Source organism: Paenibacillus sp. 1001270B_150601_E10 (assembly GCF_015558675.1).
Classification (GTDB): Bacteria; Bacillota; Bacilli; order Paenibacillales; family Paenibacillaceae; genus Paenibacillus_B.
In genome coordinates this window covers 599,036-684,110 of the sequence record NZ_JADMOL010000002.1, presented here as the reverse complement: position 1 = coordinate 684,110, position 85,075 = coordinate 599,036, and the positions used below count along the sequence as shown (strand labels likewise).

Annotated in this window: 84 protein-coding genes and 2 pseudogenes (1 of these 86 only partly in view); 16 read left to right on the top strand and 70 right to left on the bottom strand. The window is 47.4% G+C overall.

Going from position 1 to position 85,075, the window contains the following annotated elements; genetic code table 11:
* Positions 1-203, bottom strand: a pseudogene (locus I2H74_RS08070) (hypothetical protein); the annotation flags it as partial.
* 117 nt (positions 204-320) lie between these two features.
* Between I2H74_RS08070 and I2H74_RS08065 the strand changes: the two are divergent.
* Positions 321-1,613 carry an alpha-L-fucosidase gene (locus I2H74_RS08065; protein WP_195573105.1) on the top strand — a complete coding sequence of 431 codons (1,293 nt, stop codon included), beginning with the start codon at positions 321-323 and terminating at the stop codon, positions 1,611-1,613.
* A gap of 88 nt (positions 1,614-1,701) precedes the next feature.
* Here I2H74_RS08065 and trmD read toward each other — a convergent pair whose 3' ends face one another.
* From trmD to I2H74_RS08025, 8 genes are all read right to left on the bottom strand, one after another.
* On the bottom strand, positions 1,702-2,517 hold the full coding sequence (gene trmD / locus I2H74_RS08060) for a tRNA (guanosine(37)-N1)-methyltransferase TrmD (RefSeq protein ID WP_195573103.1): 816 nt from the start codon (positions 2,515-2,517) through the stop codon (positions 1,702-1,704).
* Positions 2,514-3,041, bottom strand: coding sequence for a ribosome maturation factor RimM (rimM, locus tag I2H74_RS08055; protein ID WP_195573101.1), 528 nt, complete (start codon positions 3,039-3,041; stop codon positions 2,514-2,516). Before rimM ends, trmD begins: the two co-directional genes overlap by 4 nt.
* Before the next feature lie 119 nt (positions 3,042-3,160).
* Positions 3,161-3,391, bottom strand: coding sequence for a KH domain-containing protein (locus I2H74_RS08050; RefSeq protein WP_195573099.1), 231 nt, complete (start codon positions 3,389-3,391; stop codon positions 3,161-3,163).
* A gap of 21 nt (positions 3,392-3,412) precedes the next feature.
* Positions 3,413-3,685, bottom strand: coding sequence for a 30S ribosomal protein S16 (rpsP, locus tag I2H74_RS08045; RefSeq protein WP_085492837.1), 273 nt, complete (start codon positions 3,683-3,685; stop codon positions 3,413-3,415).
* A gap of 36 nt (positions 3,686-3,721) precedes the next feature.
* Positions 3,722-5,095, bottom strand: a complete 1,374-nt coding sequence (gene ffh / locus I2H74_RS08040; RefSeq protein ID WP_195573097.1) for a signal recognition particle protein — start codon at positions 5,093-5,095, stop codon at positions 3,722-3,724.
* A 19-nt stretch (positions 5,096-5,114) separates the two neighbouring features.
* Positions 5,115-5,474: a putative DNA-binding protein gene (locus I2H74_RS08035; RefSeq protein ID WP_195573096.1), complete on the bottom strand. Its 360-nt coding sequence runs from the start codon at positions 5,472-5,474 to the stop codon at positions 5,115-5,117.
* 174 nt (positions 5,475-5,648) lie between these two features.
* The gene (locus tag I2H74_RS08030; protein WP_195573094.1) at positions 5,649-7,319 is read right to left on the bottom strand and encodes a glycoside hydrolase family 19 protein; all 1,671 of its coding nucleotides are present in this window, start codon (positions 7,317-7,319) and stop codon (positions 5,649-5,651) included.
* A 107-nt stretch (positions 7,320-7,426) separates the two neighbouring features.
* Positions 7,427-9,070: a glycoside hydrolase family 19 protein gene (locus tag I2H74_RS08025; protein WP_195573092.1), complete on the bottom strand. Its 1,644-nt coding sequence runs from the start codon at positions 9,068-9,070 to the stop codon at positions 7,427-7,429.
* A gap of 207 nt (positions 9,071-9,277) precedes the next feature.
* On the opposite strand from I2H74_RS08025, the gene I2H74_RS08020 reads away from it, so the two are divergent.
* On the top strand, positions 9,278-9,718 hold the full coding sequence (locus I2H74_RS08020; protein ID WP_195573090.1) for a MerR family transcriptional regulator: 441 nt from the start codon (positions 9,278-9,280) through the stop codon (positions 9,716-9,718).
* Between the two features lie 113 nt (positions 9,719-9,831).
* Here I2H74_RS08020 and trhA read toward each other — a convergent pair whose 3' ends face one another.
* Positions 9,832-10,464 (bottom strand): PAQR family membrane homeostasis protein TrhA, encoded by a 633-nt coding sequence (gene trhA / locus I2H74_RS08015; protein WP_195573088.1) that lies wholly within the window; start codon positions 10,462-10,464, stop codon positions 9,832-9,834.
* Between the two features lie 182 nt (positions 10,465-10,646).
* Between trhA and I2H74_RS08010 the strand changes: the two genes are divergently transcribed.
* Positions 10,647-11,879 (top strand): MFS transporter, encoded by a 1,233-nt coding sequence (locus I2H74_RS08010; protein WP_195573086.1) that lies wholly within the window; start codon positions 10,647-10,649, stop codon positions 11,877-11,879.
* A gap of 149 nt (positions 11,880-12,028) precedes the next feature.
* Positions 12,029-12,457, top strand: a complete 429-nt coding sequence (locus tag I2H74_RS08005; RefSeq protein ID WP_195573084.1) for a DUF1801 domain-containing protein — start codon at positions 12,029-12,031, stop codon at positions 12,455-12,457.
* A gap of 268 nt (positions 12,458-12,725) precedes the next feature.
* On the opposite strand, the gene ftsY is transcribed toward I2H74_RS08005, so the two are convergent.
* The 13 genes from ftsY to I2H74_RS24990 all read right to left on the bottom strand — a co-directional run bounded on the left by ftsY (position 12,726) and on the right by I2H74_RS24990 (position 25,606).
* The gene (ftsY, locus tag I2H74_RS08000; RefSeq protein WP_195573082.1) at positions 12,726-13,730 is read right to left on the bottom strand and encodes a signal recognition particle-docking protein FtsY; all 1,005 of its coding nucleotides are present in this window, start codon (positions 13,728-13,730) and stop codon (positions 12,726-12,728) included.
* Between the two features lie 14 nt (positions 13,731-13,744).
* Positions 13,745-17,317, bottom strand: a complete 3,573-nt coding sequence (gene smc / locus I2H74_RS07995) for a chromosome segregation protein SMC (RefSeq protein WP_195573080.1) — start codon at positions 17,315-17,317, stop codon at positions 13,745-13,747.
* A 210-nt stretch (positions 17,318-17,527) separates the two neighbouring features.
* Positions 17,528-18,226, bottom strand: a complete 699-nt coding sequence (gene rnc / locus I2H74_RS07990) for a ribonuclease III (protein WP_195573078.1) — start codon at positions 18,224-18,226, stop codon at positions 17,528-17,530.
* Positions 18,227-18,238: 12 nt separating this feature from the next.
* Positions 18,239-19,474, bottom strand: coding sequence for a beta-ketoacyl-ACP synthase II (gene fabF, locus I2H74_RS07985; RefSeq protein ID WP_195573076.1), 1,236 nt, complete (start codon positions 19,472-19,474; stop codon positions 18,239-18,241).
* 134 nt (positions 19,475-19,608) lie between these two features.
* The gene (gene acpP, locus I2H74_RS07980; protein ID WP_195573075.1) at positions 19,609-19,845 is read right to left on the bottom strand and encodes an acyl carrier protein; all 237 of its coding nucleotides are present in this window, start codon (positions 19,843-19,845) and stop codon (positions 19,609-19,611) included.
* 109 nt (positions 19,846-19,954) lie between these two features.
* Positions 19,955-20,701, bottom strand: a complete 747-nt coding sequence (fabG, locus tag I2H74_RS07975) for a 3-oxoacyl-[acyl-carrier-protein] reductase (RefSeq protein ID WP_195573073.1) — start codon at positions 20,699-20,701, stop codon at positions 19,955-19,957.
* 76 nt (positions 20,702-20,777) lie between these two features.
* Positions 20,778-21,707: an ACP S-malonyltransferase gene (gene fabD / locus I2H74_RS07970; RefSeq protein ID WP_195573071.1), complete on the bottom strand. Its 930-nt coding sequence runs from the start codon at positions 21,705-21,707 to the stop codon at positions 20,778-20,780.
* 27 nt (positions 21,708-21,734) lie between these two features.
* A complete protein-coding gene (locus I2H74_RS07965; protein ID WP_195573069.1) occupies positions 21,735-22,721 on the bottom strand; it encodes a beta-ketoacyl-ACP synthase III in 987 nt (328 codons plus the stop codon).
* An 11-nt stretch (positions 22,722-22,732) separates the two neighbouring features.
* The gene (gene plsX, locus I2H74_RS07960) at positions 22,733-23,731 is read right to left on the bottom strand and encodes a phosphate acyltransferase PlsX (protein ID WP_195573067.1); all 999 of its coding nucleotides are present in this window, start codon (positions 23,729-23,731) and stop codon (positions 22,733-22,735) included.
* Positions 23,715-24,311: a transcription factor FapR gene (gene fapR, locus I2H74_RS07955; RefSeq protein ID WP_195573458.1), complete on the bottom strand. Its 597-nt coding sequence runs from the start codon at positions 24,309-24,311 to the stop codon at positions 23,715-23,717. Before fapR ends, plsX begins: the two co-directional genes overlap by 17 nt.
* Before the next feature lie 358 nt (positions 24,312-24,669).
* A complete protein-coding gene (rpmF, locus tag I2H74_RS07950) occupies positions 24,670-24,846 on the bottom strand; it encodes a 50S ribosomal protein L32 (protein ID WP_195573065.1) in 177 nt (58 codons plus the stop codon).
* Positions 24,847-24,894: 48 nt separating this feature from the next.
* Positions 24,895-25,404: a YceD family protein gene (locus I2H74_RS07945; protein ID WP_195573063.1), complete on the bottom strand. Its 510-nt coding sequence runs from the start codon at positions 25,402-25,404 to the stop codon at positions 24,895-24,897.
* 79 nt (positions 25,405-25,483) lie between these two features.
* The gene (locus tag I2H74_RS24990) at positions 25,484-25,606 is read right to left on the bottom strand and encodes a hypothetical protein (protein ID WP_267490716.1); all 123 of its coding nucleotides are present in this window, start codon (positions 25,604-25,606) and stop codon (positions 25,484-25,486) included.
* Between the two features lie 84 nt (positions 25,607-25,690).
* Here I2H74_RS24990 and I2H74_RS07940 point away from each other — a divergent pair, with 84 nt between their 5' ends.
* Positions 25,691-27,004: a nucleotidyltransferase gene (locus I2H74_RS07940; protein ID WP_195573061.1), complete on the top strand. Its 1,314-nt coding sequence runs from the start codon at positions 25,691-25,693 to the stop codon at positions 27,002-27,004.
* A 184-nt stretch (positions 27,005-27,188) separates the two neighbouring features.
* On the opposite strand, the gene I2H74_RS07935 is transcribed toward I2H74_RS07940, so the two are convergent.
* On the bottom strand, positions 27,189-28,241 hold the full coding sequence (locus tag I2H74_RS07935) for a PDZ domain-containing protein (RefSeq protein WP_195573059.1): 1,053 nt from the start codon (positions 28,239-28,241) through the stop codon (positions 27,189-27,191).
* Between the two features lie 125 nt (positions 28,242-28,366).
* Here I2H74_RS07935 and I2H74_RS07930 point away from each other — a divergent pair, with 125 nt between their 5' ends.
* Positions 28,367-29,686, top strand: a complete 1,320-nt coding sequence (locus I2H74_RS07930) for a nucleoside recognition domain-containing protein (protein WP_195573057.1) — start codon at positions 28,367-28,369, stop codon at positions 29,684-29,686.
* 42 nt (positions 29,687-29,728) lie between these two features.
* On the opposite strand, the gene coaD is transcribed toward I2H74_RS07930, so the two are convergent.
* The 14 genes from coaD to I2H74_RS07870 all read right to left on the bottom strand — a co-directional run bounded on the left by coaD (position 29,729) and on the right by I2H74_RS07870 (position 41,804).
* On the bottom strand, positions 29,729-30,232 hold the full coding sequence (gene coaD, locus I2H74_RS07925; protein WP_229106452.1) for a pantetheine-phosphate adenylyltransferase: 504 nt from the start codon (positions 30,230-30,232) through the stop codon (positions 29,729-29,731).
* A gap of 20 nt (positions 30,233-30,252) precedes the next feature.
* Entirely contained in the window at positions 30,253-30,831 is a 579-nt protein-coding gene (gene rsmD, locus I2H74_RS07920; RefSeq protein WP_195573055.1) for a 16S rRNA (guanine(966)-N(2))-methyltransferase RsmD, read from the bottom strand.
* Positions 30,832-31,166: 335 nt separating this feature from the next.
* The gene (locus tag I2H74_RS07915; protein ID WP_195573053.1) at positions 31,167-31,742 is read right to left on the bottom strand and encodes an NAD(P)H-dependent oxidoreductase; all 576 of its coding nucleotides are present in this window, start codon (positions 31,740-31,742) and stop codon (positions 31,167-31,169) included.
* A gap of 940 nt (positions 31,743-32,682) precedes the next feature.
* On the bottom strand, positions 32,683-32,808 hold the full coding sequence (locus I2H74_RS24985) for a hypothetical protein (RefSeq protein WP_267490715.1): 126 nt from the start codon (positions 32,806-32,808) through the stop codon (positions 32,683-32,685).
* Positions 32,789-33,319 carry an accessory gene regulator ArgB-like protein gene (locus I2H74_RS25255; RefSeq protein ID WP_420707422.1) on the bottom strand — a complete coding sequence of 177 codons (531 nt, stop codon included), beginning with the start codon at positions 33,317-33,319 and terminating at the stop codon, positions 32,789-32,791. The genes I2H74_RS24985 and I2H74_RS25255 overlap by 20 nt, the downstream gene beginning before the upstream one ends.
* Positions 33,270-33,983 carry a hypothetical protein gene (locus tag I2H74_RS07905; RefSeq protein WP_195573049.1) on the bottom strand — a complete coding sequence of 238 codons (714 nt, stop codon included), beginning with the start codon at positions 33,981-33,983 and terminating at the stop codon, positions 33,270-33,272. The genes I2H74_RS25255 and I2H74_RS07905 overlap by 50 nt, the downstream gene beginning before the upstream one ends.
* Positions 33,984-34,334: 351 nt before the next feature.
* The gene (locus tag I2H74_RS24980; RefSeq protein ID WP_267490714.1) at positions 34,335-34,466 is read right to left on the bottom strand and encodes a hypothetical protein; all 132 of its coding nucleotides are present in this window, start codon (positions 34,464-34,466) and stop codon (positions 34,335-34,337) included.
* Positions 34,463-34,909, bottom strand: coding sequence for an accessory gene regulator B family protein (locus tag I2H74_RS07900; protein WP_324254027.1), 447 nt, complete (start codon positions 34,907-34,909; stop codon positions 34,463-34,465). Before I2H74_RS07900 ends, I2H74_RS24980 begins: the two co-directional genes overlap by 4 nt.
* A gap of 19 nt (positions 34,910-34,928) precedes the next feature.
* Positions 34,929-35,624 (bottom strand): hypothetical protein, encoded by a 696-nt coding sequence (locus tag I2H74_RS07895; protein WP_195573044.1) that lies wholly within the window; start codon positions 35,622-35,624, stop codon positions 34,929-34,931.
* A gap of 382 nt (positions 35,625-36,006) precedes the next feature.
* Entirely contained in the window at positions 36,007-36,951 is a 945-nt protein-coding gene (locus tag I2H74_RS07890) for an alpha/beta hydrolase (protein ID WP_195573042.1), read from the bottom strand.
* A gap of 199 nt (positions 36,952-37,150) precedes the next feature.
* A complete protein-coding gene (gene hflX / locus I2H74_RS07885; RefSeq protein WP_195573454.1) occupies positions 37,151-38,422 on the bottom strand; it encodes a GTPase HflX in 1,272 nt (423 codons plus the stop codon).
* Positions 38,423-38,652: 230 nt separating this feature from the next.
* Complete coding sequence (locus I2H74_RS07880; protein WP_229106451.1) at positions 38,653-39,975, bottom strand: translocation protein TolB; 1,323 nt, start codon at positions 39,973-39,975, stop codon at positions 38,653-38,655.
* A 71-nt stretch (positions 39,976-40,046) separates the two neighbouring features.
* Positions 40,047-40,877, bottom strand: a complete 831-nt coding sequence (locus tag I2H74_RS07875) for a GAF domain-containing protein (RefSeq protein WP_229106450.1) — start codon at positions 40,875-40,877, stop codon at positions 40,047-40,049.
* Between the two features lie 267 nt (positions 40,878-41,144).
* A complete protein-coding gene (locus I2H74_RS07870) occupies positions 41,145-41,804 on the bottom strand; it encodes a YitT family protein (RefSeq protein ID WP_229106449.1) in 660 nt (219 codons plus the stop codon).
* A gap of 1,084 nt (positions 41,805-42,888) precedes the next feature.
* Here I2H74_RS07870 and I2H74_RS07865 point away from each other — a divergent pair.
* Both I2H74_RS07865 and I2H74_RS07860 read left to right on the top strand, forming a co-directional pair.
* On the top strand, positions 42,889-44,271 hold the full coding sequence (locus tag I2H74_RS07865; RefSeq protein ID WP_195573036.1) for an ABC transporter substrate-binding protein: 1,383 nt from the start codon (positions 42,889-42,891) through the stop codon (positions 44,269-44,271).
* A 66-nt stretch (positions 44,272-44,337) separates the two neighbouring features.
* The gene (locus I2H74_RS07860; RefSeq protein WP_195573034.1) at positions 44,338-45,960 is read left to right on the top strand and encodes a DUF4091 domain-containing protein; all 1,623 of its coding nucleotides are present in this window, start codon (positions 44,338-44,340) and stop codon (positions 45,958-45,960) included.
* Between the two features lie 86 nt (positions 45,961-46,046).
* On the opposite strand, the gene I2H74_RS07855 is transcribed toward I2H74_RS07860, so the two are convergent.
* Positions 46,047-46,958 (bottom strand): sugar phosphate isomerase/epimerase, encoded by a 912-nt coding sequence (locus I2H74_RS07855; protein WP_195573032.1) that lies wholly within the window; start codon positions 46,956-46,958, stop codon positions 46,047-46,049.
* 181 nt (positions 46,959-47,139) lie between these two features.
* Here I2H74_RS07855 and I2H74_RS07850 point away from each other — a divergent pair, with 181 nt between their 5' ends.
* A complete protein-coding gene (locus I2H74_RS07850) occupies positions 47,140-48,252 on the top strand; it encodes a glycosyltransferase family 61 protein (protein WP_195573030.1) in 1,113 nt (370 codons plus the stop codon).
* 86 nt (positions 48,253-48,338) lie between these two features.
* Complete coding sequence (locus I2H74_RS07845; protein ID WP_195573028.1) at positions 48,339-48,902, top strand: undecaprenyl-diphosphatase; 564 nt, start codon at positions 48,339-48,341, stop codon at positions 48,900-48,902.
* A 163-nt stretch (positions 48,903-49,065) separates the two neighbouring features.
* Here I2H74_RS07845 and I2H74_RS07840 read toward each other — a convergent pair whose 3' ends face one another.
* From I2H74_RS07840 to I2H74_RS07760, 17 genes are all read right to left on the bottom strand, one after another.
* A complete protein-coding gene (locus tag I2H74_RS07840) occupies positions 49,066-51,417 on the bottom strand; it encodes a hypothetical protein (protein ID WP_195573026.1) in 2,352 nt (783 codons plus the stop codon).
* A gap of 199 nt (positions 51,418-51,616) precedes the next feature.
* Positions 51,617-52,237: a DUF456 domain-containing protein gene (locus I2H74_RS07835; RefSeq protein WP_195573024.1), complete on the bottom strand. Its 621-nt coding sequence runs from the start codon at positions 52,235-52,237 to the stop codon at positions 51,617-51,619.
* Positions 52,238-52,544: 307 nt separating this feature from the next.
* Entirely contained in the window at positions 52,545-52,925 is a 381-nt protein-coding gene (locus I2H74_RS07830; RefSeq protein WP_195573022.1) for a PH domain-containing protein, read from the bottom strand.
* Positions 52,926-53,038: 113 nt separating this feature from the next.
* Complete coding sequence (locus tag I2H74_RS07825) at positions 53,039-54,112, bottom strand: Gfo/Idh/MocA family protein (protein WP_195573020.1); 1,074 nt, start codon at positions 54,110-54,112, stop codon at positions 53,039-53,041.
* 287 nt (positions 54,113-54,399) lie between these two features.
* Positions 54,400-54,795 (bottom strand): RDD family protein, encoded by a 396-nt coding sequence (locus tag I2H74_RS07820; RefSeq protein ID WP_195573018.1) that lies wholly within the window; start codon positions 54,793-54,795, stop codon positions 54,400-54,402.
* 247 nt (positions 54,796-55,042) lie between these two features.
* Positions 55,043-57,304: an ABC transporter ATP-binding protein gene (locus tag I2H74_RS07815; protein WP_195573016.1), complete on the bottom strand. Its 2,262-nt coding sequence runs from the start codon at positions 57,302-57,304 to the stop codon at positions 55,043-55,045.
* 139 nt (positions 57,305-57,443) lie between these two features.
* Positions 57,444-57,995 carry a DUF1854 domain-containing protein gene (locus I2H74_RS07810; protein WP_195573014.1) on the bottom strand — a complete coding sequence of 184 codons (552 nt, stop codon included), beginning with the start codon at positions 57,993-57,995 and terminating at the stop codon, positions 57,444-57,446.
* A gap of 1 nt (position 57,996) precedes the next feature.
* The gene (locus tag I2H74_RS07805; protein ID WP_195573012.1) at positions 57,997-60,351 is read right to left on the bottom strand and encodes an ABC transporter ATP-binding protein; all 2,355 of its coding nucleotides are present in this window, start codon (positions 60,349-60,351) and stop codon (positions 57,997-57,999) included.
* Between the two features lie 559 nt (positions 60,352-60,910).
* Positions 60,911-61,759: a copper amine oxidase N-terminal domain-containing protein gene (locus tag I2H74_RS07800; protein WP_195573010.1), complete on the bottom strand. Its 849-nt coding sequence runs from the start codon at positions 61,757-61,759 to the stop codon at positions 60,911-60,913.
* Between the two features lie 126 nt (positions 61,760-61,885).
* Positions 61,886-62,377 carry a VanZ family protein gene (locus I2H74_RS07795; protein ID WP_195573008.1) on the bottom strand — a complete coding sequence of 164 codons (492 nt, stop codon included), beginning with the start codon at positions 62,375-62,377 and terminating at the stop codon, positions 61,886-61,888.
* A gap of 4 nt (positions 62,378-62,381) precedes the next feature.
* Positions 62,382-62,903 carry a GNAT family N-acetyltransferase gene (locus I2H74_RS07790; protein WP_195573005.1) on the bottom strand — a complete coding sequence of 174 codons (522 nt, stop codon included), beginning with the start codon at positions 62,901-62,903 and terminating at the stop codon, positions 62,382-62,384.
* Between the two features lie 15 nt (positions 62,904-62,918).
* Positions 62,919-63,668 carry a DUF4184 family protein gene (locus I2H74_RS07785; protein ID WP_195573003.1) on the bottom strand — a complete coding sequence of 250 codons (750 nt, stop codon included), beginning with the start codon at positions 63,666-63,668 and terminating at the stop codon, positions 62,919-62,921.
* Positions 63,669-63,914: 246 nt separating this feature from the next.
* Positions 63,915-64,484 (bottom strand): manganese catalase family protein, encoded by a 570-nt coding sequence (locus I2H74_RS07780; protein ID WP_195573000.1) that lies wholly within the window; start codon positions 64,482-64,484, stop codon positions 63,915-63,917.
* 49 nt (positions 64,485-64,533) lie between these two features.
* A complete protein-coding gene (locus I2H74_RS07775; protein ID WP_195572998.1) occupies positions 64,534-64,803 on the bottom strand; it encodes a spore coat protein CotJB in 270 nt (89 codons plus the stop codon).
* Positions 64,800-65,045: a spore coat associated protein CotJA gene (locus I2H74_RS24545; RefSeq protein ID WP_324254033.1), complete on the bottom strand. Its 246-nt coding sequence runs from the start codon at positions 65,043-65,045 to the stop codon at positions 64,800-64,802. The genes I2H74_RS07775 and I2H74_RS24545 overlap by 4 nt, the downstream gene beginning before the upstream one ends.
* Positions 65,046-65,467: 422 nt before the next feature.
* A complete protein-coding gene (locus I2H74_RS07765; protein ID WP_195573452.1) occupies positions 65,468-65,998 on the bottom strand; it encodes a Crp/Fnr family transcriptional regulator in 531 nt (176 codons plus the stop codon).
* 36 nt (positions 65,999-66,034) lie between these two features.
* Positions 66,035-66,316, bottom strand: coding sequence for a hypothetical protein (locus I2H74_RS07760; protein ID WP_195572994.1), 282 nt, complete (start codon positions 66,314-66,316; stop codon positions 66,035-66,037).
* A 284-nt stretch (positions 66,317-66,600) separates the two neighbouring features.
* On the opposite strand from I2H74_RS07760, the gene I2H74_RS07755 reads away from it, so the two are divergent.
* From I2H74_RS07755 to I2H74_RS07735, 5 genes are all read left to right on the top strand, one after another.
* The gene (locus tag I2H74_RS07755; protein WP_195572992.1) at positions 66,601-66,993 is read left to right on the top strand and encodes a hypothetical protein; all 393 of its coding nucleotides are present in this window, start codon (positions 66,601-66,603) and stop codon (positions 66,991-66,993) included.
* 115 nt (positions 66,994-67,108) lie between these two features.
* Positions 67,109-67,492, top strand: coding sequence for a hypothetical protein (locus I2H74_RS07750; protein ID WP_195572989.1), 384 nt, complete (start codon positions 67,109-67,111; stop codon positions 67,490-67,492).
* Positions 67,489-68,739, top strand: a complete 1,251-nt coding sequence (locus I2H74_RS07745) for a DNA polymerase IV (RefSeq protein ID WP_229106447.1) — start codon at positions 67,489-67,491, stop codon at positions 68,737-68,739. Before I2H74_RS07750 ends, I2H74_RS07745 begins: the two co-directional genes overlap by 4 nt.
* Positions 68,736-69,071: a YolD-like family protein gene (locus I2H74_RS07740; RefSeq protein WP_195572987.1), complete on the top strand. Its 336-nt coding sequence runs from the start codon at positions 68,736-68,738 to the stop codon at positions 69,069-69,071. Before I2H74_RS07745 ends, I2H74_RS07740 begins: the two co-directional genes overlap by 4 nt.
* 304 nt (positions 69,072-69,375) lie before the next feature.
* Positions 69,376-70,068, top strand: coding sequence for an SOS response-associated peptidase (locus tag I2H74_RS07735; protein WP_195572985.1), 693 nt, complete (start codon positions 69,376-69,378; stop codon positions 70,066-70,068).
* Positions 70,069-70,273: 205 nt separating this feature from the next.
* Here I2H74_RS07735 and I2H74_RS07730 read toward each other — a convergent pair whose 3' ends face one another.
* From I2H74_RS07730 to I2H74_RS07710, 5 genes are all read right to left on the bottom strand, one after another.
* The gene (locus I2H74_RS07730; protein ID WP_195572983.1) at positions 70,274-70,561 is read right to left on the bottom strand and encodes a stage VI sporulation protein F; all 288 of its coding nucleotides are present in this window, start codon (positions 70,559-70,561) and stop codon (positions 70,274-70,276) included.
* A gap of 127 nt (positions 70,562-70,688) precedes the next feature.
* Positions 70,689-72,740 (bottom strand): ATP-dependent DNA helicase RecG, encoded by a 2,052-nt coding sequence (recG, locus tag I2H74_RS07725; protein WP_195572981.1) that lies wholly within the window; start codon positions 72,738-72,740, stop codon positions 70,689-70,691.
* A gap of 9 nt (positions 72,741-72,749) precedes the next feature.
* Positions 72,750-73,634 (bottom strand): DegV family protein, encoded by an 885-nt coding sequence (locus I2H74_RS07720; protein ID WP_195572979.1) that lies wholly within the window; start codon positions 73,632-73,634, stop codon positions 72,750-72,752.
* 44 nt (positions 73,635-73,678) lie between these two features.
* Positions 73,679-75,418 carry a DAK2 domain-containing protein gene (locus I2H74_RS07715; protein WP_195573448.1) on the bottom strand — a complete coding sequence of 580 codons (1,740 nt, stop codon included), beginning with the start codon at positions 75,416-75,418 and terminating at the stop codon, positions 73,679-73,681.
* Positions 75,419-75,472: 54 nt separating this feature from the next.
* Positions 75,473-75,832 carry an Asp23/Gls24 family envelope stress response protein gene (locus tag I2H74_RS07710; RefSeq protein ID WP_085492773.1) on the bottom strand — a complete coding sequence of 120 codons (360 nt, stop codon included), beginning with the start codon at positions 75,830-75,832 and terminating at the stop codon, positions 75,473-75,475.
* A 185-nt stretch (positions 75,833-76,017) separates the two neighbouring features.
* Here I2H74_RS07710 and rpmB point away from each other — a divergent pair, with 185 nt between their 5' ends.
* Positions 76,018-76,206: a 50S ribosomal protein L28 gene (rpmB, locus tag I2H74_RS07705; protein ID WP_195572977.1), complete on the top strand. Its 189-nt coding sequence runs from the start codon at positions 76,018-76,020 to the stop codon at positions 76,204-76,206.
* Between the two features lie 165 nt (positions 76,207-76,371).
* On the opposite strand, the gene spoVM is transcribed toward rpmB, so the two are convergent.
* From spoVM to fmt, 9 genes and pseudogenes are all read right to left on the bottom strand, one after another.
* Positions 76,372-76,452 (bottom strand): stage V sporulation protein SpoVM, encoded by an 81-nt coding sequence (spoVM, locus tag I2H74_RS07700; RefSeq protein ID WP_085492771.1) that lies wholly within the window; start codon positions 76,450-76,452, stop codon positions 76,372-76,374.
* 209 nt (positions 76,453-76,661) lie between these two features.
* Entirely contained in the window at positions 76,662-76,916 is a 255-nt protein-coding gene (locus tag I2H74_RS07695; protein WP_195572975.1) for a hypothetical protein, read from the bottom strand.
* Positions 76,917-76,942: 26 nt separating this feature from the next.
* The gene (gene rpe / locus I2H74_RS07690; RefSeq protein ID WP_229106445.1) at positions 76,943-77,623 is read right to left on the bottom strand and encodes a ribulose-phosphate 3-epimerase; all 681 of its coding nucleotides are present in this window, start codon (positions 77,621-77,623) and stop codon (positions 76,943-76,945) included.
* A gap of 1 nt (position 77,624) precedes the next feature.
* Positions 77,625-78,524, bottom strand: coding sequence for a ribosome small subunit-dependent GTPase A (gene rsgA / locus I2H74_RS07685; protein WP_195572973.1), 900 nt, complete (start codon positions 78,522-78,524; stop codon positions 77,625-77,627).
* 34 nt (positions 78,525-78,558) lie between these two features.
* Positions 78,559-80,835: a Stk1 family PASTA domain-containing Ser/Thr kinase gene (pknB, locus tag I2H74_RS07680; protein WP_195572971.1), complete on the bottom strand. Its 2,277-nt coding sequence runs from the start codon at positions 80,833-80,835 to the stop codon at positions 78,559-78,561.
* A complete protein-coding gene (locus tag I2H74_RS07675) occupies positions 80,832-81,599 on the bottom strand; it encodes a Stp1/IreP family PP2C-type Ser/Thr phosphatase (RefSeq protein WP_195572969.1) in 768 nt (255 codons plus the stop codon). Before I2H74_RS07675 ends, pknB begins: the two co-directional genes overlap by 4 nt.
* A 5-nt stretch (positions 81,600-81,604) precedes the next feature.
* The gene (gene rlmN / locus I2H74_RS07670; protein ID WP_195572967.1) at positions 81,605-82,657 is read right to left on the bottom strand and encodes a 23S rRNA (adenine(2503)-C(2))-methyltransferase RlmN; all 1,053 of its coding nucleotides are present in this window, start codon (positions 82,655-82,657) and stop codon (positions 81,605-81,607) included.
* Positions 82,658-83,151: 494 nt separating this feature from the next.
* Entirely contained in the window at positions 83,152-84,543 is a 1,392-nt protein-coding gene (rsmB, locus tag I2H74_RS07665; protein ID WP_195572965.1) for a 16S rRNA (cytosine(967)-C(5))-methyltransferase RsmB, read from the bottom strand.
* A pseudogene (gene fmt, locus I2H74_RS07660) lies at positions 84,540-85,075 on the bottom strand (methionyl-tRNA formyltransferase) (it continues 413 nt past the right edge of the window). Before fmt ends, rsmB begins: the two are co-directional and overlap by 4 nt.

The window sequence follows — 85,075 nt, the reverse complement described above, 5'->3', positions numbered from 1 at the left end:
AGCACTATGTAGCAAGCTCTAGGATAATAGCTTACTCCGTTAACCTCAATCTTCCCCTCGCCTTCTTCAATCAGATACATGCGATTGAACGCTGGAACGAAGTTGATCTCGCTCCATGTAGGGGGACACTCCGTATAATTCATCTCATGCACTTCAACCTGCATATGTGCTAGATAATGCTGAAGCAGTTCCTCCTTGCCCATACCGAACCCCATCCTATCTTAGTATTGTACAAAAATGGATTAGTTCTCACTATCTTCATTATATCTTCTTCCTTCTATAATGAGTATCAATTCCAGACTTGCATAGGAGGGAAAACGATGACTCAACACGTACACGAACAAGATCGTTTGGCATGGTTTAATCATGATCGCTTTGGCATGTTTATTCATTGGGGACTATATGCCATTCCTGCGAGAGGCGAATGGGTGCGCAATCGCGAGAAGCTGTCCATTCAAGATTATCAGCCCTATTTCGATGACTTCGACCCTGATCTTTATAACCCGAAGGAATGGGCAAAACTTGCGAAAGAAGCGGGCATGAAGTATGCCGTTATGACCGCAAAGCATCATGATGGGTTCTGCCTGTTCGACAGTGAGTTGACGGATTACAAGGCCACTCATACAAAGGCCAACCGTGACTTGATACGGGAATACGTAGATGCATTTCGCGCTGAAGGACTCAAGGTTGGGCTGTATTACTCCATTATTGATTGGCACCATTCTGATTATCCGGCTTATCATGATCGAATCCACCCAATGCGTGGCAATGAGGCGTTCAAAGACGCCGATCATCAATTTGATCGTTACATAAGCTACATGCATGGACAGGTCAAAGAGCTGTTGACGAACTATGGAGCAATCGATGTGCTGTGGTTTGATTTTTCCTATGATGACATGAAGGGAGAGAAATGGAAGGCGACAGAGCTTGTCTCAATGATTAGACAGCTGCAGCCGCAGATTCTAATCGATAATCGATTAGGCGGGAATGTACTGGCCGCTGAGCCTGAGAGCTATGCAGGAGACTTTGCATCACCTGAGCAAATCCTGCCTCCAAAAGGCATCGTGAATGAACTTGGCCAACCTGTTCCTTGGGAGGCCTGTATTACACTCAATCAGAATTGGGGCTATCATGCCCATGATCACGACTACAAATCCACGAAAACGGTCGTAAGAGGTCTCGTGGAGTGTGTAAGCAAAAACGGAAATCTACTGCTGAATGTAGGGCCTGATGCACGTGGAGCGATTCCTGAGCCCTCACAAGCGATTCTGCGCGATGTTGGCGCTTGGATGAAGCGCAACAGCCGAAGCGTATATGGATGCGGTGCAGCAAGCTTGGATAAGCCAGAATGGGGACGTTACACACAGCGAGGCAATAAGCTGTATGCGCATATACTGGAGAGAGGAATTGGTCCAACTGCATTCGAAGGCTTGCAGGGACGCGTGAAGCAGGCAAGACTCTTAGCGGACGGGTCTGAGATCAATATTTCAACGCCATGGAATGGCGAAGCCTTTAAAGGCTATTTATTTGCAAACTTCCCTCACGCCGAGCTGCCTTGTGATATCGATACCATCATTGAATTTGAGCTTGCTGAGGATTCTGCAAAAGCATAATGAAATAAAAATATCCCCCATCCAAGTCTTATCCATCTCCCACTCGTCTACATTAGGCGTAAAGGGGCGATAAGACTTGGTTTTTCCATCAGGGGGTTCGTTTCTCTTCATTCTGTTTATTGGTAAGTTCTTCGGCTAGTCGCTTCAGAACAGCTTGATCCTGCTTGGAAAGCTCGATATTGGATAATAGATCGGGTCTGCGCTCCAGCGTCCGCTTGAGCGATTGTTCCCTTCTCCAAGCCTCTATGTTGGCATGATGACCTGACATCAGCACATCAGGCACCGACCATCCTCTAAAATCCACGGGTCTTGTATAGTGAGGATACTCTAACAATCCTGTGCTGAAGGAGTCCGTTACCGCTGACGTCTCATTGCCAAGCACACCTGGCAAGAGGCGAACGACCGCATCCGCAATCGTCATTGCGGGAAGTTCTCCTCCTGTAAGCACATAATCTCCGATTGACAGTTCATCTGTCACCAAGTACTCGCGAATACGTTCATCGTAGCCTTCATAATGCCCGCATATAAAGATCAAATGATCTTCCTTAGCAAGCTCCTCTGCCTTCTTCTGCGTGAAGGTTTCGCCTTGAGGGCACATGAGAATAACCCTTGGCTTCCGTAGGGGTACCGATTCAGTATCTTCTGGTGTCGTCTTTTTCCCTTGAAGCTTCGCTTCTTCGACGACATGTTCCACCGCTGCAAAGATTGGCTCCGGCTTTAACACCATTCCGCCGCCTCCACCGTATGGATAGTCATCTACTGTAGCATGCTTATTCGTAGAATATTGACGGAAATTGAGCGCATTCAGCTCCACGATTCCTTTGTCGCGAGCCCGTCCCATAATGCTTGAGGAGAATACACCTTCACACATTTCCGGAAATAGCGTAAGGACATCAATCCTCATTCCATTAGCCCCTCCATAAGGTGAACCGTCACTCTCTTCTCCTCCACATTTACATCAAGGATCACAGGATCAATTACTGGCAGAAGCAGCTCTTTGCCTTTTGGCAGCTTCACTACCCATACATGGTTTGCGCCAGGGGCAAGAATCTCCTTGATTGGACCAAGCTCCTCGCCATCTTCCGTGACGACCATACAGCCGATAATATCGCTGTAATAATATTCGCCCTCTTCAAGCTCCTCCCGCTCTTCAGCGGAGATCTTAATCAGCCAGCTTTTATACTTCTCGACTTCATTAATGTTATCGAATTCCTTAAACTTCACGACATACATGTTTTTATGTAAACGTGAACGCTCAACGGTCACCGGCACCTGCTGATTTGTTGCTTCATGGACCAATATAAGCTTGCTCTTTGGCGCAAAGCGTTCCTCCGCAAAATCCGTATGCGGAACAATCTTCACCTCACCCCGAATACCTTGAGTGTTGACCATGATTCCAACTGTAAATAAGGATTCCGCATTAGCCATCCTTTGTACTCCCTCCTGACTACCGATTGCTTCAAAAACCTCTTGGGACTAGTGTAGCTTGAAAAGATCTGATTATACGAAAAAGGGTTAGGATATGATCCTAACCCCGATTCGACTTATTAAGAAATAATGTCCACAGCAACTCGTTTAGGAACCTTCACGGCTGCCGATGTGACAACCGTACGAAGCGCCTTTGCAATGCGTCCCTGCTTGCCGATCACTTTACCGACATCATCAGGATGAACATGCAGCTCATAGACGACCACATGTTCCTTCTCTACAGTGGTCACACGGACCTCATTCGGATGATCGACCAAAGCCTGTGCAATGACTGACACTAACTTTTCCATCTTTCACCCTCCGATGATTCATTATTTCTGGAATTTGGATTCATGGAACTTCTTCATAACACCCGCTTGGCTAAGCAAGTTACGAACAGTGTCAGAAGCTTGAGCTCCTGTTTGCAGCCATTTCAACGCTTTTTCTTCGTCGATGTTGACTACTGCAGGTTGAGCTACTGGGTTATAGTAACCGATTTCCTCGATAAAACGACCGTCACGCGGGGAACGGGAATCCGATACAACCACACGATAGAATGGAGCTTTATGAGCACCCATACGTTTCAAACGAATACGTACTGCCACGACTTTCACCTCCTTAAGAGAATTCTATATCAAGCATTAGCGGAATGGGTATCTGTTCCCTTTGCCTGCTCTGCTCTTCATCGACTTCATCATCTTTGGTCCCTTAGGGCCCATCATGTCAGAGAACTGCTTCATTACTCTTCTCATCTCGTCGAACTGCTTGATGAGACGATTGACATCAGACAACTGGGTACCGCTTCCTGCGGCAATCCGCTTTCTACGGCTGTGATTGATAAGGTCCGGATCTTGACGCTCTTCATTCGTCATCGAACGAACGATAGCCTCGATTCGGCCCATCTGACGCTCATCCACTTTAAGGTTCTGCGTCTGCTTCACCTTATTCATGCCTGGAATCATATCCAGGATCTGATCGATCGGTCCAAGCTTCTTCACCTGCTGCATCTGCTCAAGGAAATCATCGAAGGTAAAGGATGCGTTGCGCATCTTCATCTCCATTTCCTTTGCTTTATCAGCATCAATGCCAGCCTGTGCCTTCTCAATCAAGGAGAGCATGTCGCCCATGCCGAGAATTCGAGATGCCATCCGTTCCGGGTGGAACGGTTCGAGAGAATCGATCTTCTCACCTGTTGCAGCAAACTTAATCGGGCAGCCTGTTACGGCCTTAACCGAGAGTGCGGCACCGCCGCGAGTATCCCCATCAAGCTTGGTGAGGACAACCCCGGTCAGCGCTAGCTGCTGATTAAAGCTGTCTGCCACGTTAACCGCATCTTGACCTGTCATAGCATCGACAACGAGAAGCACTTCTGTTGGATTCACAGCAGCATGAACCTGCTTGAGCTCATCCATCAGGGCTTCATCAATATGAAGACGGCCTGCGGTATCAATAATCACATAATCCAAATGATTCTCGCGCGCATGCTCAAGCGCCTGCTTCGCAATCTCCACTGGGCTTACTTGATCACCTAATGCAAATACAGGGACATTAATCTGACTTCCAAGCACCTGAAGCTGCTTGATCGCTGCTGGGCGATAAATATCGGCAGCAACAAGGAGCGGCTTATGGTTTTGCTTTTGAAGTAGCTTTGCAAGCTTACCAGAAGTCGTCGTCTTACCTGCACCTTGAAGACCAGCCATCATGATTACGGTTGGAGGCTTGTTCGCTTTTTCAAGCTTTGCCGTCTCGCCGCCCATCAACTCTGTTAGTTCCTTGTTGACGATATCAATAATGACCATCCCTGGCGTGAAGCTCTTCATTACTTCAATGCCAACAGCCTTCTCTTTTACTTTACTGATGAAATCCTTTACGACCTTGAAGTTAACATCTGCCTCTAGAAGGGCAAGTCGAACTTCTCGCATCGCTTCGTTGACATCATCTTCACTTACCTTACCTTTGCCGCGCAATTTGCCAAATACATTCTGCAGTCGGCTTGTCAATCCTTCAAATGCCATATGGATTCACCCCGTTCCCTTATTCCAACGCCTGCAGTTCACGGATAATCTCCTGCAGTTCCGCGCGCTGCGGGTCGGGTATGTTAAGCGTATGTGTTATCGCATGCTCAATCTGACTCATCAGCTTCGTGCGCGTTTCAAACTTCTGAAGCAGCGCTAGCTTGCTCTCATACGATTCAAGCGTCTGCTCCGCCCGCTTAATATGCTCATACACGGCCTGACGGCTTATGCCGAATTCCTGTGCGATCTCACCTAATGTGAAATCATCCTGAAAGTAGCACTTAAGAAATGTCTGCTGCTTTTCTGTGAGCAACGGCTCATAGAAATCAAACAGCATGTTAATGCGATTGGTCTTCTGAAGAAGTTGTTCATCATTCATAACGGGCCACTCCTTTCGTCAAGGAAAAACACTTTACAGCCCATCAACCTCAATTATCATATCCGATTCAATCTACAATGTCAAGCACTTTACCTTAACATTATTGTCTGATGCAAAATATCATATAAAAAAGATTCCCAGGACTTTCATTTCCCTGGGAATCTTGTGTTCTAATTAAAATGGCTGCATGCCTAGCGTATTCAGCTTTTCCCCTTCAACATTCACACCAGCACGGCCGGTAATGTCAAGGTAATGACCGACACGGCGGCCAACACGGATATCGCTTTCGTCCTTGTTGCCTTCGAACGCGCCGTTAATCACCATGATGGTTGCTCCAAACCCTGGTACAAGCCCTTTGGCTAATTGCGCAGAAGTTGGTACATAGTTGCCCACCATAATATCATGGCAGGACGGTTTCGGATCTTGCGGAGTCATCCAGAACAATATAGCTGTCATAAAACCAAGTTTTCCGTCTTGTGTGATTTTTTCTGGATTTTGCAGCAATACATTTTTATCACCGAAAATAATAGAACCAATGAGTCCATAATTGTAGTTCCAGCTTAGTTGAATCGGTCCCCGGCCATGATACGATTTGCCGGCTACGGCAGGATAATCGCTGTTGGCTTGCACATAACCAATGTTCGGGCTATTGATATAAGATACTTCTTCATTAAAGAACAACCCCCAGCGCAATGGGCCGCCTGGCGCTGTTTCCCAGCCTCCGCCTGTTTCATGTGCGATGTTGGCCAAGAAAGCTGCCAGTTCACGCTTCTTGTTTGTTTCACTACCTTCTTTAAGGAAGGTACCAAAATCCACAATACGCGATGTCGTAGGCTTATTCAGATTCCATTCCGCATTAAACTCTGGCTCTTCATACAATAGCGTTTCGGTCTTAGCTGTTTTGTCGAGACGCCATATTTGCTTCGTCCACGTGCTTCCTCCACGGTATACCTCTTTATACTTGATATTAGCGGTATCCCGAACAGCAGAGATCAAGTTGTCATACGAGTAGTAGTCAACTTGGTTTGGCTTGTAATAAGGCTTGCCCGCTGCTACAGTATGCCATTCGCTTGATCCTATGCGAAGCGGGAATAATGCTTCATAGTCTGCTTTTGGGAGCGCTGCCGTCACTGCTGCTTCCGCTTGAGACGGAAGATAGTTCGGATCAATGCCTCCCCAAGTTGCCTGAATCTGAGCATCAGTAATGACACGGCTCTGCCCTACTTGAAGGAAAGGTCCCCCGCTTCCATTGTTTACTGCCGTCTTGACGGAAAGTGGAGCGCTTAAAGTAGAAGCATTACCAGCAGCATCTAAAGCCATGATCGCATAGGTGTAAGTGGTATCGGCCTGCAAACCATTATCCGTGAAAGAAGCCGTCGCAGAGAAGCCAACTTTCACATTGTTTCGATAAATATCATATTGGGTCACGCCCACATTGTCTGTTGCTGCATTCCAAGTTAGAGTGATTGATGAGGAAGCCTGAGCTGTTGAGGCAAGGCCAGAAGGCGTGCTTGGAGGCGTGGTGTCAGTCACTCCGCCTGTATCGGAACCGATATGCTGCCATGGAGAGTCAGCGCTGCTCAGCGCTCCGTTAGGATTATCTCCTTGCGTCCACCATTTGGCTTTAAACAGCTTCCCTTCATGAGATACAATATCCCCGCTAACATAAACTTGGGAAGCTTGCCACGCAGGGGCAGTAGACTGGGTTGCAGCACTCTGTACGCTTAGTGCCGGCTCTCCGGCCGCCATAGCTATCGGGCTGCTTGATAGCAGAACCGTTACACCAAGTACCGCGCTTAAACTGCGAAGAATAAATGATCGGGAAAAAGGACATTTTAAGTACATAATACAGTCCTCCTATATAGGTATGATTAGGGATAAATAATCCCGGTAGTATGAATATTGGCGCATTTAAGCCAAACTGTACGATAGTACTTCACTTCGCGTTTCAATTAAAACGGCTGCATGCCTGCCGTATCCAGCTTTTCTCCTGTAATATCTGCCCCCATGCGAGTCGTCAAGTCACGATAATGGGCTACACGGCGCTTCACAGGATGCACATCCTCGGCCATGTTTCCTTCCTGCCCGCCATTAATGACCATAATCGTTGCGCCAAACCCTGGCAGAAGGCCTTTTGCAAGCTCCTCGGCAGTAGGAACCCATTGACCTGTCATAATGGCATGGTTCGATGGCTTCGGATCTTGCGGCGTCATCCAGAACAGCAATGCGGTAATAAAACCGAGCTTGCCGTCTGCGGTAATTTTGTCTGGATCTTGAAGAAGGATGGCAGGGTCACTGTAAACAATTGAACTAATAAGTCCATAATTGTAATTCCAGCTTAACTGAATCGGACCGCGTCCATGATAAGATTTGCCCGGGACCGGCTTCCAGAATAGGTTGTCTTCATCGACATAACCGATGTTGTTCGTATTCACATAGTTCAGCTCTTCATTGAAGAACAAGGCCCAACGAAGTTCGCCGCCTGGGGCTGTCGCCCAACCTCCGCCTGTCTCATGCGCAATATTGGCCAGGAAGCCTGCAAGCTCACGCTTACGATCATTGCTTGAGCCTTCACTTAAGAAGGTGCCAAAATCAACGATGCGGGTCATTTTCGGCAAGCTTGCCATATTCGGATCATTGAAGTCAGGCGCTTGATACAACAGCGTCTCTGTCTTTGTCTTCTTATCCAGGCGATAGATCTGTTTCACATTGGAGTTGCCTTGACGAATAATCTCTTTGTACTTGATATTTGCCATCTCTCTCACTGCTGAGACGAGATTGTCGTAAGAATAATAATCGGATTGATTCGGCTTATAGTAGTATTTGCCCTTCGCTATCGCTTCCCACTCTGCTGTACCGTATCGCAAAGGGAAGGTCGTTTCATATTCAGCCTTTGGCAGTGCGGTTTGAATCGCAGCAGCAGCAGCGTCCGGGAGGAAGGCTGGATTGATGCCGTTCCACAGCTGTGCAATCTGAGCATCAGAAAGGACTCTGCTTTCGCCCACACCTAAGTCCTGACCAGGAACCGCTTTGGTAGATGCATGCAGAACCGCGCTGCCGGTCTGATTGCCGGATGTATCAACAGCTTGGATCACATATTGATGGATTGTATCCGCTTCCAATTCATAGTCTGTAAAGATTTTAGCTATAGTACTGCCTACTTTCTTGCCATCACGGTATACATCATAATGGGAGACTCCTACATTATCTGTCGATGCTGTCCAGGTGAGTGTGATCGAAGAGGTGGATTGTTCGGTTGAGATGAGTTGAGTTGGAGCAGACGGTGGTGTTGTGTCCTTTGTGCTGTCGCCAATGAGCTTCCATGGCGTATCCCATTCATTCGTTACTTTGGCGTCAGGCCTGCTGTTGTAGGACCACCACTTCGCTTCATAGATCTTCCCTTCATAAGATACGATATCCCCAGCAGAATAGGCCTTGTTCGTCTGCCATGCTTGTACCTCGGCTTGGGTCGAACTGCTTGCCGCTTGCACCGTTGACAACGATGCAATTGGTGAAGCAGTTAGCATTGTTGCACCAAGCATAGCGCTTAAAGTTTTGAGCAAAAACTTTTGCGATAACGGGAAGTTCCGATTCATTCATTCGCCTCCTAATGAATACAAAATCAACTACAATTCCAGTATAGTGAAAGCGCTATCTTTTCCCAATAGGTATTGCGACCTAAAGCTTTGTCGAAACATGAGCGATAATGTATTTTTTTCGATCATTCGTCAAAAAACGAGAGGAGCGCTTGACTCTCTCCCCGCGTCATCCCTTATCCTAGAACTAGAAAAGGAGGGTCGACTATGGCATATACCGTTAATGAAGTAGCATCACAGTCCGGGATCAGCATCCGCACCTTGCGCTATTACGATCAGATCGGGCTGCTCAAGCCTGCCTACTATGGAGATAACGGATACCGGTACTACGAGCAAGAGCAGCTTACTCTGCTTCAGCATATTCTCCTTATGAGGGAGCTGGAATTGCCGCTTTCTACAATAAAGGAGCTCATCGAGCACGGTACGTTCAATGAATCCGAAGCGTTGGTCAAGCACCGTGAGCTGTTAATCGAGAAAGTGGAACGGCTGCAGGCGCTCATTTCGCAGCTGAATGAGATGATTCTGTATCCGGAGAAGAAGCAGGCATTACTGGAAAAGAGTTTATTTCGAGGCTTAGATGGCCGTGTGTCTCATCAACAAGTCAAGGAGCTGCGCACCATCTATTTAGCCGGTAAAAAGGCGATATAATAACTTTAGCCTAATACGATCCATAGACTTAAGATCCATAGACTTAAGATCCAAAGACTTAAGATCAATCGTCAGATTAATACGAGACCTTCTTGATCTGGACTTCATCTGAACTAGATGAACACATAGTTCCATATACACACATAGTGACAAGCAGCACCTAACATGACAAATACATGCCAGATGGCATGATGGTACATGATTTTTTTCCAGAGAAAGAAGATCGTCCCGATGCTATAGGCCGCCCCTCCGGCAAGCAACCAGCCTAATCCCGCACCTGTGAGGGAGTCTTGCAGCGGTTCCCAGACGAAGACTGCGCTCCAGCCCAAGAACAGATAGATGCATGTTGACAATATTACATAACGTCCTGTGTAGTAATACTTCCATACGACGCCAATACACGCAGCGATCCATATCGCAAGAAGGAGAACCAAGCTGTTCGCTGTATTCATATTCAGCAGCAGAAATGGAGTATACGTCCCTGCAATGCAAATGTATATCGCCATGTGATCATACTTTATATAACGCTCCTTCTTCTCCCCGCTCGGAAGTGCGTGCATTAACGTTGAGGTCGTAAACATAAGCACCAAGGATCCTGCATAGGAGAACACACCGAGCCATGTTTTCCAATCAATAGCTCCTGATACCTTTAGCAAGAGAAATAAACTTCCCACAATGCTGCAAGCCAGCCCCACCGCGTGTGACCACGTATTTGCTTTTTCTTCCCGCCATTCCCGTTGATCCATGTTCATCCTCCTGCCCTCCGCTCCTGCCCAGCCTAATTGGAATACCAGTATATGCAGATGATTCATACTTGGCGAATGGCAGAAGACCTTCCATTTATGAATTGACAGAAGAAGGAAAGGTGCGTATATTTAATAAACCGTTTTGTTTAAAAAGTAGGTTGTAAAAAGAAAGGATGGACATCTTGAATCGAACGTTCTATGCCCTATGGACGGGGCGTTCTATGGCAGGATTAGCGACATCGCTGTGGCTGATGACCTGGATTGCCCTTCTCTATCATGCAACGGAGTCGACGCTTATGGCTGGTGCGGTGACTTTCATCCGAACACTAGCAATCTTAGTCAGCGGCATGAGCCTACCTTATTTGTATCGACGAATGCCCTTGCAACAAGTCGCCCTTACCTTTCAGCATTGGCATTTCATCTTAAGCTTGATCTTTTCGATACTGACCCTCCTCGTCTATGATAAGCCGGTCTGGTTAATGATCGTGGCGATGATCTGCTCAGCGATTATAGGCTTTGTGAGTGGATGTGCCACTTCGGCTTCCAGCGCCATGTACCCAAGAATAGTGCCTCAAGAGCAATGGTTACGATCCAACAACCTGATTAACACAGGCTCTCAAATGGTTTCCCTGCTCGGTTGGTCGATTGGAGGCATCTTGATCGCTCAGTTGGGCCAGATCCATGTCTTGTATCTTTGCGTCGCTTTATTGCTTGCCAGCAGCCTTTTGCAATTGCGCATTCGTTCCCAAACGATCGAGCATGCTGCCACATCGAATTCGAATAAAGAAAATAAATGGTGGAGCAGCTATTCCACTTTGTTTAAGAACCCGCGTGTTCGAATCATCACGATCATGGACATCATCGAAGGCATTGCAGGCGGCATATGGATTGGAGCCGTAACGCTTGTCTTTGTAAAGGAGGTCCTGCATCAAACCGAAGCATGGTGGGGATACATTAATGCGGCTTTTTATATTGGAACCTTGTTGGGGGGAATGCTGCTCCTGCCGCTTTCTAAAAAGATGGAGCGTAACCTCCTAGGATCGATTATTGTTGGATCATTCTGCTTCGGATTGCTCGTTCTGCTGTACGCATGGAATGATAACCCCTATGTCGCACTAGCGCTTGTGCTGTTCATGGGACCGTTCTATCAGCTTCGCGACATTTCACAGCGTACTTATTTGCAGCAGTTGGTACCGCTCTCCGAGCAGCCTGATCTCTTCGCCGCACAGCAATCGCTATCCACGATTTTGTTCGGACTATCCATCCTATTCTCTGCTGGTGTAGCGGATATGTGGGGAGCCCAGATGGTTTATATTCTTGGAGGGTTGATGTGCTTGCTCTCTTCGGCATTAGGAATATGGTTAAAGGTGCAAGCTCCACGAATCAGCATCGGTGAGTCTCCTCCTTTCTCATAGTTTTCTGGTTAAAATAATGCGGTGGGGAGTAACGTTGACTTTATCAACATGAGAAGGTTTGATTAGATTAAAGGCATTATGCGCAAGCTGATAGTGAATAGACTTGATCCGACAGTCATGCACTCATCTTATAAAGGAGAATGGATCTTATGTATGAATTAAAAACGAAGGAAACCGATGCAAGTGTTCTAGAATTTATTGAAAATATCGAAAGCGAGCGAAAGAAAGCAGATGCTTATCGATTACTCGATATTTTTGCAGAGGCTTCTGGCTACGAGCCTAAAATGTGGGGAACCACGATGATTGGATTTGGTTCTTATCACTATACATACCCATCCGGACATTCTGGCGAAGCTTTTTTAGCTGGTTTTTCCCCTCGAAAAGCAAAAATAAGCCTATACTTTGCCACAGGAGATAGCGAGCGGGATCATCTCCTTGCCAGTCTTGGCAAACATACTGCCGGGAAAGCTTGTGTCTATATCAACAAAGTAGACGATATTGATGTCGAGGTGCTAAAGGAGCTTATCGCCCAGTCGATTCGTTTTTTGAAGAAGACCTACCCAAGTGATCAACAATAGGAAGTTGAATGGTTAAAAGCGAAGTTGGTCAAAAGCTTACACATCAAGCATAAGGTGAAACCTTCTATACGCAAAAGGACCTCTATTCCGACAGAAAATGAGGTGCGCCCATTAGATAGACATGGAATAACCCGATAGTTACTCTACTGTCATTCTATAAGTGCACGTCACGTTGGAATGAGGTCCTTTTATGATTCAAAGTTGAACGTTGTTGAGATCAAAAGGATAAGAATGCGCCTTTTGACGCTCTACTTGTATAGACTCTTCTTTATGCTTCAGCCTGCTGCTGTTCTTTATCCTGGTCCTGAATCAGACCTGCAAACAGGGCATGTACAAATTGCTCAGAGTCGAATTGTTGAAGGTCGTCCATCTTCTCCCCGAGACCGACAAACTTCACAGGAAGATTCAGCTCTTGACGAATCGCGATGACAATACCGCCTTTTGCTGTACCATCAAGCTTTGTAAGGACAAGACCTGTAACACCGCTCTTCTCGCCGAAGAGCTTCGCCTGAGAAAGCGCATTTTGACCGGTGGTCGCATCAAGCACCATCAGCACCTCATGAGGAGCATCCGGCACCTCGCGTTGAATAACGCGGAAGATTTTATTCAATTCTTCCATCAAATTCGTTTTATTTTGCAGTCGTCCCGCTGTATCACACAGCAAAATATCCACATCGCGCTGCTTCGCTGCCTGCACCGCATCAAACATAACAGCCGCTGGGTCAGAACCAGCCTGATGCTTGATCACATCAACACCAACGCGTTCTCCCCATACTTCGAGTTGTTCAATGGCTCCTGCACGGAACGTATCTCCTGCTGCCATCAGTACTTTTTTGCCCTGCTGCTTGTAACGGTGTGCAAGTTTGCCGATAGTCGTCGTCTTTCCTACGCCGTTAACGCCAACGAATAGAATCACTGTCAATCCGCTTGGATTCAGTCGAATATCGTTATTTTCGTCCCCACGCAGAAGGTCAATCAGCTTCTCCGACAATACAGGCTGCAGATCAGCTGCATCTTCGATCCGACGCTTACGGACTTCTTCACGAAGTTCATCAATCAGCTTCATCACCGTGTTGACGCCAACGTCCGCACCAATCAAGATCTCTTCTAATTCCTCATAGAATTCCTCGTCGATCTTTTTATGGCGCGTAATGAGGTCCGTAACCTTTTCTACGAAGCCTTTTCTTGTCTTCTCTAGTCCTTCCTTAAACTTGGAAGTTACCGATTCGGTTTTCGTTGCAATGCTCTCTTTTAATTTTTTAAAAAAGCTCATGGTTTTCCCCCGTTCTACGCAATGATCGCTTCATCATCTTCCAGTTTGACGGATACGAGCTTCGATACCCCGCCTTCTTCCATGGTTACGCCATACAGCACATCTGCTTCTTCCATCGTCCCTTTACGGTGAGTGACGACAATAAACTGCGTCTCTTCAGAGAATTCGCGCAAATATTGCGCGAAGCGTGTGACATTCGCTTCGTCCAAGGCTGCTTCAACCTCATCAAGCACACAGAATGGAACAGGCTTCACGTGCAGAATAGCAAAAAGCAAAGCCATCGCCGTTAATGCACGTTCTCCGCCTGAAAGAAGCTGTAGATTCTGCAGCTTCTTTCCTGGTGGCTGAGCGACAATATCAATTCCCGTCTCCAGCACCCGATCAGGATCAGCCATGACAAGATCGGCACGCCCTCCGCCAAACAGCTTTGCAAATACGACGACAAATTGCTTGCGTATCGCTTCAAAGGTCGTATTAAAGCGTTTGGACATCTCGTCATCCATTTCTTTAATGACTTCATACAAGGTTGTTTTCGCCTCAATCAGGTCATTCTTTTGTTCGCTTAAATACTGATAACGTTCGTTTACCCGCTCATATTCCTCGATCGCACCAAGATTGACATCGCCGAGGGCAGAGATTTGGCGCTTCAAGTTGCGTACTTCGAGCTCCGCTGCCTGAATATCTTCAGGAAGCGCATAGCGCTGCTTCGCCTGCTCAAAGCTAATCTCATAATCTTCTGCCAGCTTTCGCAGAAGATTATCGAGCTCTACATCCAGTCGATTCGACTGAATCTCCGTATGGCGCATCGCTTCTTCCACTTGCTTTAGTTCTGTACGCTGCTCTTTCGTATCACTTTCAGCTAGTTCAAGTGTTTGCTGGAACTGAAGTCGTTCAGCACGCTTGAACTCCATGCTTTGAGACGCTTCCTGCTTCTTCGCACCGAAGTGATTGAGATCCTCTACCTGCTTCAAAAGCTCCCGCTCCACCGTCTCCAAGTCAATTTGCACCTGAATAAGCGACTGGGTTTGATGCGAGTATTCCTGCTCATAGTTTTTGGAATCCTGCTCTGCACGTTTTTGCTGTTCATTCAAGGAGAACAGCTCTTGGTCAAGCTTCCCGTGCCGCACTTTCATGTCAGTGAGCTGGGATTGAAGCTCTTCCTTCGCAGATTCGTTCGCTTTACGCTTCGATTCCGCATGCTGAATGGCAACCTGGAGCTTGTCTTCCTCTACTTTAAGCTCAGAGAGGCGATGTTCAGCCGTTAATCGGCCCGCATCGAGCGTCTTCATCTCCTCATTCGCAATTGACAGTTCCTGATTCTCAAGCTCCACAGCCTGCTCAAGCTGGCTGACTTCCTTTTCCAGCTGTGCTAGTTCGGAAGCAAGCTGCTGCTGCGTAAGACGTTTGCTCTCCCCTTGCTCGCGCAAATCATCAAGGCGTTTCACGCCTGTTGAACAGCGCTGCTTCAATTCAGCAATGGAATCCGTCAGCTTATACAGCTGCTGCTCCACTTCCTTGATATCGTGTTCAAGCTGTTCTAACTGGCGTTTTCGCCCAAGCAGGTTCGCGCTCTTCTTGTTCAAGCTGCCGCCTGTCATGGAACCGCCTGCATTTACGACATCGCCCTCACGCGTAACGACGCGGTAGCGATAGTTCAACTTTGCTGCAATCCGGTTTGCATCCTCAAGCTTCTCGGCGATGATGACATTGCCAAGCAGGCTGCCCACAATCTGCTTGTAGGTGGCTTGGGTCTCAACAAGATCAGCCCCAATGCCTACATACCCTTCCATTCCCTCGATCGTGCGTCGATCGGAGTCATGCATCGTACGACTGCGAATGACATCGAGCGGCAGGAAGGTAGCGCGGCCAAGCTGTCTTTGCTTTAGAAAGGCAATCGCTTGACGAGAAACCGCTTCATTCTCCATAACGACATGCTGGAGAGATGGTCCCAACGCGGTCTCAATTGCGGTCTCCAGATACTCTGGAACCGTAATCAGCTCTGCTACAGCGCCATGAACGCCAGCTAAGCCGTGGCTGCGTCTAGAGGCTTTCAGCACTTCTTTGACGCCTAGCATAAAGCCATCGAGGTCATCCTGCAGCTCCTTCATCGTATCTCTTCTCGAGATTAAGGAATCGTAGCGCTGCTGCCACTTGCGAATAGCCTGTTGACCTTCCTCAAGCAGCTTCTCATCCTGCTTCAGCTGCTCGCCTTCTTTGGCATATCGATTGCGGATATAATTGAGGTCGTCTGATAGGGTTTCCATTCGACGATTCGTATCCGCCATCTTCTTGCGTAAATCCTGCTGCTCCTGCTCACGCTTCTGTCTAGCAGCTGCCATTTTATCGAGCCGCTTCTGAAGCGCTTCACGCTGCTGCTCATAATAACGAATGTCATTGCGCTGCTGAGCCATCTGGTTCAGCACTTCCAGCAATTGACCTTTCAAGGACTCTTCCGCATCGGAAGTTGCGCCTCCGGCAACACCTACAAGACGCTCTTGCTCGGCTTGGATCAAGCCTTGCACTTCATTCAGCTCAACTTCAACAGCGAGACGCTTGTCCCGAACGCTATGCAGCTCCGCTTGCTTCAAGTGTAGACGCTCAGAGGTCTGAGCAATAGTAACTTTCAGCTGCTGCTCATTCGAGGTCAAATTGCGCTTGCGCTCACGGAGCACCTCACCTTGACCCTCGCACTTCTCATACTCCTCACTATAGTGAAGAAGCGTCGCCTGCAGCTTCTCAATGTCCTCCTCAATCTTACGGAGTGCGATGCGATGCACTTCAAGCTTCGCATCATGCTCGCTGACGACTGTGGACAAGGACAATTCCTTTTCCTTCAACCCAGCAAGCTTCTGATTCGCTTCCTGCCAATTATGATGTAGCTGTTCAATCTGATGAACATACACAGCAATTTCTTTATTGCGAAGCCATTCGCGAAGCTGCTTGTAATGACGGGCTTTCTCGGATTGCTCCTTCAAAGGATTGATCTGATCTTCAAGCTCTGTAATCAGATCATGAATCCGAATCAGGTTATTCTCCGTATCGTCAAGCTTCTTCGTCGCATCGCGCTTACGAGATTTGTACTTAACAATTCCCGATGCTTCTTCAAAGATCCCGCGTCGATCCTCAGAGCGTGTACTCAAGATCTCCTCAATGCGGCCTTGTCCAATGATCGAATAGGCTTCCTTGCCAATCCCTGTATCCATGAACAATTCTGTAATATCACGGAGCCTGCAGGACTGCTTATTAATAAAATATTCGCTATCCCCGCTTCGATGCACCCGTCTTGTCACGGTTACCTCATTGAAATCAAGCGGGAGCGACTCATCACTATTGTCTAATGTCAACGATACTTCGCCGAAGTTAACCGCCTTGCGAGCATCACTTCCTGCGAAGATGATATCCTCCATCTTGCCGCCGCGCAGAGACTTTGCGCTCTGTTCACCGAGCACCCAACGGATGGAGTCCGATATATTACTTTTGCCGCTGCCATTCGGACCAACCACACCTGTAATACCATGAACAAACTCCAACTCCGTCCGATCCGCGAACGACTTAAAACCGGCAAGTTCCAACCGTTTCAGGAACATACTTATTCATTCACCTCTAGTATTCTTTCATGTACAACCTCATCGCCCATCCTTAGCGGTTACTCTATCTTGCATTCGCAATCTCACCATCTGGACATAGAAAGAGCAAAAATCAGCCATCCTTGACAATGGCTTCACGCCTCGTCCCGCAAGCTGGTCTTTGCTCTTTCTGCGAAACGGGCCGACAGCAACGCGTCGGCCCTCAGTACGTTATGATTTCGGGATGACGATATGTTCAAGTGCCTGCGCTGCTGCGTGCTGCTCCGCTTCCTTCTTGGAGCGTCCTGTGCCGCGACCTAGGCATTCATCGCCCATATGCACTTCGGATACGAATTCACGCTCATGAGCCGGACCGCGTTCCTCCACGATACGGTACTCCAATACACCAAGATTATACTGCTGCGTTAGTTCCTGCAGCTGGGTTTTATAATCATTGGTTTGAAGTTTGCCGTCCAAGGAGATATGTGGGAAGACGAAGCGCCGCAAAAACTCCCGGACAGGCTCTAAGCCTTGATCCAGATACAGCGCACCAACAAACGACTCAAACACATCTGCAAGTAGAGCAGGTCTTGTGCGACCACCCGTTAACTCCTCGCCTTTGCCAAGCAGCACATATTGTCCGAAATAGAGCCGATTCGCAAAATTCACGAGCGAGGGCTCACATACAATCGAAGCACGCAGCTTCGTCAGTTCGCCCTCCGGCCGATTCGGACATTGCTCAAACAAAAACTCGGAGACGGTTAGCTCCAAAACAGCATCACCAAGAAACTCCAGACGTTCATTGTCTTGATGATGACCGAAGCGATGTTCGTTCACGTAAGATGCATGAGTGAATGCCTGTTTCAACAGCTGTCTATTTCGAAATGTAACATTCAGTTTCTGTTGTAACTGCTTCAGATCTGCATTCAACTTTATGACTCCTTATGCTTCGTATTTCTTCATAACCAATGTCGCATTGTGTCCGCCAAAGCCGAACGAGTTGGACATGGTTACGTTAACATCCTGTTGTCTAGCTACGTTAGGAACGTAATCAAGATCGCATTCAGGATCCTGATTGTCAAGGTTAATCGTTGGCGCAATCATGTTATTTTTCAGCGTTAAGCCGCAAATAACCGCCTCGATACCGCCTGCTGCACCAAGCAGATGTCCTGTCATTGACTTCGTGGAGCTAACAGCTACCTTGTACGCATGGTCACCAAGCGCAGTCTTGATCGCTGTCGTTTCAGAACGATCTCCTACTGGTGTAGATGTACCATGAGCATTGATGTAATCCACATCAGTCGGATCAATGCCCGCATCCTTAATGGCACGCTTCATGCAATGAGCAGCACCTGTAGGATCTGGCTCCGTAATATGATGTGCATCTGCGCTCATGCCGTAGCCAATAATCTCAGCGTAGATATTCGCTCCACGCTTCAATGCATGCTCAAGAGATTCGATCACGAGCACACCAGAGCCCTCGCCCATTACAAAGCCATCGCGATCGATATCGAATGGACGGCTTGCTTTTTCCGGCTCATCATTGTGTGTAGACATCGCCTTCATCGAACAGAATCCAGCAAGTCCAAGCGGACGAATCGTCGCTTCAGCACCGCCGCAAATCATGACATCCGCGTCTCCACGCTGAATGATCTTGAATGCATCACCGATAGAATGGGTTCCCGTCGCACATGCGGATACCGCTGCGGTGTTAGGTCCCTTTGCTCCAAGCGTCATGGATACTTGTCCAGACGCCATATTCGCAATCATCATCGGGATAAAGAACGGACTAACGCGCTTTGCCCCTTTTTCGATCAGAACATGATGCTGGTCTTCCCAAGTTCCAAGACCGCCAATACCTGAACCTACAATAACGCCGACACGTTCAGGGTCTTCCTCAGCCATATTCAGCTTCGCATCTTCTACTGCGTTCTTACTAGCCGCGACAGCGAACTGCACGAAGCGATCCATACGGCGAACTTCCTTTTTATCCATATACTGCTCTGGATTAAAGTCCTTGACCGACGCTGCAATTTGTGTTGGATATTCAGAAACGTCGAATGATTCAATGAGAGAAATTCCTGACTTGCCTTCTAACAAATGATTCCAAAATGTTGTCAGATCGGAGCCTAGTGCAGTAATTACTCCCATGCCGGTCACTACAACCCTGTTTTTCAAAAGAAATTCACCTCGATTGTTCTAAAGTTGACGCTCTATTTATGATTGAATACGTTGAAATAACGCATCTTATGACGAAAGAATCCTTACATGAATGAGGAGAAGTCCCGTTATAGTAACGGGACTCTACAATCTTAGTTATGAGATTGTATGTAGTTTACAACTTCACCAACTGATGTAATCTTCTCTGCGTCTTCGTCAGAGATTTCCATATCAAACTCATCTTCTAGTTCCATCACCAATTCCACTACATCGAGGGAATCAGCGCCAAGATCATCCTTGAAAGATGCTTCGAGAGTCACTTCAGCCTCGTCAACGCCAAGGCGTTCTACGACGATACGCTTAACACGCTCAAACACTTCAGTAGACATCCGGTTCACCTCCTCTTTGGTATTATACGAGAAAACCTTCTAAATTGCCATATGGAACAACATCTAACAAAAAATTGCTCAAAGTCTATGAAAACATAGACTGGTAAGCCTACATGTACATGCCGCCATCGACATGAAGCGTCTGTCCAGTCATATAGTTGGCATCATCCGATGCAAGGAACAAGACAGCTTTGGCGACATCTTCAGGTGAACCAAGACGCGCAAGCGGAATGCTCTTCATGAGCTCAGCGCGAGTCTCCTCAGGCAGCACATCAGTCATCTCCGTCTCAATAAAGCCTGGAGCGACGCAGTTAACCGTGATCCCGCGGGAGGCTAGCTCGCGAGCAGAAGCCTTTGTAAGGCCAATAACGCCTGCTTTCGCTGCAACATAGTTGCTTTGTCCCGGGTTCCCCATAACGCCCACAACAGACGAAATGTTGATGATGCGCCCGGAGCGCTGCTTCATCATCGGTCTCGTTACAGACTTCAGACAGTTGAAGACGCCCTTGAGGTTCGTTTCGATCACTTGATCGAACTCCTCTTCTTTCATGCGCATAATTAAATTATCTCTAGTAATCCCGGCATTATTCACAAGAATGTCAATTCGACCGAATTGTTCCAAGGCCGTCTTGACTAATTGCTCTGCCTCATCGGACTTGCCGACATTGGCCTGCACGGTGATCGCACGGCGTCCCATCGCTTCAATGGCTTGAGCCGTCTCCTTTGCCGCAGCCTCGCTCCCAGCATAGTTCACAACGACATCTGCGCCGGCTGAAGCCAAGGCGAGCGCGATTGCACGCCCAATCCCTCTGGAAGCGCCTGTTACTAGCGCTACTTTTCCTTCCACATTCGACATGATTACTCCTCCTTGTATTCTGTTATGGATATCAATAGGAATTAGCTTCACTAGCCATTCCATTGCCATGCATCGCTTATTGAGCGGTATATGCTTGAATAGCCTCTAAGGAGTTCAACGTCACAATTTGGACGGAACGGTCGATCTTTTTGATCAAACCTGACAACACATTGCCTGAACCAATCTCAATAAAGGTATCGGTCCCTTGCTCGATCATATAGCTCACACTATCTTCCCATAGAACAGGCGAGAACACCTGCTCAACAAGCAGTGTACGTATGCGCTCTGCATCCTGCTCCGCATGTGCGGATACGTTGGATACGACCGGAATCTTTGCATCCTGCCAGTTCACTTCGCTTAGAGCCGCATCTAGACGGACCGCTGCCGGCTTCATCAGAGAAGAATGGAACGGACCGCTGACTTCAAGCGGAAGCACGCGCTTCGCTCCGGCTTCCTTGCCGCGTTCCACTACTGCCTGCACGCCTGCTGCGGAGCCCGATACTACAATCTGGCCAGGGCAGTTCAGGTTCGCCATCTCGACAGGCGCTGTAACGGCTGTAATATCATCACATAATGCACCTAGCGCTTCACGAGATGCGCCAAGCACAGCGGCCATGCCGCCTTCACCGCTTGGAACCGCCTCTTCCATGAATTGACCACGCTTATGCACGATGGCTACTGCTTCTTCAAAGGTCATCACACCCGCAACAACAAGTGCGCTGTATTCTCCAAGACTATGACCTGCTACAAAATCCGGCTTTATCCCTTTACCTTCAAACGCTTTATAAAGCGCGTAGCTTGTCGTTAATAGAGCAGGCTGTGTATTCACAGTCTGCTTCAAGCTTTCTACAGGACCGTTAAAGATGATGTCGGTCAAGGAATAGTCTAGAACCCGATTCGCTGTTTCGAAAATATCATGCGCTTCTGTAACCTGATCATAGACATCACGTCCCATGCCTACCGACTGAGACCCTTGGCCTGGAAATACCAATGCGATTTTGCCCAATGTATACACTCCTTTGCTAGTCTGGCACTACCAAGTAAGCACAGCTGCGCCCCAAGTCAATCCGCCGCCGAAACCTACCAATACAATCGTATCGCCTTCTTTAATACGGCCTTCCTCGACAGCTTCTGCCAGCGCAAGCGGGATAGACGCAGCGGAAGTATTCGCATACTTCGGAATATTGATCATACACTTCTCAGGTGGAAGATTCAATCGATCAATAGCGGATTGGATAATACGAATATTCGCCTGATGCGGAATAAGAAGATCAATATCTTCCTTGGTCTTGCCAGCCTTCGCCAGTGCCTCTTCCGCAGCAGAGCCCATAATGCGAACGGCAAATTTGAACACTTCACGACCGTTCATGTAGATGAAATGACGTCTGCCTTCAACGGTGTCCAAGGAAGCAGGATGGCGGGACCCGCCACCTTCTAGTGTGAGCAGCTCTTTCCCTTTGCCATCTGCGCCAAGCTCAAAAGATTGGAAGCCGCGGCCTTCCGGAACAGGACCGAGTACAGCCGCGCCTGCGCCATCACCAAAAAGAATGCACGTATTGCGATCCGTATAATCCGTAATGCGAGACAAGGTCTCAGCACCGATAACGAGCACATGCTTGTACATCCCTGTCTTAATATAGCTTGTTGCAGTAGCCACGCCATAAATAAAGCCTGCACAAGCTGCGGACAAGTCAAATGCCGCTGCATTCTTCGCTCCCAAGCGTTCTTGGACCAAACAAGCCGTGGATGGGAACATCATATCTGGCGTTACAGAGCATACCATAATGAGATCGATATCCTCCGCAGTAAGTCCTGCTGATTCAATCGCTCGTACAGCGGCTTCATAAGCCAAGTCAGAGGTCGCTTGATGCTCTGCAGCAATGCGGCGCTCTTTCATCCCGGTCATCGTTGTGATCCATTCATCATTCGTGTCGACCATGCGTGCCAAGTCTTCATTTGACAAAATGCGCTCTGGTACATATTTCCCCGTTCCAATAATTCCTACTGAAGGCATCTTCATCTCGATTTCACTCACTTCCCGCTATTATTCCCTGCAATCTCAGAAGAAATTGTGGCGATCAATTGGTGCTCTAATGCTGTGCGTGCTTGACGGATCGCGTTCAGGACTGCTCGCTTATCGGAGGAGCCGTGCGCCTTTATTACCAACCCTTGAAGCCCTAAGAGCGGGGCACCGCCATGCTCTTTATAGTCCATCATTTTCTTAAGACGCTTTAGACCTGGCATCAGCACCGCTGCCGCCAGCTTCGTCATGATATTGCGCGTAAATTCCTTTTTCAACACACTGAAGAGCGAACCTGCGGTTCCCTCGAACGATTTCAGCATGACGTTCCCTACAAAACCGTCGCAAACGAGAATGTCGCAGTTGCTTTCCAACACGTCTCTTGCCTCAACATTTCCTACAAAATGAATATTCGCTTTCTCAAGAAGCGGAAACACTTCCTTCGTCAGCTCATTGCCTTTCATCGCTTCGGTACCAACGTTGAGAAGCCCTACTCGAGGCTTCGACATGCCATGCATCTTCTCACGATAGATACTGCCCATAATTGCGTACTGCAAGAGATGCTCGGGCTTCGCGTCCATATTGGCTCCAAGATCGAGTGCAAGAACACCTTTGCCATCCATCGTAGGCAGCATAGGCGCTAAGGCTGGACGCTCTACACCTTCCATTCGGCCTACAACAAGCAGTCCAGTGGTCATCAGCGCGCCTGTATTCCCCGCTGAGATCATACAGTCTGCTTCGCCTTCGCGCACCATGCGCCCCGCCATGACCATAGAGGCCCCTTTCTTTCTGCGAACCGCCTTGACCGGTTCATCATCCGCCTCTATACGATCGGGCGTATGGACGACCGTAATATTGCTTGGCGCATCCTGCATCAATGGACGAATTTGAGCTTCATCCCCAACGAGGATAATCTCGATATCCTTCCACATCTTTGCCGCCTCGCAAGCACCTTCCACGTTGCTCTTTGGGGCATGGTCGCCACCCATGGCATCAATGACTATCTTCATGCTCTACTCCTTCTCCGCCGCCTGTCTCAGTATTCGAACGGAATATGATAAAGTGCCCTTGAAACACGAGTTCGTCTCCCACATAGCTGAACACTTCAACCTTAGCCTTGTGACGCTCACCTGAGATTGACCGCACATAAGCCTTTGCTACACACTTTTCCCCAAGCTTGACCTGGCGGACAAATCGGATATCCGCCGAAGCTGTCAGTGCAATCTCATCATCGATGACGGCAACCGCAAGCGAGTTCGCCTGTGCAAACAAGTGATGCCCGCGCGCAATCTTCGTTCTCGAGAAGACATGCTCCTGCTTAATCTCAAGAATAGAGATTCCGCTCCGATCGAGCTGCAAATCGACAATATCACCAATAACCTCATCTATCGGCAACGATCTTACTTGATCATAGGATTGCTCAGCCATTAGCTTCAATCGTTCTCGCAGCTCAGGAATGCCCAACTCCATGCGATCCAAGCGAATCGTCTGAATGCTCACCCGGAGCATGCGGGTCAAGTCCTGATCCGTAATGAACGGATTGTCTTCAATAATCTTAAGCAATTGTTGATGACGCTCTTTTTTCGGCAGACGATCCATGCCCGCACCTCCTTATCTAGTGTGTCTAACAAGGCCTTGATTTAGAATAGATCTATACAATGATCAAGGAAATGTCCCTTGATTGTAACCTCTTCTTAGAACCAGGTACTAATTAAGTATATATAAAAATGCTGTCCTTGAAAAGCTTCAGTTTCATAGCAGCATATAATCATAGATAAATAGGAGGTCAATAGATCCTATCAAGCCTTTTGTGGCAAGGATTGTTGTCTGTCTATCATTTCCCAATACTTAAGTGCGGTTATGCTCATCAACATAAAAAATAGCATCCCGCCATAGGCAGGATGCTATTTTTCAGGTGTGCGGCAAGCAGCGCTAGCCGCATCTAAGATTATTGTTGTTTGATAATCTCTCTTTGCTTGTATGTTCCGCAAACTTTGCATACGTGATGCGAAAGTTTCAACTCACCACATTGTTCGCATTTAACCATGCCCGGAACCTCTAACTTAAAATGAGTACGGCGCATATCGCGGCGTGTTTTGGAAGTTCTTCTTTGAGGTACTGCCATGTTCCCACCTCCTTACATTAATTCCATGTTACCTTTCGGTTTGGTTGATCATTTCTTAAAGAAATCTTGCAACCCAGCCAGTCGCGGATCAATTCGTTCATTCGAGCAATCACAGGACTGCTCATTGCGATTCTTCCCGCATGTAGGGCAAAGACCAGCACAGTCTTCTTTACATAATGGGGCAAAAGGCAAGTGAACAAACACCGCTTCCTCCACATATGGCTTCAGATCAACGCGTTCATCCGTCACGATTATGACTTCATCTTCGTCGTCTGTTGGAAGATCCGTAGAGTCCGCCATCGCAAATTGCTCATGAAACGGAATAACAACAGTCTCAACGTGCGGCTCCAAGCATCTGGAGCAGACCGTGTTCATTGTCGCTGTGATGCGACCATGCACATCGACTCTGTCTTCACCTGCTACCGTTGCGGTTAAATCGACATCAACCGGCTCAATGTGATGAATATCGGCTCGCTCCTTAATGACATCGTCAGCACGGAACGTTTCACGAATATGTACACGTTGGCCACGGTTCACATCTCGATAATTAAAGTGCATGATATCACCTCAAACAAACAAAATTAATTATAGCCATTAGGCTTATGCTTTGTCAACCAAATTCGTTTGACAGATCATTTTAGCTCTTCTTATAGCTTAAGCTAAATTCGCCCTTCAAATACAAAGGAACAGAATCGACATGAATCCCAGCTTCATCATCACAAGCGGCAAGATCCTGTACGATTACAGTTCCATCTATCATACACTACGCTTCCTTTCCTTACTAGGGATAGATTCGATATAATAAGGAACATCACATCTCCTTACAAAGAAAGGATATGACAACATGCGTACGGTTGGCATCATTGTCGAATATAACCCGTTTCATAACGGGCATGTATACCATTTAAAGGAATCTGCACGCTTGACGGAGGCTGATGCGGTCGTCGCCGTTATGAGCGGACACTTCTTGCAGCGCGGCGAGCCTGCGATTGTCGACAAATGGGCTCGGGCCGATATGGCGCTTAAGCAAGGCGCTGATCTTGTGATCGAGCTGCCTGTCGCTTATGCTGTACAGCCAGCTGAGTGGTTCGCTTATGGCGCGGTAGCATCACTGGAAGCAACAGGCGTCGTCGATGCGCTGTGCTTCGGCAGCGAGCTCGGCGATATCAAGCCTCTTACCTCTGCTGCCAAGCTGCTTTCAGAGGAAACGGAAGGCTTTCAGGCACTGCTTCAGCAGGCACTTAAAAGCGGAATGAATTATCCCGCGGCCTTTGCAGCTGCTGCTTCTCAGCGTTTGGAGATCAGCCAGCCATCAAGTGTAGATGGAAATGCAGTTGAAGCAACGGGTGGAACAAAGCCACAGCTTGTAAAAGATGCATTAAACTCAACATCCTCTAAACCTTGGATTGCAGAACCAAACAACTCGCTAGGGCTTCATTATATTCTGGCGCTTGGCCGACTTAAGAGCTCCATTCAACCCTATACGATAGCACGCCAGAAAGCAGGCTATCACGAGCAGGAGGTCCATGATTCCACCATTGCAAGTGCAACCGCAATACGGCGTTTGATCGCTGAGCACCGGAACCCTTCAGCTTATATGCCGAATTCCTCCTGGGACATCCTGCAGCAATGTCAGCGCCTTGGCAGAGGATCTGTGACATGGCAGCATTTTGCTGAGTCTTTATTATATCAGCTGCAGCGTTCGACTCGAGATCAGCTGGCAGCGCTGCTTGAGGTTAACGAGGGGCTTGAATATCGATTGGAGCAAGCATTGCCTCAATTAAGGGAACGTTCTGTTGAAGAATTGCTAGAACATTTAAAGTCAAAACGATATACAAGAACAAAGCTGCAGCGCATGCTGACCCATATCCTCCTCGGTCATGACAAAGACCACTTTGGGCCTGATGCCCTATCACACGGACCTTCGTATATACGAGTGCTTGGCTTTAGTGAACGTGGACAAGCGCTCCTGAAGCAGATGCGCAAGACCTCATCGCTTCCAATCATTCATAAGGCTGATCGAGAAAATGCCGTGCTTGGGGGAAGAAATGGACTACAAGCCGATATCCAAGCCACTGCTGTGTACGCAGGCAGCTTTTCTGCTTGGAACGGGAAGCTTGCCTATCGGGATTACTTCGAGCCGCCAAGACGTGTTTAAACAGCGGCTAGTACATTCTGCTCATGCCACCTCGATCTGGGATATACAACAAGATAATCCTAAATCATATCTCCATGTTGCATAACCTCTAAAGAAAAGGCTGATCCCCATAGAAGGATCAGCCTCTTCTTTTATTTTGTTGCTACGCGATAACTCCGATCATGGTATTCGAAGTAGGCCAGCCTTATTTTCCATAAGACTGAATCGCCTTTAAAGCATCCTGAAGCGTGCTTACAGGTACGACCTTCATCTTTGTATCCATCTTGTCTACTTTGGCCTTCGCCTCTTTGTAGTTGCCCTCAGGTGCAAGGAACAGCTCAGCGCCTTCACGGTCTGCGGCTACTACCTTGTGCTGAATGCCTCCAATAATTCCGACTTGGCCATCTGGCGTAATCTCACCTGTACCGGCGATCCGCAGTCCTCTTGTCAAATCACCTGGCGTTAAACGGTTGATGAGTTCCAAGGTAAACATCAAGCCAGCTGAAGGACCACCAATATTATTGTCTTTAAACGTAATGCTGTGCCCTTCATTTGCCGGTACAATCTCGGTCTTCTCCCCGAATTGAATGCCAAAGCCGACTTGCTTCTTCGTCTTATCGGCGCTTGACACAAAGGATACGAGCGTTGCTGTTGCCTTCTCCTGTATTCCGTCTCGTTCGACAATAACGTTAAGCGTGTCCCCTTCGCGGTACGTTTTAATCACATCCTGAAGGTCCTTCACTTTGTTGACGCGATGCCCTTCCACCTCAATGATTCGATCATTGGTCTTTAACGTATTTTTCGCGATATCCGGCAGATTAGCAATGACATACAAGCCCATATTCTCCACGGTATACGGAATCTTTGCGTAATTATAGGCCGCAAGAATGGCATTGCTTTGGGATCCGGTCATACTGAACACAAGCTCTGTATTGTACTCCGCCTCGCTTCGCCCTCGCAGCGTATCTTCCTTTTTCGCAATCTGAGCATTGTCATTAAACGAGTTGATTCCGAGCAGGGCTATATTCGCATAAGTCCTTCTTACTGTAGTCAGCATGAAGGTCCCTTTCTCTGTCTCATCTCCCTGCCGAACCTCAACCATGGGCTTAATCTCTTCTGCACTGCCTGGTGTATAAATGACATATGGAGTAGGCATGAAAACAACGACATACACCACAAGCAAGCAAACGATGAGCCAGCGCCATACCGCCCAATTCCCCCGTTTATACCTCTGATCTTGCATTCGTTTTTCTACCATTGCATGAACGCCTCCTCCGTGCAGGTCTAAAGCCCGTCCTCTTTACGTAAATATAGATTACGGTCATTTGCGTCAAGCTATTCCTTTTTTTCATGGCCAGCCAACTCTGCTCTGAGGTGAACATAATGAAGCAAACCAGGCTTTTTCAACAGCCATTGAACAAACGTCCCATCTACACGCTCACTGCGGGGGGAACAGCTCTCCTACTGGTCTTTTGTATCATCGCCTATCCAGATGAAGCCTTTCAAGCGTCGCTACAAGGCTTAAAAGTATGGTGGAATATGATCTTTCCGGCATTGCTGCCTTTTCTTATTTTGTCCCAAATGCTCATGGCCTATGGTTGGGTACATGGATTAGGCGTGCTGCTCGATCCGCTTATGCGCCTCTTGTTTCGTCTTCCAGGAGTGGGCGGTTGGGCATGGGCAGCGGGATGGACTGCGGGATATCCCGCTGGAGCCGAGGCTGTCGTTACCTTGCGCAAGCAGCAGCTCGTCAGTCAATCCGAAGCGGAACGGCTTCTGATCTTGTCTCACGCCAGCAGTCCTGTCTTTATGATTGCTGTTGTCGGCGTCGGCTTTATGCAAGCCGCCAATACGGGCTTGACGATTGCGATCGTTCACTGGTTGTCCGCTATGCTCGTGATGCTCCTGCTTCGCATTTTTGGAAAACATCCATTATCTTTGTCAGCTTCTCGGAATAAAGATAAACGCACCGTACGAATATCGGACAAGTCAGGTACTACCGAAGACAGAACGTTTAGCCAACCATCACTCGGCAAACGCATCATGAATGCGATGGAGCAGGCTCATCGCGCAGATGGCAGACCACTTGGCAGGCTTCTTGGCGAAGCAACGGCATCCTCTGTCCAAACCTTAATGATGATCGGCGGATATATGATGATCTTCTCGGTCATTATCCAAGTGATGAGACTGGCCATCCCTCAGCAATTCGGGAGCATCCTATTAAATGGCATATTTGAAGTGAACCTTGGCGCTTTTGCCATCAGCAATCTAACCCTCAAATCCCCTGTATTCCAAGCGGCATTAGTGAGCGCCGTTATCGCTTGGAGCGGCTTTAGCGCACACTTGCAGGTTCATAGTCTGATCAAGCAGACAGATATTCGTTTTGCAAGCTTTGTGAAAGCAAGGCTGCTGCATGCCGTCATCGCCTTTGGCTTGACCTATTTGTGTTGGTATCCTTTACAGAGATGGCTGCTTCAATGGGAAGGAGCCATGCCAACCATGAGTGCGATCGGCTCCGAAATGAATGCATCGCCATCGATGATAACTGAGCTAAATCAATGGTTCATGCTTATTGCATCTGGCGAAGGCTGGCGACAAGTCCCGATGCTTTTCATCCTTGTCATCAGCATGATCTTAACCTTCATTATCGTTAGCATCATCACAAGGTTTATTACTCGTGGTACAACGAACTTGTACAATTGATCATGCTTTCGTTCCATTCTATGGCTACTTATTATGTACCCGTTATCGATTGAATTTGACACGCATTGCCTGTTCCACTTCTGGCGTAACGAATTCCGATACATCGCCATCAAAATAGGCAATTTCTTTCACCATGCTGGAGCTTAGGAACGAATACTTTGGATTCGTCATCATAAAGATGGTCTCTACCTTAGGATTAAGCTTCCGATTGGTTGAGGCCATCTGCAGCTCGTATTCAAAGTCAGTTACGGTACGAATTCCACGTACAATGACATTGGCATTCTTTTGCACAACGTACTGAACGGTTAGATCACGAAAGCTGTCCACCTCGACATTTGGAAGGTGACTTGTCACGGTACGCATAAGGTCCATGCGCTCTTCAACGGTAAACAGCGGGTTTTTTTTCAAATTGTTAAGGACGGCTACCACCAATTTGTCATATTGCCTTGAGGCCCGTTCGATAATATCCAAATGTCCAAGGGTAACGGGATCGAAGCTTCCAGGGTAGACGGCGATGCGGGGTACTCGTTCGATTGATGTTGTCAACTTATCCATCTCCTCTGCCATTACAATGCCTCACTTGAATCCGGTTCTTCAGCTGTACGATATATACTTAAAGTGGTATCACCGTACTTTGCTTGTTTCCAGCTCGTGAAGGATTGGATGGTCTCTGGGTATTGATGTGCAGAATCGTGCTCAATAACAATAATTGATGCTGGTGTCAGCATTTGAAGATCAATCATCGTTGCAAGCAGCTGATCTGCATCTGTGAAGCGATACGGAGGGTCCATAAAGACAAGGTCAAACTTACTTCCCCTTTTCTCAAGAGCTTTAAGCGCCCGTTTCGCATCATTGCGGTAGATCTCAGCTTGATTCTCAACAGAAGCCGTTTTAACATTATATCGAATCGTATCTATCGCCTTCGGATCCATATCAATAAAGATGGCTTTGTCCATTCCTCGACTTAAAGCTTCGATGCCTAGACCTCCTGTACCTGCAAACAAGTCCAGCACCATTCCACCCTCGAAATAAGGCCCGATCATGCTGAACAACGCTTCTTTCACTTTATCCGTAGTCGGACGGGTATTCATGCCTGGCACGGCCTTCAACGCTCGTCCTCTTGCTGTTCCGGATATGACTCGCACAACTTTTCACCACATTTCCTATACATCGTATTACTTTTAGCATCTTATATTGCTGACGTTTATCGTACCATATTTTTTAGCTGTTAATAAAGACAACTGTATAAATGAACATCATTCCATATATCTCCTGTTGGTTAGGTATCTATCATGAGAAGCCTCGATCAAGGTCATTCAAAGATGAGCAACCGCATCTAGAGATGAATTTTATCGTAAAATCGAGCTTTGGCCCCGTCTAGAGGACGAAACTTATAAATTCAAATACGGTGAAAAGCCCCCATTCTTCATAGGAACGGAGGCGTTATATATGTCGTGCATGAATAGTTGGAAACGTCGCATTACTTAGAGAGGACAGCCTTAACCTCTTCAAGCATTTGCTCTCGAGTCGCATCCTCCACCGTCGTTACAGACGTAAAGTATTTGTGCTCTTTGACTTGAATACCAACAAAATCAAAGATTCCTTCATCTACCGTTTTCCTCATTGCTTCGAACATGCCCGCATGATTATAATGTTCTTCGGTGTTGCCCATTGTCGTAAACAAAATGGCTTGTTTCCCCGTCAACAGCTTCTGCAAACCATTACCGTCCATGCTGTATGCAAAACCATAGGAAAAGACCCGATCAATATATCCTTTTAAAATGGCTGGCATCGATGCCCACCAAAGTGGATAAATGACAACAAGCGCTTCTGCCCATGTGAGCAGGTCTTGTTCAGCTTTAACGTCGTCACTGACTTGCCCTTCCTTAGAGCTTTTGAAATCTTCAACGCTTAATATAGGATTTAAAACTTTCTCGTACAAATCCCGAACTTTAACCTCATGTCCCGCTTCCTCAAGCGCCTGCACTGCCTTGTTCTTGATCGCATACGTAAAGCTGTCCGGATTCGGATGAGCGGTCAATACGACATATTTCATGTGTGTCGATATCCTCCTTCAATGGTTTAGCACATTCTCTAATTAAGATGTGTAGGATATCGAATTCCAATTCTTTATGGCTCTGAGACAATTCGTCATGCAAGGATCGTGATTAATCTAAAAAAGACTTAACGATTTTTCTCACCTCACGTATAAAACTCAGGTATCCGGTTATCCTGTAAGTATCGACATCATCGAATGTCGTAGACAACCGCGGAGAAGACTTACGTTTCCCCATAAGCTCTTCGTCCGGTTTCTCCTCTCCCATGAGAGCGCCCTAGAAATAGGGCGCTCAATTATTTTCTCCACAATCTTTGATATATAAGGGATCTTATTCTTAAAGGATTGTTTCCTCTATTTCAAGGTAGTAAACGGGATGGCAAATTGGTTTTTGTTTACTCAGTGCAATAAATGACCCCTTTTTATTTATTGCAACCCTCAGATGCTTCCCCATCTCTAAACATACTCATGCGTGTTTACTTTACGATATTTTTTGTTTCCATTATATATACGTTCATTCTGTAAGACATTTAAGTGGTGCTATCGTTTAGAACTTTAACCTTCCTCCAAACCTCATCCACCTTATTTAATTCATTATTACATACAAATTCATTTAATTATAAAATGTTCAGTAAATGATTTACTTGCTTGTGATTCAGATGTAAGATAATTGAATAAAATTCAAATATTTTTGGAGGTAAGCATGTCAATCATAACACCAATTGGTATGATTATGTTCATTGCTTCATTAGCTGCAATCTCTCTATTAATTTATCTGCTTCTAAAGAAATCCAAGAAATAACAGCCGAAATCATCAAAAGATCTTATTCATCATCGTCAATTCTGGTTGTTATTTAATCTTTGTCTTGTATTTAGCGCATATTAAAAAAGCTGACGAAATATCCCGCCAGCTCATCTCATTTTATTAAGATTAATTTATTCAATCTTTCTTTTTTAATGATTCAGGAAGTTTTTTACCGCCAAATACCGTTTTTCCATTGACTGCACTTTTTTCAGCGCTTTTTTCAATATATTTAATCAATAAATCAGCAATATTTTTTTTCAATTTCCTTTTCCCCTTTCAAAGGCAATAATGTGAGTGTCTGTATGAAGAATGCTATAGCCATGATACTTGAATGAAACAAGAAGTTCATTGCTACAATCACGAGAGAGATAAACTTGTATCTTTTATATGGTTTTTCAATAGCTAACTCTTCGAACCAATTAGGAGCTCGAAACAGAGTTAGGATTAAACTACATACGTTTAATATGAGAATCATCCATTTAGATAATGAAATCAAGGGAATGATTGTACATGTAATAGAAGTCATAAACATACAGATCGTTAGTGATTTGAAATGTATACCGCCTGAGTATCTTCTGAGTAATGTAAGACAAAAAAGTGCAAATAATGATTCTAACAGTTGATGCAGCATCAATCCTAATATCGTAGTTAAGAAGATAACCCCATACCAATTCAGTTTCATGGCTATGCCATACTCTATCAATTCCAAATCTACATCTGGATTATTTCTCTTCAGCTTCCTCGCCAAATGGTTCGATAAGGTGTCTAACACGCTCGTAATCTCCCTGATCTGAAAAGTAATACGCGATTCCAAACGTCGCCAATGATAGGGCAATAATGCCAAAATATTGGTTTGAAATTAGCAACCATAAGGTGAGCAATATTGTCACCGCTGAAAGAACCGCACTTATAATTGTGACGAGATGATGATATTCCAGATAGTTAATACGCTGTACAAAATCATGAGGAGGCTTTGATATAAAAGAAAAGCCTCTTCCTGTTTTCTTTAGAACTGCCGCAATAGTTAATGTAATACCGATTGAACTAAGTTGAATGAAATAAACCTCAAGACTGTTGTTCTCGAATATGACAGACTTGGTTACAATTCCAGATAGCGAAATCAAGTAATATACGATCATCTGTATTGAAATGTAAGCTGACAATCCAGAACCGACAATAAAAGCAGAAATATGGTATCTATACTTTAAGACATAGCGATAAAAGAACAGATAAACAACATATTGCACAGGTAAATCCCACACTTGTAAATCTAACTTCACACGCATTGTAAATGAGATTAAGGCAATAACAACGGTGCAGGCTAATAGCTGATAAAGATATTTTTTTATAGGGAGCTGATATAACTTTAAGGTTAAAGCATGTACAGCAAAGGAATCTAGAATGCTAAATAAAATATAGGTCAAAAAAGGGTTCAAGTTCTCACCACACTTAAGTTGATGTTACGACGTTTTATCGTATATACTCATATATTCATTTCTTGCGTGCAGCAATTTCACTATTCGTGATCTAAATACCACTTTACCCCACTTTTAAACTTATGAGTTAAGCTTCTTCATAAATGAGAGCCCACACGAGGTGGACTCTCTAGGCAGAGTTTGAGTTAGTAAATGTAATAAGCTCATTCTAACATCCATCCACTTCTGCACGCTCTTCCTTCCAAAACTATATATAATAGTGTCAATGATGCTTTGGAAGAAGGACCTGCTGTTTCATACAATTGAAGTTGATACTGTCTCTAAAACTCCCAAGCTAGACCTTAATTTTCACTATGAATGAGTGCGTTGTTTTAATTCTTTCGGCATCGGTTTAGCACCAATAGCAAGCTTAGTCGTTCTAGAATCACTCATCGCTTTTTTTTCTAGATATACAGCTAACTTTCGAGCTATTTTCTTCTTCATGTAGGTTCACCTCCCTTCCATGGAATGATTAATAATGCTTGTGCAAAAAAAGCAAGTCCAAGGATAGGTGAGTTGATTAACAGATTAGATGACACAATCGTTGTAGATATAAGTTTCATGTAAGGATCCCATTTTGAGGGATTCAAATCTTCCATTATATTAGGTGAAAATAGAATAAAGATAATGCAAGACAGCAATGTCAAAAATACCGTATGCTCCTCCTGAATACGGATAAGCGGAATCCATGCAAATAATAATGATGAAATGATGGCACATAATGTTAATGACTTCAAATGATAACCGCCAGAAAATTTTCTAACTGCGACAAAAGCTGCTAGCGCAAGGATTGTCTCATGAAAATGTCCTGTAAGCACACCAAGTATAGCCGTTAAGATCAGTGTAGCGATAAAGTTCAAGCGAATTCCTATCGCATATTCCAGCACTTCAAGACTTACTGTCGATTCAGGATCGCTTTTCTTGATTTCTCTCGATATATGCCTCGAAAGCATTTCTAGCATGATCATCAACTCGCTTGTGTGATAAGAAATATGAAATAATAAAACTAACACCCGCCAAAATGATGATGCTTAGCGTATTTCCTGAGTAAACTAATAAAATCGTAACGCTGATCGTTAAAAAAGAAAGCAATGTTGCCAATAAGATGGATCTATCAAGCTTTGAGCCTTGCTGAGCAGCACTTGTAACGAAACTAAAGCCACTTCTTGAAAGATGCAAATAAGCAGCAATCACTAAGCAACAGAGTTCAGCGAAGAACTGTAGCAAGTATACATACAAACCTGCATTATTTTTCAGTATACCTACGTCTGCGAGTCCAAATGTAGCAAATATCAGATACGCAGCTAGCTGTAACGATAGAAACATAGAAGCTCCTGCGCCTACGATAAATGCTGCATGATAATATTTCACTCTCAGAACCAAAATAAAAAAGAGAGAAATGAGAACATATTGTGCAGGAAAATCGAATTGTGGCACTTCGAAAACAACCCTCATCAGATAGGAGAAACAAGATAAACTTATGGCAAGCAAGATAATCTTCCACAGATGCTTTGCTAGCGGGAGCTTGTACATTTTACTTGTCAACGTAACAATAGCAATAACGTCGAGTGCGCCAAACAGAAAATACGGAACCGAAGACATTATAACTCCCCCTTCAATAAAAAAACGTTGATTCTTCGTTTATGTATATTGATCTTTTGCCCCTAGTCAAAAACTTGTGTCTCTATAAATCTTCTTTCACTTGAAATAATATCTTATATTGCGTCATGATTCTACATAATTAGACAAAAAAAGGCCGCGGGTCTCCAGCCTTTTCATAACATTGTCTATATTACCACGAGTGATAAGACCGTTATCATGGTATATTATTACCATTATAGCCGTTTCCTTCAAATATTCTACATGAGTCATGGTCAACTTTACAACATATCATACGGTTAACAATGCGGACGGTTTCACCCCATTTTCTGCATGATTGATCCGCTTAAACCTAACTTTGTTCCCTTGACATCATGAATCAAGCTTATTGAGTCACATATCTTGTTACAAATCCACAAGTACGATCCCGATAACCGTTATAATCAACAAGGACGGAAGCCCCATGGGCAGCACCGGGAACGAGCCACAGCTCCTTCTCACTGCTGCAATGCTCATGAAGCGGATGAACCATATGTGTAGGCACAAAGGTATCCTCCTCCCCATGAATGAACAGAATCGGCGTTCTCGCCCGCTTTACTTGCTCTAAAGCAGTCGCTTCTTTGAAGGAATAGCCGGCATGCAATCGACAAGCCAGACTTGTTGTATATAGCAAGGGAAAGCTAGGCAGCTTGAACATCTGCTTCAACTGATAGGTCAGTTCCTCATGGACAGAGGTATACGCGCAATCCGCCACGATTGCTTTTACTTGAGTGGGGAGCGCTTCGCCACTAGTCATAAGCACCGTTGCACCCCCCATCGACACGCCATGGAGCACAATTTCAACCTGGCCGTCAAAACGCTTCACAAAATGCTCAACCCATTTCAAAATATCCAAGCGATCATGCCAACCAAAGCCAATATAATCCCCCTCACTCTTCCCATGTCCTCGATTATCCGGCATAAACACATTAAAGCCCAGTGTATCATAATAAATCGCTGCATAGGTCGTCATATCAAGCCCTTGTCCAGAGTATCCATGAACCAATATCGCAAGTTTATCAGTAGGCTCTTTCGCTGCAAAAAAATAGCCATGCAGCTTTAAGCCATCATAAGCATTCACGCTCAATTCTTCGAAGGGGTGAGCCCTCCGCCATTCTTCATTCGCCTGAGCTTGCCTTTGCCACTCTCCCATTTCACCGAGATCTGAATTCTGCGCAAGGAACTCCTTATTTGTCCGTTTGATTGCTAACTTATACATATATTCGCTTACCGCTGCAATCGCACCGCCAGCCGACACGATCGCCGCTGTTGTTCCCAACACAATACTCATCTTTAGAACACCTCTCTTGCACGTTCATTTTCTTATCAATAAATTCGCTAATGTTATTATACGCAGATTTCGACTTTCAAATCTGTTTCAATATGTCGACTCCTTCTTTTCTTGAACACTTTAATTATAAACCTGTCTTTAGCCCTTAAAAAAACGACAGCCACTACCGACCATCGATAGTGGCTGTTCTTCATTTCATTCAAGCCTGAACAACATATTGCTGATATTTATTGTAGTCGCTAGTCTTTAACTCCAGCGTAAGCTTCGTGCCTGCTTCTTCATACTCGGTGCCAATCACATGAGCATGATCATTCAAATAAGAAACAAGCTGCCCCATCTCGTATGGAATCAGCATTTCACATTTTACATAATCCTTGAAGATATGCTGGCGAATGATCTTGACTAGTTCATCAATTCCTATGCCTTGCTTAGCGGACATATAAATATGATCGCCTTCTACCTTCGGAATCTGGATATCGAGCAGATCTGATTTGTTGTACACGAACACCACTTCGATGTCGCGAATGCCAATCTCATTCAAGGTTTCATTCGTAATGCGAATGAGTTCCTCTCGATTCTCATTGGCGTAATCCACTACATGAATGAGCAGATCCGCTTCGGCCACTTCCTCAAGCGTGGATCGGAAAGCCTTAACCAAGTGATGCGGGAGCTTACTGACAAAGCCAACCGTATCCGTTAATAAAAAGCTTTTGTTATCCGGCAGCGGCACCTCTCGCACCGAGGTATCCAATGTTGCAAAGAGCATATCCTTTTCAAACACCTGCTTGCCTGATTCTGGATTGAATCGATTCATCATCGCATTCATGACGGTGGACTTGCCCGCATTCGTGTAACCAACTAGAGATACGACGGGAAGCTCATTCTTCTTCCGCTGCTTGCGCTGGACTTGGCGATGAGCAACGAGGGTATCAAGCTCTCTTCTTAAAGCTGTGATCTTATCTTCGATGCGTCTGCGATCAAGCTCAAGTTTGGTTTCCCCGACACCTTTGTTCTTCGTACCGACTCCACCAGTCTGGCGGCCCAAGGATTCCCGAAGTCCAACCAATCTTGGCAGCATATATTGAAGCCTCGAAACCTCAACCTGAAGCTGTGCTTCTCGCGTCTTGGCACGTTCTGCGAAGATATCAAGAATTAGCAGCGTCCGGTCGATAACCTTGCAATCCAGATCCCGCTCAAGGTTGCGAATTTGCGAAGGAGACAGCTCATCGTTAAATACAACCAGATTGCCATCCAGCATAGAAAGCAAATCCTTTACTTCATCAATCTTACCTGTTCCAATATAGTGAGACGGATTGACCTTTTCGAGATTCTGAGTGATTTGACCCACCACTTCAACTTCACAGGCCTCCGCGAGATTACCGAGTTCCACCATGGAGTAGTCAAAGTCATAATTGCTTTGCTGATTAAGGTTTACACCTACTAATATCGCTCGTTGTGATTGTTCTGTCATCATCGTTATACCTCCGTAAGTTTAAGAATCGTTGGAAGTATAACTCATCAACGGTAGTAGATATAGAACTTGAAGCCCACTGTTCTGCATGCTCCCATCATATCTATTCACCCCTATCTGAGTACACCCTGTATCCCTTCCGGATACTATACAACACCCTCATCTTACCACAGCCAACCAATAGACTCCAACGGGAGAACAGACTCTAATTAATCTTTCCTAATCGCGATCTATTCATGTTCTGCTGGATACCACGACAGCACATCTGACCAATCCCATCGGTCATAGTAGGATGCAGGCATATCAATATGTTTAATGAACACCTTTGCTGGTCCTTCTGCAAGTTCCCGAATCCATACGTCAGCCCGTTTACGGTCCGTTCGAATCCAAGTCAGTTTAGTGGCATCAGGATTGACATATGGAAAGAAGTCTCCCCATTTCGGCGGCGGATCAGATAAGGTCCGCGCGTTCTGTCCAGCTATCCCCTGTTCCATCAGCTTCGGCATCGGCCGCTTTCCTTCGTCCTCATTCCAGGCTTCCTCCTTGGATCTAGCGACTACAAGACGATCGTTATCGATCCAGGCAAGGTCGCGATCCGCAAAGCCTGCCGGTGTCAGCACCTTGCTGTCAGATACCGGTGCTGTATGGATAGCAAGCTTTTTGTTTAAGTTGGCCATTCTTCCGCTGCCTGCTATATTAGCCAATCGCTCGGCGGATGGAGCCCACTTGAACCAATTGAACGCGTTCAGCATCGAATCAAACGTATAGAACCGCTTTCCGTCACGCGAAAGCATGCATAGCGTATTCCCGTCCGCTGATAATGACGCTGTAGGGGTCGCGACAAATGAGATCCACTGCTGATTAGAGGACCATTTGAATGGACTTGTGCCAATTGCAAAAAACTCCTCGTCCTGAGCAGGAAGGGTAAATAACAATTTCACCTTGCTTGGTTGGAGCTCGGCATCTGCTGGCACATCGTATAATTGGACCTGTGTCCATCCGGAAGGCAGCAGTTCAGCTTGAGTGGAGATTAGAAATCCTCGTCCATCCGGCTTCCAGCTGTAATTGCCAACTCCACTGATAACAGGCTTTAATTGCACTGAATCTTCAATCATCGAGCCATCATAAACACTAAGCAGCTTGCCTTCTTGTATGGCAAGTTCATTTCGAGCAGGCGACCATTGATAGGACTGCGACTGATCCGACAGCTTCAACGCACGCTTGCTTTTGAGCTGGTAAATCCAGCATTCTTTTTCTCTTAGCGTGTAGGCAAGCATGGTGCCATCTGCTGACCAGCGAGGACGAGCAACTGATTTTTCTCGAATCAGCCTTGATTCCTGCCCATTTATTTTCACCCACAGCTCACCTTGTCGTATAAAAGCAGCCCATGGCTCTTGTCCGTTTCGATTCGATCGTGTACCAGCAGATGCCCAGGCAGCAGGGCTAGCTGCAGCATTTAACCCTTCTGTACCGTAAACTCCTAGTAGGATTATTCCCACTAAAACGGTGAGTATCAGCTTTTTCCTATTTCCGACTATCTGGTATAAAAACATAACACTACCTCCCATATCCTGTATGAAAGGTAGTGTTTGTTATTTAGTAAAGGTTATTCCTCCGGTATGCACTAGGCTTCGACGTCTTCCCCATCCGTATAGCCGTTCTCAACAATATTCCCTGTGCCTACGGCTCGCATTGCCCATCGGTCAAATGATCGAGTATGCTCCGTCAGTACGCTGATGACAAGTCCTGCATAGATCTCTCCGATAGCCCTGCCTGCTTCATGAAAGGGCTCTAGTCCATCAATGGTCAGCACGCCAAAGTTTCCAAGCGGAAGGCACAATAACGCTTTGTAAGGACTTTTAGACTCGACATTTCGCTCCCAATCCTCATCCTTTGTGACATCTACAATTTGGACGATCGCCTGCTTGCGATAGCATCTGCCTGCCACTGAGCGATCCACATGCAGCGTTCGCTCGCCTACATAGTGCTTCGGGAAGCCTGCCGAAGAGAAGCGAAGCGTCAGCATCTGATCCTCATAGAGCCATATGCCGCATCGATGATGAACGCCAGGCTTGAGCTTCATATCAATCGCCAGCATATCGAGCATGCGCTGAAGAAGGAAGGATGATTCTGTTAGAACCAGGTACGGATCTTTAACGAGACGCAGGTCGTTAAACGTATTCAGGAACGATTCGAAGTTGCGAATAGCCGACAGGGTCTGCTGCACCTTTTGCTCGCTCTCCTCCTGCTTCTCGCGAAGAGCGTCTATTTTTTCCTGATAGCCATTCATCCGATCGTCTCTGCTTAACACATCGGCAATCATATCACTGAAGCGTTTATTGATATACAGCGTTTTAACGAAATAAAAAACGATACCGACAGCAATCACAATCGCGAACACTTGAAAGCTCCATGGCGGGAGCTTATCCAATATTCCTTTTAATACAGGCTCCATAAGCATCCCCTTCTTATCATCAGATATGGGTTAAGATAGGATGACGATTCTTGCTGCTCTTCAGCGCTGATTCGCTGATCTCTCCTTGAGTACCAGCATATGCGAGCCATTGGACGAACATGCATTCTATCTTTTAATGATCGCCTACTTTCACCATAAATGAAGAAAATACAATTAAAAAAAGCACACCACCCTTAAGGCAGCATGCTAGCAAACAGAAAAAGGAACCGCCTGTATCCACGATACACCGGTTCCTTGGATATTCAATTATCCGTGTTGATGCCGCACTGCTGTCGCAGGGGCTGGCTTCACCGAGCTTGTATGCGCACGGCGTGCTGTTCCCGCTTGCATCGTCCAAGTAATCACTTGTCCGGCAATGCTCACAGCCAGAATCGTATACAAGATATCCATCAGTGGCAGGAAGAATAATGATAGCAATAGTACCGCCACGTCGAATAGAATAAAAACAGTTCCTACACTTAACTTGGACACGCGACTTAGCATCAAGGCTAAAATATCGTCGCCGCCCGTTGCTCCGCCAAATCGAAGCACAAGTCCTGCGCCAAGGCCTGTCAAAAGACCTGAAAGCACCGCAGCCAAAAACATATTCGAACCAAAGTTAAGCACAATCGGTGAGAAGCGTTCGCATAGCTCATACGTGAGCGAGAACGTTCCCGTTGCAATGGCGGTATTCAGTATAAACTGACGACCGCTCAAAAACCAAGCCACAATAAACACCGGAATATCCAGCATTAATACCGTAAGAGCCGGCGACCAATCCAACGTATATTTTCCGATTAGCGCAAGTCCTACAAATCCGCCTTCCACCAAGTTATTCTGAAAATTGATGTGATAATAACTTACGGCAAGCAGAATCGATCCTAACAACATCCAACCTATCTTACGTAATTGTTCGTTTCTCCTCATCTTGATACCCTCTCGTCCTTCGCAATTGTTGTTTGCAACTGACGTGCAGGGTGCAATATGAGGAATTCATCCTTCGAATCATCATAAATTGTTCATCCTCCGCAGTCAGTCTGATTCGGTCCATAGACGTCAATCAAATCTGCGAGAGGAGCTAGATGTAGGAAAGATCATAACGTTTCCAGATTGTCCTTTGGGGCATCATCCTTCGGGGACGCATTGGTATCCTGATCCTTTCTTCATGTGTATTTTGGGTTAACCTCAACTAACATTATTATACCACAATGTATATGCACTCCAAACCGGACCGATGCGGAAAATATCGCCCTTGTTTCATATATATCAAGATTAACCGCCACCTGATAAGCCAGGCCCTAGATAAGTTCAGCTTCCTGTTGGAAATACTCTGAAATGCTCCATCATCCATTGGATTTAAGGACTAATACCATCGAAAGAAATTCTTATACACGACGTTGATCCGCTGCTCCTTCGCCCACGCCACAAGCTCATCAGCGTGGAGGCTCCCTTGCTCTAAAAATCGAAACACTTATCGATGCGGGACCATCCTTCTGTTCACTGGAAGGATGCCTATCGCGGGTTCACGAAAATAGTGTGTCAGCATGATCTTCTGTATCTGTTCGGGGTTGAAGCTTGTAGTACCAAGCTGCAGTCGATCTTTATCTAAGACAAGCTTCCTTGACGTGCGATTTAGGTATGCAACCACTCTAATACATTCAAATGTAACTGCTGCGAAAATCAAAATCACAAGAGACATTAGCACCCAATTCTTTTCATGCCACACCCTTGTCAAAAGGTGAACATAATATGCGCCAAACAGCAGATAAACGAAAAAATGACTCCACCTCGCATCATATATAACCTGATAGCTCCGCTCCATATCTCTCCCCCTCCTTGTACTCGAAAACTCCCTATCTAATATAAAACACCAAGACCACTCACATGGTTGCACTGAATTAAAGCGCTGCTACTCGACTTAACACTAAATTAACACCCCCTTCCCTATAATGTAGTTGTCATGACTAGCTGTATCGAAGCAGTGCTCAAAAATAGAAAGGGGCTAAGGGATATGTCAAATCGAAAACGCTATCAAAGCATGCTGCTTATCGCCATCCTGCTGTTAACTGCGGTCTTCTCTGGCTGCTCATCCTCATCATCGAATTCATCAACAAATGCCTCACCGGGCGGCACAACAGAAACGAACACCAACTCTTCTACGTCGGAACCAGCCGATGAAGGGAGCGATGAGCCTGTTACGATCAAGATTTTGTATCCGTGGGGAAAAGATGCCTTTGAGCAGCGTTACCGCGGGATTGAAGATCTGCTGCCTCATGTAACCATTGAATTGGTTGATTCTCAAGCGCAAATGGAGCCGCTGCAGGAACTAAATGCCCAGAAGGTTGTACCGGACATTATTTTCGCCAACTGGGGACTTGATGCGCTCTTTGAGCTTGATATGATTGAGCCGCTGGATGAACTGATCGGGAAGCATCAATTTGACCTCAATACGCTTGATCCCTCTCTTGTAGCTTCCATGCGCGCCTTGGACAAAACGGGGCAAGGCCGTGTGCTTGGCTTCCCTATTCAATATAGTCCATACGGCATTTGGTATAACAAAGAGGTGTTCGATAAGTTCGGCATTGAATACCCTACTGAGCAGCTAACGTGGGACGAAGTCGTTGAGCTGGCCAAACAAATGACCGCTGAGCGTGACGGCGTACAGTATCGCGGGCTTGAGATGGGACCTGGTCTCGCTTCTGGAGAAGTAACCATTCCATTATCTCAGCTGGCGGTCAACCTAACCGATCCAGATACCGGTGAGGTGCTGATCGACAAGGAACCAGCCGTAACTCGATACTTGGAGCTCATGAAGAAGATTTATAGCATACCAGGCATTTTCAACGAAGATCCGGAAGCTCGAAAAGACTATGAATTTTCAAAGAAAAACGTAGGAATGATCGTATCCTGGATCGAATACTTACGCTGGGGAGTTGGCGATCCTGAAGTTGCAGCGAATATGGAGGCAGCCCCGCTACCGGTCTGGGGAGATGGTAATGAATCTGCTCCGCCTGCCGGCAGCAGCCTGCTTGTGATCAACAAATACAGTGAGCATAAGGATGCCGCCTTCAAGGTTCTGATGGCATATTTGTCCCCGGAACATCAAACGGCACTTGCTAAGATTGGCGATGCTCCACCGCTGTTTAACAACGAGGAAGTCGTTAGTCACTTTGGCGAGGAGGTAGAGGTGTTTATGGATAAAAATGTATCCGCCTTCTATGCAGTTCCGCCTGCTCTTCCTCCGGCTAAGATCAGCCAGTGGGACAAATATGTGGATATTGCAGGCTCCATGCTGAAATTCTCCACTTCGGACATGGATATTGCCTCATTCTTGCGTGAGCTTAAGGAAGAATCGCAGATTAAGATTACAGAAGCCAAAAATCAACAAAACTAATGGATTCGCTGCCATTGCTTGATCCTAGCTAGCTCGTCACATCCAACGGATAAAGAGGTGATTATCATGAAGCTGCAAGTCTTTAGTGCAAATGAATGGCTCTATCCGGATCAGTCCGTGACCCAGCCTTTGTCAGAAGAGGAACACATCTCGCTTATCAGCCCTCGCGGCTCTTTTGCCGGCTGCCAGCTGCTTTTCAACGACATACCTGAGCAGGCCGTACTGTCGTGGCAATTTCATCTGGCTAAGCACCCTGATGAGCATTCTCTAATCAGCCCGAATTTCACTCTTTACCAGCTTCTAGACGTTCAAGTCAATGAAAATACGGATGTGGACGTATCAACGGTTCCCGTCGGTACGCCGGCACCAGCCTATGTTACACGACAAGCTCCGTTCCGTGTCTATGACGCATTGCTCCCGGTATATGAGCATTGCACAGTCGAAACCTCTACCACGGCCTTTTATCTTTGCTGGCATATTCCAGAAGAAACAGCAGCAGGCAGATATCAGGGTGAAATCACATTAACCGTCAATAAGATGGCGCGGAAGCTCCCTGTTATGATCGAGGTGTTTTCAGCTGCGATTCCAGAAAAGGGACGGCTTAGCATCACCAACTGGTACTCCATCCATAATATCGCATCCAGGCACCAGCTAGAGCTCTGGTCTGAGAAGTTTTGGTCTATGGTGGAGCAGTATGGCAAAGCCATGAGACGCTGCAGGCAGACGCATTTTATGGTTGGCAGTTCCTTTATCGACGTTGTCTCCAATGAAGACGGCCAATATTCTTTTGATTTTTCAAAGGCCGAACGCCTCATCACGATGTTTTTGGAGCTTGGATTTACGCATATTGAAGGCGGGCATGTTGCAAGGCGAATCAACTGGGAAGACCCGACCTTTGTTCTAAGCACGAATGCCGATATTCAAGCTACATCCGTAGAAGGCTATGCCTTTTTGTCGCAATATTTGAAAGCTTGGCGAGATTGGCTTGCAAGCAAGGGCTGGCTCTCGCTTCTCGTGCAGCACGTCGCGGATGAACCTATCGAGCCCTCAGCCGCTGATTATCGCATCCTAACGGGAATCGTTCGGAAGTGGCTTCCAGATATTCCGCTAATCGATGCAGTCATCAATACCAGTGTTGCAGGCGCAGTCGATATATGGGTGCCTACCAATAAAGAATATGAGCTTCATCAAGAGGCGTATGAGAATTATCGTCAGCTTGGTGATACGCTATGGTTTTATACGTGCTGGAATCCTGGCGGCGACTACTTGAATCGCTTCCTCGACTTCCCGCTCCTTAAGACACGCTATCTGCATTGGGGAAATTACAAGTACAAGCTGGATGGGTATCTCCATTGGGGTTTAAACTATTATTTTAAGGACCAAGATCCCTTCGAATTGACCAATCCGCTGCTTGCCCCTCAAGTTCATAACCGGCGTGTGCCGGCTGGGGATACACACTTGGTCTACCCAGGACCCGAGGGACCGCTCCTCAGCATGAGATTGGAAGCCATGCGAGCAGGCGTAGAGGATTATGAGCTGTTGCGAAGTCTTGAAGCCTATAACGCTGAGCTTGCAGACGATATTCTGTCCTCTTGCATGATGAGCTTTAAAGAGGTGAATACAGATCCTGCCGCATTCGATAAGGCATACCGTCGCTTGCTTGAGTCACTATCTGCTTATGTCATATGACGACTTAACCCTATCCATGTAAAAAAGAACCCGGTTCGTCCTTCGTGATCATTCACGCTAGGGCACCGGGTCTTCATTTTCAACCTTTATCGTACATGAACTTCCTTATGAAGCAGCTCGTCCACCCATTGGTAGCATTGCTCCAGCTCCTCATCGGTAACCATGTGTGATGCATGCTCAAATTGTATCCATACATTTGGATTGCCATCTCGTATTGCTTGCAGCATCTCCTCAATTGGCGCCCACCCATCCTCTGGCTTCTGATTCGGAAGCACTGGATGACGATAATGAAGCTTCTCTCCATTTACATACTGAAAGTTCCATAAATGAACCAAGGCTGTATAAGAAGCAAAGCGTTGACATAGCTCGATGGGATCAAATTGTGGGTCCAGCACACTCTGCAAGTGCAGGCGTCCCGTATCTAAGCATAGACGGATTGTAGGATACTGGTCCAATAGACGCTCCAATCGATCACTTTGATAAATCCAACGTGTAACGGCGTCAAACTCTAAAATGGGCATAAAACCGTACTGCTTGCTTGTTTGCGTCAACCAGCTAAATAGTGCTTCTGTCGTCTCAAGCCAATGCTTTTCACTGGTTTCATCTGTAAACCGATATTCCGATTCATGATGGAAATGCCATTGCCCCCAGTCTACTTCTCGATCCAAAAGAACAGGCTTCGGATAATGGAAAAGAACATAAGCAGGACAAACGTGCTGAAGGTCTTTGAGCTCTTGTTCTACATGGCGATATACCGCAGCCCTTTCGACTTCGTCCAAACTCAGAAACGGGGCATCTCGGTAAGGAGCACGTCCTGCTCGTAAGGGAAAATGAACGCCAACCTGAAATTGCTGCGTCCTGGCCTCTTCCTGCAATCGATATACATCCTGATCCTTGTCTATCAAGCATGCCTCAACCCCAAAGAAATGGGGACGAAAATCACGCTTCATTTTATGCTCATCATAGCTCCCATATTGACCGATCAGATATCGCTTCATTGTAAACCTCCTAATTTTTATACACATAAGGGAGTTGGTAACGTATAGATCTAACTATCATTTTACAAAATTTGCTATAGGATTGTAAATCCCGCTCCCCTTTGTTCCGTTCAAATATAAAACACCGATTGTCTTCTATTGAATATGATTAATAGAAGACCAATGGATTGGAGGGCATCGGATGAGTCAGCTTAATTCCGCTCCCCCTAGAGGACATCTTACAACCTCTGAATGGATACAATCTCAGCATGGAATCTATGGTACAGGCAGATATCAGCCCTTCTCCTTTGGAGAATGGGTCCGATACTCCACAGCCACGAGCATTCATGAACCCATTCACCGTTACCTTTGGGGCTATGGACGCAGGCCGCTGCAAGGCTTTGTCGCTTCTATTCCAAATGGACGAGTATGGGGAGACTATGGAGCCATCATCACGCCTGATCATCTGCTGCTGTCTGATCTCTCGATTGATTATCATCCCCAGACGAATAAGGTCATTGAAGGCGATGGCCATTCGATCTTTCATTCTTGGAACCATCCTCCCTTGCAGCAGCTATCCGGTCGTGCCGCAGTACTCACCTTCTGTGGGGCAGGAAACTACTTTCATTGGCTGTATGACGTTCTGCCGAGACTCAAGATGCTGAAGAAGCATCACTACGATCATTTGGTTATCAATCCAAACCTATGGGCAGGCTTTTATTACGAAACGCTTGCCATGCTTGGTCTGCAGGAAGAGGCTATGATCAAAACATCCCCTGATACGTATATTCAAGCTAACGAGCTGATCGTTCCCTCTTGCATCATGCATGCCGAGTATCCAAAGTGGGCTACTGAGACCATCCGCAGCATGCTGCTATCCTATCGCGACAAATCTTTCAAATCCGCTGAGCGCATCTACATCAGCCGTAAGCAAGCCGGCATTCGCAAAGTTGTGAATGAAGAAGCCGTTCTTCGACTTCTCCATAAGCACGGCTTTGTCAGTTATGAATTGGAGTCGCTTAGTGTAGCGCAGCAAATTCAACTCTTTTCAAAAGCGAAAGCGATTATCTCTATTCATGGAGCTGCACTTACGAATCTAGCCTTTGCAAGCCCAGGTGCAAAGGTCATCGAGCTGTTTCATCCGGAGTATGTTATTCCAACCTATTGGATGATCAGCAATCATAATCAGCTTGAGTATTATTACATGCTTGGCGAAGGCCGTCATCGCGAGGGCTCCTCACACGTCGGGGAAGAAAATATTGAGATTGCACTGCCTTTGCTGAGAAAAACACTTGCTCTTGCAAAGATAAAATAATACAGCGCGACAAGGTATTTCTTTTAAGCAAATCTTAAGCTTCCTTCTTTATAATATGTAAAGCTTTTGTAAAGGAGGAAGTTCTATTGAATGAAACACTATTCCATTTTGTGAATCAATTTGCGGGAAGCAACGGTTTCCTGGATGATACAATGAAGTTTTTTGCAGGAAAGCTTGTATGGGTGATGATTGGAATCATGGCAGTGCTCTGGTTTACGGGCAAGCTTGAGAACCAGCGCATCGCCTTCAATAGCGTGTTGACAGCTATGCTTGCTTTAGGCATTGGGATGTTTGTTATTGGTCCAATGATTGACCATCCGCGTCCGTTTGTCAGTCTGACCGTCAATCAGCTCATTACGCATGACGCAGACCCATCATTCCCAAGCGATCACAGCACATTCGCCTTCTCGCTCGCCTTTGCTGCATTCCTCATTAAGCGTAAAATAGGCAGTGTACTGCTCGTTCTTGCAGCCTTAACCGGAATCGGGCGCGTATTCGTAGGCGTTCATTTTCCGTTCGATGTGATGGGCGGTATGGTTCTTGCTCTTATCTGCGCTTTTATTGTACACATTTTGCACCGCCAGACAGAACCTGCTCTCAAATGGTGTGTTCGACTCTATCGTAAAGTTACGTTCCAACGTCAAGCTTAGATCGAGTACATAGAGCTAAATTCAACTTGATAAGCCGGATCCATCAAATAAAGCGACATCTGAGGACGATTTAACGTCTCTTGGATGCCGCTTTTTCGTTATGCATGGACAAGTCTCCGAGAGAATGTGCTCCCAGCGCTGCCACTTCTTCAATATCCTGCTCTTATCTTGCAATCCACCCCATCTTACAAACATCCTCGACCTTTTTGTCTGCAAAGCTTACCTCAACCATTGTTGCAACTTGCAGGTTGACATGCACGCTGCTAACGATCGATTCATAAGGGTCTACCGTAATGCCGTTCTCTACCTTCTTTACCGTACAGTTCCAAGCTATAAGTTCTCCACCTTCACGCTCAATCACATAGGCCTTGCTGAGCGCGACTTCTTCAAGACATTTAAAATGCTCATGCACATCATTGTCCTGCAAATTCACCTCATGCCAGTCTGATATCATATCCAGATACTGCTCGCCTAGTACAAAGTGACGGGATGGATAACGGGAAGTGTGGTGATGTCCCTCTTGTGCCATGCTTGGATTCTCTGCCTTTAACGGTCTGATAATCTGGGAGGCTTGAATATAAGGATCAGGCACAAAAGCCCATCTGAGCTTGCCGTTTAGAGGCTCAATCATCTGAACACAGCTGCCAAGCGCATTCATCGTCTCGGTTAGATAATGCTCTTCTCCTGTCAGCAAATAGGCATACCAAGTAGCGTACGTTCTCCACGACGTCCAGCCATGCGGCGAATTGAGCATGTTTGGCTGTAGGGCGATATCATACTGCGATTCCCAGAAGCGGCGTGTCGCTCCCCGCTGTCTGCCATCTGGAATGATGAGATTCGTAAGACTGTTATGGCCATCAAGCATCTTCAGTGCCATATCCTTGTAAAGCTTGCCTTCCCCCTCATTCTCCTGCATCCATGCAAACATGCCAAGCTGCAGCGCGCTGCAGGAGATCATGCCATCCTCAAAGGTCAATTCCCCCTCTGTATCAATGTTGCCATCTGCACGAACAAGCTCATCCATCGCACGCTTGGCTGAGTGAAGATGCCGCTCCGCACGCTCTCGCCACTCCTCTGACTGCACGGCCAACGGCTGCTCCGCCTGCACCAGCTCCAGCATGCTTTTCGCTGGATAAATAACGGACGTATAGTGAATCGTTCCTGCTCGATAGGAGCCATCCTCTGCTTGAGCATGCTCAACCAGCCAGTCCGCAAAGCCTGCCGCATGCTCTAATGCTGCTAGATCGCCTGTCGCCTCATATCGATCTACCAGCACACTGACCATCGTAGATACATTTTGAATGCGATGCTTCGCAAGGAGAGGCTCATAGGTGTTTGTATCGAACATGAGCGGGAGAATACGCTCAAGGATTCGATCGCTCTCTTGAAGCATGTCTGCATTCGGCAGATGCTTCTCTGCCAGATACAGCGTAAATAATCCGTACCAGCTTTCACAATGCGATGTCGCGCGCGGCGGGATTGCCAAAGCAGATGCCCTTGCCTTTTCCATATACCAAGACCAGGGTTGCCGAACGGAAACAACTGCTTCTGCCACCTTCCCATTAACGCCTTCTACTTGAAGCACATATGCGCCTGGTTGGTCACCGGCAATGAAGAGTCCCTTATACGCGCCTTGGCATTCGACAACGCTCCACTCATGGCGTGTTCCATCTGGAGCAAGCCATTCAGCACGCACAAGCTTATCTCCATCCACTTTTACAACCGTTTCCTCAAAAGGTGCAAGCGTCGTTCGTTCCAGTTCAATCATCGGCGCCTTGCATAATGGCGCTAGCTTGCCTTGAACCTCGTCAAGCTTATCAATAACGGTAAAATAGATGGTCCATTGCTTGGTCTCCCCAGGCAGCAGCTGATACAAATGCTGTGGATGTCTAGCCGGTAGAGGCAGAGTATGCAGCAGGTCGAGATTACATGTTTCGACGCGGTGCCCATACCACTCAACCTCTCCTTCCATATAGCCAACGTTGTAATCCAGACTCCACGACGCGATCGGATCTGGCGAGGCAATGCCAAGGATCATGCCATTTGGGCTCATGGCATATCCCCAAAAGTGAGTGGTTTCACAGCGCAGCAGGGTAGGAAACAGCTTGTCATTCCAGCCTGGGTACGATTCCATATACGTGTCTAGCCCAATCTTGAGTCCGCAGCACTGCGGTTGGATCGGCACACGCCCTATGTTTTGAAGAGTGGCTCTTACAACAAGACAGTCTTGAGCCATGCTGTAATTCAGGGCATATTTGAAACACTCATCTTCATGTTCAAATTCAATCGATTCCGCATCCTGAGAAGTAAGGCTCAAATCAATCGCATGCTTCACTCCCTCCCATTCTCCATACCAGCGAATACCTTCATGAGGCCCCTTCTCACGGAATTGTATCCGGTTCCAATCCGTTCCATGCCGCTGCTTCATCGAAGCAATGCTCCCATTAGGGTGAAGCTCAATTTGTACCGTTTCATTTGCTAATGTCACAAGTTCTTCTGCCTGAGCGTTCATCATAGCTAACTCCTTTCTATCTCTGTACCTATAACTGTATTCTAGCATTGATGAGCATTCATTCGATTTCGTTTCGTCGACACCCTGCTATCAATCTGTTTACTTCTATTGTTCCACATGAAAAAAGCCACCCTGTGTTTGTGCACCAGAATGGCTTTACTTCGTAAAACGATTTCGATTAGACAAAATGTGAAATGGAGCATCAATTCGAGCTGAATTTGTCCTTGAGCTGCTCAAATTCCATTTTTATCTTGGATTTAAAGCTGTCAAGCTTCTCCTGACGCTCTTCTTGACGCCGCTCACGCATGCGCTCGCGAGCATCACGACGAAGCTCCTGCTCCACCTCTTGAGCACGCTCAATCTCTTCTTCCACGACCTCCACATCTTTTCGCATGATGTAGACAGGATCAAGTTGAAGCAGATAATGGTCCATCGCATGCTCACGCTGCTCCTGAGCCAAGAGCACGAGGGCTAGATCGCCATTCACCAGCTTCTCTGCTGTCGTGAACATAATACTCGCATTGTCGAGCTTATCGTCGCCTTCCTTCGTCGCACCGATGATGGCACCTAGGCTTCCGCCAAGCAGCATGCCAATGGGGCCGCCCAGAATGCCGACAATGGATCCAATGAGTCCGCCTGTCAGCCACTCTCCATTGCCTGAAGCGCTAAAGCCGTCCGTCATCACGATGCGTTCCTGTTCTTTTTTGACTACGGCCGCTTCCAATATCGCGTATTGTTCTGTCACTACCTTGCTTTTTAGCTCCGACAAAGCTTGATAGGTCTTGCTCTGATCCTTAAATACAGCTACAATTACGTTTTCCATCTTTGCATCCACCTTCCACTCATTTCGTAATGGTTGTTATTACCCCATTATGGGAAGGTTTGTAACAAATAACCTCTTGATCATTGAAAGGGGTCTGACTTTTTGTGCTGCTCCAGGATATACAGATCAAGCGCTTCTATCCCTCTCCTCATGAGCTTGATCAAGAGGACGAGTATATATGCCCAGCGCGATGCCAGCAGCATACACGACAAAGGTAATGATTGTAACTAAAGCGATAAAGGGATTCGGCATTTTTCCTTCACAGCCCCGGAATATCCGAGGCTTGAAGTCGTTAGCATCATTCCGTTTACTTCAATACATGCTTCGCTAATGTTGCCTGTACCACGAATACGTTGGAATCCTTGCGGAACTCCTTGCGAATCGTCGGCTCTACTGCGCTTGAAATCCAAATTTTCAGCTCAGAGTCCACGTCGAAAGTACCGGCAGTCTCTACGCTGAAGTGGCTGATGCTCTTATATGGAACAGAATGATAGTCCGTCTTCTTACCTGTAATGCCTTGCTTGTCGATCAAGATAAGGCGTTTATTCGTAAATACAAACATATCCCGAATGACCTTAAAAACCGATTCTACTCCCTCTCCTTCTGCAAGAATCGGACGAAGCTCCTGCTCCACTTCCTTTGGGTTAATCTCTGATGCGTTGCCTAACAATCCGTCAAATAGGCCCATGTTCACTGCTCCCCTCATCATTCAAGTCTTAACAGTATTACGCAAATAGCTTACAGTAAGTTTCAATTGGTTATCTTTCACACTACTTTCTATATCCTGTTTATTAATAGTAACTATACATAAGCTACGTTGACCAAGCTTCGTTCAGCCGAGGAACGCCGTACCGCATCCAATACACATTGCACGCGATGTCCGTCGCGAAAGGTAGGAAGATCCCTGTTTTCTCTGCCATACATCAAAGATTGATAGATGCCTTCGATCATCGGGTAGACACCGCTGTAATACAAGCTCGCAGGAGAACTTAGCGACTGTGGCGGACGAACCTGCTCAAGCTCTACTTTCTCATAGGCACCGCCATAGCTGAGCTCAAGCTCTGCATCCTGACGCACTCGCAGCGTTCCCTTTGTCCCGTATATCTCCACTTCCCACCCCGTTCCTCTTACTGCTGCCTGAAAAAAGTCCATATTAAAGGTTGTGCCGCCTTCAAGCGTCCCGTTAATCGTAAAGCCATCCTCTGCATCTCTTTGTTCCATTCCATTTGCGTCTTCGAAGCTTGGAACAGCAAGCTTCAACTGAGCATTCACCTCAGTGATGCGCGCATCCAGCCACCACATGAGGGAATCCAGCATATGGGAGCCTATCGCGTTCAGCATCCCTCCTCCAGCCTTCTGCTGGCCTTCCCAGCCTCGCCGGCTTGTTGTCAGCAGAGCATATCCTGAGAAGCTGCCTTGAAATTTCACATGCTGAATCTGTCCAAGCACTTGCGACGCCAGCAGTTCTCGCACCTTTCTTCTGACAGGCGTCAATCTCCATTGAAAATGGACAAAGCCTCTTCTCTCATTTCTCTTCTCTGCTGTCAGCATCGCAAGCGTCTCGCTTGCATGCATGCCAAGCGGCTTCTCACACCATACGTTCATATGCCTATCTATAGCGGCCAGCGCCATTTCCTTATGGAGCGCAGGTATCGAGGTAACGCTGACCAGATCCAGCAGTTCTTCTGCCTCAAGCATTTGCCGCCAGTTCTGATAGCGTTTCCCGATGCTCAAATGAGAGACGTCCTCCTGCTTCAGCTCCCGATGGACACTTGCCAGTGCAACAACCTCGAAGCCTTCATGCAGCTTAAGGATAGGGACATGCACAGATGCTCCAAATTCGGTTCCGATAATTCCAACTCTAAGCTTCTTCATCCGTCTCTTCCTCTGTGCCTCTATTCTCCTTCAATGAGCGCCCTTTGGAACCTGCCATCTCCGCAGGCCTTATCCATGCAGTCTTCTTTTCTCATATGTCGCAAAATAGAACGTGCCCGCAGGCGATCTCTTTGTTCTCTCATTTGCTTAGGAGCATCGTCGACTAATAGTTCAACAACGAGTTCTACTATACTCCACACAAAAAATACACCTTATAACATAATTATTAACAATTTTAACCAAAATAACTATCAAAGCTTCAGATCATGACCTTCGCATAACCCTTATTAATCATGCACCACTTCCGTTCCCGCAATAAAATCATGAATAGCTCGCTTATCCTCTCGCAACCCGACCATAAAAGCGCTAATAAGGGCAGCCATGCCGAACGTAATCCCGTAAATCAATCCCGATACGATATTGCGAAGGAACATCGTTCCAAGCGTAGGCGGAGAGCCGTCCAGCTTTTGAATGCGAATATTGCATATTTTCTTTCCAATCGTATATCCTGCCCACATCACAGGAAGCAGCAAGCTGTACAGCCCAACGATCACATTTGTCATCGTCTCGCCAAAGGATTCCGAGAATAGGATATACATGATGAGGCTTACAGGAATACCAATAATAATACCATCCAGAATGGCTGCACCCAGTCTTATCCAAAATCCTGCCTGCAAATTCATCCCTCCCTTTGTTACCCTCAACTTATACGATGGCCTTCCTATATATTCCACAATTATACAATATCATGGACGATTCATGCGATTGGTCCCTACTCCTATCCGTTATCGCTCTTTCAAAAAGGCACATGATCTGCGATCCTTGATTCGCAGCATCATGTGCCTTTGCCTTTTTCATATCTCCTGTGCACTTGAAACGTGCCATCATGTTCTGTATTTATCTCTTTATTGATGCGATCTAGACCTTCGCCTAATTGGTAACGACCTGTGCGGCTGCTGGCGCAGCGGCTATGGCACTGTTAGGCACCTTCACCTGCTTCTTCGGCTTCGCCATATTGCGCTGAGCCATAATGAGCTTGTAGTATATGCCCTGCTTCTGCATAAGCTCTGTATGCGTTCCAATCTCTGCAATCTCGCCCTTTTCCAATACGAAGAGCCGATCCGCATTCCGAAGCGTCGAGAGCCGGTGCGCGATCGCAATCGTCGTCCGATTCTCCGTTACACGCTGCAGCGCCTCCTGAATGACACCCTCCGTCTCAATATCCAAGGATGCGGTCGCTTCATCCAGAATAAGAATGCGCGGATTGCTGAGCACTGCTCTTGCAATGGCGACCCGCTGCCGTTCTCCGCCCGAGAGATTGTTTCCATTCTCCTCTAGCTTCGTATCATATCCATCCGGCAGCTGGATGATAAAGTCATGTGCATTGGCAACCCGCGCCGCCTGGATAATCTCCTCCAAGGTCGCCTCAGGCTTCGAATAGCGAATATTGTCTGTAATCGTTCCACTGAACAGAAAGGTTTCCTGCAGCACCACGCCAATCTGCGATCGTAGTTCCTCCTGCTCAATCGAGCGAATATCAATGCCATCCATGAGCAGTTCGCCCTCATTCACGTCATAGAAGCGGGAGATCAGATTGATCATGGTAGACTTCCCTGAGCCCGAATGCCCAACCAGCCCGATCATCTCTCCTGGCTTGATCTCCACGTTAATATCCTTTAACACGGGCTCATACGTCTTATAGCCAAACGTCACGTTGCGAAACTCAATATGGCCTTGAATCTCATGCTTTACGGCCTGCTCGGCATCCATAATCTCAGGCTGCTCATCGATAACGGAGAATACCCGGTCAACAGCAATGACGGCATTTGTGACCCAGCGCGGCATGTACATCAGCCAGGTCAGCGGCCCATAGATCATGGATGCATAGCTTGTAAATTGAACAAGCTCACCGATATTCAAGCTGCCGCCTATAATCAGGTTGCAGCCTACGAGCAGCACGATATATTGCCCAATCTGAATCAAATAGTTCGATATTGGCGAGAGAACGCTGAATACCTTCTCCGTCTGGATCGCTGCATTCGCAAACTGGGTATTGTAATCCCGAAAGCGCTGAACCTCACGCGCTTCCTTGCCGAATGACTTCACCACGCGAATTCCGCTCAACACGTCATGCAGGAAGGAATTCGCTTTGTCATGAATTCGCCACTGCTTATGCGAGAGCTTGCGCAGTACGCGGCGCCAGATGAATACCTGGATATAAGCAACCAAGGGAGCAGGCAGAATGACGATCAAAGCAAGCAATACATTGGTCTGAAACAAGAGCACGCTTACGGAAACAAGCGTAATCAGCTGCAGAATGGCCATTGTGCAGATCTCTTGTATCAGGTTCCGAATCCGATCGGTATCTGAGGTAATCCGGTTCATAATGTCGCCTGCCCGCTGCGACGTCAGAAACCCAAGCGATAAACGCTGAATGCGGTCAAATACCAGCTTCCGCAGATCAGCTGCTATATTGGAGCTGACCGTCGTCATGATGCGTCCCTTTGCAACGGTCAACAGCTCGCTGCCGATTAGAATAACGGCCATCCCCGCAATGGCGACCATAAAGACCGTCAGATCAGGGTTCTGTCCCTCTGGCGGGGCAAGCGATGAATTAATCAGTATTTTTTGAAAATAAGGTCCAAGCAGAGACAGCCCCGTAATCGCACACAATAGCAGTACGCCTATCGCAAGCATCTTCCAATGCGACATGGATACGCCCCAGAGCCGCTTGAAGGCTGCCGCCTTATTGATGCATCTTGGGCAAATCCGGGTACCGCGAATCAGCGGTCCGCCGCACTTCGCACATGCAGGCTCAGTCTCGTCATTGTAGATGCGGATCGGCTTTTGGTTCGCTACACTCGTTAGAATTTGAGCAATATATGCATAACGCCCCGCATGCTGCATCGAAGCCCTTGCAACGATTCGAAGTCCATCCTGATCCTTTGCCTCAAGAATGACATTTCCGACAAGCGGGATGACCTTGTACTCGTTTGCTTCACCGATTAGATGCGACGCTCTTACTTCACCGTCTTGAACAATGACGTAGCGTTCCTCGCCAATAACCAGGTAGCCCTCGACCATACGCCCCTGAAGCGTGAGGTCAGCAGGCACACAGTAGCGGATATGCTCCCCGACAGCGGCCACAGCCGCTCGTTCGTCCCGCTCCGACAGCTCAAAGCGCAGATTCATGGTTATCCTCCTACGTTTTCTTTGCCACAATAGAATGGACAATGTTCACTCTAAATGGAGCATCAACATTCTATCTGATATAAAAAATTGTACTTTTATTTGCGGTCGCTCATCCGTAAATGGATCTCGAATAGATGTCCTATAAGCACATTTCCACCATTCGATATTCCTTCTCGCTAAGCTGATCCAGCCGCTCAATTAAGAAGCGGTTGCCGTCCACATCCTGAATCAGAAGCTTCTGCTCCGAGACCAGCTTCGCATTGCCGCCTCCGTTGCGCACCGTGAACCGGCAGCGCCCTGCCTGCGTCTCGGCTTCCCAGTAGGCATACCCGAACTCTTCCTTGATCGCAATGACCTTTGTAATGATCGGTGCAAAGTAGCGGATGGCAATCTGCTCCTTCAGAAGCTGTGCCAGCTCCTCTGGGAAGTCGTCCAAGGACTCAATCATCCCCACCTCTTCATTCTCAAGCGTCCGCACCGATATGTAGAGAAGGCGGTTCGAGTGAGGAAACGAGCAATGCAGGTACACCGATGGATAGTGTTTCTCCTCTACTGTTACAGAGAGCATCCTTCCCTTCGTGAGCACAAATTGAGCGTTATGGGGTGTTAAATATTTGATTTTAGCAGCTTCCGCTAGAGTTACCCCGCCTTTTACCGCCCCTTCGTCATGCCCGATATCTTCGAATGCCATCTTAACCTACTCCTCTCATCTGCAGTGCCTTGTCATGCTTTTGAACAAGCTCATAATACATGCCTTCCGTCTCCATCAATTCATCATGCGTGCCCGCTTCCATCACTTTGCCCTTATCCATCACAATCAGATAATCGGCATTGCGAAGCGTAGACAAGCGATGGGCGATTGCAATCGTCGTTCGTCCTTGAATCAGCGTCTCCAGCGCCTCTTGAATCTGAAGCTCGGTCTCCGTGTCCAGCGAAGCCGTTGCTTCATCTAGAATTAGAATCGAAGGATTGTGCAGAATAGCTCGTGCTATCGATAACCTCTGTTTCTCTCCGCCAGATAAGCTATGGCCGCCCGTGCCGACGATTGTATCGTATCCATCCGGCAGCTTCTCAATAAAGTCATGCGCCTTTGCAATCTTTGCAGCGTACAGAATATCCGCCATCGAGCAGTCTGGATTGGCATAGGCGATATTCTCTGCGATCGTTCCCATAAAGACGTACGTCTCCTGCGACACGATCCCGATATGCTCGCGCAGCGTATCAAAGGACAAATCGCGCACATCGTGACCATCAATTCGAATCTCGCCTTCATTCACGTCATAAAGTCGCGAAATCAGATTAACAAGTGTTGATTTGCCCGCTCCAGAGTGGCCAACGACACCAATCATTTGCCCTGGCCTTGCATGCATCGTTACACGCTTCAAGATCATCTTGTTCGGCTCATAGCCAAATGAAATGTTGTTAACCTCAATCTCCCCTTGGATCGACGGAAGGCGAATCGGGTCCTTCTTCTCGTTCACATCCGGCACCGCATCCTGAATCTCAAAGATTCGCTGCGCAGCGGACATGCAGTACGACCACCAGCCTGCGATATTGTTCATAAATTGGATCGGTCCATACAGCATGAAGATGTAATGAATAAAGGTCATCAGCACCCCGAAGGTCAGCTCCCCCCTCATCACCTGCGTGCCGCCGAAGGCCCAGATAATGAGACCGCCAAACTGTGTGAGCATCGACAGAATCGGAAAGACGGTGCTGTTCATCTTGTTGAATTGCTGCTCCGCTCCAGCGAATGCCATATTTGAGCGCTGGAAGCGTTCCATCTCCTGTCTTTCCTTCCCGAATGCCTTTACGACACGAGTCCCTCTTGTTGTATCGCTAATAATCGCATTCATGACGGCTACACGGCGATGCCTGCGCCATGACAGTCTCCACAGCTTCGGAAAGGCGGAGCGAATAATGATCATCACGAACGGCATCGGAATAAAGCACAGCAGCGTGAGCTTCCAGTCCATCATCAGTAAAATAACCAAGATCCCGACGATGTTCATCGCATTTACGATAAAGTAGGAAATACCGTCCACAAAGAAATATTGCAGCTCCGTAGCATCATTGTTTACACGCGTCATAAGCTGTCCGGTTTGCTTTTTCTGAAAGAAGCTCAGCGACAGCCGCTGCATCGCAGTAAAGACACCTGACTTCAGATCAAAGGCGACATTGGCTCCCAGTCGAGCATTGATCAGCCCATACAGCACGCCAAACAGCAAGGACAGCGTGCGGAACAAGACAATGAGGCCGATAACGAGCGCGATCTGTCCTGCGAATGGTCCCGTATGTCCAAGTGCCTGATCAAACAGCACCGTTCCTTGCAAATAAGGGATCGCAAGCCCTGTTGCTGCGTTCAACAGCATAAACAAAACGATAAACACAATGGAAAGACGGTAATGGCTTGCAAGTCCAAGCAGCCTGCGGAAGATGGCGTGCTTCTTCATGCACTTCGGGCATACTTTGCGATCCTGCTGCGGATACAGCATCCCGCATGTGGGACAAGCATGACTGGTTCCGCTTTCTTCGCGCTCCTCCCGAAGCGACTCCTGCTTCTTCAGCTTCTCCACTAGAGATGCAAGCCTCGTTGCCTTCTTCATCTGACTGTTGGTAAATGCCGCAAGCGTCCGCTCTTCGCCGTCCTGCCCCTTCAATACGAGAAGTCCTGAAGCCACGAGATTCACGATAAATACGCTCTCGATCTTCTCCAGCGGAATGCTTTCCACCTTCCATTCCGGCTCGCGCGAATAAACTTGTTCTTGAACCTTACGGTCTTTGGAGCGCTTCATCCATTTGGAGAAAGTCTGATCTCCCCACTTGTCTGCTCTTTTTCCAGTTGTCGTGTATCCGGTAAATGTCGTTTCCTTAAGCACCGTATCCGGATCAAAGACGAGGATGAGCTCCTTTTCGCTCAGGAGCACATAGGTATGCTGGAAACCGCCCTGAAGCGTTCGATCGCAGCACACCCCATGCAGCACGCCCTCAGGCGCATGCCGGTGCTCCTTCAGCACCGTAAGAATGTCATTCGGAATCGTACTCATAGCATCTCCTTTGACATCATCATTTTTTGTTCACCATATTCTTTCGTACTTCGCTCGTACTAACACCATGCATTTACGAAGCTCTTTAAAGTGCACCACCCATCATAGCAAAAACGGGAATTGAGCTCCATGTACTTTTTTAGTCTGCACCTTGGCTATTTGCAGCTTTTTGAAATCGATTTCAATTCGGCATGCAGGACCACTTCATCCTGTCTTTTTATAGCCCCCATGTATTCAGCACCAGACGATTGCGCCAACTCCTCTAGCGTATCATCTACTCCACTTTTCGCGTAACTCCCCTATTTAGTTATAATAAAAAAGACCAATGAGACGGCAAACAAGAGGTACGGCATGAAATACGCTACCCGCACGCAAGACGAAATTCTCGCTTATTTCGGATGAAGGGCTAAGCAGTAACTACATCCTCATTATTCCACATGGAAACCTACGACAAAGGCCTTGAGTACCGAGCAGTCATTCCGCCGGCATCAAGGCCTTCCTTATTCGAATATTTCCTTATCAAATATCGACAAGCTTCATTGACCCATGCCCGTTTGCTTTAGGCAACGGTATTGCTGACCATTTTGAGAAATCCTTTTTTCGCGGCCTTATCCATTAAGGCATCAATAGCTTGTCTTGCCTGATCGCTAAACAGATGCCATTGGTCAGAAGAAGCGTCATAAATCAAAACGTCTGGATAGCCTAACAGCCATTCATCTGGAAATGCGCGCTCTAACATATAGATATCGTATCGTTTTACGCTGTTTCCTTTTTCGTCCAAAAAGTCATATTGTCCCGCTTTATAATAAGACCCAGGAGTATCAAGATTAATAGACCATGAATAGCTGGCAGGAGCTTCGACCTCCCTGCCCTTGTTTTCCAACATAACGTTATGAATCTTTTCGTTGTACGCATTCCCTGTTACTTGCTGTACAACGCCACCCATCGTCATATGGTACTCATACTGCAATGCTTTCACGCGCACACCATCGATAACCAATGGCTTTGTATCTATCGTTACCGTTAAGTTGCTGTAATTGACGTTACAACCAAATGTCTCTGCGATAAAGCGAAGTGGAACGATCATGCGATGATTTTTCATATATGGTTTGGCATCAAGGTATACCTTTTCGCCATTCTTCTCTGCTATAGGGCTGTTCAGGTTTAATACTATTTTCATATTGCCTTTAGTCAGCGTAACTCTGGAATGGGACCAGTCGACCTGAGCCCCTAAATTCTCACTGATCACGCGCAGAGGCACCATCATGCGATCATTGCGAATTTCAGGTTCCGCATCCGATACGATCGTAACACGGTCCACTTTAATTTGAATTTCTGCCGCACTCGTACTCGGCGACATGCTAAATATGAGAATGGCAACCAAAACACCAAAGAATCCTTTCTTCATGTACATCCCCTTCTTAGGTTATATGGGTACATCATCATGTACGCAAATACGCATAAGAAAGTTTTGCAAAAGAAACGACAAAACGTTGACTGATCTTTCTTTGCTGCAATTATGATCTTTTATTTTTTATCCATTTATGCTGTCGTTTTCTATCGTTGTAAAGGTCTTGTACCAGCCGTGAATGATTCGGGACATAATAAAGCCTAAGGTTACGCCAATAGTATTCAGGATCACGTCGTCGATATCGAAGCTTCCTCGCCTCGACAGCATTTGAACCAGCTCTACTGTGAAAATAAAGCATAGGAATCGGCTCATCAGCTTACGATAGCTCCAGCCCCATAGCCCTGGAAGAAGCCCAAGAGGGATAAATACACCGATGTTGCCAAGGATATTAATGGCCCATGACATCGTGCCAAAGTGCCTCGCATTCATATAGCGGGATATTTCATGGAAAGGGACAAGATTGTAGCGATAGCCCCCGACAGCTCCCGCTCCTCGTCCGAATCCGAACAGCATCAAGTACAGCAATCCGAGCGTATAGGCCAAAAAGAAAGCCCTGCTCACGCTCCGCCAAGCTCCGGTTCTCATACGAGTGTCCTCGGCTCTTTTCGCGCCCATAAGCTTAGCCTGCATCCGGCTCAATTCGGCGGCCTACGATGACCAGATCGCGCTCTACGCCATCCAGCTTTGCCACCTTTGGCAGCAGGCCCCACTGCTCAAAGCCGTGCTTTTTAAGAAGGGACAGGCTCGGCACATTATGACCAAAGACAAAGCCTACTAGATGATCAAGGCCCAGTCGAGGGCAAGCCTTAAGCGCTTCTGTAATGAGAATGCTTCCTAGCCCTTGCGAACGATGCGCTTCCCCGATATAAATGCTGATTTCTGCTGTGCCATTATAGGCAGGACGGCCGTAGAACGATTGGAAGCTCAGCCATGCAGCCACCTTCCCGTCAATCTTTACAACCCAGAGCGGCCTAAAGTCAGCTGAATGCTCATCGAACCATGGACGCTTGCTTTCTACCGTTATAGGCTCCACATCTGCGGTCACCATGCGGCCCGGAATGGTCGAATTATAAATCGCTACAATTGCCTCTAAATCTTCTAATGCTGCATCTGCAATCTCATAAGATGGAGCCGTCTTCATGATTGTTGTTCCTCCTCATCGGGTCTTTATCTTCTTCATCATCCATGATGCCAGCAGAGTGCCCAGCAAGCCTCCTGACATACTGGCAACGACCGTAATCCCTATTATATTATGACTTTCGGTTAAGAGCATCTTAAGCCCCCAAACGATTATGGCTGTAAGCAGCACAAGGGCCCAGTACATAAACTTTTGCTGAGGGCTGACCTTTCTCCCATAATGCCCTACTTGGACGCGAGACAGAACATGAAGGAGCCAGATTCCTAGGAAAGCAAGCCCTAGCAGCGACAGTCCATGCTGCATGTATTTATATACCGGAATGCCGAAGACACTCCCTTGCAGCCATGTTGAGCGCACAACGACAGCACCGGAAGCATGGGTAAAAGCATCGATAGCGACATGCGAGTAGAAGCCAATGGCTACAGACAGCAGGAATCGAATCCACTCGCGATGCGATCGAAGGCTCCAGCGATCCTTTGACATTAACGCGGCCGCTCTTTGATCCAGCTGCCAGATCGAAGGCAGATGATGAGCAAGTTCTTGCTTCACGATGCGGTGAAATAAAAAGGCAAGCAGCACGCTTAGCGGCAGCGCCTCAAGCAGCAGTCCCTTTAGCGTGTGGCCGATATGCTGATAGGGCTCCAACGCAATAAAATACTCGAAGTCTGGCGCCATGCTCCCTAGAATAATGCCCGTCATGCTTACGTATCGCTTTGACAACCGCTGAATCGGCAGGGCATACGCGGGATGCGCAAATGTAAATGGCATAGCTCGTTCCTTTCTCCTAAGCAGCTCATATGATTCTTTGCTTGATTCCTTAAGCACAGCTTATCTTAGAATCTTGTATTCATTCACGCTGTGTAATAGCAAGATTATAGCAAACTCCCTCCTCCATCATCCACCCTACCCGCGCTTACCGCTTGAACAGCCCAAAGAGGCCACCCTTTTCACAAGGCTGACCTCATCCTCCTCTAGCATCAATCGCCCACACCTATTCAGTCTAGCTGTCCTGCATTAAAAAATTCTTCGTGCCGCACGGTCCTCCTTAATAATTTCAACCGCCTCACGGAATCGCAAGGAATGCACAATTTCACGCTCGCGTAAAAATTTCAGACTATCCTGCAGATCCACATCATCTGTCAAATCAATGAGCCATTGATAGGTGGCTCTCGCCTTCTCCTCTGCTGCGATATCCTCGTAAAGATCGGCAAGCGGATCTCCCTTGGCCTGAATGTAGGCAGCCGTCCACGGCACGCCTGCTGCATTGCTGTAGAACAGTGCGCTATCATGCGCCACATAGTTGGCTCCCAGCCCGGCCTGCTCAAGCTGCTCAGGTGTCGCATCCTTTGTCAGCTTATAAACCATCGTAGCAATCATCTCGAGGTGCGCGAACTCTTCCGTTCCGATATCGGTAAGTAATCCGATAACCTTGTCAGGAATCGTATACCGTTGATTTAAGTATCGTAGAGCTGCTGCAAGTTCTCCATCCGCACCACCATACTGCTCCAACAGCAGCTTTGCCATATGGGGATCGCATTTGCTTACTCGAACCGGATACTGCAGCTTCTTCTCATAGACCCACAAAGAAATTCCTCCTTAGCACACCTGATTGATCACTCCTTCTGTCCTTCCGTCAAATCTGCCACGGCCATGGTGTCTCCGCCCACGTAAACGGGCTTCCCGAATACCAGTGCCCAAAGTTCATGAGTGGGCCGTACTGTTCCTGAAATGCATGCGCAAGCTTCATGCGCTCTCCTACATAGTGGTTAAACTGCTGAATCGCCTGCTGATCGTTTGGATGGGTATCCAGATATAGATTCAGCTCAACGAGTACAAAATCCACTTCTTGCAGCTCTCTTAGCTTTGCATGATATTCAGGTGTTCGAAAAGGATGGTCACTCACTGGGCTCCACCTCCCCGCTGTGGTCGATATGGACTAAAGAGCGCAGGCCATAAGGTCCCGTATACTAAAGCTTCGGCTGGCGTAAATTGCGGCAAATTAGGAGGCTGAAACGTAATATATTGATTGGGGGGGACCACATACGTCTTGGGCCCTTTTGGCGGACATGGATCATACAGCCCGCGAAACGGCACATAGCTTCGCTCCTGATTATAATTCTGAGGGACCTGGGCAGGAGCCTGAATGGGTCCTTTTATGCCTTTGGTTTCAGACCGAACTCGCGGTTGATCATTTTCAGACATTCTGCATACCTCCTGCTTCTTCGTCGTAAGGACCTTGCCGACAGCACCTGACTTTCATCCTTTCTGAATCGTCAAAATAAAATGACGGATACACATGAAACCTCACAGCATATAAAACGCCCACGCTATCAACCTATGTTGTTTTCGGCTTGTCCTATACCTATGGGGCTCATGGCTCTCGTTACCACTTTTTGAACTTTCTAAACATAGCTTTTCTTGGACCAACCAGTTCTTCTTCCGGCCCTTTTATAAGCAACCTTAACTAGGTGTCAGGCGTTTCTCTTCTTCTAAAAAGACAATATGTCGATTAGGATCCATTGCGTTCAGAGGACTTCCGACAAAAAAAGTCTGCAATCCTTAACGGATTACAGACTTTTCGATGCTTGCTTCTTCTCTTTGGCTTGCTGACGCAGAAGCCGATTCACCGTTTCCCGGCGCACGCCTATAAATTGCCCGATCTCCTCCTGCGTAAGCAGCTCGGTCACATGCTCATAAGGAACATAGCCCGTCAGCCACTCCTGGAACAGCTTAAGCCGTTCTGCAGGGGTTCCAATAGCCATATAATCAATGCGCTGGTGCAAAAAGCGAACCTTCTCCTGCAAGAGACGAGCGATGTCAAGCGCCTTGTCTTTGCTTTGATCCAGCTCCGTGTACCAATCCTTTGCCAAGATGCGCTCCACCTGACAATCCGTCAGTGCCGTAGCGGTACCTCGGTATTCCTGCGGTGAGATTAACGAATGGTGAGGCACGACCTCTCCCGGGTATAAAATATTGAACATGACAACGTTGCCATTCTCGTGGATATGCGTAACCTTAAATAGTCCGCTTATAATGCGATACAGATAAGCGCTTGTATCTCCTTGATGAAACAGAACCTCACCTTTATGAAGCGTGATCTGCAAGCTCTTCACTCCTTTTAATGGGTTCGATTTTTATCCTCGCTCTATGTATGCCCCTTGCTCTAAATAATGCTTATAAATGCGGAAAAACAACCTCATGCCTGCCCAGTACTGCGCATCGCTCTGAATAGGCGACAGCCAATACAATGCATGATGGAGGGCTTCATCACTGCCTTCCGATTCCAATTCCATGTACTTCTGCAAATTGACCTCAAACAGCCCTACGATCGGCTCATCCCCGTTCAACCCCTTAAACTCATAGGTGGCCTGTGTGTCTTCCATAGACACTCGTTCAAATGTAAGATTCGTAATCATGAATATCCCCCAATCTCCCAGTGGGCTTAAGCTTGTCCCTCATCCCATGTATAAGCCGCTGGTCTTCTTACTTGTTAACCTTAGCGTATTCGCCGCCCTTCAAACAACGTCCAAAATTAACCATCCCCATCATCCCCCTTCCCTGCGCCCATTTTCCAAAGCATTCTTTATTTTACCTGCTTGAAAAACGAATATTTGTTCGGTATATTGAATATAATAAGAACATAAGTTCGTATTGCCTATAATTTCTTATGTATGTCATGTTAGAGAAGGAGATGAACGGGATGACATCTCATGTCACCTTTCAACCAGAACCTGCTTCCCGTGCAGCTGACGCGCTGCTCGTGAAGCAGTATGTTATTCACTCGCTCGTCATCGATACCTTAAAGCGCGATATGCTGAGGCTGACTCAAGCCTCGCTTAAGATGGCTCACTTGTATCTCGCTGCATTAGAGCAGGCCGAGCAGCAGGCCTCTGCATCTTCGCTCAAGCTGCGCCGCGAATTCAGACAGCGGGATATTCATATTCATGAGCAGGAACGGCAGCCTCATGGCATCCGCGTCCATTATTCCTGCAAAGGATATGAGCATTCCTTCTATATGCTGCGCGGTCTGCTTCGCAGTGAAGTAACAAGTTTAATGAAGCGCTACTTGAACTTGGAGCCAAGCGAGAAATAATTCCCTGTTGATAACAGAACATTTGTTCGTGTATATTAGGGATATTCGAATATCGTGCATTGCGATTAGCTTGCCCATTTATGCGTTACTATTGCGAAGGAGCGAGGAGATTGTTGTGACAAAGCGAGCAGCCCCCTTAGAGACCGAGGAAGATCTTCACCTCATTAAGGAATGCGTATTGCTGCCGATCCTTCTTGATGCATTGGAACGGGATTTGGCTATATTAGGGAAGACGCCGCTTAAGATGAATGCCTTGTACTGTATGCTTCTTCGACATGCACAAGATCAGATTACGATGGATCTTGCACGCATACGCAAGCAAATGCGTGTGCTTGGGCTTAAGATTTATGAAGAGCGCCGAACCGAGCTTGGTGTAGAGGCGTATTATTTATGCCGTGGCTACCATCATAAGTGCTCTATGCTGTGGAGCCTTGTTCGCGCTGAGCTTCATACTCGATTAAGCGCTTATTTCAATATGGAATGGCGGGGAAAGTTATGAAGAACACGGCTCTTTCAAAGAAGAGAGTCATTATGCTGGCCGATTGCCAGTCCTTCTATACAAGCGTCGAGAAGGCCGCTCATCCCGAGTATGCCGATCAGCCCGTTGTGGTGGCCGGAGATCCGGCAAGAAGATCCGGTATTATCCTTGCAGCCTGCCCTTTAGCGAAGAAGTACGGCATTACGACTGCTGAGCGCCTTGGCGAAGCACTAGGAAAGTGTCCTGACCTTGTCGTCATTCGTCCCCGCATGCAAGAATACATTCGGGTCTCTCTGCAAATTACGGAGATTATGCAGAACTATACGGATCTTGTAGAGCCTTACAGCATTGACGAGCAATTTCTTGACGTCACTGGCAGCCTAGGGCTTTTTGGCAGTCCCGAGGAGATTGCACAGAATCTGCAAAGAAAGATTCTAAAGGATACTGGCGTTTATATACGTGTCGGCATCAGTGAGAATAAAGTGCTCTCAAAGATGGCCTGCGACAACTATGCGAAGAAGAAGCCTTCTGGCATTTGGACTCTTCCCTCAGAGCAGATCGAGACGATGCTGTGGCCGCTTCCGATTCACCAGATGTTCATGGTAGGTTCGCGCATGACGAAGCACTTAACCCGCATGGGGATTCATACCATCGGCGATCTGGCAGGGACGCCTTTATCGCGGCTTAAAGCCAAGTGGGGCGTAAATGGCGAAGTGCTGTGGATGATCGCAAACGGCAAGGATTACTCCCCCGTCAAGCCAAACACCCATAATACCCAGAAGGGCATTGGCCATCAAATGACGCTTCCTTATGACTATTATACGCTGGAAGAGATCCGTGTTCCACTGCTTGAATTGACAGAGCTCGTATGCCAGCGCACCCGCCGCAAAGGCTTTATGGGCTATGTGGTCTCCGTCGGCTGCCGAGGAGCAGACTTTAATAAGAGCACTGGCTTTCATCGCCAGAAAAAGCTTGATGATCCTACGAATTTGACAAGCGAAGTGTATCAGACCGTGATGGCATTATTCATGAAGCATTGGAATGGCTCGCCGATTCGAAGCATCGGCGTATCCTTAACGGATCTCGTCAGCGATCAGGTGGTGCAGCTCGATTTGTTCCATGATCGCGAGAAGGAACTGGCGCTAGAGAAGGCAGCAGACCAGATTAAGCTGAAGTATGGCAATGCCGCCATTATGAGAGCATCCTCCCTTCAAGCCTCAGGGCAAGCGCGGGATCGTGCACAGAAGATTGGAGGTCACTATAAATGAGCAAGAAGCTGGAAGGCAATGGGCTGTTCGAGTCTTCACGCATGATGCTGCCTGAGCATAAGGAGGCTTATCTGCATCATCAAGAACGCATCGTGAAGAAGACTCGTCCCAAGCTCGACAGTCAGGAACTGGAATATTTGTCTGCGATTATTGCACAGTCGATGCAGGAGCACACTTCCGTTGTGCTTACTTTGTTCGATGAGGTGGAGGATCGGCATATAGCAGGAACCGTTATCCAGATTGATCCGCAGCGAAGAGCGATTCGAATTCAGCAGGAGGAGGAGAAGCTTTGGATTCCTGCAGCAGATATCGTCCGTGTCTCGATTCAATAAACCACTACCCATTCTATATAAGTTGAACAAATGATTAGAAAACCAATCAGAGACTAGATAGACTGGAAAAGATACCCAAAGATAATCGTCCTACAGAGATGTACTAGTCTAGATAAAGTAATAGAGCAAGTCAATATGGTAAACACCGTTCGTCCCCTTCTCTTTTAGCAGCAAGCGAGAGAAGGGGATTTCTGTGCTCAAAGGTGAAGTCCCATCATTGATCATTGCCTTTATCCAATTGGGCAATCGTAATTGCTTATGCTACAATCAAGCTAATCATGAGCCATAAGGAGGGAAAAAGGCAATGTGTGGCCGTTATACATTGACCGTCACTTGGGAGGAGCTGTTGATCTATTATTCGCTTGAGGAAAGCCCGCTCCCCTTTCATCAGCCCCGCTATAACGTAGCTCCGGGACAGATCATGCCTGCCCTGATCCATGATGGACAGAAGCGCAGAATGGGTCCGCTTCGCTGGGGTCTCGTTCCCTCTTGGGCAAAGGATGAGAAGATGGCTTACCGTACCATTAATGCAAGAGCTGAGACGCTGACAGACAAGCCTGCCTTTAGAGAGCCATTTCAGCGTAAGCGCTGCATTGTCCCTGCAGACAGCTTCTATGAATGGAAAAAAATAGACAAAAACATCAAGCAGCCGATGCGGATCGTACCGCGGCAGAACAAGCTTTTTCATATGGCGGGGCTGTATGATACATGGACAAGAACAGATGGGACTAGACTAAGCACCTTTACTATCATTACGACAACCCCGAACCGCAAGATGGAAGCCATTCATGACCGGATGCCCGTACTCCTTCAGGAAGAGCACATTGATGAATGGCTTAACCGGGATCAGAAAGACATCCTTCAGCTTCAAGCACTACTCAAGCCTGCTCCAGATACTTGGCTTGATATGTATCCTGTAAGCACCGAGGTTGGTCGCGTTCAGAATGACAGTCCTCGTTGCATCGAAGCCATCGATGATCCGCCAGTGTTGTTTTAGAGCCTACGCCGATGCTCTGTATCAATATCATATAAAACTTATATCATCAGTTCATAGCGAATACCTCATAAGGAATGACGCTTCAAACGCTCAAACATTCTCAATTGCTGCTTCAACCTAATTCAAACATAAAAAGCGCGGGACTGTTCACTCGAACAGCGACCGCGCTTTCTTATTATGCCTGCTTGATTGTGCTCTGATTAAGCTAACGGAACATTCCCCACAGCTTAATCAGATGGAACGTGTTATTAGGGTCTATCTTCTGAGCGATGACGAACTGCACCAGCTGCGTTTCCTGCGTATCCGTTAACGGCTCATGAAGAACCTTTGCTGCCTGGCGTATCAATCGGCGAACAATCGCTCGATCCTGCAAATCATGTTTGGTAACCCCGTCAACGAGACGCTTGATTTTCTCCTTCGTGGTCGGGTTACGCAACTTTGTCTTTACACGTTCAACAAGCTGCGGACTGATTCCATACTTTACATATGACATCGCAAGCACACCCCCGGTACAAATGTAGACTTGCGAAGTGATTCAGTATACATGCTGAATGCAACCCGAAGCGCAAGTCATCCTCGTTTGTACCATTGTATGCAGGAGGGCTTGGCCCATATCACGACTAATCGAGAAGCTCCCCTTGGAAGAGCTGCTCCTGCTTAAGCATCTCATGCAGCGGACGATATTCCGCCGTCGTCCAGAAATTCTCCATCCCGATCAGGTCGGCCGCGTCCTCTCTTGCCTGCTCCAGCACAGCAAAGTCGCTCGCCATGTCAGCAAGCTTGAACTCAGGAAGTCCACTCTGCTTCGTTCCGAAGAAATCCCCGGGGCCCCTAAGCTCAAGATCTCGCTGCGACAGCTCGAAGCCATCCTCTGTCTCCGTCATAATGCGCATGCGTTCTTTTCCTACCTCAGACTTCGGATCGGCAATGAGCACGCAATACGATTGATGCTCGCCCCGCCCAACGCGCCCTCTCAGCTGGTGGAGCTGAGATAGACCGAAGCGTTCGGCATCCATAATAATCATCAGCGTGGAGTTAGGCACGTCCACTCCGACCTCGATCACGGTCGTTGAGACGAGCAGATGGGTATCACCAGAGCTAAATGCACGCATGGCCTCATCCTTCTCAGAAGGCGTCATCCGTCCATGAAGCAAACCGATGCGCAGATCAGGGAAAGCCTGCTGCATCTGAACATGGACATCGATTGCATTCTGTACGTCGAGCTTATCGGATTCCTCAATTAGCGGACAGATCATATAAGCTTGGCGCCCTTGATCCACTTCCCGACGAATAAAGCCAAGGACGCGGTCCAGCATATCATGCTTCACCCAATAGGTTTTGATCGGCTTCCGTCCCGCAGGTCGATCCTTAATACTTGTTACATCCATATCGCCAAATGCCGTGATCGCGAGCGTTCTTGGAATCGGCGTCGCCGTCATAAGCAGCACGTCTGGATTCATCCCCTTGCGTCGGAGAATGCTGCGCTGATTGACGCCGAACCGATGCTGTTCATCGGTGACGACCAGCCCAAGCTGCTTGAAATAAACGTCTTCCTGAATCAATGCGTGCGTGCCCACGATAATATCAATGGCCCCCATTTGCAGCCCAGCCAAAATATCTTTTCGCTTCCGGCCTGTTACACTTCCTGTCAGGAGAGCAACCTGAATACCGTGTGACTCAAACAGCTTGGAAAGGGATCGCATATGCTGCTCGGCTAAAATCTCTGTCGGTACCATTAGAGCTCCTTGATAACCGGAGCGAACAGAAGCATACAGTGCAATAGCGGAGACAACGGTCTTGCCAGAGCCCACATCCCCTTGGAGCAGACGATTCATACAATATGGAGATCGCATGTCCGCAAGAATATCGGTAACGGCCCCCTTTTGGCCATCTGTAAGCTCAAATGGCAGAGAATGCACAAATTCTCGAACCTGAGCGTTCGAGGTCGAGTGAGCAACACCATCTGCACGCTCACGATTCAGCGCACGGAAAGCATGTAATTTTAATTGGAATAAGAGCAATTCCTCATAGACCATCCGCCTGCGGGCTTGCTTGCCGGCCTGCGCATCCTGAGGAGTGTGCAGTGCAACAATGGCTTGCTTCCTTGGCATCAGGCGATACCTGCGAACAAGCTCCTGAGGCAGCACCTCCGGAATCATCTCTGAGAACTGCTGAAGCGCCTGCGCAATCGTCTTGCGCATCCAGTTCTGCGTGATCTTGCCGCCAACCGAATACACGGGCTGCAGCGTATCCTTGCGCATCGCCCCTCGATCAGGGAATTCAGACGTCGCGACCGTGATTTGCATGCGCCGCTGGTCCCATTTACCTGTGACGACAACATCTCTTCCTTGGGTCAGCTGCTCGCGCATATAGGGGCGATTGAACCACGTGGCCGTGACAAGCCACTCCTCGACCATTAAGCGAACGGTCACCCTCGATTTCTTGCCAAATCGCTGGACAACAGGAGCACTAACAATACGTCCTTCGACGGTAATCTTCTCGCCATCCTTCACTTCATTCAGTTGGCGAACATGGAAATCTTCATAACGATACGGGAAATATAATAGCAAATCGGCTACTGAAGAAATGCCAAAGGCGTGAAGTTCCTGCTGCTTGGCAGCACTCACGCCTTTAACCACGGTTACTGGAATTGAAGTATAATCAATCATCATTCATTCCTATTATGCCTCAGAAAAAGGCTCACCGTCTGGTCCAATGGCAGGCCACATGAACACGGCTGTGACACCGAGCCCAACATGAGTACCTATAACAGCACCAATACGGGTATACATAAGAGACTTGATATCCAACTGCGACTTCAATGCAGCTACAACAGGTTCGGTCGCTGCCATATTGTCCGTATAGCCGACTGCTAAATGAACAGGAACATTCTTGAAGTCCTGTTCCAGCATGTCCAAGATTCGTTGAACAGCTTTCTTCGATCCGCGGACTTTCTCAACCGAATATACTTCTCCCTCATTATCAATAGAGAGAATCGGCTTAATGTTAAGCAATGTTCCAAACAAGGCTGCCGCTTTCCCGATACGGCCACCTTTTTGCAAATATTCAAGAGAATCTACCAAGAAGAACAGCTTCCGATGCTCCTGCATCCACTGAATCATCTGCAGAATCTCATCTTTCGTTTTACCTTCCTGAGCCATTTTTGCCGCTTGTACGACAAAGCTGCCGAAGCCGTATGATGCAGACTTGGAGTCTACAATCGTAATATCACTAGCCTCTTCCATCATGCTCTTCGCAAGCATTGCGGACTGATAAGTGCCGCTGAGTGCAGAGGAAAGATGAATGGAGATGATTGGTGTATCTGGCTCCTGATTCAACCGATTAAATACGTCAAGAAACTCTACAGGTGACGGCTGAGACGTTGTTGGCAGCTTTGGTGACTCGACTAGCTTCTGATAGAATTGATCCGCATCGATCGTTACCGCATCCTGATACATCTCATGACCAAAATGAACTTTCAGCGGTACCATCTCGATACCATAGCGTTCGCGCAGTTCAAGCGGGATGTCAGCAGTGCTGTCCGTCACGATTCGAACTTGAGCCATATCGTTGCCTCCCCATCACAACATTCGTGAGTCATCTACCTTTGTTATTCTACAGAAATAATATAGGAATAGATCGGTTGACCCCCAGCATGCACTTCAACTTCAACATCTGGATGATGCTCCTCTACCCATTCAACAAGCGACGCGGTTTCTTCTTCCTTCGCATCTTCTCCTGTTAGAATGGTGATGATCTCTCCGCCTGTTTCAAGCATCTTCGTCAAGAGCTGCTCGCATGTTTCCGTCAGATGCTCCGTTGTCGCAACGATCTTGCCTCCCGAGATACCGATAAAGTTGCCTGCCTTGATCTCAAGGCCGTCAAATTGCGTATCACGAACCGCATACGTAACCTGTCCGGACTTGACATGGGCAATCGCCTCTTGCATGGCCTCGATATTTGTTTCAAGAGACTCTTCTTCCTGGAAGGCAAACGCAGCAGCGATGCCTTGAGGGATCGTCTTCGTCTCGAGAACCGTGATATCACGCTCTACAATCTCAGCAGCCTGCTTTGCTGCCATAATGATGTTCGAGTTGTTCGGCAAAATAATAATATGCTGCGCTGTGATCGTCTCGATCGCTTCAATAAAGTCCTGCGTACTAGGGTTCATCGTCTGACCACCCGATAGCACCACGTCTACGCCGAGACTTTGATAAATATCCTTAATGCCATCTCCCATCGCAACAGCAATAAAGCCATAAGCAGCAATCTCATCAGCTGGCGGCTCTGCATTTTCACTGTGCAGTTGGAAGGACTCCTCCTGCTCAGCCGGCATCTCAGCGAATACTTCCGGCATCGCCGATTCGCCTTGCTCCGGATTCTCTTCATGCTCGCCATGAAGGAGATCGCGGTGCTGTTCGCGCATGTTCAGAATATGCATTCGAGTCAGCTCACCGTAGGCCATAGCGAGATCAAATACCTCGCCTGGGCGTCTAGAGTGCACATGAACTTTGACAATCTCCTCATCTGAAATCAAAATGATCGAGTCGCCGTTCTTTGCTAGCGCTTTCTCAAATTCTTCTTCATTGTATGGCTTGCCCGTTCCTCTTGTAAGATCGATAAAAAATTCCATATCGTACAGGAATTCAATATCTTCCGTATTCAGCTTCGCTTGTGCAGATGCATTCGCGTCGAGCTGCTTGACACGCTCCTGGATTGAAGCGACGTGGTCAGCCTTAGCCTCGCTTGGCTCTGCTGCCCCCTCTGTAGCACCCGACACTAGGAAACGCAGGAATCCTTCGTAGATGTATACGAGTCCTTGTCCACCTGAATCCACAACACCAACTTGCTTTAAGACAGGCAGCAGTTCAGGCGTGCGCTGCAAGGATTCATTCGCCTTCGCAAGCACTTCCCGCACCAGTTCCTCGATATCAGGCGTACGGCGAGCAATATGTACGGCGTGCTTCGCTGCATCCTTCGCTACCGTCAGAATGGTCCCCTCTACAGGCTTAACTACCGCTTTGTAGGCTGTATCTACTCCACTTTGCAATGCGTGAGCAAATTGTACCGCATTCACTTCATCAAGGCCTGCAACACCACGGCTGAAGCCACGGAACAACTGTGACAAGATGACCCCAGAATTCCCGCGAGCCCCCATCAGTAAGCCTTTCGACAGGATCTCGGCCGTCTTTGAGATGGACGCTGACCGTTTGTCCTTTATCTCTTTAACGCCCGCAGTCATTGTCAAATTCATATTCGTGCCCGTATCACCATCTGGTACCGGGAACACATTCAAGGCATTGACATGGTCAACGTGGCGATGGAGCGAATCCGCCCCGCTCAATACCATATTCGCAAATTGTGTTCCATTCAAAGAACGCATATTCAAAGAAAATTCCCCTTCCTAGCTTAATACACGTACGTCCTGCACAAAGATATTAACTTGCTCCACGTTAAGACCAACGATTTCATTTAACACATACTTGACCTTAACTTGAATATTATGCGCAACTTCAGATATTTTCGTTCCGTAGCTTACTATAATATATAAATCGATGTGCAGCGCATCTTGGACACGGCGAACTTCGACACCGCGTGAAAGATTCTCGCGACCGAGTAGTTCAGCAATGCCGTCTTTTAGTTGCTTACGCGAAGCCATGCCCACTAGGCCGTAAACTTCCATTGCGGCTGAACCGGCGATTACCGATATTACGTCTTCTGAAATGTTGACATTTCCCTGTTCTAGTTTGAGTTCAATGGCCATGGTTCGTTCACTCCTCTTTTCGAGTATTATGGACTAGTTACCATTGTACTATAAGAGCATAGAGAAATAAACAGCCCTCACAAACAAAGTTGTAGATTCTGTTGACTACTCAAAATAGGCTATGGTATGATATTGGAGTATTTGATTGGTTGTACCGGTTGTTTTATGGATAAGGAGGTGTAGGTATGGCTCGCAAATGTTTTATCACGGGTAAAGGTCCTGGTTCAGGTAACCACCGTTCACACGCGAATAACAAATCTCGCCGCTCTTGGGGCGTAAACGTGCAAAAAGTACGCATCTTGGTTGATGGTAAACCAAAACGTGTTTACGTGAGCACTCGCGCATTAAAAGCAGGTAAAGTGACTCGCGTCTAATACTTAGACTTATACAAAAAGCACCTGAATTCAGGTGCTTTTTTGCTTGCCGAAACCCGTATAATCACTTTCAATAGAAGAACCATATCATATCGGTGTGCCGCACCATGCGGGTTTATATCAGATCGGATGGAAGGGCCGGATTCAGCATGAAAGGCCGCCGCATTAGTTCTTGTTGAAAGTGTTTAAGATCGCCTTAACAAACCCTCCAAGAAATTTAGGCAGCTTAAACGTATAAAACTTCATCTTCCACCCTCCTCGTTTTTTTCATTTATGTTTAACGAAAACTGGTACGAACATCTTCCCGCTTAACTGCCCCCTCACAGCAGCTAACTAGGAGTTACAGGGAAATAAAAAAGGCTACATGAGACCTTGCTCATGTAACCATCATATGCGAATCTGCTCAAGCCTATGTCTGTCCGATCTGATTATCCATCCTTCGCCCAAGCCTTAAGTTAAGGCTGCATTTGAATCGTGTACAGATAGAAACTCATCATAAAAATAAAGAGTATAAAGTATACGATAGACAAAAGGACGAACGCGATGCGAATCCCTCGTGTCTGAAATTTGCGGAAAAAGAATATGACTAACAAAAGAGCCCCCACAGAGCACAATATATTAAACGGGGGCTGAATAAAAGCATACATCCCGACTAATGTTCCTACTGCAAAACTCCAGAAGCCCGCTAGCAGTGCATTTTTCCAATTCATGACCTCTCTCCTCTCTTCAGGCCGAACTAGCTGTGGGCAGCGTCTCGAATGGCTTGAATAACCGCCTTACGGTCAGCGGCGCCAAACACCGCACTTCCCGCTACAAGCACATCCGCTCCAGCCTGTACAACAGAGGCCGCAGTCGCAGCACTAATTCCGCCATCAACCTCAATGTGCAGCTTAGCATGACCCGCTTGATCTGCCATTTGACGAAGGCGGCGCACTTTATCAACGCCATGTTCAATAAAGCGCTGTCCTCCAAAGCCCGGATTAACCGTCATAATAAGCGCGAGATCAAGATCTTGGATAACTTCCTCAATCGAACGCAACGATGTATGCGGATTAAGAGCCACGCCTGCTTTTGCACCTGCTTCTTTGATCTGGTAGATCACGCGGTGCAGATGAGGACAGGCCTCTGCATGAACAGTAATCAGGTCAGCGCCTGCCTTTACAAAGTCTTCTACATACTTCTCCGGCTCAACAATCATGAGATGAGCATCCAGAAAAAGTGATGTATGCTTCTTTACAGCATCAACGGCCAAGGGGCCAAATGTCAGGTTAGGGACAAAGCGGCCATCCATCGCATCAATATGAATCCAATCCGCGCCGCTACGCTCTGCGTCCTTTACCTCTTCACCTAGACGAGCGAAGTCTGCTGAAAGAATCGAGGGTGCAATTTTGATCGGTTGAGTCATGTTCGTCTTCATCTTAATACCTCCGCTTCTTCTCCTTCATCTCCTCAAGAAAGAGAGCATAATGCTCATAGCGTGAAGCTGCGATGCCGCCCGCTTCAAGCGCTTCCTTCACCTTGCAGCCCGGCTCATGCGTATGCGTACAGCCTCTGAACTTGCATGAATCGGCTTTATCCTTGAATTCACGGAAGCAATCCCCTAATTGCTCAACGCCAAGCTCTAGAAAGTCAAGCTGGCTGAACCCAGGAGTATCCGCAATATAGCCACCCTTAGGCAGCTCAAGCAGCTCGACGTGGCGAGTCGTATGCTTTCCTCGTCCAAGCCGATGACTGATCACATTCGTTTCCATCTGCGCATGAGGAATCATTTGATTGAGCAAAGAGGACTTCCCAACACCGGATTGACCCGCGAATACGCTGATCTCGTGTGAAAGTATCTCTTCCAGTTCCTCGTAGCCGGATTGTTCCTTGGAGCTCGTAATGACGACCGGATAGCCGATCTTACGATAGAGCTCGATGTAGGACTCTACTTCCGCCTTCTTCTCAGTCGATTGAAGCAAATCCCATTTCGTCAACACGATAATCACATCTAATCCTGCATGCTCGATATGTACAAGGAACTTGTCCAGTAGCTGCGTATTGAAGTCTGGCTCTAGGACCGAAAAGGTCAGCAGAGCTACGCCTACATTCGCAATCGGCGGACGAATAAGCGATGAGGAACGAGGAAGAATCTCATCCACCGTTCCTTCACCGTTATCTGTCATCGAGAATTTGACGCGATCCCCAACAAGCGGGGACTCGCCTCTTTTTTTGAATATTCCTCTTGCTCGACACTGAACGGCATGATCCATGCTCCCTCCATCCGGAAGCACATAATAATAACCGCTTAACGCTTTGATAATTAAACCTTCAGGCATTCCTTATCCTCCATCATCTGATGTCTATTCGAGGTCATTCTCCGCCTTCCTCGGTTCCTGAGCCGTTCCCGTCTCCGTGCTCTCCGAAGCCTGTTCCTTCTTCTTGTCCTGGCCCTTGTTGTTCTTGCCCATTCCCTTGTTCGTTTCCTTGTGTTGATTCTTTCCCTGGCCTGGCAGTCGTCTCTTCAACCTCAGGAATAGGAACCGTTCCCTGCTTCGCATCGGTATACGTCACGGGGTACGAATCCAAGAACTGTCCATCACGGAATACGGATACCGCCCCATCTTTATTAGGAGCCAGCACAAGCTCGATATTGAACACCTGCGTAGAGGATATCTTGCGCGAATCCCATTCTTGATTCTCGCCTCTTGCATCGGTATAGGTAATGCGAATCGTGCTTTGCTTGCCATCCTGAGCAGGTGCTACCGGCAGACTAAATACATACTTCAACGCTTCTGGCGGATAGCCGGAGCTGATATAAATCTTGACCTCATCGCCCTTGTTAACTTGATCATTCGGCTCGTATGGCCATTGATTAATGACTTGACCTTGCGGTGAGAAACTAGGCTCTTCGATTATGCCATCCTTAGCAAGCTTAAGCCCGCTTTGTTCGATCAATGCCAGCGCCTCATCCTTTGTGGATCCAATCAGGTTCGGCATGCCGAAGGACTCCTGGCCTTTACTCACCTTAAGCTCGATCGAATCTTTCTTCGGATCAACAGCAGTACCAGCATTCGGACTCATCGACACGACATGACCCGCCTCGACCTGATCATCAAATACGACGTCTTGACTGATGCGTCCGGTGTCAAATCCAAGGGCAATCAATTGCTTTACTGCCTCATTGAATTCAAGCCCAACTAAGTTAGGAAGCGGCTTATTAGGCTCTCCTTCACTGACGTACAGCTTAATGCTGGAGCCTTCTTTGACCGTTGTCCCTGGCGTTTTGCTTTGCTTGAACACGATACCTGGCTCAAAGCCTTCCTTCGGCTCACGAATAATCGGATCTTCAACCGTGATATGTAGCTCCGTCAACTTCTGTACAGCTTCTTCTTCTGTTAACTTCACCAGATCAGGCAGAACAACTTCTCCTACGCTGAGCAAGCTCTTTACATAGAAGACAACACCGATCATAATGCCGAGAAATACAAGGGTACTCGTGATCCAGATCGTCGGCTTTACCCATTTTTTCTTCGGCGGCGTAGGATTGCTAGGCTGCCGATCGCGAGGCGGAACCTGACGATAGTCCGGTCTTCCTCCTCCTTGTCCCTGATCGGATCTTGGATGCAGGGTGTGCTGTTCCCTGTAAGATGGAGTCCCTGATTGATTCCGGCCATCTCTTCTTCGTTCCATGATCTCATCATACTCCTCATCGTCCTCATCCGCGAACGTATCCATCGGCACATCACGAATCGCAGGCATCACTCGCGTTTCCTGATCATCGTCATAAGCCGGAGGCTTGTCGAACGTAATCTTCGATTCATAGGCACGCTCTGGAGACAGGCAGGTCTCAAGATCACCCAGCATTTCCTTTGCCGATTGATAGCGCTCCGAAGGATTCTTTCGCATCGACTTTAAAATCACGTTCTCCACGCTTTGCGGAATATGAGGGTTTACCGTCTTAGGCTCCTCAAATGGCTCCTGCAAATGCTTCAGCGCAACGCTGATCGGACTTTCCCCAAGAAAAGGAAGCTTAGCGGTAAGCATCTGATACAGCACGATGCCAAGCGAATACAAGTCTGACTTTTCTCCGGTTGACGTTCCCTTTGCATGCTCAGGTGAAAAATAATGAACCGAGCCAAGCACGGAACCCGTCTGGGTAATCGTTGAGGAGGTAACGGCTCTTGCAATACCAAAGTCGGTTACCTTCACTCGTCCATTGTTCCCGATCAAAATATTGTGCGGTTTAATATCACGATGAATAATATGATTCTGATGAGCGTGATCAAGCGCATCGCAGATTTGAATGGCAATGCGAACGGCCTCGTCCACCTGAAGCGGCGCACGCTCCTTTATAATTTCATTCAAATTATGGCCTTCAATATACTCCATGACGATATAGTGCGTTTCGTCCTCTTGTCCAACATCGTAGATGCTCACTACATTCGGATGCGACAATGATGCTGCAGACTGCGCCTCGCGGCGAAATCTCTTGATAAATTCTTCATCATGGACAAATTGCTGACGCAGCACCTTCACCGCGACGTAACGGTTCAACAGCACATCTAAAGCCTTGTACACCAGCGCCATGCCGCCCCCGCCAACGCGAGCGATCATTTCGTATCTTCCGGCTAACGTCGTTCCAATCAATCGTCACACCCCACTTTCTTGCTGACAGGCTCTTGTTCTTGGACGAGAACAACTGTAACATTATCGTCGCCTCCCGCTTCAATCGCACGAGCGATCAGCCGGTCCGCGATGACATGAAGCGGCAATGACGGATCAATGGTAATCGTCCATATCGTGGAGTCATCAATCATTCGTGTCAAGCCATCACTGCACAGCAGAAGCGTCTCTTCTGGCTTCAGCACGAACTCGGACACATCAACCTGTACGACCTCATCCGTACCCAATGCCCGGATGAGCACATTGCGGCGAGGATGCGTCTCCGCTTCCTCAGCCGTAATCTGGCCCTTGCGCATCAATTCATGAACGAGCGAATGGTCTTCTGTCAGCTGCTTGATCCGATCACGGCTTACAATATAGGCTCTGCTGTCGCCAATATGGCCGATCGTAACTTCTTGGTTGTAGATGACCGCAGCTACGATCGTAGTACCCATATGCGTATATTTCTCATCCTGTGATGCGATATGGAAGATCGTATCATTTGCACGTAAGATCGCTTGTTCAAGTCCAGATCTTCGCTCATTTGCTCCAAGATCTGAAGGAAGTGCCGTCAACTCTCGAACGATCGTCTCCACAGCAAGACGGCTAGCCACGTCGCCAGCTTGATGTCCGCCCATTCCATCGGCCACAACGGCAATCGTATAGCCGTTCTCCAGCGTTTCTGAATAAGCGCGATCCTCATTTACTGCACGAACTCGTCCTACATCCGAGCGATGTACAGCATTCATCCTAATCACCTCGCGTTAGACTCCAAATGCTTCGCACGCAGCTGGCCACAGGCCGCTGCGATATCATGCCCTTGCTCGCGGCGAATCGTTGCATTGATGCCGCGGTCTACCAGGGTATTGTAGAATTTGAAAATTTCATTTTTCGGTGTACGAACATAATCGCGCTCTGGCACATAGTTAACCGGTATAAGGTTCACGTGCGCAATCATCTCCATGCGCTTCAGCACATCAGCAAGCTCTTCTGCATGCTCCACCTGATCGTTTACGCCACCGATAAGCGCATATTCAAATGTGATGCGTCTGCCCGTCTTCTCTTGATAGAATTTAAGTGCCTTCATCACATCCTCAAATGGGAAGCGGCGGTTAACCGGCATCAGCTTGGAACGCAGCTTGTCATTCGGCGCATGGATCGAGATCGCTAGATTGATCTGAGTATTCTCTTCAGCGAACTTATAGATGCTTGGCACAATGCCGCTCGTAGATACCGTAATATGGCGCTGCCCAATGTTAAGTCCCTTCTCATGAATCATAATGCGAAGGAAGTTCATCGTAGCCTCATAATTCTCGAAAGGCTCTCCTGTTCCCATTATTACGATACTGCTGACACGCTCATTCGTTTCATCCAAAATTTTCTGAGCAGCTACGACCTGAGCCACAATCTCCCCTGCCGTCAAATTCCGCTTAAGTCCTCCAAGCGTCGAAGCACAGAAGGTGCAGCCTACCCGGCAGCCCACCTGTGTCGTAACACACACACTGTTGCCATAGTTATGTTTCATAACGACGGTCTCGATGGCATGATCATCATGCAGTCCGAACAAGAACTTGATTGTTCCATCTGACGACTTCAGGTGAGTAATCTCCTTCAACGTTACAAACTGGAAGTTATCATTCAGTTTGCCGCGAAGAGACTTTGACAGATTCGTCATCTCTTCAAAGTTCGTTACGCGCTTCACGTAGAGCCAATCAAAGATTTGCCCGGCACGAAATTGAGGCTCCCCCTGCTCTTTCACCCATGCCTGAAGCTCTTCAAGCGTTAAATCGTATATAAATGGTTTCATCTGTTGTCTCACTACCTGTTCTGTTAATAAAATATTGGCACGTTGCGCTAGAGCATATGGCTCATACAGTCGCATTCGATTTATTTTACCACAAATGACATGTCAGCATAACCGCCCTGCTGTACTTATTCCCATTCATTTACGCATTCCGCCGTTCTATACCTCTTATTCGGAAGAAAATGAACTAGAGAATCTCATTTGGGAATCCTTTTAGTCACCGTAGCTAGATTTGAACTTCATATCCTTAACGATCTTTGGATCAAACAAAAGACCCGCGCACTCAAGCGTGTTCCTACTTGATTGCACGGGTCTTTAGCATCATATCAACCTTTAGAGCCGCTGTCCTACATGAAAGATCACGATATCGATCTTAGGTGCAATCCATCATCCATGCGAGCTCAGTACGGCGCTTCAGGCCATAATGTTTCAACAAACGAACAAACGAAACTTACATATGCTGTATACCTTCAACAAATGGATCGCTGCCTGCAGGATTAAGACTCGCTTTTCTCCAAACAAGCAATAAAGAATCCATCCGAATCCGCATCATGAGGGAGCACCTGAAGCATCCCTTCGTCACTGCGCTTCAAGGCCATTGACAGCTTATCCTGCGGAAGTGCCGCTTTCCAAGAGTCATCGAGCCTCCACTCGCTATGCTTTTTGATAAATTGCTTGACGACCTCGCCATTCTCTTTGGGTTCAATCGTACAAGTAGAATATACAAGCCGTCCTCCTGGACGCACGAGCTTTGCAGCCTCGCGAATAAGCTCGTGCTGAAGCTTCGCGATATCATGCACATCCTGTGCCGTCTTGCGCCACTTTAGATCGGGCTTGCGGCGAATAACTCCAAACCCCGAGCAGGGAGCATCTAGCAGCACAACATCAAAGCTTTGTGCCTCAAGATGCGAACCCAGCTTGCTCGCATCCACATTCATGGTTTGAATAGCGGAGAGGCCAAGCCGACCAGCTTGGTCTTGAATGAGAGCCATCTTATGAGCATGGAGGTCATTGGACATGACCTCGCCATGATTGCCCATGCGCTCAGCGATATGCATTGATTTGCCGCCTGGCGCGGCACAGCAATCCAGCACACGCATTCCTGGCTCTGGACGGACAGCTTCGACAACAAGCATGGAGCTTTCATCCTGCATGGAGATCTTCCCATCCTTATACCAGGACGAAAAAGCAAGGTTCCCGGTACCGATTCCGACAATCCCGTCCTTTGAGAGATCGGAAGGCTTAACAAATATGCCCTGTGCCTTCATCTCTTCCATGATCACATCACGCTTTGAACGCAGGGGATTCACTCGGACACTCGTATGTGGAGGCTCGTTGTTCGCTTCACAGATTGACTCCGTCTCCTCGGCCCCATATTCCTTAATCCATTCTTGAACGAGCCAGACAGGATGAGAATGCTCCCAAGCAATCCTCTCTGCTGGCGACATGTCCTTCTTTGCTTCCCACAACTCCGGCTCCCGCATTACGGCGCGAAGCACGCCATTCACGAAGCCTGCCATCGCCTGCTGACCGCGACGCTTTGCAATGGTCACCGCCTCATTGACGACGGCATGATCAGGAATGCGATCCAAGTAATGAAGCTGGTATAAGCTCATGCGAAGAAGATTGCGCATCCATGGCTTCAGCTTGCGGATGCCTTTATTAACCTTTTGCTCCAATACGCCATCCAAGGTGGACAAGCGCTGGATTGTGCCGTAGACAAGCTCCGTAGCAAGCCCTGCGTCCACTCGCTCCAAGCGCGCTTCCTTCAAGGCCTCGTTCAGCTGCAAATTGCTGTACGCCTGCTCTTTGTCCACCTGAACGAGCACATCAAGCGCCACCTCACGAGCGGAACGACGCTTTGGCTGTTTTACGTCCAACTGCGTCACAACAGCACCGTCCCCGGCGTCATCTTGCCGCCTCGAGCAAAGTCCTGCACCGGCATTGCCTTCTTGCCTGCCGGCTGAACCTCTGTAAGTGTAACCGTGCCATCCCCAGTCTTGATCACGATACCCGCTTCATTCATCGCGATCACGGTTCCCGGCTTAGCATCTACCGGCACACTTTTGTCCTGCGACGATTCCGGCGCCTGCATCGCCCATACCTTAAACACTTCATCGCTCCACATCGTATAGGCGCCAGAGTATGGTACTAGACCCCGAACCTGATTGAACAGCTCACGGGAAGTACGGCTCCAATCGATACGCTCATCTTCGCGCTTAAGATTCGGAGAATAGGTCGCCAACGCCTCATCCTGCGGCACTGCTTGAACGCGGCCAGCGATCAATTCCGGCAATGTCTTTTTCAACAGTTCTGCACCTGCAAGGCTCAGCTTGTCAAACATCGTGCCTGCATTGTCCTCATCTGTGATCGGAAGGGCAACACGGCTGATCATATCCCCTGTATCCATGCCTTCAGCCA

Bases quoted from the DNA above. Each gene is read 5' to 3' on its own strand.
- I2H74_RS08065 (WP_195573105.1), top strand. From the start codon at position 321: ATGACTCAACACGTACACGAACAAGATCGTTTGGCATGGTTTAATCAT.
- trmD (WP_195573103.1), bottom strand. From the start codon at position 2,517: ATGAGGATTGATGTCCTTACGCTATTTCCGGAAATGTGTGAAGGTGTA.
- rimM (WP_195573101.1), bottom strand. From the start codon at position 3,041: ATGGCTAATGCGGAATCCTTATTTACAGTTGGAATCATGGTCAACACT.
- I2H74_RS08050 (WP_195573099.1), bottom strand. From the start codon at position 3,391: ATGGAAAAGTTAGTGTCAGTCATTGCACAGGCTTTGGTCGATCATCCG.
- ffh (WP_195573097.1), bottom strand. From the start codon at position 5,095: ATGGCATTTGAAGGATTGACAAGCCGACTGCAGAATGTATTTGGCAAA.
- I2H74_RS08035 (WP_195573096.1), bottom strand. From the start codon at position 5,474: ATGAATGATGAACAACTTCTTCAGAAGACCAATCGCATTAACATGCTG.
- I2H74_RS08030 (WP_195573094.1), bottom strand. From the start codon at position 7,319: ATGTACTTAAAATGTCCTTTTTCCCGATCATTTATTCTTCGCAGTTTA.
- I2H74_RS08025 (WP_195573092.1), bottom strand. From the start codon at position 9,070: ATGAATCGGAACTTCCCGTTATCGCAAAAGTTTTTGCTCAAAACTTTA.
- I2H74_RS08020 (WP_195573090.1), top strand. From the start codon at position 9,278: ATGGCATATACCGTTAATGAAGTAGCATCACAGTCCGGGATCAGCATC.
- trhA (WP_195573088.1), bottom strand. From the start codon at position 10,464: ATGGATCAACGGGAATGGCGGGAAGAAAAAGCAAATACGTGGTCACAC.
- I2H74_RS08005 (WP_195573084.1), top strand. From the start codon at position 12,029: ATGTATGAATTAAAAACGAAGGAAACCGATGCAAGTGTTCTAGAATTT.
- ftsY (WP_195573082.1), bottom strand. From the start codon at position 13,730: ATGAGCTTTTTTAAAAAATTAAAAGAGAGCATTGCAACGAAAACCGAA.
- smc (WP_195573080.1), bottom strand. From the start codon at position 17,317: ATGTTCCTGAAACGGTTGGAACTTGCCGGTTTTAAGTCGTTCGCGGAT.
- acpP (WP_195573075.1), bottom strand. From the start codon at position 19,845: ATGTCTACTGAAGTGTTTGAGCGTGTTAAGCGTATCGTCGTAGAACGC.
- fabG (WP_195573073.1), bottom strand. From the start codon at position 20,701: ATGTCGAATGTGGAAGGAAAAGTAGCGCTAGTAACAGGCGCTTCCAGA.
- I2H74_RS07965 (WP_195573069.1), bottom strand. From the start codon at position 22,721: ATGAAGATGCCTTCAGTAGGAATTATTGGAACGGGGAAATATGTACCA.
- plsX (WP_195573067.1), bottom strand. From the start codon at position 23,731: ATGAAGATAGTCATTGATGCCATGGGTGGCGACCATGCCCCAAAGAGC.
- rpmF (WP_195573065.1), bottom strand. From the start codon at position 24,846: ATGGCAGTACCTCAAAGAAGAACTTCCAAAACACGCCGCGATATGCGC.
- I2H74_RS07945 (WP_195573063.1), bottom strand. From the start codon at position 25,404: ATGCACTTTAATTATCGAGATGTGAACCGTGGCCAACGTGTACATATT.
- I2H74_RS24990 (WP_267490716.1), bottom strand. From the start codon at position 25,606: ATGATAGATGGAACTGTAATCGTACAGGATCTTGCCGCTTGTGATGAT.
- I2H74_RS07940 (WP_195573061.1), top strand. From the start codon at position 25,691: ATGCGTACGGTTGGCATCATTGTCGAATATAACCCGTTTCATAACGGG.
- I2H74_RS07935 (WP_195573059.1), bottom strand. From the start codon at position 28,241: ATGGTAGAAAAACGAATGCAAGATCAGAGGTATAAACGGGGGAATTGG.
- I2H74_RS07930 (WP_195573057.1), top strand. From the start codon at position 28,367: ATGAAGCAAACCAGGCTTTTTCAACAGCCATTGAACAAACGTCCCATC.
- I2H74_RS07915 (WP_195573053.1), bottom strand. From the start codon at position 31,742: ATGAAATATGTCGTATTGACCGCTCATCCGAATCCGGACAGCTTTACG.
- I2H74_RS24980 (WP_267490714.1), bottom strand. From the start codon at position 34,466: ATGAAGAAGAAAATAGCTCGAAAGTTAGCTGTATATCTAGAAAAAAAA.
- I2H74_RS07895 (WP_195573044.1), bottom strand. From the start codon at position 35,624: ATGTCTTCGGTTCCGTATTTTCTGTTTGGCGCACTCGACGTTATTGCT.
- I2H74_RS07890 (WP_195573042.1), bottom strand. From the start codon at position 36,951: ATGAGTATTGTGTTGGGAACAACAGCGGCGATCGTGTCGGCTGGCGGT.
- hflX (WP_195573454.1), bottom strand. From the start codon at position 38,422: ATGACAGAACAATCACAACGAGCGATATTAGTAGGTGTAAACCTTAAT.
- I2H74_RS07880 (WP_229106451.1), bottom strand. From the start codon at position 39,975: ATGTTTTTATACCAGATAGTCGGAAATAGGAAAAAGCTGATACTCACC.
- I2H74_RS07875 (WP_229106450.1), bottom strand. From the start codon at position 40,877: ATGGAGCCTGTATTAAAAGGAATATTGGATAAGCTCCCGCCATGGAGC.
- I2H74_RS07870 (WP_229106449.1), bottom strand. From the start codon at position 41,804: ATGAGGAGAAACGAACAATTACGTAAGATAGGTTGGATGTTGTTAGGA.
- I2H74_RS07865 (WP_195573036.1), top strand. From the start codon at position 42,889: ATGTCAAATCGAAAACGCTATCAAAGCATGCTGCTTATCGCCATCCTG.
- I2H74_RS07860 (WP_195573034.1), top strand. From the start codon at position 44,338: ATGAAGCTGCAAGTCTTTAGTGCAAATGAATGGCTCTATCCGGATCAG.
- I2H74_RS07855 (WP_195573032.1), bottom strand. From the start codon at position 46,958: ATGAAGCGATATCTGATCGGTCAATATGGGAGCTATGATGAGCATAAA.
- I2H74_RS07850 (WP_195573030.1), top strand. From the start codon at position 47,140: ATGAGTCAGCTTAATTCCGCTCCCCCTAGAGGACATCTTACAACCTCT.
- I2H74_RS07840 (WP_195573026.1), bottom strand. From the start codon at position 51,417: ATGATGAACGCTCAGGCAGAAGAACTTGTGACATTAGCAAATGAAACG.
- I2H74_RS07835 (WP_195573024.1), bottom strand. From the start codon at position 52,237: ATGGAAAACGTAATTGTAGCTGTATTTAAGGATCAGAGCAAGACCTAT.
- I2H74_RS07830 (WP_195573022.1), bottom strand. From the start codon at position 52,925: ATGGGCCTATTTGACGGATTGTTAGGCAACGCATCAGAGATTAACCCA.
- I2H74_RS07825 (WP_195573020.1), bottom strand. From the start codon at position 54,112: ATGAAGAAGCTTAGAGTTGGAATTATCGGAACCGAATTTGGAGCATCT.
- I2H74_RS07820 (WP_195573018.1), bottom strand. From the start codon at position 54,795: ATGAATTTGCAGGCAGGATTTTGGATAAGACTGGGTGCAGCCATTCTG.
- I2H74_RS07815 (WP_195573016.1), bottom strand. From the start codon at position 57,304: ATGAATCTGCGCTTTGAGCTGTCGGAGCGGGACGAACGAGCGGCTGTG.
- I2H74_RS07810 (WP_195573014.1), bottom strand. From the start codon at position 57,995: ATGGCATTCGAAGATATCGGGCATGACGAAGGGGCGGTAAAAGGCGGG.
- I2H74_RS07805 (WP_195573012.1), bottom strand. From the start codon at position 60,351: ATGAGTACGATTCCGAATGACATTCTTACGGTGCTGAAGGAGCACCGG.
- I2H74_RS07800 (WP_195573010.1), bottom strand. From the start codon at position 61,759: ATGAAGAAAGGATTCTTTGGTGTTTTGGTTGCCATTCTCATATTTAGC.
- I2H74_RS07795 (WP_195573008.1), bottom strand. From the start codon at position 62,377: ATGGGCGCGAAAAGAGCCGAGGACACTCGTATGAGAACCGGAGCTTGG.
- I2H74_RS07790 (WP_195573005.1), bottom strand. From the start codon at position 62,903: ATGAAGACGGCTCCATCTTATGAGATTGCAGATGCAGCATTAGAAGAT.
- I2H74_RS07785 (WP_195573003.1), bottom strand. From the start codon at position 63,668: ATGCCATTTACATTTGCGCATCCCGCGTATGCCCTGCCGATTCAGCGG.
- I2H74_RS07760 (WP_195572994.1), bottom strand. From the start codon at position 66,316: ATGATTACGAATCTTACATTTGAACGAGTGTCTATGGAAGACACACAG.
- I2H74_RS07755 (WP_195572992.1), top strand. From the start codon at position 66,601: ATGACATCTCATGTCACCTTTCAACCAGAACCTGCTTCCCGTGCAGCT.
- I2H74_RS07745 (WP_229106447.1), top strand. From the start codon at position 67,489: ATGAAGAACACGGCTCTTTCAAAGAAGAGAGTCATTATGCTGGCCGAT.
- I2H74_RS07740 (WP_195572987.1), top strand. From the start codon at position 68,736: ATGAGCAAGAAGCTGGAAGGCAATGGGCTGTTCGAGTCTTCACGCATG.
- I2H74_RS07735 (WP_195572985.1), top strand. From the start codon at position 69,376: ATGTGTGGCCGTTATACATTGACCGTCACTTGGGAGGAGCTGTTGATC.
- I2H74_RS07730 (WP_195572983.1), bottom strand. From the start codon at position 70,561: ATGTCATATGTAAAGTATGGAATCAGTCCGCAGCTTGTTGAACGTGTA.
- recG (WP_195572981.1), bottom strand. From the start codon at position 72,740: ATGATGATTGATTATACTTCAATTCCAGTAACCGTGGTTAAAGGCGTG.
- I2H74_RS07720 (WP_195572979.1), bottom strand. From the start codon at position 73,634: ATGGCTCAAGTTCGAATCGTGACGGACAGCACTGCTGACATCCCGCTT.
- I2H74_RS07715 (WP_195573448.1), bottom strand. From the start codon at position 75,418: ATGGTATTGAGCGGGGCGGATTCGCTCCATCGCCACGTTGACCATGTC.
- I2H74_RS07710 (WP_085492773.1), bottom strand. From the start codon at position 75,832: ATGGCCATTGAACTCAAACTAGAACAGGGAAATGTCAACATTTCAGAA.
- rpmB (WP_195572977.1), top strand. From the start codon at position 76,018: ATGGCTCGCAAATGTTTTATCACGGGTAAAGGTCCTGGTTCAGGTAAC.
- spoVM (WP_085492771.1), bottom strand. From the start codon at position 76,452: ATGAAGTTTTATACGTTTAAGCTGCCTAAATTTCTTGGAGGGTTTGTT.
- I2H74_RS07695 (WP_195572975.1), bottom strand. From the start codon at position 76,916: ATGAATTGGAAAAATGCACTGCTAGCGGGCTTCTGGAGTTTTGCAGTA.
- rpe (WP_229106445.1), bottom strand. From the start codon at position 77,623: ATGAAGACGAACATGACTCAACCGATCAAAATTGCACCCTCGATTCTT.
- rsgA (WP_195572973.1), bottom strand. From the start codon at position 78,524: ATGCCTGAAGGTTTAATTATCAAAGCGTTAAGCGGTTATTATTATGTG.
- I2H74_RS07675 (WP_195572969.1), bottom strand. From the start codon at position 81,599: ATGAATGCTGTACATCGCTCGGATGTAGGACGAGTTCGTGCAGTAAAT.
- rlmN (WP_195572967.1), bottom strand. From the start codon at position 82,657: ATGAAACCATTTATATACGATTTAACGCTTGAAGAGCTTCAGGCATGG.